The following is a 115,343-nucleotide window of genomic DNA, read 5'->3' as shown; positions in this document are numbered from 1 at the left end:
TGCGGTTCGATCGCGGCGACGAGGCCAAGCTGCTCGCCGAGGCCGCGCGGCAGATCGAGCGCGTCGGGCTCGGCGCGGAGATCGATCAGCTCGCGGGTTCGCTCTCGCTCGGCCAGCAGCGCATCGTCGAGATCGCGCGTGCGCTGTGCGCCGATCCGGAACTGCTCCTGCTCGACGAGCCGGCGGCTGGCCTGCGCCACATGGAGAAGCAGCGGCTCGCCGCGCTGCTGCGTCAACTCAAGGACAGCGGCATGTCGGTGCTGCTGGTCGAACACGACATGGGCTTCGTGATGGACCTCGCCGACCGCATCGTCGTGCTCGACTTCGGTACAAGGATCGCCGAAGGCACGCCCGACGCGATCAAAACCAATCCGGACGTGATCAAAGCCTATCTCGGAGCGCTGGCATGACCGCCCTGCTTTCGGTGTCCGGCGTCTCGGTGTCCTACGGCAAGGTCGAGGCGGTGCGGAACGTGTCGCTCGAGGTGCGGACGCGCGAGATCGTCACCGTGGTCGGCGCCAACGGCGCCGGCAAGACCACCCTGCTCAGCGCCGCGATGGGCGTGCTGCCGCTGAAGGGCCGCGTCACTTTCGACGGCATCGATGTCGCGCGGCTCGACATCGAGGACCGCGTCGCCGCCGGGCTATCGCTGGTGCCCGAGCATCGCGAGCTGTTCGCCACCATGACGGTGGAGGACAATCTCGAACTCGGCGCCTTCCGCATTGCCAAGAGCATCGCCGCGCAATCGCAGGAGCGGGTCTATGGCTTGTTCCCGCGGCTGAAGGAGCGGCGCAAGCAGCTCGCCGGCACGCTGTCCGGCGGCGAGCAGCAGATGCTGGCGATGGGCCGTGCGCTGATGGGCGCGCCGAAGCTGTTGATGCTCGACGAGCCGAGCCTCGGCCTTGCGCCGATCATCGTGGCGGACATCTTCCGCATCGTCGGCGAACTGCGCGAAGCCGGGGTTTCGGTGCTGCTGGTGGAGCAGAACGCCAAGGCGGCGCTGGCGATCGCTGACCGCGCCTATGTGATGGAGCTCGGCGAATTCGTGCTCGACGGCCCGGCCTCAGAGGTTGCGCGCAACGAGGCGGTGGTCGCGAGCTATCTCGGCTTCTCGCACCCCGCCTGACGGTTCGGCGGGCGCCATCGGCAAGGCGTCGCCGTCGTCGAGCAGCACCACGCAGTTGCGGCCGAGATCCTTGGCGCGATACAGCGCGAGGTCGGCGCGCCGCATCAGCGCCGACAGTTCACCGCCGCGATAGGCCGCAAGGCCGAAGCTCATCGTCACCGCCACCAGCCGGCCGTCGCAGGCCACAGCGGTGGCGCACAGCCGGCACAGCTCGAGCGCGTAATCGTTGGCCTGCTCCTCGCTGACGCCGACCATCAGGCCGGCAAATTCCTCGCCGCCGTGGCGGGCGATCAGCATGCCGCGCGGCGCGGCGAAGTCGCGCAGAATGTCGCCAACCTCCGCGAGCACACGGTCGCCGATGTTATGGCCGTAATGGTCGTTGATCGCCTTGAAGCGGTCGAGGTCGCACATCATCGCCACCACCGGCTGCCCGGCGAAATTCGCCTGCGCGAGCTGGGTCGCCGCCGCCTCGTCGAAACCGCGCCGGTTGAGGAGGCCGGTCAAAGGATCGGTGCGCGACATCCGCATCAGCTCGGCGCGGGTCGAGGTCAGTTGCCGCATCAGACGGGCCGACCGATACGCCATCGCGCCCGACAGCGTCGTCGAGATGCCGAGCGCCACCACCAGCGACGCCTTCACCACCGCGCCGACCTCGACGGTCGCGTGCCAATCGGTGCCGAGATCGGAAATCAGAAAGATGATGGTGACGATCGCCGTGATCCCGGCTGCGGCCACCACGCGGCCCGCGGTGTAGCGGATCACATCACGCTGCGTGACGATCTGGCTCGGCATCAATCACCGTTGCTGGGGCCGTGCCGGCACGGAAGCGTAACCGCCTCGGCCGCCGTCGGGCCCGATGCACGGCGTTCCGCCGCGCGAAGTCCGTTGAACCCCGGTACTCCTACCAGAGGACGCGCGCCGGTCACGTTAACTCCGCGCAATTCGAAGCATCAGCCTTAACGCGACGCTAAGGCGGTGCCCCATTTTTCTGCGGTGCAGACGGAACGTGTTGAGGCCGCAAGGGCAGCCTCCCGCGCAGCAAAAAGCCGGCCTCGCGGGGAGGCCGGCTTCGCAAGCGCAGGCGGGGTGTCGCCGGCGCGATGAGGCTACTTCACCATCACGTACTTGCCGTCCTTCACCGTCAGCAGGATGCGCGAACGGTCGTCGAGGCCATAGCGATCGGTTTCGGTGAAGCTGTACACGCCCTGGCTCGCCGCGATGTCCTTCTCGCTGATCAGCGCCTTGCGGATCGCTTCGCGGAATTCCTGCGTGCCCGGCTTGGCGGTCTTCAGCGCCACCGGCACCACCCGCTCCAGCACCTTGAAGGCGTCGAACGAGTGCGCGGCGAACTGGCTGCGGCTGTTCGGGCCGTACTTGGCTTCATACGCCGAGTTGAGCTCGAGGCCGGGCTTCTTGGTCAGCGCGCTGGCATCCTGACCTTCCGGATCCATCACCGGACCCGACGCCATCAGCACGCCCTCCGCCGCCTTGCCGGCGATACGGATGAAGTCCATCGAGGCCGCACCGTGAGTCTGATAGATCAGCCCCTTGTAGCCGCGCTCGCGCAGCGTGGTCTGGGGCAACGCTGCGGCGGTGCCGGAGGCGCCGACCAGGATCGCATCGGGATTGGCGGCGACCAGCTTCAGCACCTGGCCGGCGACCGACGTATCCGGACGCGCGAAGCGCTCCTCAGCGACGATCTTCAGACCCATCGCCTCGCCCTGCTTCTTCAGGTCGTTGAACCACAGGTCGCCATAGGAGTCCGAATAACCGATGTATCCGACGGTCTTGATGTTGTTCTTTTTCATGTGCTCGTAGAGCACCTTGCCCATGATCGGGATCGGCTGCGGCATCGCCACCGACCACTTGGCGCGCTCCGGCGTGATCGGCAGCGGCGCCAGCGCGATGTGCGGCACCTGCGCTTCGTTGGCGACGTTGGAGACCGCCACGGTCGGCGGCGTCACCGACGAGCCCATGATCACGTCGGCCTTGGACTCCGTGACGAAACGCCGCGCGTTGGTGGTGGCGGCAGTCGGGTCGCCGCCGTCGTCGAGCACGATCACCTTGAGCGGATGGCCGCCGATTTCCTTCGCGACGAATTCGAGCGCGTTGCGCTCCGGAATGCCGAGCGCCGCCGCAGGTCCCGTGGTGGTGACGGTGATACCGATGGTGATTTCGTTGGTTTCGGCAAGAGCGGCACCGGACAATCCCGGCAACGCGAGGGCCACGGCGATCGCCGTAGCGGATAGCTTGAACTTGGTCACGTTCTCCTCCTCCCTCTGTTATGGCATCGGCCGTGTTCGGCGCGATCTTGTCGTCTTGTTTACGGCATCACCGGCGGCGAGTCAGCCCCGCATGAATTTCGCCTTCACCTCCTCGGGCACCGGCACCGACTTCAGCCGGCCTGGATCGTCCGGATGGCGGCCGACCATCACCCGCGTCTCGAAGCCTTCGAGCGCCAGCTGTTCGCCCTTGAAGAGCTTGTGCACCACTTCGAAGCTGGAACGACCGAACCGCTCGATCCGGCTTTCGATGCTGATCACGTCGCCATAGGTCGAGGGGATGTAGAACTTGGCGCGGGTATCCACCATCGGAATCCCGACCAGACCATAGACCTTGATCAGGTCGCGCTTCGAGCATCCGGCTGCGACAAAAAGCGCCGAGGTGGAATCGTCGAACATCGCAAAGTAACGCGGGTAGTACACAATATCCGCCGGGTCACAATCGCCCCACTGGATCTGCACCTCACGGCGGTTGGTGAACATCGAAAGTCGCCTACCTCTCAGTTGGTCATTCCGGGGCGCCGCGCAGCGGCGAACCCGGAATCTCTTGCACAGATCATCTCGGGATTCCGGGTTCGCGGACTGCGTCCGCGCCCCGGAATGACGGAGACCATTGCCCCTCACTCCAGCGCGATCACATGCGCGGGCGGCGGGTCTGCGTACAGGTCGGCGATCAGCGCGGCACGATATTCCAGCACGGCGCGCTGGTTGACCGAGCCCTTGTCGGTGATCTCACCTTTATCGATCGACAGCGGCTCGCCGAGCAGCACGGCGCGGGTGACGCGGTTCGATGAGCCGGTCGCCTGCGTCAGCAGCGTGGCGAAGCGCTCGCGGAACGCCTCGCGGATCAGATGGTCGGCCGCCATGCCGGCCAGATCCTCCAGCGGCAGCGTGGCGTTGATCAGCTTGCAGCCGTCTGGATCGAGGATCGCCAGCGCGGTGACATAATCGCGGTCGAGCCCGGCGATCACCACGTCGCGCACCAGCGGTGCGCAGGCAGCAATGAACTTGGCGCGCAGCGGACCGACGCTGACCCAGGTGCCCGACGCCAGCTTGAAGTCCTCCGAGATGCGGCCATCGAAATCGAAGCCCCTCGAAAGATCGTTCGGATCGACCGGCTTCAGCGCGTCGTTGAGCTTGTAGAAGCCCTCCTCGTCGAACGCCTTCTCGGTCAACTCCGAAGCGCGCCAATAGCCGGGCGTGATGTTCGGCCCCTTGGCGCGGACTTCGAGCTTGCCGTTGTTCGGCACCAGCTTGGCCTCGTTGCCCGGCACCGGCAGACCGACATGGCCCGAACGCGACGTCTGCGGCGTCACCGACATGAAGAACGGCGCGGTCTCGGTCGCCCCAAGACCGGTGAGCATCGGCACGCGCGCGCCGGTCTCCGCCACCGCGACCTCGTCGAGCCCGCTCCAGACGTGCGCCGCGAGGCTGGCGCCGGAGAAGAACATCGCGTGCAGGCGGCTGAAGAACAATTTGCGGAGCTGCTGGTCTTCCCGCAGCACCGGCAGCAGCGACTCGTATCCCTTCGGGACGTTGAAATACACCGTCGGCGCGATCTCGCGCAGATTGCGGATGGTGGCGGCGATCCCGGCCGGCGTCGGCTTGCCGTCGTCGATATACATCGAACCGCCGTTGAACAGCGTCAGGCCGATATTGTGGTTGCCACCGAAGGTGTGATTCCACGGCAGCCAGTCGACAATCACCGGCGGCTCGTCTTTCAGGAACGCCATCGCCTCGCGGATCATTACCTGATTGGCGCAGATCATCCGCTGGGTGTTGATCACCGCTTTCGGATTGCCGGTCGATCCCGAGGTCAGCAGAAACTTCGCAATGGTGTCGTGGCCGATCGCCTCGTGCTTGGCGGCCAGCTCAGGATGCTCCGGCGTCGCAAGCAATTCGCCGAGCGACGTCACCTTGCGCCCCTTGACCTCGCCACGCGTGGCAGCGAGTTCGACGTCCTCCGGCACGGTGGCGAGGATCGCTGGGGCGAAGGCGGTGATGTCGTCGGCGAAGATCAGGCCAGGGGTCAGCAGCCCTACGATGTGCCGCAGCTTGCCGTAATCCTTCGACACCAGCGAATATGGCGGAGACACCGGACACATTGCGACGCCCGCATACAGCGCGCCGAACATCACGATCGCATGGTCGATCGAGTTGCCGGACAGGATCATCACCGGCCGCTCGGCCGACAGGCCGCGCGCGATCAGCGCCGAGGCGATGGTCTGCGCGGCGCGCAGCATCTCGGCATAGCTGATCTTGCGCCAGCCGCCTTCGCCGTTGCGCTCGGCCATGAATACCCGGTCCGGCGCGATCTCGGCAAAATGATGCAGCCGGTCGGTGATCCGCACCGGATAATCGGTGAGCGTGGTGGTCGAGCGCACGTAGATCGTGCCATCCGGCTTGCGCTCGGTGGCGATGCCGATCTCGCCGAACGAGATATCGCGCAGCGGGTGAGCCGCGTCACGCCCGTCGGCAGTAGCGGCGAATGCAATGGGATCGGTCATGGCGTCCATCACGGCTCCGTTCAGCTCGGCCGAACCTTGGCTGTCTTGTGATCGAGGAAAGCGCGTATCCGCGTTTTGGCTTCCTGGTCGCTCTGCGCCACGGTCGCCATCAGCGATTCCATCAACAGGCCGGTCTGCGGATTGGCCTCGGCGATCATCGGCAGCGCCTGCAGCACCGCAAAATTCGTCAGCGGCGCGTTCTGCGCGACGCGATTGCCGAGCTCCAGCGCCTTGTCATAGGCCGCCCCATTGTCGATCAGATATTGCGAAAAGCCGTGCATGACGCCCTCGGCGGCCGAATACACGCGCCCGGTCAGCATCATGTCGGCCATCCGGGCGACGCCGATCAACCGCGGCAACCGCACCGAGCCGCCGCCGCCGACGAAGATGCCGCGGCTGCCCTCGGGTAGCGCGTAGTAGGCGGACGCCTCGGCGACGCGGATATGCGCCGCGCAGGCGAGCTCGAGCCCGCCGCCGATCACAGCGCCCTTCAGCGCCGCAATCACCGGCACCCGGCAGTACTGGATCTTGTCGAACACCCGATGCCAGGTCTGGGAATGCACCAGCCCTTCGGTGGCGTCGCGTTCGCGCAGTTCGGAGAGGTCGAGGCCGGCCGAGAAGTGATCGCCGATGCCGTGGATCACCACCGCGCGGATCTCATCCGGAATGTCGGTGAGACAGTCCTTCAGCGCCGCCATCAGCCCGTCATTGAGGGCGTTGCGTTTCTTGGGGCGATTGAGACCGATCGTCAGCACGGGGCCGACGGTGTCGACGACAAGCGTCGACGGGTCCGCGAGCGTCGCGGCCTGAGCGTTTCCTGTGAGCACTTATTACGTCCTGTGCAGAATAGTTATAGATCATAACAATCACTTGAGCCCGACGTCAATCGGCATTGCCGTGCAAAAGCGGGGACTGGGGCTCATAAACCGCTGCGCTGGATGTGCGCCAGCGGCGTCGCACAGCAGCGCAACCCGGCGAGGCGCGCCCCCTCTCCCGCTTGCGGGAGAGGATCGGGGTGAGGGCGACGCAGGCACGGAAGCTCACCTATGCAGAAGTGTCCCCGGCTTCACTACGCCAAGTCGACTTCTCCCTCCACGGCAGAGCGCAACCGTGCCGGAGGTTAGTCCATGCCAGGACGAGAGGCTGTCACCCCACCCCGCTCGCTGCGCGAGCGCCCCTCCCCCTCCAGGGGAGGGTGAAGATCGCAGCACCCCGTGCTCACAGCACCTGATGCACGTCGATCACGACGCGGTCGGCGTGGCGGGCGGCGGAGCCGATGAACAAATGCTGCATCAGCCACTGATAGTTGGGGTGGCCGGTCTCGAATCGCGGCCGGGTGCGGAAATAGATCAGCTTGGGGTCGACCGGCTCGCCGCGCTTCAGCTTCTGCAGCAATTCGACCGGCCCGAACCGGATGCCGATGTTTTCGACGTAGACCACCGCACCGTCATCGGTTTCGAACGCATATTTGGCTTCCAGCTCGATCAGTTCGTTCGGCCGGATGATCTGGAAATCGGCGCCGAACGGCAGTACCTTGCCGCTGATCCCCTCGCCCTTTACCTCGCCGCCGAGGATCGGAATGATCCGGCGCACGCCGCTGCCGATCTCGCCGGCCGACGTCACCTCGCCGATCCGCGCCGTTACGGTGAAGGCGTAGCGAGTTTCGAGGGTCGGCGTCATCGCATACATCCACGGTGGTCGTCATGCCCGGGACGAGCCCGGCCATGACGAGGTTTTCGAACTACCCAATCATCCGCATCGGCAGCCACAGCGCGATGATCGGGAACGCGATCAGGATCACCAGCCGGATCAGATCGGTGACGACGAACGGCAGCACGCCGGCAAATACCGTGGACATGCTGACGTCCTTGATCACACTCTTGATCACGAACACGTTCATGCCGACCGGCGGGTGGATCAAGCCGAGCTCTACCGTCATCACGATGATGATGCCGAACCAGATCGGATCGAAGCCGAGTGCCGTGACCACCGGAAACACGATCGGTACGGTCAGGATCACCATTGCCATCGCGTCCATCAGGCAGCCGAGCACCAGATACATCAGCAGGATCAGCGCCAGCACGCCGTAAGGTCCGATGCCGAGCCCGGTGAGGAATTCGGTGACGTATTGCGGCGTTTGGGTGATGGTGAGGAAGTAGCCGAAGCACAGCGCGCCGATCAGCACGGTGAACACCGCGGCCGCGGTGCGGGTCGCCTGCAGCAGCGACTGCAGGATGCCCTCGCGGTCGAGCTTGCCGCGCAAGATACCGATCAGGAACGCGCCGACGGCACCGACCGCCCCGGCCTCGGTCGGGATGAAGAAGCCGCCATACAGCCCGCCGATCACGAACAAAAACAGCAGCAGCGGCGACCACACGTCGCGGAACGCCGCGAGGCGGTCGCCCCACGAACTCTTCGGCCCCGCCGGCAGGAAGCCCGGCCGCGCCACGCCGATGATCCAGATCGTGATCATGTGCATCACGATCGCCAGCAGGCCCGGCAAGATGCCGGCGATGAACAGCTTGCCGATGTCCTGCTGGGTGATGATGCCGTACACCGCCAGCACGGTCGACGGCGGCAGCATCGCGCCGATCGTGCCGCCGACCGCGATCACGCCGGTCGAGAACGACTGCGGATAGCCGAACCGGCGCATCTCCGGATAGGCCACCGCCGAGAACGTCGCGGCGGTCGCCACCGACGAGCCGGAGATCGCCGCGAAGCCGCCGCAGGCCGCGATGGTGGCGATGCCGAGTCCGCCCTTCCAATGCCCGACGATGGTGTTGCCGGCGCGGAACAGCTCGCGGCTGATGCCCGACGCCGACACGAACGCGCCCATCAGCAGAAACATCGGAATCACACCGAACGAATAGTCGGTGACGGTGCGCATCGTGGTCTGGCCGACCAGCTTCAGTGCCGGCTCGAAGCCGGTGAGATAGCCGAACCCGGTGACGCCGACGAGGCCCATCGCCATGCCGACCGGCACGCGCAGCAGCATCAGGACGAACAGGCTGACGAAGCCGATCGCGGCCACCGTCTCGTTGGTCAGCATCGCGGCTTACTCCACCGGCTTCATGCGCACTTCGCGCATCTGCTCCGGATGGAAGATCAGCCGGAAGGTTCGAATCGCGATCAGCAGCACGGCGGAGACGTCGCCGATCCACGACACCAGATAGAACGGCCAGATCGGGATCTGCAGGTCCATCGTGACGATGTGGTCGGCTTTGGTGGTCACCACCTTGTCGAACAGCGTGTAGGTCTGCACGCTGACGACGAACAGCAGGACCAGAGTGGCGAAGATGTCGATGATCCGCTGCCAGCGCGGCGATGCCGCCGCCCACACCAGATCGACGGTGATATGCGAGCCGCGGTAGGAAGTGGCGGCGATGCCCCAGAAGATCAGCACACCGAGCATGAACTGACCGAAATTGTAGTAGTCCGGGATCGTCACCGAAAAGAACTTGCGCATGAACACGGCCAGAAACGTGTTCAGCGCGACGATGCCGACGAAGAACGCCGCGATCCATTCGATCGCGTCGATGAAACGGTCCATGCCGTTCTTGGAAAAGCGCCGCGTCGTCAGGGCGCCAGGCAGCCGGTCGCGGAGCTTGTCGTCGGGAGGAGAACTCATCGGAGCTCGATCGTTGGTATTGCGTCAATCACACTGAAAAAGTCATTCCGGGGCGCTCGCGCAGCGAGCGAACCCGGAATCTCGATCGTGCGACCTCGAGATTCCGGGTCTGCGCGCGATACGCGCATCCCGGAACGACCACGCAGAGGCTCACAACCCCGCGTCGTACTTCTTCAGCGCGTTCTGCAGATCGGCTTCGACCGCGGCGGGATCGCCACCGGACTTCTTGACCTGCTCGGCCCAGCTGTCGCGCAGCGGCTTGGTCGCCTTCTTCCATTCGGCGAGCTGCGCATCGGTCAGCGGATAGACCTCGTGGTCCTGCAGCGCCTTCATCTTGACGCGGCCGTTGGCCTCGAAGTCGGTCCAGGGGTCGGTGACCTTGGAGGCCCATTCCGGCGTGCAGTGGTCGTCGATGATCTTCTTCTGCGCTTCCGACAGTGCGTTATAGGCCTTCAGCCCGATGTTGTAGGTGAACACCGTGGTGTAGAGCGGCACGTCCATGTGATACTTGACCACCTTGTCGATGCCGAACAGGAACACCGAGCCCCACGGGAAGGTGATCTCGTCCGCAACGCCGCGCTCCAGCGCGTCGCGCGATTCCGGCGCCGAGGCCTGCACATTGGTGCCGCCGAACAGCTTGACCATTTCGCCGATGGTCGATTGCGCCGGCCGCACCTTCAGGCCGCTCATATCAGACGGCAGCAGCACCTTCTTCTTGCCGTGCAGCGCGCCCGGATCATGGATGAAGGCGAAGCACAGCTTGGTGTCCTTCATCTCGGTCGGGGCGTATTTGTGGTACCACTCGTTCAGCGCCAGCGTGCCCTTCTTGCCGTCCTTGAACACGAACGGAAGCTGGCCGGCGGAGACGATCGGGAAGCGGCCGGGCTGATAGCCGGGATTAACGTAGGTGACGTCGGCGATGCCGTCGCGCGCCATGTCGTAATGGTCGAACGCCTTGCCGAGCTGCTCGGACGGGAACACGGTCATCCGGATGCTGCCGCCGGAGGCCTTCTGAATGTCCTCGGCCCACGCCTTGGTCGCCGGCACCAGCGGATGCGCCGGCGGCACCCACAGCGAGACTTTCCAGTTGACGGTTTTGTCCTGCGCAAGCGCGGGCGTCACGCTGGCGGCAAGCAGCAGCGCGAGCAGAGTCTTCCTCATCGAGCTCTCTCCCTTGGTCGGCTTCAATCGGCCTTTGGGCCGCATTGTTATAGGTTATAACCATCATTGCAAGTGACGGCCGCGTAATAGCTGCTAGACACCGGACGGCGGCTAGACGGCTTCGTGACGGTCCCGTAACGAGGCGACAACATCATCGGGGGAACGACCATGCGGACACAAGTGGCCATCATCGGCGCGGGTCCGTCCGGACTGCTGCTCGGCCAGCTGCTGCACAAATACGGCATCGACGCCGTCATCGTGGAACGCAAGGATCCGGACTACGTGCTGTCGCGGATTCGTGCCGGCGTGCTCGAGCAAGGCATGGTCGATCTGCTCGACGAGGCCGGCGTCTCTGCCCGCTTGCATCAGGAAGCGCTGGTGCACGATGGCTTCGAGATCGCATTCGCCGGCAAGCGGCATCACATCGATCTGAAGGGCGCGACCAGCGGCAAGAGCGTCACCGTGTATGGCCAGACCGAGGTCACCCGCGACCTGATGCAAGCGCGCAATGCCGCCGGCCTTGCCACGATCTATGATGCCACCGACGTCAGCCTGCACGATTTCGAAGGCGCCCATCCCAAGGTGCGCTACGTCAAGGACGGCACCACGCGCGAGATCGTGTGCGATTTCATCGCCGGCTGCGACGGCTTCCACGGCATCAGCCGGCAGAGCGTGCCGGCCAGCGCGGTGCAGTCGTTCGAGCGGGTGTATCCGTTCGGCTGGCTCGGATTGCTGTCTGACACCCCGCCGGTGTCGCCCGAGCTGATCTACGTCAACCACGACCGCGGCTTTGCGCTGTGCTCGATGCGCTCGATGCACCGCAGCCGCTATTACGTGCAGTGCCCGCTCACCGACGACGTCGCCGACTGGAGCGACGATCGGTTCTGGGACGAGCTGAAGAGCCGGCTCGATCCGGAGACCGCCGGCAAACTGGTCACCGGTCCGTCGATCGAAAAGAGCATCGCGCCGCTGCGTTCGTTCGTCGCCGAGCCGATGCGGTTCGGCCGGCTGTTCCTCGCCGGCGACGCCGCCCACATCGTGCCGCCGACCGGCGCCAAGGGCCTCAACCTCGCCGCCAGCGACGTGTACTACCTGTCGCGTGCCATGCGTGAATACTACGCCGAGAAGTCGGAGGCCGGCATCGATGCCTATTCGGCCAACGCGCTGCGCCGGGTGTGGAAGGCCGAGCGGTTCTCCTGGTGGATGACCTCGCAGCTCCACCGCTTCCCCGACAGCGACGCCTTCTCCCAGCGCATCCAGACCGCCGAACTGGACTACCTGGTCAACTCCAAGGCCGCGATCACCTCGCTGGCGGAAAACTACGTCGGCCTGCCGTATTGAGCTCTCTCAGGAATCCCACCATTGCGGGCCAACGGGTCGGCGCGGCACGCCGCCCGCTGACAGGCGCCGCGAAGCAAACCAGACGCTCCGTCCGCTGAGCTGCATTGCTTCGTCGCTTTGCTCTCCGCAATGACAACCACAGTTTGTCATTCCGGGGCGCGCCGTCAGGCGCGAACCCGGAATCTCGAGCTGTGGCGCACAGCCTGCAAATAACGTCGAGATTCCGGGTTCGCGAGCTCCGCTCGCGCCCCGGAATGACGGAGCATGGCGTCACGTCGCCCCGTTTCAAACACCCTCTCAAACCACGCTTCAAACTTTGTCGGCGTTGCGGACGATGCTGCGGTGCGGTCTAAAGGTGTTCGATGCAGCGAGGCAAGCGACGCGCATGACGACCGAGCCGGATCAGACCCCCATCCCCGCGCCTGACGGCATTCCTGACGGCTTCGTGCGCCACAGCCGTTCGAGCCCGCTCACCGCGCCGTGGGAGCCGCTTTACGCCAAGACCACGGCGGATGCGGTGATGCTCGGCCTGCGGATTCGCGAGTGCCACACCAATTCGCGCGGCCTCGCCCATGGCGGGCTGATCACAGCACTGGCCGACAACGCGATGGGCTACAGCTGCGGCCTCAAACTCGGCGGCGGCGCGCGGCTGTTGACGTCGTCGCTGGCCATCGACTTCATCGGTCCCGCCAAGATCGGCCAATGGCTGCAGATCGAGCCGGAGGTGATCAAGGTCGGCGCCAAGCTTTGCGTCGCGCAGTGTTTCGTCACCGCCGACGGCACCCGCTGCGCCCGCGCCAACGGCACGTTCAGCGTGGTGAAGGCGAAGGAGTGAGTTAGCGGCTCATGGCACTCTAGCCCCGTCGTTCCGGGGCGCGCGGAGCGCGAACCCGGAACCCAGAGCTGTTCTGCGCCGCCATTCTTCGTCACAACCTCGGGATTCCGGGTTCACGCGCTTCGCGCGTGCCCCGGAATGACGGTCGGTGATGATGGCGCGCTTGCGCTTTGCTCACCCCAAGATCGGCAGATCCACCACGTCATAGCCGTGGCGGATGACGCGGCCGAGCACGGGATCGGCGATCTCGAACTCGAACCGCGATGCCGGGCGGATGCCGCCCTTGGCGGCGAAGGTGCCGCCGAATAGCGCGCAGCCATCGGGCAGGCTGGCGCCGCCAAAGCCGCGGGCGATCAGGTCGCGCGCTGGCAGCATCGCATCAAGCGTGCCCTCCTGGTACAGCACGCGCGTCCCGCCGATCGTGGCGTAAGAACGCAGCACGATGCGATCCCAATGTGCCTCGACCTCGCCGAACTCCCACAGCTCCGGCGCCACCGGCTTGTCGCACATCTGCTTCGACACGGTGACGCCATACGCCTCGACCTTGCGGTCGGTGTGATCGGAGCCGACGCCGACCAGGATGCGGCCCTGATGGCCGATCAGCACGAACTCGACCTCGCCGGACGAATCGCCACCGGACACTTCGATCACAGGCGCAGCGGTGAGCCGCGCCGCGGCGACGCGGTAATAGATCGGCGTCGACGCCGGCCGCGCGATGCCGAGCGCTTCGAGTTCGGCGATGTGGTGATCGCGCGCCACCGGATCGCGCCCGGTCCAGCCGGCGATCACCGCAGTCGTAATCGGCAGCGCCAGTTGGGTGCGGCCGCCGGCAGCGTCGAGCGTGAAGGCAAGATCAACCACGGATCACCGCCTCCATGCCGGCCGCGACCTCGAAGATTTCGCGGTCGGTGCCATTGACGCCCGCCAGCATCAGCCCGATCGGCGGCTCGCCGTCCCGATGGCACGGCAGCGAGATCGCGCAGCCGTCGATCATGTTGATCAGCGTGCAATTCCGCAGCGTCAGCAGATTGGCCTTGGTGAACGCCTTGTCGTCGGCCAGCTCCGCAATGGTCGGCGCCGCGATCGCGGTGGTCGGCATCGCCACCGCGTCGTAGGGCGCGAGCCGCGCCGAGGCGCGCGCGATCAGAGATTTGCGCGCATTCACCAGATCGACATAGTCGGCGGCGCTCTGGGTCTCGCCGCGCAGGATGCGCTCGCGCACCTGCGGATCGTAAACGTCGCCTTGTGCGACGATCAGATAGCGGTGCCAGGCATAGCTCTCGGCAGCGGCAAAACCGCCCTTGGCACCGAGCGGCGCGACCTCGGCGAATTCCGGCACCTCGATCTTCTCGATGATCGCGCCGTGGCTCGACAGCGTCTTCAGCGCGCGTTCGAACGCAGCGGTGACCGCGGCATCGAGATCGTCGAGCGCCACAGTAGTCGGCACCGCGATCCGCATGCCCTTCAAGGGGCGCGCGATCAGCGGCCCGACCGGTTGGTCGGCAAGGATCGCATCGAGCGTGGCGCAGCATTCGACGCTGCGCGCCAGTGGGCCGATGCTGTCGAGCGAGAACGACAGCGGCACCGCGCCGTCGCGCGGCACGCGGTATTGCGACGGCTTGTAGCCGACGATGCCATTAAAGGCCGCGGGGATGCGGCACGAGCCGCCGGTGTCGGTGCCGAGCCCGGCATGCGCCATGCCGTCCGCCACCGAGACCGCGGCGCCGGATGACGAGCCGCCCGGCACGTGGCCGACGTCGCGGCGATAGGCGGCTTTCGGCGTGCCGTAATGCGGATTGATGCCGATTCCCGAATAGGCGAACTCGGTCATGTTGCTGCGGCCGATCACCACGAAACCGGCGCGCCGCAGCCGCGCCACCGCGGGCGCGTCGCTGTCGGCGGGCGGATTGTCGTCGAGCGCACGCGAGCCGGCGCGGGTCACTTGGCCCTTGATGTCGAACAGATCCTTGATCGAGATCGGAATGCCGGCGAACGGCGACGGCGCCGCCTTGGCGGCGCGCAGCTTGTCCATCGCGTCCGCCGCCTGCAGCGCCGCGTCGCGGTCGACGTGAATGAAGGCGCGCGCGCCCTCGCCGGCCGGATCGGCGATCCGCGCCAGACAGTCTTCCACCAGCTTGCGGGAGGTGGTGCGGCCGGCTTCGAGATCGGCCGCGAGCGCGGCGAGTGTGGGATGTCGGGTCATGCTGTCCATTCCGATGGGAAGCCGATCGTCACGCACGTGGGCGGCGCGTCTCGATCACGCAGGAAACATCATCGGCTTATTCAGTAGCGCGGAAAGTGACCCTTTGCCATCCGCCGCCACGGCTGCTCCGGCCCCGCGCTGAGCGCATCGCTCGGGCTCCGCGATTGTCCGCTTTGCGGAATACAATTCCTGCACAAGGCTCCGCGCCCTGCGCGTGTTGACGCTGGCGGGCCGATATCGCATCAAGACCGCACAACCGATGGGCCCACGAGCCAGCTCAGGGAGAAAACTAAGACATGGCTGAACCCGCACGCGCACGTCCTAAGATCACTCCGGAAACCCAGCACTACTGGGACGGCGCCAAGCAAGGCGAACTGCGGCTTCAGCGCTGCGATTCCTGCGCCCACGCGTACTTCCCGCCCCGCCCGTTCTGCCCGAAATGCGGCTCGCGCGAGGTCAGCGTGTTCAAGGCCTCCGGCAACGGCACCCTATATTCCTACGTGATCAATCATCGGCCGCTGGCGGCCGGCTTCACCGAGCCCTACGCGATCGCGGTAGTCGAGCTCGAAGAGGGCCCGCGGATGATGAGCAACATCCTGGAGTGCCCGCAGACGCCCGAGGCGCTCGAACTCGATATGAAGCTGGAAGTCACCTTCCAGAAGATCGACGACGCCCTCACCCTTCCGCAATTCCGTCCGGCGAAGGGGTAAGCATCATGCGTCGTAATCAGGTTGCTATCGTCGGCGCCGCCGAAACCACCAAGCTCGGCGTCATCCCCGACATGTCGCAGATCCAACTCCACGCCGACGCCGCGCTCAACGCGATCGCCGACGCCGGGCTGAAGCTGTCGGACATCGACGGCATCGCCACCGCGGTCGAGACGCCGCAGCAGATCGCCCACTATCTCGGCATCACGCCGACCTGGGTCGACGGCACCTCCGTCGGCGGCTGCTCGTTCATGCTGCACGTCCGCCACGCCGCCGCGGCGATCGAGGCCGGCCTCTGCAAGACCGTGCTGATCACCCACGCCGAGAGCGGCAAGTCGATGATCGGCAAACTGCCGCGCTCGATTCCCGCCGACAGCCTGCAGGGCCAGTTCGAAGCGCCCTACGGCATCTACGGGCCGCCGAGCCAGTTTCCGATCCCGGTGCTGCGCTTCATGAAGACCCACGGCATCACCCACGAGCAGATCGCCTCGGTAGCCGTGGTGCAGCGCGAATGGGCGGCGAAGAATCCGCGCGCGATGATGAAGGACCCGATCACCGTCGAGGACGTACTGAACTCGCGGATGATCGCCTATCCGTTCCGGCTGCTGCAGTGCTGCCTCGTCACCGACGGCGGCGGCGCGCTGATCATGACCTCGGCCGATCGTGCCAAGGACTTCCCGCACAAGCCGGTCTATGTGCTCGGTACCGGCGAGAGCGTGGAAACGCCGATGGTCAGCCAGATGGAGACCTTCAACTCCTCGCGCGCCTTCAAGGTGGCGGGCCCGACCGCGTTCCGCGAGGCTGGTATCAAGCACAGCGACGTCGATCACCTGATGATCTACGACGCGTTCGCGCACCTGCCGCTGTTCGGCCTCGGCGACCTCGGCTTCATGCCGTATGAGGAAACCGGCAAGTTCATCGCCGACGGCAACACCCGCCCCGGCGGTAAGCTGCCGCTCAACACCAACGGCGGCGGCCTGTCCTACATGCACTCTGGCATGTACGGCATGTACGCGTTGCAGGAAAGCGTCCGGCAAATGCGCGGCATTGCGCCCGCGCAGGTGCCGAACGCAAAGATCTCGGTCTGCCACGGCGTCGGCGGCATGTTCGCCGCAAGCGGCACGATCATCTTCACCAACGAGAAGTAACGTCGACGTCGCATAGTTGTTGTCGTCATTGCCGGGCTTGACCCGGCAATCCATCTTCTTCGCGAAGAGGATGGATGCGCGGGTCGAGCCCGCGCATGACGCTGAAGTAAGTGGCATCGCCTCAGTTAAACAAAGAAGGAAGAAACAATGGCCAAGGCACTGGACGGCAAAGTCATCATCGTCACCGGCGCGGGACGCGGCATCGGCCGCGAGATCGCGCTGCTCGCGGCGCGCGAAGGCGCCAAGGTGGTCGTCAACGATCCGGGCGTCGCGTCCGACGGCTCGGGCACCGACGCCGCGCCGGCCGAGCAGGTCGTCGAGGAGATCAAGAAGGAAGGCGGCACCGCGGTCGCGAATTTCGAGACCGTCGCCGAGGCGATTCCCGCCAGCAAGATCGTCAAGCAGGCGGTCGACACCTACGGCAAGCTCGACGGTGTGGTGAACAACGCCGGCATTCTGCGCGACGCGATCTTCCACCGCATGAGCATCGACGCCTTCGAGCAGGTGATCAAGGTGCACCTGATGGGCACGTTCTACGTCTCGCACGCCGCCGCCCGGCTGTTCCGCGAGCAGGAGAGCGGCTCGTTCGTGCACTTCACCTCGACCTCGGGCCTGATCGGCAATTTCGGCCAAGCCAACTATGCGGCCGCCAAGCTCGGCATCGTCGGCCTGTCGAAGTCGATCGCGCTCGACATGCAGCGCTTCAACGTCCGCTCCAACTGCGTGTCGCCGTTCGCCTGGTCGCGCCTGATCGGCACCATCCCGACCGAGACCGAGGACGAGAAGGCCCGCGTCGCACGGATGCAGCAGATGGGCCCGGAGAAGATCGCGCCGCTGTCGGTGTATCTGCTCGGCGACGCCGCCAAGGACGTCAGCGGCCAGATCTTCGCCGTGCGGATGAACGAGATCTTCCTGATGGGCCAGTCGCGTCCGATCCGCTCGGTGCATCGCGACGGCGGCTGGACCTGCGAAAGCCTCGCCGAGCACGGCATGCCGGCGCTCAAGGGCTCGTTCTACAAGCTCGACCGCTCCGCCGACATCTTCAACTGGGATCCGGTGTAAACTCGGTCAGCTCCACGACGACGATCGGTTAAACACCAGCACGTCATTCCGGGGCGCGCCGCTAGGCGCGAACCCGGAATCCGGAGCTGTAGAGCACCCGGCCGTCGCTACCAACTCGGGATTCCGGGTCGGCGAGCTGCGCTCGCGCCCCGGAATGACTCGAAGAACTAACAGCCCCCGCCGTTTGCACACACAGAAAAGCCCGCCTTGCAGCGGGCTTTTCCGTCGGGTGAAGCACCTTGGAGGGGGAGTTACTTCACCACGAATTCGATCCGCCGATTTTGCGCCCGGCCTTCGGCGCTGTCGTTGCTGGCGATCGGCTTGGCCGAACCGTAGCCTTCCGCCGCCAGCTTGACCGAGCCGATCCCGGCCTTGGTCAGGCTTGCCACCACCGCTTCGGCGCGGCGCTTCGACAGCGCGATGTTGGCGGACTTCTTGCCGGCGCCGTCGGTGTAGCCGGCGACCTCGATGGTCACCGCCGGGCACTGCTTGATCGCGGCGGCAAGCTTGTCGAGCAGCGGCTGCGATGCCTTGTCGATCACCGCGCTGCGGCGTTCGAAGTTGATCTTCTCCGCAGAAGCCAGAGCCGACACCCGCCCCTGGCAATCCTGCGCCGGGCTTGCCGGCAGCGCGCCGGTGGCGTTCGCGGTCTTGATCTCCGCGAGCGCAGCGGCCGGCTTGGCGGCTGCCTGCTTGGCCGCGTCATCAGCCGCCTTCTTCGCCGCCTCATCGGCAGCAGCCTGCTTGGCGGCCGCTTCCGCCGCGGCTTTGGCTGCGGCTTCCTTTGCAGCAGCTTCCTTGGCCGCAGCTTCAGCGGCGGCCTTCGCGGCTGCTTCCTTCGCTTCGGCGTCCGCCTTGGCCTTGGCGGCAGCATGCTTCTGCGCCGCATCCTTGACGGCCTTGGCAGCAGCCTCCTTGGCGGCGGCTTCCTTCGCGGCCGCCTCCGCCTTGGCCTTCGCCTCGGCTTCAGCCTGCAGCTTCGCCACCGTCTTGGCGGCCAGCGCCGCGCCACTCAGGTCGTCGACATCGGCAACGCGGCGCACGCCCGGCACCTTCAGGATCTGCTCGCCGAGTGCGGCCCGCACCTTGTCGCTGCCGAGATCGGCCGGCAACAGCACGTCGCGCCCGGCGACGTCGAAGTTGAGCGGATCGGCGCCGGCTTCCTTCACCACGTCGGCGACGCGCTCGCGCAGATCCGGCTCCAGCTTCGGCAGCGTGGTGATGCCGAACACCGCCAAAATCAGCCCGGTCGCAAACAGGCCGACCCACCAGCCTTCGAACCGCACCGGCAGCAGGCCCGGCGCGATGCCGCCGGCCAGCCCGCCGACGAAGTAAGCAATCACCAGCCCGACGCCGGCTTCGAGCAGTAGCTCGGCCTTGCCGGAGGCGAGTTGCGCGGCGACCAGCACCAGCGCCAAGGCGAGCACGACGCCGACCCGGCTCACCCAGTAATTCTCAAGGTCGGCCGCCCAACCGAATTTCTGCGCGAGCAGCGGCGTGACCGCGCCGACGACGAAGGCCGCCGCCAGCCAGATCCAATAATGAGTGACAAGATACAGCATCGGACGCCCCTTCTCCGCCGCGATCGGGCCGCGCGCCGGGGCATTCAATCAACGAAGCCGAGCCGGCATGGCACAGCGAACGCGCGTTCGCATTGTCGAACCGCCCCCGAGATCGCCTGATCCGTCGAAAGGGTCGGTCGCCAACCAGTTAGCGCCATCGGTGCGCTGGCCACCATCCTGACAAAAGTTTGACCTGTCGTACTTCGTGCTTACTAACTAAGCACACGCGCCGACATTTTTGGCACGCAACTAACTACCCCTCTACCAGACCGTAGCGGGATACAGCGCTCGCGGTATCGGGATGCAAAGTCGGAGGATCGATTCGGCTCGGCTTGAAGCGACGCGGCAGATCGCAGTGCCGAAATTATCCGCGCGGGTCTCGGCGAGCCCGCGCCGGCGAAGCTTGCGCTCTAATGCGCCGACACGTTCGAGAAGAAATTGATGATGCCGACGCCGGCGATGATGAACGCGATGCCGACCATCGCCGCGGTGTCCAAGGCCTGGCCGAACCACAGCCAGCCGACCGCCGAGATCAGCACGATCCCGATCCCGGACCACAGCGCATAAGCGACGCCGACCGAGATGCTGCTCAGCGTCAGCGACAGGAAATAGAACGCAGCACCATAGCCGACGACGACCAGCACCGACGGCAACAGCACCGTAAACCCCTGCGACGCCTTCAGCGCCGATGTCCCGGCGACTTCGGCCACGATCGCGATCAGAAGATAGAGCCAATGCATGGTGGACGTCCTCGGTGTCTGCGGCCACTCGTCCGCTTCAGCATCGCCGCCAATCTAACAGGCGCGCCTTTCCACCGGCTAAATGAGCCCAGACCAATCCCAGCGGCAGCCCGCCCTCACCCGCTATTACGCAGCCCCGCCGAAATCCCGTTGATCGTCAGTTGCACGCCGCGGAGCACCTGTTCGTCCGGATCATGGGTGCGGTGTTCGCGCAGCAGCTGGACCTGGACGTGGTTCAGGGGGTCGAGATACGGGAAGCGGTGGCGGATCGAGCGTTCGAGCAGCGGGTTGCTCTGCAGCAGGCGGTCCTGCTGCATGATCGCGAACAGATACTCGATCGACGAATGCCATTCGGCGCGGATACGGCCGAAGATGCGCTCACGAATATCGACGTCCTCGACCAGCTCAGCATAGCGCGAGGCAATGCCGATCGAGCTCTTCGACAGCACCATGTCCATGTTCGACAGCAGCGTGCGAAAGAACGGCCACTCCTGATACATCTTTTGCAGGAAGGCGATGCCCTTTTCGGGGTGCGTGGTGACCCAGGCCGAGACCGCGCTGCCGAAACCGTACCAGCCCGGCAGCATCAGCCGGCACTGCGCCCATGAGAACACCCACGGGATCGCGCGCAGATCCTCGATCGCGCGCGTCTTCTTGCGCGAGGCCGGGCGGCTGCCGATGTTCAGCGTCGAGATCTCGTTGATCACCGTCGATGCCCAGAAGTAGTCGACGAAGCCGTCGGTCTCGTACACCAGGCCGCGATACGCCTTGAAGGCCAATGCCGAGAGCTGCTCCATCGCCTCGAGATAATCGCGATGCGGCGCCACCCGCTTCGGCTGCAACAGGCTCGCTTCCAGCGTCGCGGCGGCGAGGATCTCGAGGTTGTTGCGGCCGACTTCGACGTTGGAATATTTGCTGGTGATGATCTCGCCCTGCTCGGTGATGCGGATCTGGCCGTTCACGGCGCCGCCCGGCTGCGCCACGATGGCGTCGTAGCTCGGGCCGCCGCCACGGCCGACCGAGCCGCCGCGGCCGTGGAACAGCCGCAACCGCACGCCATGGTGCTCGAAGATCTCGATCAGGCCGATCTCGGCCTTGTACAGCTCCCAGCCCGAGGTGACGAAGCCGCCGTCCTTGTTGCTGTCGGAGTAGCCGAGCATCACCTCCTGCACCGAGCCGCGGCTGTCGACCAGCCGGCGATATTCCGGGATCGACAACAGCCGGTCCATGATCTTGGCGCAGGCCTGCAGGTCCTCGATCGTCTCGAACAGCGGCACCACGTTGATGGCGCTGCGCCCCGACGGATCGATCAGCCCGACTTCCTTGAGCAGCACCGCGACTTCGAGCAGATCGGAGACCCCCTTGGTCATCGAGATGATGCATTGGGGGATCGCCGCTGCCCCGTAGGTCGCGTGCGCCTTCGCGGCTTCGCGGAACACTGCGAGCTCGCCCACGGTCTCGTCGCTGTATTTGACGAACATCGACGTCAGCGGCCGGGTGCTGCGCAGCTCGCTGATCAAGAGCGCGATCCGCGCTTCCTCGTCGAGCATCGCATAGGAGGTGCCGGGCCGCGCGGCGTCCATCAGCTCGGTAATGGTGCGCTCGTGCACCGCCGAGTTCTGCCGCATGTCCAGGCTGGCGAGATGGAAGCCAAAGCAGTCGATCGCGCGGCGAAGCTGGCGCAGCCGGCCGCGCGCGATCACGCCGGAATTGTGCTGGGTGAGCGACAGATGGATGGCGTCGAGATCGGCCTTGAAGTCCTGCGCGCTGGCGTAAGGCTCGGCCTCGCCGACCGGCGCGCGGAGGTTCTCGACCTCGAGCTTGAGCGCAGTGGCAGCGAGGCGCGCATAGATGCCGGACACCGCGAGGCGATACGGCTCGTATTTGCGATGCGGCGAGGTGTCGGGCGATGTCTCGGCCAGTGCCTTCACGGTGTCGGTGGTGCCGGCGAGATGCGAGGCCAGCGACAACTCCGAGCCAAGCTCGTGCAACTCGTCGAGATAATAGCGCAGCACGCGCGTGCTCTGCAGCTTCAAGGTGCCGTGCAGCACCTCGGCGGTGACGAACGGATTGCCATCGCGATCGCCGCCGATCCAGCTTCCCATCCGCAGGAAGCTCGCCAGCTCGCCTTCGCTGTTGACGCCTTCGGCCTTCGCCGCATCGGCAAGCCGGTCTTCCAGCGCACTGTGCAGCCGCGGCACCTCGCGCAGGAAGGTGTAGTCGTAGAACGACAGGCCGTTGGTGACTTCATCCAGCACCGTCAGCTTGGTCCGGCGCAGCAGGTTGGTCTTCCACAGCGTCTCGACGGCGCGGCGCAGCCGCTCCTCATTGTCGGCCCATTCGTCGGCGGTGAGCTGAACGCGATCACGCTGATCGAGCAGCCAAGCGATCTGCATCTCGCGGTCCATCGTGCTCTTGCGGCGCACTTCGGTCGGGTGCGCGGTCAGCACCGGGCTGACCAGCGCGGTGGCAAAGAACTTGCGCAGCTCCGCCGCACTGATCCCTTCCTGCCGCGCGTGCGCCAACGTCTTGGCGAGCAGTCCGGCGCGCGGCGCCGAGCCCGCGGTCGAGCCGGCGCGCATCTGGCGGATGTTGTTCTGGTCCTCGGCGATGTTGGCGAGGTGCGAAAAATAGCTGAAGGCGCGAACGATCCGCATCGTGTCGGGGATCGACATCCCGTCCAGGATGCCTTCGAGCTCGGCGCGCGCGGTCTTGTCGTCGTCGCGATGGAAGCGGATCGAGGTCTGGCGGATGTTCTCGACCAGATCGAACACGGTCTGGCCTTCCTGCTCGCGCACGGTGTCGCCGAGGATCCGGCCGAGCAGCCGGATGTCGTTGCGCAGCCGGGTCTCGGCCTCGATCGCGGCCGCGTCGTCAGGACGTTCGGAAACCGGCTCGGCACCGGCGGACAGGTTCAACGACGACATCGCAGCACTCCAGGATCAGATCGGTATCCTGAAGGATTTTGTGCACCGCACGCAAGATTAAGAATCGGCGGTACACGTGGCGCGGGCCGGTCGAAGCGTAGTTAGCGCGCGCCCGAGATGTTGCGGACGTTGTCCGGCGGCGTGTCGCTGTCCGGCGGCGGCGGCGAGGCCGGCTCGGCAGCGCTGGGCGTCGGGGCCGGTGGCGGGGCGACCGGCATCGGGGCCGCGACCGGCGTTTCGTACAGCGGCGGCTGCGGCACCGGCCGCGCGCTGGCCGAGGTCGGCGGCGTGGTGGTGCGGGTGAACGGCGGCTGGAACAGCGGCTCCGAAGCCGGCGCGGGCCGGCGCTTGGCCCAAACGAACGGTACCACGATGGCGATGATCAGGCCGATCACCAGCAGGATCAGCAGCGCCGATTGCTGCAGGAAGGCGATCGCCGGGACGCTGACGCCAAGGATGACGCCGACCACCGCGATCTTCCAGGCGCGGATGTGCAAACCGGCCGTGAAGGTGCCGAGCGCCAGCAGGGTCAGCACGCCGAGCGCAGCGGCAAGCCCGCTGAGCTGGCGCGTCACCTGCAGCGACATCAATTCCATGGTCAGCAGCACGGCGCCCCAATGCAGCACCTGCGACACCACCAGATAGACGTGCTGATCGGCGGCGCGGGCTTCACGCCAGCGCGACACCACGCAGACCAGGCCGATGAACGGGGCCAGGATCACCCAGTAGATGCTGGTTTCGGAGAAGCTGGTGTAAGCGACCCCGAACAGCGCCAACAGCAGCATCAACAGATACGGCCACTCGGTGGCAACGAAGCCGCCGATGCCGGAATGCCATTTCGCACGCGACGGGTCTGAATGCAGGTCTGTCATGATCGATCCCCTCCAGCGTGCCCCTGTGTAGCATGGAACCCGCGGACGCGCTGTGACGTCCTGGGGCGGATCTCCCGCTTTGGTAAGCAAGCTGCCAACCGGCGTCCGCACGCGTCACACCTTGGCAACGATCCGGTGCAGCGGCGGTTCCAGAGAGAAGGAACTCTGCTTTAGGCGGGCACTTGGGAGATTAATCATCTAAATCGATTGCTTTAAACAGAACAATCTGTTTGATTGATGAGTCTGGAACCGCAATGGATTGGCCAACAAGGAGCCGATCCATGAGCCTGATCACAAATGCCAAGCCGAACCCGCACCCCCACCACCCTCGTGCCGCCCACCTTGGACAGCATCTCGCGGCGATCGCCCCAGGGGTGGCGGTGACCGCCGCAATCGCAACCGCCGCCGTCGGCCTGCATGCCATTCCGGGCATGCCCGGCATCAGCCCGATGCTGCTGGCGATCCTGATCGGCATCGTCGGCCACAATGCCATCGGCACGCCGTCCTGGGCGGTGCCGGGGGTCAAGTTCAGCCTGCGGCGAGTGCTGCGCTTCGCCATCATCCTGCTCGGCCTGCAGCTCACCACCGCGCAGCTGATCGAGGTCGGCGGCGCAGGCCTTGCGATCATCGCCGCAACGCTGCTCGCCACCTTCTGCTTTACGGTGTGGTTCGGTCGTGTGCTCGGCGTCGACCGCAAGCTCGCCGAGCTTATCGCCGCCGGCACATCGATCTGCGGCGCCTCTGCGATCATCGCCACCAACACCGTGACCCGCGCCGACGACGAGGACGTCGCCTATGGGGTCGCCTGCGTCACCGTGTTCGGCTCTTTGGCAATGGTCGGCTACCCGCTGCTGCAGGCGGCGTTCAATCTCGATGCTCACGGCTTCGGGCTGTGGAGCGGCGCCTCCATCCACGAGATCGCCCAGGTCGTGGCGACAAGCTTCCAGGGCGGCCAGCGCGCCGGTGAATTCGGCACCATCGCCAAGCTGGCTCGGGTGATGCTGCTGGCGCCGCTGGTGATCGCGCTTGGCATGCTGGCCCGCTTCCGCGCCAAGCATCTGCCCGCCAGCGACCGCGGCGCGGCGCCGCCGATGCCCTGGTTTGTGCTCGGCTTCGTGGCGATGATCGGCGTCAACCAGTTCGTCGCCATCCCGCACGAGGCCAAGAGCTGGATCGTGGCGATCACCGGCTTCCTTTTGTCGATGGCGCTGGCGGCTATGGGACTGGAGACCGACCTGCGCAAACTCGCCGCGCGCGGCCTACGCCCCGCCTTGCTCGGCCTCACCGCGTCGCTGTTCATCGCCGGCTTCTCGCTGATGCTGATCAAACTCACAGGATGGCACGGATGACACTAGAACAGCTCCGCATCTTCATCGCCGTCGCCGAACAGCAGCACATGACCCGCGCCGCGAGCGGACTGAACCTCACCCAATCGGCCACCAGCGCGGCAATCGCCGCGCTGGAAGCACGTCACGGGGTCAAGCTGTTCGACCGCGTCGGCCGCGGCATCGTGCTCACGCAAGCCGGTCGCGACTTCCTCGGCGAAGCCCGCGCCGTGCTTGCCCGCGCTCGCGCCGCCGCACAGGCGCTTGACGACATCGCCGGACTGAAGCGAGGTTCGCTCAGCGTCGCCGCCAGCCAGACCGTCGGCAACTACTGGCTACCGCAGCGGCTGCTGCGCTTCCGGCAGCGTTATCCCGGCATCACGCTGCAGCTCACGATCGCCAATACCGAACAGGTCGCCGCGGCGGTGCGGGAGGGCCGCACCGATCTTGGCCTGGTCGAAGGCGAGGTCGACGATCCGCTGCTGAACACGACGCCGATCGGCGGCGATGATCTGGTGATCGTGGTCGGACGCGACCATCCGTGGTGCACGCTGCCGCGGCTGACGACCGCCAAGCTCACCACCACCGGCTGGGTGCTGCGCGAACGCGGCTCGGGCACGCGCGCGATGTTCGAGGCCGCGCTGCAACGCAGCGGGCTGGCGTTGTCCGATCTCGATGTGCGGCTGGAATTGCCGTCTAACGAAGCGGTCCGCGCCGCAGTCGAAAGTTCTGACTGCGCCACCGCGATCTCTGCGCTCGTCGCCGCGCCGTCACTGGCCGCCGGCACGTTGCACAGCCAGCGGTTCGATCTGCCGCATCGCGCGTTTCATCTCTTGCGTCACAAGGAACACAGCCACAGTCAGGCCGAGAACGCACTACTTGCTGAATTGTCCGATCCGCCCACTCGCTGATCTGGATTTAGATACCAAAATCGTCGCTGCTAATTCCCGGTTCCCGCCACAGGAACTCACAACTCTGTAACTATCCAAAGAAAACTTAGCTTATTTGCCTCGCATCGTTGCGGCGCTGCCGAAGCCATGCCTAGGGTTACAACCTAGGAGGGTGAGACGTTGCGCAAGGGGCTGACGCTTTCGACCAGACTGGCGATCTTGGTGATGTCGACGGCAATGCTGACCGCAATCGGGGTCGGCTATCTCGGCTATCGCAACATTGCGCCGGTGGCGATCGAGCGGACCCTAGCCGGGCTCGACGCCAATGCAGGCTGGCAGGCGCGCGAGCTGTCTCACCTCGTCAACGGCGCCACTGCCGATCTGATGGGCTTCCGCCACATTATCGGCATTGACGAGCTGATCGAGCTCAGTCTCGACCGGTCGAAAATCGTCGCCGGCGGCGAAAGCCTGCCGCAGTGGCGTGAACGCATCGGCCGCCGCCTCGCGCTGGAACTGGAAAACAAGCCGGACTTCGCACGCTACCGGCTGATCGGCGTCGCCGACCAGAGCCGCGACATCGTCCGTGTCGAACGTCTGGCCAACGGCAAGATTCGTATCGTTCCCGATGACCAGTTAGCATTCGCGGGCGGCCGCGAGATTATCGAGCTCGGCATGTCGGCCAAAGACGGCGAGATGTTGATCTCGACTGTCGAGTTCGAGCCTATCGAGGAGCCGTCCGCCAAAGCTGCACAGCAGGACGCACCGGCGCTGCGTCCCATCATTCGCGTCGTCACCCCAGTGTTCAGTGACGATGGCGCGCGGTTCGGCGTTCTGGCCGCGACGATCGATCTGAGAAGGCCGTTCGAGCGGCTGAAAGATCCGGTACTGGCGGCGTCCAAGATCTATGTGGTCGACGACAAGGGACACTACCTGTTCCACCCGGACGCCCCTCGAGGCGGCTTGGCGATCGGCTTTCCCTCGACCCTGGAGCAGGATTTTCCCGGGCTCGCCGGGGCGCTGGCGAACGACCGCTGGACTCCGGCCGTGATCGAAAGCCGCAATGGTGACCGGTTCGGCGTCGCCTATCAGCCGATGAACGCCGGCACCGAGACGCCTTTGGCGCTGGTCGAAGCGATCGCCGAGCACGACATGATCCGCGGCCCGATGCTGGCGTGGGGGAAGTCCACCCTTGTCGGTGGCAGCTTCGCCGTGCTGGTGGCGATCGTGCTGGCGGTAGCGTTCGCCCGCAGCCTGGCGCGGCCGCTGTCGGAGATGACCCGTGCGGTCGAAAGCCTCAGTGGCGGCGGGCCGCTGACGCTGCCGCGTGACGCCGGCGGGGAGATCGGCGTGCTGGCCCAGGCGTTCTCTTCGACGATGCAGGAGTCGCGCGAGAAGACCGCGGCGCTCCGCCGCGAGAAGGAGATTTTCGAATCGATCATGAATGCGATGGCCGAGGCCGTCCTGCTGGTCGATACCGAAGGGGTGATCGTCTATGAGAACCCCGCCGCGGTAGCGCTGCGCACCTCGCCCACCGGGATCACGGGCCCGACCTGGGAGACCTCGGTCGAGTCGTTTCTCGCCGACGGCGTGACGCCGCTCGAGGTCGATCAGCGTCCCGGACGGCGGGCGATGCGCGGCGAGCCGATCGATCGCTTCGAGTTCGTCGTCCATGTGCTCGGCAGCGACAAGATTGTCGATGTCTCCGGCAACGCGCGCCCGATCCGCGAGGCCGACGGCACGATCAGCGGCGCCGTGGTGGTGTTCAGCGATGTCTCCGAGCTGAAGGAGACCGAGCGTCGACTGCACCAGTCGCAGAAGCTGGAGGCGATCGGTCAGCTCACCGGCGGCGTCGCGCACGACTTCAACAACATGCTGACGGTGATCAGCGGCACCGCCGAGATCTTGCTCGACGAGCTGGCCGACCGGCCCGACCTCGTCACCATCGCGAAAATGATCGACCAGGCCGCCGAGCGCGGCGCCGACCTCACCCGTCAGCTGCTCGCCTTCGCCCGCAAGCAGCCGCTGCAGCCGCGCAACATCGATGTCAACACCGTGGTGTCGAACATCAAGCAGCTGCTGCGGCCGACCATCGGCGAGCACATCGACATCGACGTCCGGCTCGATCCGGCGGTCGATCCGGCGCTGATCGATCCGTCACAGCTTTCGTCGGCACTGCTCAACCTCGCCGTCAACGCCCGCGACGCGATGCCGGGCGGCGGCAAGCTGCTGTTCGAGACCGCCAACGTGATGCTCGACGACGACTACGCCGAACATCACCCCGAGGTGAAGCCGGGCCGCTATGTGATGATCGCAGTCAGCGACTCCGGCGCCGGCATGACGCCCGACGTGCTGGAGAAAGCGTTCGAGCCGTTCTTCACCACCAAGAGTGTCGGCAAGGGCACCGGCCTCGGCCTGAGCATGGTGTACGGCTTCGTCAAACAGTCGAACGGCCACATCCAGATCTACAGCGAGGAACAGCACGGCACCACGATCCGGCTGTACCTGCCCCGCGCCGATTCCGACGTCGATGCCCTGCCCTCGATCACGCCGATCGAAGGCGGCACCGAAACCATTCTCTTGGTGGAAGACGACGAACTGGTCCGCAACTTCGCACTCGCGCAGCTTCGCGGCCTCGGCTATCGCACCATCCCGGCCGCGGACGGCACCGCAGCGCTGGCGGAAGTGCGGCGCGGCACGCCGTTCGATTTGCTGCTCACCGACATCATCATGCCGGGCGGCATGAACGGCCGCCAGCTCGCCGACGCGGTGGCGCGGCTGCGGCCGGTGAAGGTGCTGTACACCTCGGGCTACACCGAGAATGCGATCATGCACCACGGCCGGCTCGATCCCGGCGTGCTGCTGCTATCGAAGCCGTTCCGCCGAGCCGATCTGGCACGCCTGGTCCGCGCCGCCCTCAGCCGCGCCGATCACCAGCCGGTCGAAGACGAGGCCGGCCCTGAACGCAAGAGCGCCGCGAGCTAGACTCGTCCTGTGTCGGTGAACTTGGGGCTCCGTTGCCAACGCGCAAACGGCGGAGCCTTATGGGGAGGCGGCGCGACGCGCCGTCCTCATTCCATCAATGACAGAACCGCCTGCTAGATCACCCGGCCTGCATTCGCCCAATACGGATCGCGCAGGCGGCGCTTGAAGATCTTGCCCGAATCTTCGCGCGGCAGCTCCGGCATGATCTTGATGTGCTTGGGTACCTTGTAGTCGGCCAGCGCCAGCTTGAGCTGCGACCGGATGAAACTCTCGTCGAGCGTCACGCCCGGCTGCGGCTCCAGCATCGCCATCAGCGCTTCGCCGAACTCCGCATCCGGAATGCCGAACACCGCGCAGTCATGCACGCCCTGCACGGCGTGCAGCGCCGCCTCGATCTCGGCCGGATAGATGTTGACGCCGCCGGAGATCACCATGTCGCGCTTGCGATCGCAGATGAAGACGTAGCCGTCGTCGTCGACATAACCGACGTCGCCGGAGGTGATGAAGCCACCACGGTCGATCTCGGCGCGCTTCTCCGGCTTGTTGTGATAGGTGAAATCCGGATTGCCGGCGATCCGCGAGAAGATCTCGCCGATCTCGCCCTGGGGCACTTCGTTGCCGTCATCGTCGATGAATTTCAGTTCGGCGCCGTGCGCGATCTTGCCGACGGTGCCGGGCTTGTTCAGCGCGTCTTCGGACGTCGCAAACGTCACCGCGCCGGATTCGGTCGAGCCGTAGAACTCATAGATCACCGGCCCCCACCACTCGATCATCGCGCGCTTGACGTCGGCGGGGCATGGCGCCGCGGCGTGGATGACATGGCGCAGCGACGAGACGTCGTACTTGGCGCGCACCTCAGCGGGCAACTTCATCAGCCGGATGAACATCGTCGGCACCATGAACACGGTGTCGATCTTGTGCTCCTGCACCAGCGCCAAGAATTCCTCGGGGTGGAAGCGCGGCATCAGCACCAGCACGCCGCCGAGCTTGCCGGCGCGGATGCCGAACGAATTCGGGGCGGAGTGATACAGCGGGCCCGGACACAGCGCGCGCACCTGAGGCTTGAGGCCGTAGATCGTCGCACGCATCTTTTCGGCATGCGCTGCCTGCTCCGGGGTCGGCGCGAACCGCTTGACGCCCTTCGGATGGCCGGTGGTCCCGGAGGTGTAGATCATGTTCTGCGGCTGCGGCAGCGCCGGGCCGTCATACGGCTTCTGCTGTGCCAGCCAACCGTCGAGATCGATCGCACCCGCCGGTGGCGACAGATGATCCGGCGCGATCTTGTAGTTGGCGATCACTTCCGGCGGCGTCGGCACGCTGAGCACCGTGAGGTCGGACGGAATCGCGGAGGCGACACTGTGCAACAGGTCGGCGTGGCCGATCAGCACCCGCGTGGCGGAATCGCCGATGATGTAGCCGACTTCCTCCGGCTTGAAATGCCAGTTCACCGGCACCGCATAGGCGCCGAGCGTCATCACGCCATACACCGCTTCCATGAAGGCGATGTCGTTGCGCATCAGTACGCAGACGCAGTCGCCGGGCTTGACGCCGAGCGCCTGCAGGCCGCCGGCGATGGTCGCGACACGCGCGTTCACTTCGTCGAAGCTGCGGCGGCGGTCGCCGGAAATGATGCCGTGATAAAGCTGGTTCTCGGACATTGTTACTCTCCGATTCTCGAGTCGGGGTTGGCCGCAGCGCGCAAGGATGACCGCACGCTGCAGCACGATGATGCGGCGCTTATACGCGAAGACGCCGCGCGATGCGCGCGGCGTCCCCTCGATAAGTCATGTATTTGCCGCGTAGCGCTATGCGTCGACGAAGTTGGGCGCGCGCTTTTCCATATTCGCGCGCACCGCTTCGGTCTGGTTCGGCGAACCGATCAGCTTCTGCTGTTCGACGCTTTCGGCGAGCAGCGCCGGGCCCGGATCGACCGAGAGCTTATTCATCATCCGCTTGGCAGCGCGCACCGCGTCCGGATTCTTGCCGGCGATCTCGCGCGCCATCTCCAGCGCGGCCTGGTACGGGTCGTCGACGATCTTGGTGGCGAGGCCGATGCTCACCGCCTCCTGTGCCGCGACGATCCGTCCGGTGTAGGTCAGTTCGCGCAGCACGTCGTCGCGGAGCAGCGTCGCCAGGATCGGCGTGCCGGCCATGTCGGGCACCAGGCCCCATTTGATTTCCATGATCGACATCTTGGCATCCGGCGCCATCAGCCGGATGTCGGCGCCGAGCGCGAGCTGACAGCCGCCGCCGAACGCAACGCCATGCACCGCAGCAATCACCGGCACCGGCAGCATCCGCCAACCCCACACCGCCTGCTGCGCGGCGTTGGCCTGGCCGTGCGTGCGCTTGGTCAGGTCGCGAAATTCGCCTCCCGGAATTCCGTTGCCGCCGCTTTCCTTCATCGCGGCGAAACGTCCCATGTCGAGGCCGGCGCAGAACGCCTTACCCTCGCCGGATAGCACCACGGCGCGCACGCCCTTCTCGTTCGCCAGTCGCTCGGTGGTCTTCACCAAAGCCTCGAACATTGCGGCGTCGAGCGCATTCATCTTGTCCGCGCGCACTAGGCGGACATCGGCGACACCGTCCGTGATCGTCACCGAAACGCGGTCGCTCATCGGGACATCCTCCATTTTGTTTTGCGTTGCGGCGCTACAGAAAAGCGTTGTCGGGATTTAGTCAATCGCCTAATTAACGACCAGCTTCAACTTTTCCGGGCGGTTTTCTTCATGTTCACAGATCAGCTTCTCGCCGGCCGTCGCATCCTCGTCACCGGTGGCGGCACCGGCCTCGGCAAGGCGATGGCGGCGCGCTTCCTGCAACTCGGCGCCGAAGTGCACATCTGCGGCCGTCGCAAGGGCGTGTGCGACGAGACCGCGACCGAACTGATGGATCAGTACGGCGGCAAGGTGATGACCTACGGCGTCGATATCCGCGACGCCGCGGCGGTCGACCATATGGTCGAGACCATCTTCGAGAGCGGGCCGCTCACCGACCTGATCAACAACGCGGCCGGAAATTTCATCTCGCGGAGTGAGGATCTCAGCCCGCGCGGCTTCGACGCCGTCGCCAACATCGTGATGCACGGCACGTTCTACGTCACCCATGCGGTCGGCAAGCGCTGGATCGCCGGCGGCCACCGCGGCAACGTGGTGTCGATCACCACCACCTGGGTGCGCAACGGCAGCCCCTATGTGGTGCCGTCGGCGATGAGCAAGTCGGCAATCCACGCCATGACGATGTCGCTCGCCACCGAATGGGGCAAATACGGCATCCGCCTCAACACCATTGCGCCGGGCGAAATTCCGACCGAAGGCATGAGCAAGCGGATCAAGCCGGGCGACGAAGCCGGCGCCCGCACCATCAAGATGAACCCGATGGGCCGCGTCGGCACCATGGAGGAGCTGCAGAACCTCGCGACCTTCCTGATCTCCGGCGGTTGCGACTGGATCAGCGGCGAAACCATCGCCATGGACGGGGCGCAGGGCCTCGCGATGGGCGGCAACTTCTATCAGCTGCGCGACTGGACCAACGACGATTGGGAAAACGCCAAGGCCTCGATCAAGGCCCAAAACGAAAAAGACCGCGCGCAGCGGGGGTAGAGGGCAACGAGGCCGTCATCCCGAGGGCGCGCTCTTGCGCGCCTCGAAGGATGACGAAGTGCGAGCGGAGAGATCAAAGTGATCTAGACTTCGCTTCCCGCTCTCGCCACTCACCGATGTCATCCCCCGCGCATGCGGGGGATCCAGTATCCCAGAGCATCTCGGCCGACGAAGAGCGCTCTGGAATACTGGGTCGCCCGGACAAGCCGGGCGATGACGGCCTGATACTGCGCACCCTTTGCGCTCGGTAAACTCCCCATCCCCGCGACATTCCCTCCCGCTTGTGTTTGCAGCCGAAGCGCGGCAGACTTCGTGCAAACAACAAGCAACGAACTAACAATATCCAAGGGAGAGACAATGTCCGAGGCAGCCGAGCCGGCCACGCTGGCCGACGTCATCCGTGCGCAGGCCAAGACCCGCGGCGACGAGATCGCCTACGAGTTCGAAGGCCGCATCAGCACCTTTGCCGACTTCGATCGCCACACCAACCAGGTCGCCCGCGCGCTGCAGGCATCGGGTGTGCAGCCGAACGAGCGCATCGCCTATCTCGGCAAGAACAGCGACATCTATTTCGAGCTGTGGAGTGGCGCGATCAAGGCCAAGGCGGTGATGGCGCCGGTGAACTGGCGCCTCGCAGGGCCGGAGATCGCCTACATCGTCGAAGACTGCAAGGCGGCGATCCTGTTCGTCGGCCCGGAATTCGTCGATCAGGTCCGCGGCCTCAAGGATCAGATCCCGAGCGTGCGCCACATCATCACCACCGAAGGCGGCGCGCCGGAATGGCAGGACTTCACCAAATGGCGCGACGTGCAACCGGGCGATGATCCGCAGGTCGCAATCGCACCGTCAGATATCGCGATCCAGCTCTACACCTCCGGCACCACCGGCAAGCCGAAGGGCGCGATGCTCAGCCACGCGAACTTCCTGTCGCTGGTCCGCGCCGGCCAGGATAACAAGCCGGAGTGGAACACCTGGACGCCCGACGACGTGTCGCTGGTAGCGATGCCGGTGTTCCACATCGGCGGCTCAGGCTGGGGCATGATGGGGGTCTATCACGGCGCCAAGGGCGTGATCGCGCGTGAATTCGATCCGACCAAGGTGCTCGATTTCTTCGAACAGTCCGGCATCACCAAGCTGTTCATGGTGCCAGCCGCGATGCAGTTCGTGGTGCGGCAGCCGCGCGCCCGCGAGGTCGATTTCTCGCGGCTGAAATACATGTTGTACGGCGCCTCCCCGATTCCGGCGGCGCTGCTGAAGGAGTGTATCGAGGTCTTCAAATGCGGCTTCGTGCAGATGTACGGCATGACCGAGACCACCGGCACCATCGTGGCGTTGCCCCCGGAGGATCACGTCGAGGGCCTGGAGCGGATGCGCTCGGCCGGCAAGGCGCTGCCCGGCGTCGAGATCGCGATCCTCGATCCCGACGGCAAACCGCTGCCGCCGCGCCAGGTCGGCGAGATCGCCACCCGCTCCGGCTCCAACATGGTGGGCTACTGGAATCTCCCCGACGCCACCAAGAAGACGATCGACGGCGACAACTGGCTGCGCACCGGCGATGCCGGCTACATGGACGAGGACGGCTACGTCTATATCCATGACCGCATCAAGGACATGATCATCTCCGGCGGCGAGAACATCTATCCGGCCGAGGTCGAGAGCGCGATCTGCGATCACCCGGACGTCGCCGAAGTCGCGGTGGTCGGCGTGCCCGACGATCAGTGGGGCGAGTCGGTCAAGGCCGTGGTGGTGATGAAGCCCGGCAAGGAAGCGACCGCGCAGGACATCATCGGCTTCACCCGCACCCGCATCGCCGGCTACAAGACGCCGAAATCGATCGACTTCATCCCGGCCCTGCCCCGCAACGCCTCCGGCAAAATCCTCCGCCGCCAGCTCCGCGATCCGTATTGGAGCGGCAAGGATCGGCAGGTGAACTGAGCGGCGGCGGTCAGCTACATCCTCCGTCGTCATCGCCCGGCTCGTCCGGGCGACCCAGTATCGCAGAGCGCTCATCGCTCAGCGGTGCATTTGCCGCGAGCGCCCTCGCATACTGGATCCCCCGCATGCGCGGGGGATGACGTTTGTAGGCGGAGGAATGCCTATCACCCTGACAAACGTCATGCGCGGACTCGACCCGCGCATCCATCGCGCGCGTCAGCGCGCTAAACCAGTAGCGTCATTCCGGGGCGCGTAGCGCGAACCCAGGATCTCGAAGCATCGAATGACCAGCGACGAACAGCTCGGGATTCCGGGCTCACGCGCTTCGCGCGTGCCCCGGAATGACCGGCGAGAAGAAGTGGACTGCCCTCACCGCTTGTTCGCGCCCATGTAGCCGAACAGGAAGCCCGCCACTTTCCGCATCTGGATTTCTTCGCTGCCTTCAGTGATGCGGTATCGGCGGTGGTGGCGGTAGATGTGCTCGAACTGTTTGTGGCGCGAATAGCCGATGCCGCCGTGGACCTGAATGGCGCGATCGGCCGCCTGCCCGCACAGCCGGTTCGCCCAATAGTTACACATCGACACCTTGTCGGACAGCGTGTGCTCGACCTGGGCCTGGGTCATCTGATCCATCTCCCACGCGGTCTTGCGGATCAAGAGGCGCAGCATCTCGGCCTGGGTGGCGAGTTCGACCAGCGGAAATTGAATCGCCTGGTTGCGCGCCAGCTCCTCACCGAACGGCTTGCGCTCACGCGCGTATTTGACGCTCTCGTTGATGCAGAACACCGCCGCGCCGAGCGACGAGGCTGCCTGGCGGATGCGGTTCTCATGCACGAAGCACTGCGCCAGCGACAAGCCGCGGCCGACCTCGCCGAACACCGCATCCTCAGTGACGAACACATCCTTGAACGACACCCTCGGATGGTCGGTCGGCATGTTGAAGGTCCACAGATACTCTTCGACCTTCACGCCGGATGCATCGGCCGGCACCAGGAAGCAGGTGATGCCGCGCGCGTCGCCGTCCTTGCCGGCGGTGCGTGCGAACAGCGCGCAATGCGTGGCGACGTGCATGCCGGTCGTCCACATCTTCTCGCCGTTGATCACCCAGCCCTTCTTGCCGTCGCGCACCGCCTCTTCGGCGCGCGTCTCCATATGCGTGGCGTCGGAGCCATGATCGGGCTCGGTGAGACCGAAAGTGATGCGATACTTGCCGGTGATCGAGCCGTCGATCATCGCCTTCTGGTCCGGCGTGCCGTACAGATCCAACATCTTGACGATCGGGAAATTGCCGACGATCGAATGCTCGTTCTGCAGATCGTTGTGCAGGCCGAGCCCCTTGGCGGCGAAATGTTCGCGGATCACCGCCATCCAAAGATTAGTGCCGTCCTGGCCGCCGTAGCGCTTCGGAATCGCGAAGCGAAGATGGCCGGCGTCGTCGGCGAGGTTCTTCGCCTTGCGTAGCAGCTCTTCCCATTCGTGACGCGGCAGCCCGCCATGTTCGAAGTCCGTGCGCGCCCATTCGCGGCGATGATCGAAGAAGCGGATGTTGTCGTCCGCCTGCTCCAGCGGCTTGATCTTGGACTCGATGAAGCGATCGAGCTCGGCGAGATAGGCGACCAGATCGGGCGGCAGAGAAAAATCCAAGGCGTGCTCCCACAGTCTTCGTGTTGTTGTTGATCTTGTTAAGCGACCGATTAACATGCGCCGCACACGACAAGTCAAGCGCGCTTCAGCCGCACCAATTCTGTCCAACGAAAAAAGGAAACGCCGATGGCGCTGCAATTCTCCACCGTTACCCGCAAGGGCCCGATTACCATCGTCACGCTGTCGCGGCCGGAAGTTTACAACGCGCTACATACCGATGCGCACTACGAACTCGAAGGCGTGTTCAACGAGTTCGCCGCCGATCCCGAGCAATGGGTGGCGATCGTCACTGGCACCGGCGACAAAGCGTTCTGCGCCGGCAACGATCTGAAGTGGCAAGCGAGTGGCGGCAAGCGCGGCTGGGGCGAGAGCGGCTTCGGCGGACTGACCTCGCGGTTCGATTGCGACAAGCCGATCATCGCCGCGGTCAACGGCGTGGCGATGGGCGGCGGCTTCGAGATCGCGCTCGCCTGCGATCTGATCATCGCGGCGGAGAACGCCACCTTCGCGTTGCCTGAACCGCGCGTCGGGCTCGCCGCCCTTGCCGGCGGTCTGCACCGCCTCCCCCGCCAGATCGGGCTCAAGCGCGCGATGGGCATGATCCTCACCGCCCGTCACGTCCCCGCCCGCGAGGGCCTGGAACTCGGTTTCGTCAACGAAGTGGTGCCACAAGGCGAAGCGCTCGCGGCCGCCGAGCGCTGGGCCGAGACGATCTGCAAGAACTCGCCGATGTCGATCCGGGCCTCGAAGCAAACCCTGATGCGCGGCCTCGACGTCTCGCTGCCCCAAGCGATCGCCGAACAGCGCGACTATCCGGCAGTCAAGGCGATGGTGGCGTCGCAGGACTATATCGAAGGCCCGAAGGCGTTCTCGGAAAAGCGCGCGCCGAACTGGCAGGGCAAGTAGTTCGTTCGCCGCGCAGCCTCTTTCGTCATTGCGAGGAGCGCAGCGACGAAGCAATCCAGCCCCGTGCGCGACGCTGGATTGCTTCGCTTCGCTCGCAATGACGAAGGATCACCTCTCGTTCGTCAGTCTGGGGCGCGAGCGCAGCTCGCGAACCCGGAATCCATACGCCGCAGCATTGGTGGCACTGGCGCGGCGGGAGATCGACGCTGTTAGTAAGACGATGGCACAGGGGTTATAGATTCCGGGCTCGCGCTACGCGCGCCCCGGAATGACGAACGATAGGTCGTTGATCGCGGCGACGCCGTGGCTGTCTTCGCTCAGTCGATGCCTACTTCTGTTCCAGCTCCCGCCGATAGCTCGCGTAGTTCGGCTGGTCGACGGCCAGCTTGGCCAGCGTGGTGCGCCACAGATGGCCCTTGACGCCGGGCGTCGACAGGTCGACCGAGCCGGTGGCGATACGGTCGGCGAGCTCGGCGTTGAGGTTGAACAGCGAGCCGTCGTGGCCGAGCAGCGCGCGCAAGCTGGCGTGTTCTTCGGCGTCGCTTTCGTTCGATAGCGCCAGTTGCCGCGTCACCAGATCGAGCGCGTTGATGCCGACCCTTAACTTGAACGCGGCATGGCCTGAAATCTGCGGAACGATCTGCTCGCGCAGAAAGTCCGCCACCGCCTTGATCAGTTCGTCCGGCCTCGGTTCGTCCTGCATCGCTGCCTCGTTGAATGATTAGTTGCGCGGCGCCAGCAGCCGCAGCAGATCGATCTCGGTTTCAGACGAGCGACGACCGATCATCGCGCGCTCCATCGAATGATCGGGGTCTTCCCGGAACCGACGCATCATGCCGCAGCACATGATGCCCCAGCGCAGCGTGCCCATCACTTCCCAGAACTTGACCCGCGCTTCGTCGACATGTCCGCCCGCGGCTTCGTAGCCGGCGAACATCTCCTCGCGCGAACCGAGCCCGCCGACCGGCTTGTCGATCTCGCCGAACCGCCATGAATTCACGCAGATCCAGCCGAGGTCCTCCATCGGATCGCCGCGATGCGCCAGCTCCCAATCCAGCACGGCGCGCACGCCGTCCGGACCGATGATCAGATTGCCGTGGCGAAAATCGCCATGTACCAGGGTGATCGCTTTCGACACGCCGGGATCGTGATCGGCGAGCCAGCGCAGCGCCAGTTCGAACACCGGCCGCGGCCACTCGTAAGAGCGATAGTCGTCGCGCAACAGGCCGATCTCTTCGGTCGAGCTGATCGTCCGCAGCGACGGCAGCGCGGCGCTGTCGATGCCGTGCAGACCGGCGAGGATCGAGCCGATCTGCCGAGCCAGCTTCGGGCGTGCTACGGCAAACTCCGCATCCCGCAGGATCTTGCGCGGGATGGTTTCGCCATCGACACGCCGCATCACGAAGCCGGCGCCAAGGGCGTCGGCTTCAGCGAGGACGTGCAGCACCTGCGGCGACGGCACGCCGGCCTCATAGGCGAGCCGCATCAGTTCGGCTTCGACATCGAGACCCGCGGCACGTCCGGAAACGCTGCCATAGCCCGGCGGCGAGCGGCGCAGGATCGCTGCGACGTCGCCGTCCGGCCGCTCGATCACGAACGACCAAGTCTCCTGACTCGCGCCGCCCGAGAGCTGCGCGAGCTCGCGAATCCCGGTCGCGCCAGTGCACCAACCGATCACGCTTTGCGTCAGCGCGTCGGCAATAGCTGCAGATGCCATGTCGGGCTTATTTGCCCTTGAACTGCGCCGGCCGCTTTTCGAGGAACGCACCGACGCCTTCCTTGAAGTCGTCGGTGGAGCCGGCGACGCGCTGGCATTCGAATTCGAGGTTGAGTTGCTCCTCGAACGAGTTCTCCGGCGAGTCCCAGTACATCTTGCGGATCAGCGACAGCGCCACGGTGGGGCCGTTGGCGAGGTCCTGGGCGAGCTTCATGGTTTCGGTCCACAGCTCTGCGTCCTCGTAGACGCGATTGACGAGGCCCCATTCCAGCGCCTTGTCGGCCGGCAGCTTCTCACCAAGCAGCGACAGCTCGACCGAGCGAGCCTTGCCGACCAGCCGCGGCAGCAGCCAGGTCGAGCCGCAATCCGGTACCAGGCCGATGCGGCGGAACGCCTGCAGGAAGTACGACGATTTGGCGCACAGGATCATGTCGCCCATCAGCGCGAAGCTCATGCCGGCGCCCGCGGCCGGACCGTTCACCGAGGTGACGATCGGGCAATGCAGCTTGCGCAGCCTGCGCAGGAACGGATGGAACGCGGTCTCGAGCGCCGCGCCGGCGCCCTTGCCGCTCTGGCTCATGTTGTTGCCGGAGTTGCGGCCCTGCAGATTCGCGCCGGTGCAGAACGCGCGGCCGGCACCGGTGATCACCAGGCAGCGCACTTCCGCGCGCTTGTCTTCGATCGCGTCGAGCGCTTCGCCGAGTCCACCGAGCATGTCGATCGACACCGCGTTCATCACTTCCTGATGATCGAGTTTCAGGATCGCAACGGGACCGTCGAAATCGAGCGTGACGTGTTTGAACTGCATTGTTTCCTCGCGCTATCGGTTCGCGGTTATTCCGCGCTGTGGAAGGGCTTCACGACGTGAGGCCATATTTGATTTTTGCGACGCGCTTGTCCATGGTCCAGCATCGATCACAGCGCGTGCCCGGCTCGCACGGTGTAGCGCGCAACAAACAAAAATGGAAACGCTGGATGAGCATTTTCGATCTGAGCGGCCGCGTCGCGGTCGTCACCGGGGGCAACGGTGGCATCGGCCTCGGCATGGCACAAGCGCTGGCCGCGGCGGGCTGCAACGTCTCGATCTGGGGTCGTAACGCGGTCAAGAATCACGCCGCGCTCGCCACCATGGCGAACGCGCCCGGCAAGGTCGAAGCTCAGATCTGCGACGTCACCGATCCGGCTTCGGTGAAGGCCGCGATGGATGCGACGCTGAAGGCGTTCGGCCGTGTCGATGGTTGCTTCGCCAATGCCGGCATCGGCGGCGGCGGCCGGCAGGCCTTTATCGACCGCACCGAGGAGCAGTGGCGCTCGATGTTCGCCACCAATCTCGACGGCGTCTTCCACGCCTTCCAGGCAGCAGCGCGGCACATGACCGAGCGCGCTGCTGACGGCGATCCTTTCGGCCGGCTGGTGGCGACCTCGAGCCTTGCCTCGATCTTCGGCACTGCGCGCAACGAGCACTACGCAGCCACCAAGGCGGCGATCAATGCGCTGGTACGTGCGCTCGCGGTTGAACTCGCGCGCTATGGCGTCACCGCCAATGCGATCCTGCCGGGCTGGATCAAGAGCGACATGACCGCCGGCATCATGGGCAACGATAAGTTCGTCGCCAATGTGATGCCGCGGATTCCGGTGCGGCGGTTCGGCGAGCCGGAAGACTTCGGCGGCATCGCGGTGTATCTGATGAGCAAGGCGTCGTCGTATCACACCGCCGATACCTTCGTGATCGACGGCGGCTACACCGCGTTCTAACGACACCCTCACCAACCTTCGATCAATAAGAAGCAAGAAATGCCGACCACGCTCCCGCCCGAACGCATTCCCGTCATCGCCGGTGTCGGCGAAATTGCCGACCACCCCCAGGACATCGCGCAAGGGCTGGAGCCGCTGGCGCTGCTCGAAGCCGCCGTGCAACGCGCCGGCAACGACAGCGCCGCGAGCCTGCTGCCGCAGATCGACTCGCTCGACATCGTCAACTTCCTGAGCTGGCGCTATCACGCGCCGGCCGAACAACTCGCGACACGGCTCGGCATCGCGCCGCGTCACTGTTTCTACGGGCCGGTCGGCGGCGAGAGCCCGATCCGCTTCATTCACGAAGCCGCACTGCGGATCGCCCGCGGCGAAGCACACATCGCCGTGGTCTGCGGCGCCGAGGCGCAGTCGACCGCGACCAAGGCTGCGCGGGCCAAGCTCGACCTGCCGTGGACACCGTTCGCCCACGATGCGCCCGAGCCAAAGCGCGGCGCAGCGTTCCAGCAGCCGATCGCCTCGACCCTCGGGGTCGCACGGCCGATCACGGTGTATCCGTTGTATGAGGCCGCCACCGCGGCGCATTGGGGCCAGACACCGCGGCAGGCGCTCGACGAATCCGGCGTTCTATGGTCGCGCTATGCGGCCGCAGCGGCGCGCAATCCGAACGCCTGGATCAAGCGCGGCTTCGCACCGCACGAGATCACCACGCCTTCGTCCGACAATCGGCTGATCGCCTGGCCCTACACCAAGCTGATGGTCGCCAATCCGAGCGTCAATCTCGGCGCCGCGGTGCTGCTGACCTCACTGGCCAAGGCGCGGGAAGCCGGCATTCCCGAGGACAAGCTGATCTACATCCACGGCGGCGCTGCGGCCGAAGAGCCGCGTGATTATCTCGCCCGCGATCAGTTCGTGCAGAGCCACGCCCAGAACGCGGTGCTGGAGACCATCAAAGCGATGGTGGGCGGCGACGGCCGCGCCTTCGACGCGATCGAGCTGTACTCGTGCTTCCCGGTGGTGCCGAAGATGGCACGGCGCACGCTCGGTCTCGGCGACGACGTCGAGCCGACGGTGACCGGCGGCCTCACCTTCTTCGGGGCGCCGCTCAACACCTACATGACCCACGCCGCCTGCGCGATGGTGCGCCGCCTGCGCGACGGCGCCAAGCTCGGTCTGCTGTACGGCCAGGGCGGCTTCGTCACCAAGCATCACGGCCTGATCGTTTCGCGCACCCCACCGCTGCAAGCGCTGAGCGAGGACATCAGCGTGCAGACAAAGGCCGACGCGGCCTATGGCGCCGTGCCGCGCTTCGTTACCGAGGCTAGCGGTGACGGCACGGTCGAGACGTTCACGGTGATCTATGACGGTCGCGGCGAGGTCCAGCATGGCGTGGTGATGCTGCGCACCGCTGACGGCGCCCGCGCACTGGCGCGTGTGCCGGCGCAGGATCAGGCGACGCTGGCGTTCTTGACCAAGATGGACCGCAGCCCGGTCGGCACGCGCGGACCGATCGCCACGGCGGCCGATGGCGTACTGGAATGGCGGAACGCCGGTTAGTTAGGGCCTTCAGAGCGAGCGAGCCACCCCCCATCCACGTCATTGCGAGCGAAGCGAAGCAATCCAGGGACGCCGTGCACCGGGCTGGATTGCTTCGTCGCTGCGCTCCTCGCAATGACGGGGAGAGGTCTTGTCCAATCTCAAAAGTGCGGGATCGAACGCAGCGCCCTACCCCTTCACGTCCTGCTTTTCCGACGCCGTCGGCTTGCCGGCCTTGGCAGCATCGTCGGCCACGACGCGCACCTTCTCACCGTTGGCGATGCCGTCCGGCGGCGCGATAATGATGCGGTCATCGGCGGTGAGACCGGCCGACAGCTCGATCTCGCGGCCAAGGTCGCGGGCGATGGTGACGGGCTTGAGCTGCACACGATCATCCGGGCCGACCGTCGCAACACGCAGCCCGCTGCGGTTGAAGATCAGCGCAGACGCGGGAATGTGTAGCGGCGCAGAATCGCGAGCGAGCGCGAGCTTCACGTTGGCGAAGCCGCCCGGCAACAGTTCGCCCTTGGCGTTGTCGAGCCCAAGTTGAATCCGCATCGTGCCGGAGGCGACGTCCACCGCCTGCGAGGACGCTTCAACCGTCGCCGGGAAGGTGCGGCCCGGATATTCCGGCAGCGCGATCACGGCCTTGCCGCCGATCCGCACCAGCGGCGCGTAGTTCTGCGGCACGTTGACGTAGACGCGCAGCTTGGCGATATCCGAGACCACGAACATCGCGGGCCCTGAGCTGGAGCCGGCGTTGATCAGCGCGCCGACGTCGGTATTGCGCTCGGTGACGATGCCGTCGAACGGCGCGGTGATCTTCTTATAGCCGGCAAGCGCTTCGAGCCGTTCGACATTGGCTTGGCCGGAGTTCACCGCAGCTTTCTTGGCGGCAAGGTCCGCGGTGCGTTCGTCGATTTCCTGCGCCGAGACGAAATTCGAGGCCACCAGCGTCTTGCGGCGGTTCAGCGTCGCTTCCGACAGCTTCGCGCTCGCCTGCTGGCTGGCGAGATCGGCACGGGCCTGCAGCAATTGCTGGTCAAGGTCCGGCGCCTCGATCTCCGCGATCACCTCACCGGCCTTCACCTTGGCGCCGATATCGGCGCTCCAGCTTTTCACGTAGCCGGAGACGCGGGCGTAGATCGGCGCGCGCGAATAGGCCTCCAGACGGCCCGGCAGGTCGAGCGTCGTGGTCGGCACCTTGCCGTCCGGCCGCGTCACCGCCACGCTGGAAATCGCCTGTTCATCGGTCCAGGTCCGCAGCTCGGCACTGCTCTTCTCGCGAGCGCTGATGCCGGTGACGACGATCGCCACCGCGCCGCAGGCCAGCACCACGCCGGCGATGCCAAGACCGCGACGGGATCTACGCGGCGGTTGATCAGTGGGCATGCGACATCTCCGGAGCAGGCGCGGCATCGGACGCCGGCTGTTTCTTGTGAACCATGCTGAAAACCACCGGCACGAACATCAGCGTCGCGAACGTCGCGAACAGCAGACCGCCAATCACGGCACGGCCGAGCGGCGCGTTCTGCTCGCCGCCCTCGCCGAGGCCCAGCGCCATCGGCGCCATGCCGATGATCATCGCCAGCGCCGTCATCAGCACCGGACGGAACCGGACGAAGCCGGACTCCAGCGCAGCCTGCACCGGGTCGCCAAGCACCGCATAGCGCTCGCGCGCGAAGGAGATCACCAGCACGCTGTTGGCGGTGGCAACGCCCATGCACATGATCGCACCGGTGAGCGCCGGCACCGACAACGTGGTGCCGGTCGCGAACAGCATCCAGACGATGCCGGCAAGCGCCGCCGGCAGCGCGGTGATGATCACGAACGGGTCGGCCCAGGACTGGAAGTTGACGACGATCAGCAGATAGATGAGCACGATCGCGCCGAGCAGGCCGAACAGCAGCCCGGCGAACGCGCTGTTCATGGTCTCGACCTGGCCGAGCAAAACGACCGATGAGCCCTTCGGCACCTCGGCCTTGGTCTCGTCGATCACCTTGCGAATATCGGCCGACACCGCACCGAGGTCGCGCCCCTGCGTGGTGGCGAATATCTGCACGATCGACTGGATGTCGTATTGCGACACTACGGCATTGCCGGCGGAGCGCTTGATCTCCGCAAGGCCGCCAAGGATCGGCGCGCCAGCCGCGGCCGTACCGGATGCCGAGACCGGAATGGTCTCGAGCTTGCTCAGCGAGTCGACGTGATACTGCGGCGTCTGCATCACGATCGAATACGACACGCCGTTCTCGGGATTGAGATAATAAGTCGGCGCCACCTGCGACGAACCGGCCAGATTGACGACGAGGCTGTTGGTGACGTCACGCTCGGTCAGGCCGACATATTGGGCGCGGGTGCGGTCGACGTCGATGTTGAAGGTCGGGTTGTTGGGCGACTGCTGAATGCGGGCATCGGCGACGCCCGGGATACGTTTGATCTTGGCCAGCAGCTTGCCGGCATAATCGAAGTTCGCCGGCAAGTTGGCGCCGCGGATCTGCAGATCGATCGGCGCCGGCGCGCCGAAATTGAGGATCTGGCTGACGATATCGGCAGGCAGGAACGCGAAGGTCATGCCCGGGAACTGCCGAGGAAGCTGCTCCCTCAGGATCTTCACATACTCCGCGGTCGGCCGGTGCTCGCCCTTCAGCTTGATCTGGATATCGGCATCCTGGGTGCCGATCACCCCGGTGTTGTTGTAGGTGAGATTGATGCCCGAGATCGGCATGCCGATGTTGTCGGTCAGGGTCTCGATCTGATCCGGCGGAATGATCTTGCGGACCGCCTTCTGCACCTCGGCGAGCTGATTGGCGGTCTCCTCGATCCGGGTACCGACCTGGGTGCGGACATGCATCAGGATCTGTCCGGCATCGACCGAGGGAAAGAAGTTGCGGCCGAGATACGGCACCAGCGCAAACGACAGCGCGACCACGCCGAGGAAGCCGGCGACGAATACCCGGCGATGCCCCATCGCCAGGGTCAGCAGATCACCATAGCCGTGACGAAACCGGGCAAACACACCTTCGAACGCTTGCTGAAAGCGCACCAGCGGATTGCGCGAAGGCTTCCGGCCCGAGAGGCTGTCGTGATGGACGTGCGGATTCAGCAGATACTTGGCCATCGTCGGCACCAGCGTGCGCGACAGCAGAAACGACCAAGCCATCGCGAACATCACCGCTTCGGCCATCGGCACGAACAGATAGCGCGCGACGCCCTGCAGGAAGAACATCGGCACGAACACGATGCAGATGCACAGCAGCGAGACGAAGGCCGGCGTCACGATCTGGTTGGCACCGTCGAGAATCGCTGGCTCGACCTCCTTGCCCTGCTCCAAATGCCAATTGATGTTCTCGATCGTCACCGTGGCGTCGTCGACCAGGATGCCGACCGCGAGCGCGAGGCCGCCGAGCGTCATGATGTTCAGCGTCTCGCCGATCGCTGACAGGCAGATGATGGCGCCGAGTACAGACAGCGGGATCGACACTGCGATGATGATCGTCGATCGCCAGCTGCCCAGGAACAGCAGAATCATCACGCTGGTCAGCAGCGCCGCGATCACGCCCTCGACGGCGACGCCGGTGATGGCACCGCGAACGAACACCGACTGGTCGCCGATCAGTGCAATCTTCAGCGACTCCGGCATGGCGTCTTTGACATCGACGATCTTCTGCTTGATGCCGGCGATGATATCGAGCGTCGACACCGCGCCGGCCTTCAGCACCATCATCAGCACCGAGCGGTTGCCGTCGACATGCACGATGTTGGTCTGCGGCGGGTTGCCGTCGCGCACCGAGGCGACGTCGCGGATGTAGACCATCGCGCCGCCGACAGCTTTGATCGGCAGATTGCCGAGCTCCTCGATCTTCAGCGGCGAGTTGTTGAGCTGGATGATGTACTCGAACTCGCCGATCTTCTGGGTGCCGACCGGGGTGATCAGGTTCTGTGCGGCGAGCGCGTTGGCGACGTCCTGCCCCGACAGTCCCCGCGCCTGCAGGGCACTTGGATCGAGGTCGATCTGGATCTGGCGCTGCTTGCCGCCGAACGGCCATGGGATCGCCGCGCCGGGCACGGTCACCAGCGGGGTGCGGAGCTGATTGATCGCGAGGTCGGCAAGACTCTGTTCCGTCATCCCCTCGCCCGACAGCGCCAGCTGCAGGATCGGCACGGTGGAGGCGGAGTAGTTCAGGATCAACGGCGGCGTGGCGCCGGGCGGCATCTGCTTGAGCAGCGTCTGCGAGATCGCGGTGACCTGCGCATTCGCGGTGCGGATGTCGACATTGGGCTGGAAGAAGATCTTGACGATGCCGAACCCGCCATAGGAGTTCGCCACGATGTGCTCGATGTCGTTCACCGTGGTGGTGAGCGCGCGCTGAAACGGCGTCGTGATACGTCCGGCCATCTGATCCGGCGGCAGGCCGGTGTACTGCCAGACGACACCGATCACCGGGATACGGATTTCAGGAAAAATGTCGGTCGGGGTGCGGAGCGCCGCCAGCGGACCAACGATCAGCAGCAGCAGCGCCAACACCACGAACGTGTAGGGCCGGCTCAGTGCGATGCGGACCAGCGCGATCATTCGTCGGGTCGTCCCGGTCTTCTTGTTACGGAAAGGCCGCCTGCCCGGCGGGGCCCTTGTGTTGATTTATCGAAAGCCGCGCAATTAGCCAAGCGTCGCGCCGCCCGCGGCAACGCGACAAACTGCTGGGTCGCTCACTGTTGAGGGGTTTCCGCCGAGCGGTCACGACAGATTGATTGCAGTGCAGCAAACCGATGTGCGCTGGCGGTGCCGTCAGGTTCCGGCGCTATACGGCTTGAACCAGCCGAGGCCATCCTCGGTCTTGCCGCGCGGCCGATATTCGGCGCCGACGAAGCCGGCGTAACCGAGCCGATCGAGCTCGCCGAACAGGAACGGGTAGTTCAGTTCCTCGTCGTCCGGCTCATGCCGGGACGGCACGCTGGCAACCTGAATATGACCGATCACCGGCAGCATCTCGCGCAGCCGCGTGGTGACGTCGCCGTGCAGGATCTGGCAGTGATAGACGTCGAACTGCAGCTTCAGATTGGGAATGGCCATCTCACAGACAAGCGCGTGAGCATGGTCGACATCGTCGAGGAAGTAACCCGGCGCATCCCGATGATTCAGCGGCTCGATCAGCACGTCGATGCCATGCGGCGCAAAGAAGTGCGTCGCAACGGCTAGCGACCGCCGAAACGCCAGCGCGGCCGCGCCGTCGCGGCGGTCGGCATTGCCGGCGAGCAGATGCAGCCGCTTCACCCCGGTCGCGAGCGCATAAGGCAGCGCGGTGTGCAGGCTACGCTGGAGTTCGTCGAACCTGTCGGGCAGCGCCGCAAAGCCCTTCTCGCCGGCAGCCCAATCACCCGGCGGCAGGTTGAACAGCGCTTGAGTCAGCCCGAAGCGGCGCAACCGCTCGCCGATCGCATCCGGGTCGTGCTCATAAGGAAACAGAAACTCCACAGCCGTGAAGCCGGCTTTGGCAGCCGCCTCGAAGCGATCGAGGAAAGCGTATTCGGTGAACAGCAAACTGAGATTGGCGGCGAAGCGGGGCATTTGAGCGTCCCTCGGCATCCTTGGGTGCCCAAGAGATACAATGAATCCCATCATCCGTCATTGCGAGCGAAGCGAAGCAATCCAGGCCCGGTGCACTGACCTTCTGGATTGCTTCGTCGCTTTGCTCCTCGCAATGACGCGGAGAGATTGAGGCTCAACTCATGGCCAAACGTGCGAGGAGCTGGGCTAGAGCCCCAGATACGCCTTCCGGACGTCCGGGTTATCCATCAGCTCCGCGGCCTTGCCCTGCATTAGGACTCGGCCGGTCTGCAGGATGTAGGCGCGGTCGGCGATTTCGAGGCATTCGGCCATGCGCTGCTCGACGATCAGCACGGTCATGCCGGCGTCGCGGATTTTCTTCACCGACTGGAAGATCTCGCTGACCAGCTTGGGCATGATGCCCTGTGACGGCTCGTCGAGCATCAACAGGCGCGGCCGTGTCATCAGCGCCCGGCCGATCGCCAGCATTTGCTGCTCGCCGCCGCTCAATGTCTCGGCGCGCTGCTCCAGCCGCTCCTGCAGCCGGGGAAACAGGCTGAACACGAATTCCAACGGCTTCTCGCGGTCGGCTTCGCCGCGGTAGAGATAGCTCCCCAGCCGCAGATTGTCGTGCACCGAGAGGCGCGGAAACAACCGGCGGTTCTCCGGCACATAGGCGACGCCGCGCTTGGTGATCAGATGCTGCGGGACGCCGTCGAGCCGCTCGCCGTCGAACAGCACCTGGCCGGAACGGATCCGCTCGGCGCCGGCGATCGATTTCAGCAGCGTCGATTTACCTGCGCCGTTGGCGCCGGCGACGCAGACGATCTCGCCCTTCTCGACCTCGATCGAAACGTTCGAAATCGCAACCAGCCCTTTATAGGCGGTGGTGACCTCACGCACCGACAGCATGACGATCCCCAAGATAAGCAGTGATGACTTTCGGGTCGCGCACCACGTCGGCCGGCTTGCCTTCGGTGAGCACCTTGCCGAGGTCGAGAACGATGGCTCGGTCGACCAGCGGCATGACGATTTCCATGACGTGTTCGACCATCAGCACCGTGACGCCGGCGTTGCGCACACGGCGGACCAGTTCGACGCCCTTCTCCGCTTCGGTGGGCGTCAAGCCGGTGAGCACCTCGTCGAGCAGCAGCAGTTTCGGCTCGGTGGCGAGCGCGCGGGCGACTTCGAGCCGGCGCTTTTCCGAGGGAATGAGCTGGCTGGCGAGCACGTCGGCTCGCGCATCCAGGCCGCAGAACTTCAGCACCTCATGCGCCTTGCGCCGCGCTTCGCGCATCACCGTGGTGCGGATCAGCGCGCCGACGATGACGTTGTCGATCACCGTCATCGACTCGAAGCTCTTCACCACCTGGAAGGTCCGGCCGATGCCGCGGGCGCAGCGCGCGGTGGCCGGCAATTTGGTGACATCCTCGCCGTCGAAGATAATCGAGCCTTGGGTCGGCGGCAGCACGCCGGCGATCAGGTTGAACAGCGTCGACTTGCCGGCACCGTTCGGGCCGATCAGGCCGACGATCTCGCCGCGCCCGACCTTGATTGAGACGTCGCTGTTGGCGACGAGGCCACCGAAGCGCTGCCAGACGCCGCGGGTCTCCAGAAGTGTCTCGCTCATTGCGGCACTCCCTTGGAAGCCGGGCGGCGGGAGAACAGCCCGATCAAGCCTTCCGGCCGCGCCAGCGCGATCACCACGATCACGCTGCCATACAGGATAAGGTCGACGCCGCGTCCCGAGCCACCGACGAACGACCGCGTCAACTCGGTGAGCGGGATCAGGATCGCAGCGCCGAGCACCGGCCCCCACAGCGTGCCGATGCCACCGAGCACGGCGGGCAGCGCCATCAGCAGCGAGAACTGGAAGGTCATCACGCTTTCAGGATCGATGTAGGACACGAACATCGCGTAGAAGCTGCCGCCGACTGCGGTGAGGAACGCCGACACCGCGGCGGCGCCCATCTTGGAGTTGAACACCACCACGCCGAGGCTTTCGGCGGCATCCGGATTGTCCTTCACGGCGCGCCACCAGTAGCCCCATTTGGAGTCTTCCAGCCACCAGGTGATCAGCCAGGCGAGGCAGCAGAACACCAGGGCAAAGTAATAGTAAGGCAGCTTGCTCCGGGTGAACTGGAATTTGGCCCAGCTGTCGCCGCGCACCGGAATGTCGATGCCGAGCGCTGCACCCGCCCAGTCCCAATTGTGGAACAACAGGAAGCCGATCTCGGCGATCACGATGGTGGCGATGACGAAATAGTGGCCGCGCAGCCGGAAGGTCGGATAGCCGAGCGCCAGCGCGATCACCGAGGAGATGATGCCACCGCCGATCATGCCGAACCAGGGCAGCACGCCGAGCTTGGTGAACAACAGCGCCGTGGTGTAGGCGCCGAGACCGAAATACAGCGCGTGGCCGAGCGAGATCTGACCGCAGTAGCCGCCCAGGATGTTCCAGCCTTGCGATAAGGCCGCATACATCAGGGTCAGCACCATGATGTTCTGGACGTAGACGTCCTTGATGAACAGCGGCGCGCAGGCGGCGGCGGCGGCGAGCAGCGCGGCGACGATCAGGTCGCGGCGGCGGCGTTTGAGATAAGCCTCGTCCATCAGATCGATCCGAACAGGCCACGCGGCCGAATGAACACAACCAGGAGATAAACGGCGTAGATCCCGATCGACTTCAGCGACGGCGGCAGGATCATTGCGGTGGTCGCCTCGACCAGGCCGACGATGATGCCGCCGGCAAAAGCGCCGAACACGCTGCCGAAGCCCCCAAGCGCCACCGTGACGTAGGCGATCAGCGCGAACGAGGCGCCAACATCGGGATAGACGTAGAAGAAGATCGCCATCACGGCGCCGGCGAGCCCGATCAGGGCTGAGCCCAGCCCCCAGCCCAAGGCGAACACTTTATTTTTGTCGATGCCGACCAGCGCCACCGCGCCGGCGTCCTCTCGGGTCGCTTCCAAAGCACGGCCGAAGTCGGTCTTCTTCATAAAGAAGTACAGTGCACCGAACGCGGCAATCGAGACCAGCGCGCCTACCAACTGCGGCACCGGCAGAAACACGCCGCCGATCTCCAGCGTCTTGCCGCCGAGCCAGGAGACGTTGATGCTGCGATAGTCGGGGGTGAAGAAGTACTGCGCCAGGCCGCGCATCAGGATCGCAAGGCCGAAGGTCGTGAAGATCTGCACCATGCCGATATTGGCTCTGGCTCTCATCGCAAATCTGACGACCAATAGGTAGATCACCGCGCCGAATATGAACATCGCCGCCCCGACGAGTGGAGCGGCGAGGATCGGATCGATCGCGAAGAACGCGAAAAGGAAGAAGGTGATATACATCGCCAACATCAGGAATTCGCCGTGGGCGAAGTTGGTGACGTCCATCAGGCCAAAGATCAGAGCCAGGCCGACCGCGACCAAGCCGTACAGAAGTCCCATCAGCAGACCGCTGGCGAGAGACTGGATGATCGTCGCGGTGGTCAAAGTCCTCTCTCCGTCATTGCGAGCGAAGCGAAGCAATCCAAAACAGGAGCCCAGCGCTGGATTGCGTCGTCGCTAGGCTCCTCGCACAAACGGGCGCACCAAGGTGCGCCCGTTTCAACTCTTGCGTTACGGCATCGGCCAGATCGCGTCGGCGACCGCGGCCTGGGTGGGGAAGATGGTGACGAACTTGCCGCCGACATATTGCAGCAGCACCGGGTCGGCGAAGGTGTTCTGGCCGGTTTCGTCGAACTTGACGCGGCTCCACGGCATGATGGTCTGCTCGCCCGGCATGTCGGTGGCGGCCAGCGCGTCGCGGATCTTCTCGCCGTCGGTCGATTTGGCGCGGTTGATGGCGTCGGCCATCACGATCAGGCCCATGAACTGCCGCGACGAGTAATCGTTGAAGTCCTTGCCGGACTTCTCCTTGTACATGTCGTTGATCTTGCCGACCATCGGCCGCTTCTGTGCAAGGTCGATCGAGAACGAGCCCCGCGAGATCACGCCCGGGATCTTGTCGCCGACCGCGTCGTACAGCGCCTTCTCGGAGAAGCCGGCGTCCTGCGCTACGATGTTCTTGGCCTTGTAGCCGAGCTCACCCATGGTGCGGATCAACAGGATGCCGTCCGTGGTGTAGCTCGACGGCATCAGCACGTCGGCATCTGCGGCCTTGAGCTGCTGCACCTCGGCGGTGAGCGACGGCGAGTTGGCGCGATACTTGATGTCCGCCGCGATCTTGTAGCCACGCTCCTGCGCCAGCTTGAGCTGCGCGTTCGAGGAGTCGGTGCCGAAGATGGTGTCTTCGTGGAACAGTGCCAGCGTCTCGATCTTCTGGCCCTTCTTCTTCAGGGCATCGAAGAAGTCGAACATCGCCTGCGAGAACATCTCGTCGTGCGGAGCCGGCCGGAAATAATACTTCAGGCCGCGGCGATGCAGGCTCGGCGAGGAGTTGTCGGCCGAGAGGAACGGCACCTGATAGCGTTCGCAAACCTGGCTGACGGTGACCGCCACGGCGCTCTGGTAAGTGCCGACGATGGCGCAGACCTTCTCCTGAGTGATCAGCCGCTCGGCTTCGGCGCGGCCCTTCTGCGGATCGGCCTGATGGTCGGCGAATACGAGGCGGACCTTGGCGCCACCGAGCCCCGGAAGGCCCTCGCCGCGCGCCAGCGGCAGATCGAAATCGTACTTGTTGTTGATCAGGTCGGCCGCGGTCTGGAACGCCTTCTGCGCGTCGACGCCGATCTGGGCGCTCGCCCCCGACAACGGATAGATCACACCGATGACGACTTCCTTGGTCTCGGCCCGTGCCGTCGCGAACGGCAGCAAAGCGGCGCTGGCCGCGCCGCCGAGAACGAGGTTACGGCGATTGATCTTCATGACGTCTTCCTTTGCTACCAGCGTTGGGAGTGAAGCGGTCAGAGGTTCGGTTCGGCGTTACAGCACGGCAAGGTGCTTGTTCTTCAGGTCGGTGACAAGCATCAATCCGGGCGCGTGGGTAATGGCGAACGGGACTTTAGCGGCGGCAATCACCGCCTGGGGAGTGACACCGCAGGCCCAAAACACTGGTAATTCGTCGGAGCTGATTGGCACCGGATCGCCGTAGTCCGGCTTGGCGATCTCTGCGATCCCGATCGACTCTGGCAATCCGACATGCACCGGAGCGCCGTGAACGGAAGGAAAGCGCGAGGTAATCTGGATCGCCCGGATCGCGTCCTTCGGCTTCAGCGGCCGCATCGACACCACCATCGGCCCGGAGAACGGACCCGCCGGCGCGCACGGGATGTTGGTGCGATACATCGGCACCCGCACCTTCTCCTCGATATGGCGGATCGGGATGTCGTCGGCGAGCAGCGCTTCTTCGAACGAGAACGAGCAGCCGATCACAAAGGCGACCAGGTCGTCACGCCAATGTGCAAGAATGTCGGTCGGCTCCTCGGCCAGCTCGCCGTCCCGCCAGACCCGGTAGCGCGGCAGGTCGGTGCGGATGTCGAGGTCGATCCCGAGCGATGGAATCATCGGGTTGCCGACGTCAGACATACCGACGATCGGGCACGGCTTTGGGTTAAGCTGACAGAAGCGGTGGAAGGCGGCGGCGTATTTTTCCGGCAGGATCGCCAGGTTGCCCTGGACGAAACCGGGCGCCACACCGGCCGTCGTTTCAGCGAGTCCGGCCCGGCAGGCAAGCCGGACCTGATGGGAAGGAAGCGGCCTTTCGGCGTCGTGGAACTGCTGCCCTGCCGCAAAAACAGTCATTCGCTCATCCTGCCTAGTCTCTCGACAGTAGAGGAGCGGAAGCCTACTATAATGTCTAATCTTTGTTTCTGATCGGAAACAATAAACCTGCCTTATCGACCAAGGGAGTCGACCGATGGTGGACTTCAAAGCGCTCGAAACATTTATCTGGGTGGTCACACTCGGCAGCTTCCGCGGCGCGGCGCAGAAGCTGAACACAACCCAGCCGGCGATTTCGCAGCGGATCGCGCAACTGGAGCGGGAGCTCGGGGTGCGACTGCTGCAGCGCGACCACCGGGTCGCCTCGCCGACGCCGAGCGGCCGGCAGTTGATGCTGTATGCTGAAAAGCTGATCCGGCTGCGGACCGAGATGATGGCGGCAGTGAGCGATCAGTCGAGCATGCGCGGCGTGCTGCGGCTCGGCGTCGCCGAAACCATCGTCCACACCTGGCTGCCGCGGCTGATCGAGCAGGTGAACCGGGTCTATCCCAATCTGTCGCTGGAAATCGAAGTCGACATCACGCCCAACCTGCGCGCGCGGCTGCTCGCCCAGGAGATCGAGCTGGCGTTCCTGCTCGGCCCGATGACGGCCTCGACCGTGCGTAGCCGGGTGCTATGCGAATATCCGATCGGCTTCCTCGCCAGCCCGTCGCTCGGCCTCGGCAACGGTCCGCTGACTGTAGGGGATCTGGCGAAATTCCCGATCATCACCTTCCCGCGCAAAACGCAGCCTTATGAGATCGTGCGCTCGCTGTTCAATAAGCCGGAGCTGCCGCCGATCCGCCTGCATGCGTCGGCGTCGCTCGGCACGGTGATCCACATGGCGATCGAAGGACTCGGCATCGCGGTGATCCCGACCGCGATTGTCGAGAACGAACTCGCCGAAGGCCGGCTGCAATTGCTGCAGACCAACCTGAAAATCTCACCGCTGCGGTTCTCCGCCAGCTGGCTCGCCTCGCCCGACACGGTCGCGATCGAGCGCGTTGCCGAACTCGCAGCCGAGATCGCGCACACCGGCGGCTTCATGCCCGATCCTGCAATGCAGCTCCGCGATATTGCTCACGTCGTTGAACCGGCGATTGGTTGACGCGCGCCCAGCCGGCTTGACACACTTTCGTTCTGCCTCGCGCGTCCGCGCTGACTTTCCGGAGTGACTATGACCAAGACTGCCTCGAACCTGCAGATCGATTCCTCGCGGCTGTGGGACACCATCCTCGGCACCGCGCAGTTCGGCGGCACTCCGAAGGGCGGCGTCAAACGGCTGACGCTGTCGGCGGAAGACAAGCAGGTGCGGGATTGGTTTCGCCAGGCGTGCGAGCAGGCAGGGCTCGAGGTCAGCATCGATTCCCTCGGCAATATGTTCGCGCTGCGCAAGGGCCGTGACATGACCAAGCCGCCGATCGGCCTCGGCTCGCATCTCGATACTCAGCCGACCGGCGGCAAGTTTGACGGCATCCTCGGCACCCTCGCCGCCCTCGAAGTGATCCGGACACTCAACGACGCCGGCATCGAGACCGAGCTGCCGCTGTGCATCACCAACTGGACCAACGAAGAAGGCTCGCGGTTCGCTCCGGCAATGATGGGCTCGGCGGCGTTCGTCGGCGACTTCACGGTCGAGGACGTGCTGTCGCGCAAGGATGCAGCCGGCATCAGCGTCGCCGAGGCGCTCGACGGCATCGGCTATCGCGGCGACAAACCGGTCGGCGCCCAGCCGTTCACCGGGTTCATCGAACTGCACATCGAGCAGGGCCCGATCCTGGAAGCGGAAGGCAAGACCATCGGCGTGGTCGATCACGGTCAGGGCGTGCTGTGGTACGACGGCAAGATCACCGGCTTCGAAAGCCATGCCGGATCGACGCCGATGCATCTGCGCCGCGATGCGCTGGCGACGCTGTCGGAGATCGTGCTGGCGGTCGAAAAGATCGCGACCGAACTCGGTCCTAATGCCGTCGGCACCGTCGGCGAAGCGGTGATCGCCTCACCGTCGCGCAACGTCATTCCCGGCGAAATCGCCTTCACCATCGACATGCGCAGCGCCGACGCGGCGATCATGGATCAGCTCGACCAGCGGCTGCGCGCCGCGGTTGCCGAGATCGCGCCACGGCGCAAGGTCGAGGTCGCGCTCGATCTGGTGTGGCGCAAGGAGCCGACCCACTTCGATCCTGCCCTGGTCGGCAGCGTCGAGAACGCCGCCAACGCCCTCGGCTATCAGAACCGCCGCATCACTTCGGGCGCCGGCCACGATGCCTGCAATCTCAACACCCGAATTCCGACCGCAATGATCTTCGTGCCGTGCAAGGACGGCATCAGCCACAACGAGCTGGAAGACGCGACCCAGCCCGACTGCGCGGCCGGCGCCAACGTGCTGCTGCACACCGTGCTGTCGCTCGCCGGCGTCGCAAAGTAATCGCCGACAATACCAGCTGATTTCGGGGGGAGATCACAATGCACGCGGTGTTCGTCGACGCCAGCGATACGCTCGCCGAGCTGATGGAGCGCATGGCGACGCCCGGCGATCCACCGGTGAAGATCCACCGCAACCCGGACGTCATACCCGAGCAATTGCCGGATGTGCTGGCCGGCGCCGCCATCGCGATGATCGACCACACCTATCTGCCGACCGAAATCGCCCGGCGCTGCAGCGGGCTGAAGCACGTCGTGTTTCTCGGCACCGGCGCCCGGAGCTATATGAACGTCGAAGAGCTCGCCGAGCTCGGCATCGAGGTTCACCTGATCCGCGGCTACGGCGACACCGCGGTTGCAGAAGGGGCCATCGCGCTGATGTGGGCGGCGGCCCGTAATCTTGCGATCATGGATCGCGAGATGCGGCACGGGCAATGGCTGCGTGAAGACGGCATGCAGCTCACCGGCAAGACCCTCGGCCTGATCGGCTTCGGCGGCATCGGCGCCGAAGTAGCGCGGATCGCTTACGGCTCGGGCATGAAGGTGATCGCCTGGAACAGGAGCACGAAGCAGATCGACGGCGTCAGCTTCGTCGATCTCGACACCCTGCTGCGCGACAGCCACGTCGTTTCGATGCATCTGTTGCTCAATGACGAGACCCGCGGGTTCCTGTCGCGCCAGCGGATCGCCGCGATGCGGCCGGGCGCGATCCTGGTCAACACCGCGCGCGGCGCCCTCGTCGATGAGGCCGCGATGATCGACGCGCTGCGCTCGGGTCACCTCCGCCACGCGGCGCTCGACGTGTTCGACATCGAGCCGCTGCCCGCCGACCATCCCCTCACGGCGCTGCCTAACGTGACGCTCTCGGCGCATTCGGCCTTCCGTACCCCGGAGGCGAGCGAGAACCTGATCGAGGCGGCGCGCGCGCATTGCCGGCGGATCGCAGCCGCAAGCTAAGTCCTAACAACGGCAATCAATTACCGCAGAATGCGGGATAGGCGGCCCGCCTCCGCGAGAGCTGGCGCCTCTGCCTGATCCGAATCAACGGCACGCGAACTAAGTCTGTGCGATATTTAGCGAATCGCACGGAGTCATTCCCATGAAGGATTGGTACGCGGTCTTCGCCCTCGCTCTGGTCATCATCATCGGTTCTGCCGCCGGCCTCGTCGGCACGCTGGCGTTCCTGCTGGCCTTCTTCGTTACCTGGTACTTGCTCTCCGCGCGAGAACTGGGCTTCGCCCAGGCGCGGGCCGCGTTCGGCATTCGGTTCGATCCGCCGATCTGGACCCGCAGTAATTGGCTGTGGCTGGAGCGGTTGTTCAACGATAGCGACAAGCTGTTGAAGGCGGCTGCGGTCGCGATGATCGTGATGGCCAGCACGCTGATGGTCGGCGCGCCGATCACCTTGCTCGTGGCTGTCGTAATTGCAGCCTATCTCGCGTTCAGCATCCACCGCGACGGCCCCACGCCGCCGCGACGCGTAGTGCGAATTCACGATGCCGGCGCAGACGTCTCGGCACACGCGAACCGCAACACTCCGCTTCCTCCGCCCAACAACACGCAGAGCTCGGCAGTGCTGGCTCCGGTCATGACGCCGGTTCAGCCGGCAGCTGAGCCGGCCCCGCTCCTGCTGCGGACGTCGACCCGCATCGTCGCGCCGCGGCCGCGGGAGGTCACCAAGCCGCGGCCGTCGCAAAACCGCAGGCCCGTCGCGCGTGGCGCCCGTAAGGCGGCAAGCAAGCGTCAGCAGCGTAAAACGACGCGCAATCGGACTCGTCCACTTTCGCCGCTGCCCAGCCGCAAGCCCGGCTACGCGATCGCGCTGAAGCCGCGCCGCCCGCTCCGGCAGCCGCCGCAGATCCGGCAGCGACGGCGCGTCCGCAAGCCGATGACGCTGGTCCGGGCCAGCGCAGCAGGGGCGTCACCGACCCGCTGACGCCGGCTTCTGCGTGCTCCACAGCGGAGCGCTTACTCCACCATCTCGGCCACGCCCTTGCCACAGGCCGAGGTGTCGGCCTGACCGCCGAGATCACGGGTGCGGAGCGTGCGCTCCTCCAAGGTGCGTTCGATCGCCTTGACGATCGAATCCGCCGCCTGCTTCTCGCCGAGGTGCTCCAGCATCATCGCGCCCGACCAGATCATCCCGATCGGATTGGCGATGCCTTGGCCGGCGATATCCGGCGCCGAGCCGTGCACCGGCTCGAACACGCTCGGGAAGTCGCCTTCCGGATTGATGTTACCCGACGGGGCAATGCCGATGGTGCCGGTGCAGGCCGGGCCGAGGTCGGACAGGATGTCGCCGAACAAATTGGAGCCGACCACCACGTCGAACCAGTCCGGATGCAGCACGAAGTGCGCCGTGAGGATGTCGATGTGGTACTTGTCCCACTTCACCTCCGGGTAGCTCTTCGCCACCGCTTCGACGCGTTCGTCCCAATACGGCATCGTGATCGAGATGCCGTTCGACTTGGTGGCTGAGGTGAGATGCCGCTTCGGCCGCGACTGCGCCAGCTCGAACGCGAACTTTAGAATGCGATCGACGCCGACACGGGTCATCACCGACTGCTGGGTGACGAACTCACGCTCGGTGTCCGGGAACATCCGGCCGCCGACCGACGAGTATTCGCCCTCGGTGTTCTCGCGCACCACCCAGAAATCGATATCGCCCGGCTGGCGGCCGGCGAGCGGCGACGGCACCCCGGGCATCAGCCGCACGGGACGCAGGTTGACGTACTGATCGAACTCGCGGCGGAACTTGATCAGCGAACCCCACAGCGAAATGTGATCCGGAATCTTCGCCGGCCAGCCGACGGCGCCGAAGAAGATCGCATCATGCCCGCCGATCTTCTCCTTCCAGTCGTCCGGCATCATCTGGCCGTGCTTTTCGTAATAGTCGTAGCTGGCGAAATCGAAATGGTCGAACACCAGTTTGACCCGATGTTTCTTCGCCGCGGCTTCGAGCACACGCAGTCCTTCCGGCATCACTTCCTTGCCGATGCCGTCGCCTGCGATCACGGCGATGCGATACTGATCCTTGCTCTGATTCAATTCGGTTCCCCTTTGTGTCGCGCGTGGCGCGGCTTCATCTGGCCCAAAGTACGCTGGCGTTCAACGCTGCGCTGCACATAGCGAATCCGCGTGAATGCGAAAGCATTGTGCTTGCCTGCGACAAAACGCGCGCTACACTTTTCGTGGCTGATCAACAAGCCGCCGGCCAACGCGCCACCAAACAAAGACAATAAAGAGGAAACGCCATGTCTCCAGCCCCCTCGAATGTCCGTTCGTGGTCGATGCGCGCTATGGTCGCCGCGACTGCGCTCGGATTCGGAGCTTCGTCGGCACTCGCAGCCGACCCGATCAAGATCGGCGTGATCGCCGAAGCGCAGGCGATCGCCGGCGCGTCGATTCCGCAGGCCGCGCAGCTCGCCGCTGAAGAAATCAACGCCAAAGGCGGCATCGACGGCCGCAAGATCGAGATCGTCAGCTACGACAACCACTCGTCGTCCGCCGATTCCGTGCGCGCCTTCCAGCGCGCTGTGAATGAGGACAAGGTCAACGTGGTGATCGCCAGCTACATCTCGGAAGTTGTGCTGGCGCTGATGCCCTGGGCGTCGCGGCTAAAAACGCCGTTCGTGACGCCGGGCGCAGCGTCGAACGAGATCACCAAGGCGGTCAACAAGGACTACGAAAAGAACAAATACACCTTCCACGGCTATCTGACCTCGGGCGAGCTCGCCCAGTCGGTGTGCGATGCCGCGAAGGATCTGCTGGTCGACGCCCGGCAGATGAAGACGGCCGTGATCATGAGCGAGGACGCCGCCTGGACCAAGCCGCTCGACGTCGGCTACCAGGAGTGCCTGCCGAAGGTCGGGCTCAAGGTGCTCGACCACATTCGGTTCTCGCCCGACACCACCGATTTCACGCCGATCTTCAATAAGATCGAAGGCTCGAAGCCGGACGTGATCATCACCGGCATCTCGCATGTCGGCGTGCAGCCGACGGTGCAGTGGAAGAACCAGCAGGTGCCGATCCCGATGTTCGGCATCTCCTCCCAGGCCACCAACGAGACCTTCGGCAAGGACACCAACAACGCGTCCGATGGCGTGCTGTATCAAGGCGTGTCGGGCCCCGGCGTCGCGGTGACGTCGAAGTCGGTGCCGTTCGCCGAGAACTTCAAGAAGAAGTACGGCAACTATCCATCTTACGCCGGTTACACGGCCTATGACGAGGTCTATTACATCGCCGAAGCGGTGAAGCGCGCCGGCTCTACCGACGGCGAGAAGCTGGTCGAGGCGCTGGAAAAGACCGATTACGAAGGCACGATCGGCCGCGTCCAGTTCTACGGCAAGGACGAGCCGTTCACCCACGGCCTGAAATACGGCAAGGGCCTGCTCACCGGTCTGATGCTGCAATGGCAGGACGGCAAGCAGGTCGCGGTGTGGCCGCCGGAAGTGGCCAAAGCCAAGATCAAGTTCCCGGCCTTCATCAAGGCTGCTGCGAACTGACCGCTTCAACGAATGCTCCCGCCGGCAACGACGGGAGCATTTTTCGTCCGGCTGCAAGCTTCTCCACATCGTCATTCCGGGGCGTGGGCGACGCCCGCGAACCCGGAATCTCAGAACAACTCGGGATTCCGGGTCTGCGCGCCGGCGGCGCGCATCCCGGAATGACGTACCGGATTTGGCCAAACTGAAGGTCCCGAATGCTCGCCCTGCAAATCCTGATCGACGGTTTCGCCATCAGCGCGCTGTATGCGCTGGGCGCGACCGGGTTCACGTTGATCTTCGGCGTCTCCGGCGTGCTCAACCTGTCGCACGGCGCCATCATGGTTGCCGCCGCGGTTGCGGCCTGGGCAGCGTCGAGCACGTTCGGCGTCGGCAGTTACGCCGGCGCGCTGATCGGCATCGCCACCGCGCTGGTGATCGCGCTGCTCACCTATTTCGCGGTGGTGCAGCCGATCCAGCGCTCGCGGCGGATCGCCAATGAGGAGAAGGAAATCTTCGTTCTCACCGGCACCCTGCTGTGGGGCATCATGATCCAGGAGGCGATCGCCTACCTGTTCACCAACAACGCCAAGACCGTGCTGCCGATCGTCAACGGAGTGGTCGAGATCTTCGGCGTCCGCACCCCGCGCAACGAGATCTTCACCGCGGTGGTCTGCTGCCTGGTGATTGCGCTGCTGTGGCTTTTGGTGAACCGCACCAAGATCGGCAAGGCGGTGCTGGCTGCCTCGATGAACCCGCGCGGCGTCACCCTGCTCGGGCTCGAGCTCACCAACATCTATGTCGTGGTGTGGATCATCTACGGCGTGCTCGCCGGCATCGCCGGCGTGCTGCTCGGCATGTTCCTCGGGGTGTCGTCCTACAGTGTCGGGCCGCTGACCGCGAGCGCGTTTTCGATCGTGGTGCTCGGCGGGCTCGGCAGCGTCTCCGGCTCGCTGATCGCTGCTTTCGTGGTCGGCTATCTCGAAACCTTCACCGCCTACATGATCTCGCCGGCCTACCGCACCATCCCGGCGCTGCTGCTGTTGGTGACGGTGATGTATCTGCGGCCTCAGGGCCTGCTCGGGAGGCGCTGAGATGGGGTTCTTTACATCACGCTTGTTCTGGATCGCGCTGCTGGTGGTCGCAGTCGCCTCGACACTGCCACTCTATGTCTCGGGCTACATTCTCGGCCTGCTGACGGTGGCGTTCTATTTCGGCGTATTCGCGATGGCCTGGGACCTGCTGTTCGGCTTCGCCGGCGAGGTCAATTTCGGTCCGACCTTCCTGATCGGCGTCGGCGCCTACACCGCCGGCATCATCAACAATCAATACGGCGTGTCGCCGTATTTCTGCATCTTCATCGGTGCGATGGCCTCGGTGGTCGCCGGCTTCATCCTGGCGCTACCGGCGCTAAGGGTGCGCGGGCCGTATTTCGGCCTGACCACTCTGGTCGCGGTGCTGATGCTGCAGAACTTCATCGTGGTGTTTGCCGACCTCACCGGTGGTGAGATCGGCCTGACCATTCCGGACGTCATCACCATCAACGCCGGTGCCAATTACTGGATCGCGCTCGGCTTCATGACGGTGAGCGGCGCCATCCTGTACGGCCTGTCGCAATCGCCGATCGGCCTGGTGCTGCAGGCCTCGGGCCAGGATCCGGTGCAGGCCGGCGCACTCGGCTTCAACATCGTCAAGCACAAGCTGTTCGCCTTCGTGGTCAGTGCCTTCTTCTCCGGCCTGTCCGGCGCGCTCTTGGTGTTCTACTTCGGCACCGCCTCGGTCGGCACCGTAGTCGACGTCGCAGTCGGCGTGAACGTGATTGTGGCCGCCGTGCTCGGCGGACGACGCACCGTGATCGGCGCTGCGCTCGGCGCGGTGTTTCTGATCGTCGCCGGCGAATTCCTGCGTCCGACCGGCGAACTCGCCACCTTCATCGTCTCGGCGATCGCTCTGCTCGTCGTGCTTTTCTTCCCCGGCGGCTTCCTCGGAGCAGCCATGTCGCGTGAGGCCCGGACTTGATGGACGCCGTCACCAGCAACTTCGCTCCCACCCTCGAAGTCCGCGGTCTGACCAAACGGTTCGGCGGTCTCACCGCAGTCAAGAACCTGTCGTTCGACCTGCGCGCTGGCGAGATTTTCGGCCTGATCGGGCCGAACGGGTCAGGCAAATCCACCGCGATGAAATCGATCATGGGGATCGAGCGCCCGACCGCCGGCGAGGTCATGTTTCAGGGCGAGAACGTCGCCGGCCTGCCGGCGCATAAGATCGCCCGCAAGGGCTTCGGCATGGTGTTTCAGCATTCGCGGCCGCTGAATCGGCAGACCGTGCTGGAAAACATCATGGTGGCGCTGCTGCCCGACAGCCTGCTGGCGCTGTTTCACGATCGGGCGCTGGTCGAACGCGCCGAGGCGATTGCCGAACGTGTCGGCCTCGGCGCGGTGATGCGGCGGAAGCCGCCGACGCTGCCGTTCGCCGACCTGCGCCGCCTCGAATTGGCCAAAGCGATCGCGCGCGATCCCAAGGTCGTGCTGGTCGACGAGCCGTTCGCCGGCCTGACGCTGGCGGAGGTCGGCACCTTCTCCGAACTGATCGCCGGCTTCCGCGACGAAGGCCGCGCGGTGCTGCTGGTCGACCACAACGTCAAGAGCGTCGCAGCGCTGGTCGACCGCGTGCTGGCAATGTATCTCGGCGAAGAGATCTGCACCGGCGCCGCCGGCGAGGTGATGAAGAACGAGACGGTGCGCCGGGTGTATCTCGGCGGCGCGATCGAGACCTCGGCGCGACCCGAGACCAGCTTTCACGACAAGGTCCCGCTGCTGCAGGTCGAGAACGTCAACGTGTTCTACGGCAAGGCACAGGCGCTCGAGAACGTCTCGATCCACGTCCACGAGGGCGAGTTCGTCTCGGTGGTCGGACTCAACGGCGCCGGCAAGACCACGCTGTTCAACACTATCTCCGGGCTGCTGCCCTACACCGGCGCGATCAAGCGCGGCGGCGAAGTCCTGCGTGGCACCTCGGCGGCCAAGATTGCCCGCGACGGCATCGTGCAGTGCCCGGAATCCCGCGAATTGTTCGGCGAGATGACGGTGCGCGAGAATCTCGACCTCGGCGGCTATCACCTCGCCGACGACGTCCGCGACAAACAGATCGAATGGCTGTTCGATCTGTTTCCGATCTTGCGGGAACGCCATGGTCAGCTCGCGCAGACCTTGTCCGGCGGCGAGCAGCAGATGCTCGCGATCGGCCGCGCGCTGATGATGCAGCCGAAGATCCTGATCCTGGACGAGCCGACGCTCGGGCTCGCGCCAGTGATCCTGGAGCAGCTGTCAAAGGCGCTGGAGAAGCTGCGCCAGACGTCGTCGATCACCGTGCTGCTCGGCGAACAGAACGTCACCTTCGCGCTGCCGCACGCGGACCGTGTCTATGTGCTCGAACACGCCCGCATCGTCTGGGAAGGCGATCCGGCGCGCTTTGCCGCCGAGGCCGGAGAGGGCTATCTGTAACGGCGGCGTCCGGCCGAACCGGACCTCACCGAAGGGCACTCGATGGACCTGCATCTGCGCGGCAAGCGCGTCCTCATCACCGGCGCGTCGAAGGGCATCGGCGCCGCCGCGGCCGAAGCTTTCGCCGAGGAAGGCTGTCACCTGCGGCTCGCCGCCCGCAACAAGGATGCGCTGGAAGCCCTCGCCGCCCGGCTCCGCGACCAGCACGGCGTCGGCGTCGCAGTCCACATCGCCGACCTGCGCAACAAGACGGACCTGTCGCAGCTCGCCGCTCAGGCGACGGATATCGACATCCTGGTCAACAACGCGGGCGATATTCCGCGCGGCACGATCGATGCGATCGACGATGCGACCTGGCGCCATGCGTGGGATCTGAAAGTGTTCGGCTTCATCGATCTCACCCGCTTGGTGTACGCGCAGATGAAGGCGCGCGGCGGCGGCGTTATCATCAACGACATCGGCGCGGCCGGCGAACGGCTCGACCCCGGTTATATCTGCGGCTCTGCCGGCAACGCTGCGCTGATGGCGTTCACCCGGGCGCTCGGCAGCCGCAGCCTCGCCGACAACATCCGCGTCGTCGGCATCAATCCCGGCCCGGTCGGCACCGATCGCTATCTCGGGCGGATGAAGGGCCGCGCCAAAGCCGAACTCGGCGACGAGAGCCGCTACCTCGAATTGCAGAAGAACCTTCCGCTCGGCCGCCCGGCGCAGCCGCGCGAGATCGCCGACCTGATGGCCTATCTGGCGTCCGACCGGTCCGGCTACACCACCGGTGCGATCTTCTCGGTCGATGGCGGCCTCAGCGCTGGCTGGCCGGCCTGAACTGCAACGGCCGCGCCGGCCGCAACGCAGCCATGACGGTGCTGCCGCGCAGGCCTTTCGCCACAGCCGTGCCGCAACGGATCGTCAACCGCACGGGCGTCACAACGTCGCTGTTTGATTCAACGCAAGCGGCGCCGTCAGCGCCGCGGCGTATCAAATGACACCAGCAATCGGAGATTTCGCCATGGCCTCATCGCTCACCCCTCCCGCATCTGAGCCCATGCCCGGTTTGCCGGTGCTGTCGCACATCCGCAAAGACTTCATCTGGGGCGTGTCGACGGCGAGCTTCCAGATCGAAGGCGCCGCCAACGAAGACGGCCGCGGCCAGAGCATCTGGGACGTGTACTGCCGCGCCGGCTACGTCGCCAACAACGACACCGGCGACGTCGCCTGCGATCACTATCATCGCTATCAGGAAGACGTCGCGCTGATGAAGGCGCTCGGGATTCAGGTGTATCGGTTTTCGATCGCCTGGCCGCGGATCTTCCCGCAAGGTACCGGCGCGATCAACGAGCCCGGCCTCGCCTTCTATGATCGCCTGATCGACGCGCTGGAAGCTGCCGGCATCGAGCCGTGGATCTGTCTGTATCACTGGGATCTGCCGCAAGCGCTGGAAGAGCGCGGCGGCTGGATGAACCGCGAGATCGTCGGCTGGTTCGCCGACTATGCCCGGGTGATCGGCGAGCGCTACGGCAAGCGGGTGAAGCACTTCGCGACCTTCAACGAGCCCGGCATCTTCAGCCTGTTCAGCCGCTCATTCGGCGCGCGCGACCGCAGCGCGGATGAAAAGCTGCATCGCTGGATTCATCACGTCAATCTGGCGCACGGCGCCGCCGTCGACGTGCTGCGCGAGACCGTCCCCAACGCCAAGATCGGATTGGTCACCAACTATCAGCCGGTGTACCCGTCGAGCGACAAGCCGGAAGACGTCGCCGAGGCAAAGCTGATCAGCGACTATTGGAATCGCGCTTTCGCCGACCCGCAGTATCGTGGCGAATACCCCGACCTGATCCGCGACGCCATCAAGCCGTTCATCCAGCCGGGCGACATGGAGCGCATCCACCGGCCGCTCGACTGGTTCGGCCTGAACCACTACAGCCCCGTCTATATCAACTCCGATCCGAACGCGATCGTCGGGCTCGGCTGGGGCCCGAAGCCGGCAGGCATTCCGCGCTCGCCGATCGACTGGACGATCGAGCCGGACGCCTTCCGCGATACACTGGTCGAGATCAGCCGCCGCTACGGCAAGCCGGTCTACGTCACCGAGAACGGCTACGGCAGCAATATCGAAAAACCCGACGCCAACGGCGAGGTGATCGACCCCGGCCGTATCGCCTTCCTGCGCGATTACATCACCGCGCTCGACCAGGCGGTCGCCGCCGGCGCCGATGTCCGCGGCTACATGGTCTGGTCGCTGCTCGACAATTTCGAATGGGAATCCGGCTACAGTGTCCGCTTCGGGCTGATCTACATCGACTATGCGACGCTGCGCCGGATCCCGAAGGCGTCGTTCAACTGGTTCGCCGACGTAATCCGTCACGCCCGCGGCGCGAGCGCCTGAAGCAGCAGGCGGGGCTTTTACGACGACGCCAATTCGCGCGACGCCTCGGCTGGCGTCGCCGGCGTGCGGTCCGGCATCGCATCGATCGCGGCCAGCAGAGCCGCGACACGGTTGGCCGACGAGCGCCAGTCCGCCAGCCGCTGATAATTGTCGACCAGCCAGTTCACCGCGCCCTGCACGGTGACGAACGCCGCCGCGCTCTGCGTCACCTCGCCGAGCGTCATCGCGCCGGCGAGATATTTCGGAAAGCACAGGAAATACGCGGCGACCGGCGCGAACAGGAAGTTGCTGTGCGACACCAGCGTCATGTCGACGAGCTGCCAGCACAACTCGCGCCACGACCGCAGCACCTCCTGCAGCCGCCGCGCCAGCTTCGCCATCCAGGCCTTCTCGTCGGCCTCGCTGGCGGGACGCCCGCCCCGCATCACCTCGGCCGCGGCCCGGAATTCCGCCTCGTTCTGATTTCGACGCTCGCTGATGCTGGTCATGCGCCGGCCGAACCACAGCATCAGCGCGGTCATCAGGGTGGAATACCCGACCACGCCGACCACCAGATAGCCCGGGATCTCGGCGCGATGACCGAACACGCTGATGTCGATGCTGCCGCCGACGCTCCACAGCACACTGAAGAAGGTCAGCGCTGTCAGCACCGACGACAGAAACGCCAGAATCAGATCGACCGGTGAGTCGGTGGCGATCCGGACGTCCTCGGCGAGGCGATATTCCGGGTTCTCGGCGCCGTGATCTGTACCATCGATTGGGACGTTGTGGTCCTTTCGCGACCAGCGCGCCAGGATTTCACATGTCATGGACTCGCGCCATTTGCGCTGCCCGGTCATGCGGCCCCACACCGAGGTCGCAGCGACCAGCACGCTGGTGGCGGCCAGCATCACGAATATCCCGGTCTGCGTCCACAAGGCGCCGGCATCACGTCGTTCGAGTGCATCGAAGAAATGCCGATTCCACAAATTGAGATAAAACTGAACCAGCAGTTGTGCGAGCACCACGCCGATCAGCACCACGATCAGGCCCGTGACGCGCGGCTTGCCGCTCAGCCAAAATCTGCGGGACAGCAGCCAGAACCCGGTCAGGTTGTGGCCGTTGGAGTCGTTATGTGAGAAGAGTCCCATGACGCGATATAAGGCCCGGACCGGCAGGTTGTGAAGCGGTCCGGGGTACCCATTGCGTCTAGTCTTGGTATCCGGTCCAAAAGCGCTGACGGTGATGTACTGATACCGCCGCGCGATCAACTCAGGGGAGTTACAGGGTGGCGGCAGATCAGGCGCTGGTAAAGGAAACCGCTTGTGCAGTGGTCGACAAGCTCAAGTCCGGCGAGGTGACGCCGATCGAGGTTCTCGATGTGCTGCAAGAGCGGATTGCCGAAGTCGACGGCGCCGTCAATGCTCTCCCCACGCTGTGCTTCGATCGCGCGCGCGCTCACGCCGCCGAGCTGATGAAAAAACCGCCGGCGGAGCGCGGTCTTCTGGCCGGTCTGCCGGTGCCGATCAAGGATCTCACCGCGGTCGCAGGCGTGCTCACCACCCAGGGCTCGCCGATCTACAAGGACAATGTCCCGGCGCGCTCCGACCTGATGGTCGAGCATCTCGAAGCCAATGGCGGCGTAGTCTACGCCAAGTCGAACACGCCGGAATTCGGCGCCGGCGCCAATACGTTCAACGAAGTGTTTGGCGCGACGCGCAACCCGTGGGATCTGTCGCGCTCGGCGGCGGGCTCGTCCGGCGGCGCCGCGGCGGCCCTTGCATCGGGCACCGCATGGCTGGCCCACGGCTCGGACATGGGCGGTTCGCTGCGCAATCCGGCGAGCTTCTGCGGCATCGTCGGCTTACGTCCCAGCTTCGGCCGAGTCGCGCACACCCCGGCGGCAAAGATCGACCGCAATCTCGGCGTCCAGGGCCCGATGGCCCGCAATGTCGAAGACGTCGCGCTGCTGCTCGACGCGATGAGCGGTGAATACGCCGCCGACCCGCTGTCGATCCCCTCGCCCGCCACCTCGTTCCTCGCTGCAGCGCGGTCGCGGCAGAAGCCGCTGCGCGTGGCGTATTCGCCCGACCTCGGCATCACGCCGGTCGATCCGGAAGTCGCCGCCGTTACCCGCAAGGCGGCCGAACGCTTCGCCGAAGCCGGCGTGATCGTCGAAGAGGCGCAGCCCGATCTGTCCGAAGCACATGAGTGCTTCCAGGCGTTGCGCGCATTCGACTTCGCGATCAGCAAGGCCGATCTGCTGCGCACCAAGCGCGACCTGCTGAAGCCGGAAGTGATCTGGAATATCGAACAGGGCCTGAAGCTCAGCGTCGACGATCTCGCCAAGGCCGAGGCGCAGCGGGTGGCGATGGCGGCGCGCGCGATCGAGTTCTTCAAGACCTACGATCTGCTGCTGTGCCCGGCAACGATCACCGCGCCGTTCCCGGTCGAGCAGCGCTACCTCGCCGAATGCAACGGCCACACCTTCGACAACTATGTCGAATGGCTCGGCATCGTCTATGCGATCACGCTGGTGTGCTGCCCGGCCCTGTCGCTGCCTTGCGGCTTCACCGCAACCGGGCTGCCGATCGGCCTTCAGATGGTGGCAAAACCGCGCAACGAAGCCGGCCTGCTCGCCGGCGCCGCACTGCTCGAGGATATCCTCGGCCTGAAGAGCACCACCCCGATCGACCCGCGCCCGGCGCCTGCCAGCCTGTAGGCGCCCTCGGGACTGGCGGTTGCAACACGCTGTGCTACTCTCACGCGTGTTGCAACACCGATAGATCCGCCGACAAAGGCGGACGATAGGGAAACGCCAATGTCCGATCACCTGAGAGCGTCCGAGACGCTGAAAATCCACGTCGACCAGGACAAGTGTCAGGGCCATGCGCGCTGCAAAGCGCTGGCTCCTGAATTGTTCGAGCTCGATGACTATGGAAATGCCCACGAAACCGGCGACGGCACGGTGCCTACCGCGCTGATCGACCAGGCATGGCTGGCCAAGTCCAACTGCCCCGAGAACGCGATCGTCATCGACGAAGCTTGATCACTCCGCCTTCTCCCCGTTCGAGCGGCGCCAAGACCGCACCGACATTCAGCAGAGGAAACGCCAGACATGAGCGAACGCGCACCCGTCACCGACTGGGTCAACGACTTCGACCACACCGATCCGCGCTGGACCGAGAACCCCTACCCGATCTGGGACGAGCTGCGCTCGGCAAGTCCGCTGGTCCACACCGACCGGTTTCTCGGCTGCTACATGCCGACCACCTTCGCGGCGGTGAAAGAAATCTCCTACGACACCGATCACTTCTCATCGCGGCGGATCATCGTCCGCAACGTCCGCTCGGCATCGCCGCCGCCGGCACCGCCGATCACCTCCGATCCGCCCGAGCACAAACCGGCCAAGCGGCTGCTGTTGCCGCCGTTCACGCCCGATGCGGTCGCCAAGCTCGAGCCGCGGGTGCGCGCGATCTGCAATGAACTGATCGATGCTTTCATCGAGGACGACGGCTGCGACGCCGCCACCGCCTACACCAAGCACATTCCGGTGAAGACCATCTGCCACATGCTCGGCATTCCGGAAGACGACAGCGACATCTTCATTCGCTGGATTCACGAGATCCTCGAACTCGGCATCAATGACGATGCCATCCTGATGAAGGCGGTGTTCGAAATGAGCGCCTACTTCGCCGGCCATATCGAGCACCGCAAGCAAAAGCCGACCGACGACCTGATTACCACGCTGATGAACGCCCGCGACGACAAGGGCCAGCCGCTGTCGGACGCGCATGTGCTCGGCTCGCTACGGCTGTTGCTGATCGCCGGCATCGACACCACCTGGAGCGCGATCGGCGCGGCGCTATGGCATCTTGCCACGCATCCGGCCGACCGTGAGCGGCTGCTGGCCGAGCCGGAGCTGATGCCGACCGCGATCGAAGAATTCCTGCGCGCCTACTCGCCGGTGACGATGGCCCGCGAGGTGATGAAAGAAACATCGATCGCCGGCTGCCCGGTGAAGCCGGGCAATATGGTGCTGTTGTCGTTCCCCGCCGCTAACCGCGATCCATCGGTGTTTCCCGAGGCCGACCGCGTGATGATCGATCGCAAGGAGAATCCGCATGTCGCGTTCGGGCTCGGCATCCATCGCTGCGTCGGTTCCAATCTGGCGCGGATGGAGATGACGGTTGCGATCGAGGAGTGGCTGAAGCGGATTGCTTCGTTTAGGCTCGACCCGTCACAAAAAGTGCGTTGGTCAGAGGGCACAGTCCGGGGCCCGCGCAGCCTGCCGCTGCTGTTCGGCAAGCCGAGCTGAGCCCCCGCCCGAAAGGTCGCCGATGTCCGACGATGCCGAACTGCCGCCGGAGTCCAAACTCACCCGCAGCAAACAGCGCTGGGCGGCAGAAGGCAAATTTCTCACCGGCCGGCACGTCCGGCCGGATGAGCAACGGCTGCCGCCGGGCCAGCATCTGGTGAAAGACTGGCCGGTGCTCGATCTCGGCCTGACGCCGCAGATCGGCCGCGACCGCTGGCGGCTCGACGTCTATGGCGCGGTGGCGCAGCCGGTGTTTTGGGATTGGGCGCAGTTCATCGCCCAGCCGCAGGCCGACATCGTCTCCGATATTCATTGCGTGACCACCTGGTCGCGCTACGACAATCGCTGGCAGGGGCCCGCGACACGAACGCTGCTCGACGCCTGCCAGCCGACCGATGCCGCCCGCTACGTCGTGCTGCACAGCTACGACGGCTACACAACTAATCTATCGATCGAAGACTTCGCCGCCGCGGATGCGATGATCGCACACAGCTGGTCTGGCGCGCCGCTCGATCAGGAACACGGCGGCCCGGTGCGTCTGGTCGTGCCGCATCTATATTTCTGGAAGAGCGCGAAGTGGCTGCAGGCCATCGAATTCCGCGACGACGACGCGCCCGGCTATTGGGAGCTCCGCGGCTATCACAACCGCGGCGATCCATGGGCCGAGCAGCGCTATTCGAGTGATTGACGCCGCGCGGGTCATTCGGGGCGCGCCGACAGGCGCGAACCCGGAATCTCGAGGTGCTCTGCACTTCTGGATTCCGGGTTAGCGCTCCGCGCGCCCCGGAATGACGATCTGTGGCGAAGAGAGTCCACCCGTCATTGCGAGCGAAGCGAAGCAATCCAGCCTCGTGCACTGAAGTGGATTGCTTCGTCGCTTCGCTCCTTGCAATGACGAAGAGACATCAGGAGTACTCAAGATGCCCACCGAACGTTTCCAATTTCCAGGCAGCGGCGGGCATCAACTTGCGGCAGCGCTCGATCTGCCGGATGCGCAGCCACTCGCCTATGCGCTCTTCGCGCATTGCTTCACCTGCAGCAAGGACAACCTCGCGGCGCGGCGGATTTCGGCGGCGCTGGCGGCGCGCGGCATCGCTGTCCTGCGGTTCGACTTCACCGGATTGGGCGCCAGCGAGGGAGAGTTCGAGAACGCGACGTTCTCGTCCAACGTCGCCGACCTCGTGCTGGCCGCCGATCATCTGCGGTCGTCGCATCGGGCGCCGTCGCTGCTGATCGGGCACAGCCTCGGCGGCGCTGCGGTGCTGGCAGCCGCGGCGCAGATCCCGGAGGCGAAGGCGATCGCAACCATTGCGGCGCCGTCCGATCCGTCGCACGTCACCGGACTGTTTGCCGGTGATATCGAGACGATCCGCGCTGAAGGACAGGTCGATGTTTCGCTTGCCGGCCGGCCGTTCACGATCAAGCGCGAGTTTCTCGACGACATCGCAGAACACAATCTGATGGCCGAGATCGCCAAGCTGCACAGAGCGCTGCTGATCCTGCACGCGCCGACCGACGACACCATCGGCATCGACAACGCTACCAAGATCTTTGTCGCGGCGAAGCATCCGAAGAGCTTCGTCTCGCTCGATCACGCCGACCATCTGCTGAGCGATCGTCGTGACGCGACCTACGCGGCGAGCGTGATCGCCGCCTGGGCGCAGCGCTACATCGACGCCGAGCCGCCGGCCCCGACCGCCGGCGCGCCCGAAGTGCCGCGCCTCGTCACCGTGCAGGAGACCGGCGACGGCAAGTTCCAGCAGCAGATCAGCGTTGGTCCGCATCGGCTGCTGGCCGACGAGCCGGCCAGCGTCGGCGGCCACGACAGCGGGCCGGGGCCGTACGACCTGCTGCTGTCCGCGCTCGGCGCCTGCACCTCGATGACGCTGCGGCTCTATGCCGAACGCAAGGCGCTGCCGCTCGATCGCGTCACGGTGACGCTGAGCCACGCCAAGATTCACGCCGAGGATTGCGCCGAATGCGAAACCAAGGTCGGTCTGCTCGACCGCATCGAGCGGGTGATCGGCATCGAGGGTGACCTCTCCGCCGAGCAGCGCGCCAAGCTGATCGAGATCGCCGACAAATGCCCGGTGCACCGCACCCTCACCTCGGAAGTCAGCATCATCACGCGCAGCGCCGATTGACGCTGCCGGCCGCTTCCCCGACACTGCCGAAAAACAACATCAGGGAGGCGGCGATGCCGGCAGTGGCGCGGATCGATCCAAAAACGATCTTCACGTCCGACGAATGGGCGCAGCTGACGCATCGCAGCTCGGCTCGCGGCCTGTGGCTGGTGGCGCATGCCTGGGGCTGTATCGCCCTCGCCGTCGCGCTGGTGACGATCTGGCCGAACCCGCTGACCTGGCTGATTGCGGTGATGATCGTCGGCACCAGGCAGCTCGGCCTCGCCATCCTGATGCACGAGGCGGCGCATGGCGGTCTGCACCGCAATCCGAAGCTCAACGAGTGGATCGGGCAATGGCTATGCGCGGTGCCGGTCGGCGCCGACCTGCCGGCGTATCGGCGCTATCATCTGCAGCATCACAAATACACCCAGCAGCCGGAGGATCCGGATCTGGTGCTGTCGGCGCCGTTCCCCATCAGCAAGGACAGCTTCGCCCGCAAGGCGATCCGCGACCTCACCGGGCAAACCTTCGTCAAGCAGCGGCTGCCGGCGTTGAAGGCGCTGTTCGCGCCGATGGACAGCGGCGCGCCGAAGCACGACAGCTTCGTCGCGAGCGGCAAAGCGCGCACCCAGCGTTTCCTCGCGGCCAATGCCGTGTTGCTGCTGCTGTTCTGGCTGGCCGGCGCCGGGGTTTGGTTCGTCGGCGTCTGGCTGGTGGCGATGGCGACTTGGCTGCCGCTGGTGACGCGGGTGCGCAACATCGCCGAACACGCCTGCACCTCGACCGGCGCCGATCCGTTCAGCCAAGCCCGCACCACGCTGGCCAATCCGCTGGAGCGCGCGCTGATCGCTCCGTATTGGGTCAACTACCACGCCGAGCATCATCTGTTCATGTACCTGCCCTGCTACAATCTGCCGGAAGCGCACCGGCTGCTGCAGCAAAAGGGCCTGCTCGACCGCGTCACCGTAGCGCCGTCGTATCGCGACGTGCTGAAACTGGCGACGACGCGGCCGCGCGCGGTGGCGGCGGAGTAGCTGCCCCCTGCTCCTCGGATCAGCGCCGGACGCCTCTGCGTCGTCATCCCTCGCCTCCTTCATCCCCCTTTCTCCTCCTTCATCACCACTTCCTCCTTCATCCTCACCCCTTTCTCCGTCGTCATCCCATTTCCGCCGTCATCCCCCGCGCATGCGGGGGATCCAGTGCGCCCGTGGCGCAACTTCCGCACGGCGCAACGAGCGCTCTGGGATACTGGATCGTCCGGACGAGCCGGACGATGACGGTTATGCTTGGAGCGAGCGCTCCGCTCTGCGCTGCCCTCTTGCCCTGCCTACCGCGACCATCGATTCAAATCCCAAACAGCCATGCCTGCGCAGTCTCGCGGCGCCGACGGCGTCCGAGTTGTGCGCCCGTCGCTATCGCAGCGAGGGGCGGATCATCGCGTGGTCGCGCGACGAGACGGTCGCCGCCGGCGTTTCAGCGCCGCCGGACACCGATGGTGTAGGACGGCCGCTGCGCGGCTTCGCGCTGGCTTCGGATCAGGCGCAGATCGTCGTCGAGGTAGATGTTTTCCATCATCGGCTTGGCCTGAAACGACTTCGCCAGCCGCTTCGCTGACGCCGCGTCAAGGCCGCTGAGGTCGGGAGCGCCCAGGGTGGCGTTCGGAGCCTCGGCGCGATCGAGCTTCTGTGCCAGCACCGCGTCGACCCATGCCTCGGCATCGTCGATGCTGAGGCCCTTGTCGCGCCGGCCGCGTGCGACCTCGATGCCGATATTCTCGATCAGCCACCGCCCGCCTGTGACCTCGAACCGCTGCACCAGCATCAGATTGCAGGCGAGGCCGAGGGGCGTCAGCCTGTGCAGCAGCGCGTTCTGGTGCCCCGGCGCATGGTGCGCGACGTTGGCGTAGAAGCCGCGGTCACGGAAGATCTGGTAGGACTGCGAAGAAATCCGGCCCGGCAGCGCATGGTGAAACGGGATGGTCGACCACACCGGCGTCCACACCCCGATCACCGCCGCGACCTGATCCTCGGCGCGCGGATGCGGATTGCGCCGCGTCAGCTCGTCGACATAGGGCGCGAGCGCGCCGTCGAGCAAAGCGAGCTTTTCGCTCAGCCGCTTGTCGTCCTGCCCTTCCACCAGTTGCAGCAGCCGGGTCTTGAGGGCCTGCGTACTCTGCGTCGCGAGATCGGCACCGCTCACCTTGTCCAGCATCGGCAGGGGTCTCCGGTCGGAGCGAACGTCACACCTGCACGACGGACCGCTCTTGCCGCTCCGCCGGGGTGGCCGGTCGCCGCTCGATCGGGGCACCCGGCGGAACTTCAACCATCGCCGGAGTGGCAAGGTTCCTGTTTGGAAACCGGTATAATAAGCGGGTCAACCGCGCGGGCGACGTGATGAATGAGCCGGCAGCGAAACATCCGTCGGCTTCGACGTGCTACCGAGTCGAAAAGAACTAATCGGGCCTGATGATCACCCGGTCGCGCGACGAGCTTGCCACCGCGCGATACGCGGCCTGTGCTTGATCGAGCGGGTAGATCGCCCCATCGACGATCGGGAACGGCTTGAGATGGCCGCCGGCGAAGCCGTCGCCGAGCGAGCGCAGCGCCTCGCCGGTCGCGACCGAGGAGAACGCCAGCGTGTCGATGCCGACGTAAGTGTGCTGGCCGCGATAGAACGCGAGGATGTCGAACTCGACGATGCGGTGAACCGCAGCGATCAGGATCTGCCGGCCGCGCAGCGCCAGGCACTGGTTCGCCACCTTGAAGTACGGATCGCCGACGGTGTTGAACACCACGTCGGCGCCCTTGCCGCCGGTGAGGTCGCGCACCTTGGCGGCGACGTCGGTGGACGATGAGTCGATGATCTCGACCGGCGCGCTGGCATGGCCCGCATAGGCTTCCGCCTTGCGCACCACACCGATCACACGCGCGCCGCGCCAGCTCGCGATCTGCGCCGCCGCCTGCCCGACCTTGCCGTTGATGCCCATGATCGCCAGCGTCTCGCCGGCCGCGAGCGCGGCGCGGCGCAGGCCTTCGGTCGCGGTGACGAACGGCACGCCGATGCCGGCCGCCTCTTCCCACGACACGCTCGCCGGCTTCTCGACCAGCGCGTCGGCCTCTACGATCAAGTGGCTCGCATGGGTGCCGTCGCGGCGGATGCCGAGATCGCCGGACGAGCCGAACACATCGCGGCCGATCCATTCGGCAGGACCGTCGACGACCCGGCCGGCGAAATCGCGGCCCGGCGTGCGGGGAAACACCGCATACGGCATCAGCCCGGTCGCGGCTTTGACGTCGGACGGATTGACCGCCGCCGCCTTCACCTCGATCAGCACCTCAGAGGACGCGCGCCGCGACAGCCGCAGGGGCTCGATGACCGGCTCGATCGCCGCGACATCAGCGGCCTTGTAGTGCAGGCGAACGCAACGTGCCTCGATCGACATCGCAGCGGTAACAGAGGAATCGGACATGGTGGCGGTCTCGGCAGGAAAACGGCGCCGCGCGCGAGCGGCACCGCGTTGTGCCAGATTCCGCCGCGGCGGGCTATGCGGCCGGCCGGGAGCTCATCGTCAACAGATCATAACGCGCCACCGGTTCGCCGTTCTGGTTGACGACTTCGACGTCCCAGCGCACCTCGCCATATTCCGGCCGCCGCGCCGGCGACTTCTGCTTCACGGTGAGCTTCACCTTGATGCTATCGTCGGGAGAGACGGGTTTCAGGAAACGCAGATTGTCGAGCCCGTAATTGGCGAGCAGCGGACCCGGCGCCGGATCGACGAACAGGCCGGCGGCGAACGCCAGGATCAGATAGCCGTGGGCGACACGGCCGGGGAAGAACGGATTGGCCTTGGCGGCCGCCTCGTCCATATGGGCGTAGAAGGTGTCGCCGGTGAAATGCGCGAAGTGCTCGATGTCTTCGAGCGTGATCGGCCGGCTCGCGGTCTCGATGCTCTGGCCGACGGCGAGCTGATTGTAGTTCAGCTTGAATGGATGCACTTCGGCGGCAGGCGCCGGAGCGCCGCGCGTCCAGGTGCGGGTGAGGCGCGCAAGACGGCGCGGCGAGCATTGGATCGCGGTGCGCTGCATGTAGTGATACACGCTGCGCAAGCCGCCGAGCTCCTCGCCGCCGCCGGCCCGGCCCGGTCCGCCGTGCAACAGCGCCGGCAGCGGCGTGCCGTGACCGGTGGATTCTGCCGCATCGTCGCGATCGACGATCAGCAGCCGGCCGTGGAACGGCGCCAGACCGAGGATCATCTGCTCGGCGATCGCATCGTCATCAGTGAAGAGCGACGCCACCAGGCTGCCCTCGCCGCGACGCACCAGCTCGATCGCCTGAGCGACATCGTCATAGGCCAGCACGGTGGCGACCGGGCCGAACGCCTCGGTGGCGTGAACGTGGCTAGCCTGCATCGGCTCGCGCGCGCGGAGCAACACCGGCGCCATGTAGGCACCCGCCTGGGCGTCAATGCCCTCACCTTCGCAAGCGTTCGGATCGCCGAACACGATCTCGGCCTCACTCTGCAGCGTCGTGATCGCGGCTCGCACCGCCTCGCGCTGGCCGCGGCTGACCAAGGGGCCCATCGCCTTGTCGTCGCGGCGCGGATCACCGAGCCTGACGTCGGCGAGCTTGACCTTCAGAGCCTCGACCACTGCGGCCTCCTGCGCGCGCGGGACCAGCACGCGGCGGATCGCGGTGCATTTCTGCCCGGCCTTGGCGGTCATCTCGCGCACGATCTCGCGGACGAACAGATCGAACTCCGGCTCGGCCGGCGTGATATCAGGGCCGAGAACCACGGCGTTCAGCGAGTCGCGCTCGGCGATGAAGCGCATCGAATGCCGCGCGACGTTCGGATGCGCGCGCAGCTTCTCCGAGGTCTGTAACGAGCCGGTGAAAGCGATCACGTCCTGGCCGTTCAGATGATCGAGCAGATCGCCAAGACCGCCGCAGACAAGCTGCAGCGCGCCTTGCGGCAGCAGCTTCGACTCGTCGATCAGCTTGACCAGCGCCTCCGCCACATAGGCTGTCGCCGTCGCCGGCTTGGCGATCATCGGCACGCCCGCCAGCAACGCCGGCGCGAGCTTTTCAAGCAGCCCCCAGCACGGGAAATTGAACGCATTGATATGCACCGCGACGCCGTGCAGCGGCGACAGGATGTGCTGGCCGACGAAGCTGCCGCGCTTCGACAAGGCCTCGACCTCGCCCTCGGTGATGAAATTTGCATCCGGCAACTCGCGGCGGCCGCGCGATGCGAAAGCCGCGAGCGTGACGAGACCGCCATCGATGTCGATCGCGTTATCGCGGCGGTTGGCGCCGGTGTCGGCCGCGAGCGCGTAGAGCTGTTCCTTGCGCTCGCCCAAGTAAGCGCCGAGCGCCTTCAACATATCGGCGCGCTGGTGAAACGTCATCGCCCGCAGCTTCGGCCCGCCGACCTGCCGGGCATGGCGGACGATGGCCGCAAAATCGAGTCCCGCGCTGGACGCACGCGCCACGACGCGGCCGTCGATCGCGCTCGGAATATCGACCAGCCCGGCCCCCGGTGTTTCCCAGCGATCGCAGGCGAGGCTTTGCAGGATGGCGGTCATGGCGTCTCTCCCCGACGTGTGGTCCGCGATCGCGGCGCGGTTTGACGTCCGCGCCGGCCGTTGACACGATGATTGCTTGGGCTAATAATTGACTGACCGATCGTTCAATTCAAGAGGCTTTGCGAAAGCCCGCGACGTGAGGGAGAGAAACGTGACCGACCTGATCGCCGATCAGGCGTCGTGGCCTTGCGCCATGTCGCTGTCTTGCGTTTGCAGGAGCCCGCAGTGACCGTGGCGGCTTCGCAGACCCAGGCCGAACCATCGCCGGACCAACTGGCGCGAGCCTGCGCCGACGCGATGTGGGCGAACGATCACGCCAGCAAGGCGCTCGGCATGGAGATCGTTGAGATCGGCGCCGGGGTCGCGACGCTGGCGATGACGGTGACCACCGACATGGTCAATGGCCACGGCATCGCCCATGGCGGCTTCATCTTCACCCTCGCCGACTCGGCCTTCGCCTACGCCTGCAACTCCTACAACGACTCGACCGTCGCGGCGCAGGGCGCGATCACCTTCATCCGCCCCGGCAAACTCGGCGCCCGGCTGGTCGCCGCGGCGCGCGAAGTGTCGCGCTCCGGCCGCAGCGGCATCTACGACGTCCGCGTCACCTCGGGTTCGACGGTGATCGCCGAATTCCGCGGCCATTCGCGCTCGATCGGCGGCACGTTGGTGCCCCCGCAACAACCAGACCCACGCTGAGGGAGGAGACGGCGATGGCCGCAACCGTGCACCAGATCAAGCCGGGCACCTACAATCCCGAACTCGACGACGCCGAACGCGCCTCGCGCGATGAGATCGTCGCGCTGCAGACCAAGCGGCTGGCCTGGTCGCTGAAGCACGCCTACGACAACGTCGCGCACTACAAAGCCGCGTTCGACCGCAAGGGCGTGCATCCGTCGGACTTCCACCAGTTGAGCGACCTGTCGAAGTTTCCGTTCACGGTGAAGACCGACCTGCGCGACAACTACCCGTTCGCGATGTTCGCGGTGCCGCGCGAAAACCTGGTGCGCGTCCACGCCTCGTCCGGCACCACCGGCAAGCCGATCGTGGTCGGCTACACGCAGAAGGACATCGACACCTGGGCCACCGTGATGGCGCGCTCGCTGCGCGCCGCCGGCGCGCGGCGAGGCATGATCATTCACAATTCCTACGGCTATGGCCTGTTCACCGGCGGCTTAGGCGCCCACTACGGCGGCGAGAAGCTCGGCTGCACCGTCGTTCCGGTGTCCGGCGGCATGACCGAGCGGCAGGTGCAGCTGATCAACGACTTCCGCCCCGACGTCATCACCGTGACGCCGAGCTACATGCTGGCGATCCTCGATGAATTCAAACGCCAGGGCCTCGACCCGCGGCAGTCCTCGCTGAAATACGGCGTGTTCGGTGCCGAGCCGTGGACAAACGCGATGCGCGCCGAGATCGAGCAGGCATTCGACATGGACGCAACCGATATCTACGGGCTGTCGGAAGTAATCGGCCCCGGCGTCGCGCAGGAATGCGTGGAGACCAAGGACGGCCTGCACATCTGGGAGGATCACTTCTATCCGGAAGTGATCGATCCCGAGACCGGCGACGTGCTGCCCGATGGCGAAAAGGGCGAACTGGTGTTCACCTCGCTGACGAAGGAAGCTTTCCCGGTGATTCGCTATCGCACCCGCGACCTGACGCGGCTGCTGCCGGGCACCGCGCGGCCCGGGATGCGGCGCATGGAGAAGATCACCGGCCGCTCCGACGACATGATCATCCTGCGCGGCGTCAACGTGTTTCCGACCCAGATCGAGGAGGTGCTGCTCGGCACCGACTGGTGCGGCGGCCACTTCATCATCGAGCTGACGCGCGAAGGCCGGATGGACGAGATGACGGTGCTGGCCGAAGCGCGGCCCGAAAGCTGGGACGGCGCCGGCCTGGTGCCGCACGCCGAACGCGTCGCGCACCTGATCAAGAACACCATCGGCATCTCGACCACCATCAAGGTGGTGCCGCCCGACACGCTGGAGCGCTCACTCGGCAAAGCCCGGCGCGTGTTCGATAAGCGGCCGAAGGGCTAGCGCGCGCTACAAGGCCTTGCGAAAGGTCAGGTTGATCCGCTGCCGGCCGAGCAGCGGATGCTCGCCGTCCTTCAGCGTCAGCACGCCGTGATACACCAGCCGCGACGGGCCGCCCCACACCAGCACATCGCCGTGACGCAGCTCATAGCGTCGCGGCTTGTCGCTGCGGGCCATGCCGCCAAATTGAAACACTGCCGACAGGCCGAGCGACACCGACACGATCGGCGCCGAGAAATCGGCTTCATCCTTGTCCTGATGCAGTGCCATCTTGGCGCCTGGCACGTAGCGATTGATCAGGCAGGCATCGGGATCGAATCCGGCAAAGCCGATCTCGGCGGCGGCGCGTTGCGCAAGATCGCGGAGCACTGCAGGCATCTCCGGCCACGGCGTCGCGCTGTCCGGATCGGTCGGCGAGTAGCGATAACCGCGGCGGTCGGTGACCCAGCCGACCGAGCCGCAGCTTGTCATCGCCACGCTCATGGTGTGACCGCCTGGCGTCATCATGTGCCGGAACGGCGCACGCGCCACCACCGCATCGATCGCGGCGAGCAGGTCTCGCTCGTTTGCGCGGGCGAAGCCGCTCAGCAGCGCAGCGCCCGGCGCGATGTCTTCCCGCCGCGGTGCGTCGTCGAGACCGTGAAACAGATCCGCCGTCACGCGCCGCCCCTCTTTCCGTCGCCGCCGAAGCGCCAGTCGCTCGTCTCCGCCGCAAGATCGATGAAGGCCCGGACCTTCGCCGACAACAGGCGCGAGGTTGGATACACGATCGCAATCGGCAGCGGCGGCACTTCGTAGTTCGCCAGCACGATCTGCAGCCGCCCCGCGGCGATCGCGTCCGCCGCCTGATAGGCCAGCACGCGGGTCAGGCCGCCGCCCCGCTCGGCATCCAGGATCGCGACGTCGGCGACATTGCTGATAAGGCGCGGCGTGCAGGCGATGCGGACATCGCGGCCGTCGACGACGAAGTGCCAGCCGACCGGCGCGCCGGTCTGTCCGAAATGGATCACATCGTGCGCCGCGATCTCTGTCGGCGTCGCCGGAATGCCGCGCGCCGCCAGATAATCCGGCGACGCCACCACGATCCGGCGCATCGCACCGAGTTGCCGCGCCACCAAACTCGAATCCGCCAGATGCCCGATCCGGACCGCGCAATCGACGCCGTCTTCGACCAGGTTGATCATCAGGTCCGACAGCCGCAATTCGCCGGTCACCTCCGGATAGCGCCGCAGATAGTCCGACAGCAGCGGCGCGACATGACGCCGGCCGAAACCGACGGGCGCCGAAACCACCAGCCGGCCGGAGGGCGTGACGCGCTCGGCCGCAGCCGAAGTGTCTGCCTCTTCGACGTCGGCCAGAATCCGCCGCACACGCTCGAGATAGCGGGCCCCGGTATCGGTGAGCGCGACCGAGCGCGTCGTCCGCTGCAACAGCCGGGTGCCGAGACGCTCTTCGAGCGCCGCGACCATCCGGGTCACGGCGGAGGGTGACAGCCCGAGCTTCCGCGCAGCCGGCGCGAAGCCTTGAAGGTCGGCGACCGCAACGAACGCCGTCATCGTGTCCAATCGGTCCATGCCACCATTTCAGAAGTGGCAACAATGAAGTGTCAAATCAACTGATTGTTCTGGCTAGGGGAAAGAACGATCTGTTCGGGGATATCAAGCAGGAAGGTCACATGGCCGAAGCCCAGCACGTCTCCAGCGACATCGCATTCACGCCGGCCGTCAAGGCAATCCAGGCTCGCAAGGGATCGCGCGAAGCCTATGCCCGCGTCGAACGCAACGGCGGCTGGTCCACCACGATCGACGACAATCTGGCCGCCTTCCTCAGCGCCCAGACCAGCGTGCTGCTCGCCACCGCCAGCGCCGATGGGCAGCCCTACATCCAGCATCGTGGCGGGCCGTCCGGCTTCCTTCACGTGCTCGACGAGCACAGCATCGGTTTCGCCGACTTCAAGGGCAATCAGCAGTTCATCACCCAAGGCAACCTGGCGGAAAACCCGAAGGCCTATCTGTTCGTGATCGACTATGCGCACCGCCGCCGCATCAAGATCTGGGGCCGCGCCAAGGTGATCGAGGACGATCCCGAGCTGATCACGCGGCTGATGCCGAAGAGCTACAAGGCGCGGCCCGAGCAGGCGATCCTGTTCGAGGTGGCGGCCTGGGACAGCAATTGCCCGCAGCACATCCCGCAGAAATTCGATGCGGCGGAGGTCGCCGCGGCGATCACGTCGCGTGACATCCGGATCGCTGAACTGGAGGCGCTGCTCGCGGCGGCCACGAAGGCCCGGGAATAATGCAGGGGCGATCCACCCAAGCGGCGGTTTCCCGCCCCGCCGTGGCGGGATAAAGAGGGGCGATGAGCGCCCTTCCCCTGATTGAAGCCGACAACCCGTGCCAGAGCTGCGGCGCTTGCTGCGGCTATTCGGAAAACTGGCCGCGTTTCACGATCGAGGACGACGCCGCGCTGGACGCGATTCCGGCGGCGCTTGTCAATGAGCGGCTGTCGGGCATGCGCTGCGAGGACAATCGCTGCACCGCGCTGAGTGGCACGATCGGCCAGGCAACCGCCTGTACGATCTACGCCCTGCGGCCCGAGGTCTGCCGCGACTGCCAGCCCGGCGATCCGGAATGCCTGATGGCGCGGCGGAAGTTCCGTCTCCCGCCGCTTCCCGTTGCGATCGTTGGCTGAAGTCGATCAGTTAGGGGCGTCCGGCACCGGCTGATCGTCGAGTTCCACGTCCGCTTCCTGATCGAGTGGCGCGAAACTGGCGAGCGGCGCAGTCGAGAGCGTGATCGATTTGCGCTGCGAGTAGCTGCTGATCGCCGGACGGCGCTTTTCGTGCGCCAGGGCATAGAGAACGGAACCTGCTCGGCCACCGGCCTGGATCAGGTCGCGTTCGTCACAGGTCGCTGCAACGGCCAGCGCCAACGGCTGCAAATGAGCGCGGCGATAGCAAAACAGCGCCAACATCGCCCGAACATCGCCGGATACGCTGTCGACGAGCTGCGACAGCCCGTTCTCATTGGCTCGGTACATCTGGCCCAGCAGTTCCTCACGGACCGGGCAAGCGTCGTTCTCGAAAGCTTCACGGCTGGACCACATCGGCCTTCTCCCGAACAGGTTGCGATCCTGAGGATGCGGCCGATTTTGTTAAGGACCTCTTAACTACACAACCTGATACCACTACCAGCCGTTGCACCAGACGCATGGAACTAAACGTCGATCACGATTTGCGACGATCTGCAGTTTCGTCGTGACGCCGCCATCTAATCGGTTAACTATTTCGCTGCCGCACTTGAAGAGCGGCTTTTCGGTTCAGTGAGTTCGTTCATCTTCACGATGGAGAGTACCCATGGCTGATCCGGTCTCGTTGTTCCCCAACCTGTTACAGCCCGCCGCCAAGACCTACGCCCCGATGGGCATCAAGTTCTGGGAAGGCGAAGCAACCGTCCTCGACAGCATGAAAGAATTTGCCGACGGCTGGTTCGAGCGCCGGCGAATTGGAACCCGCGCCGCTCTCGAAGCGGCCCGGAGGATCGGCGAAGCGACAACGCCGCTCGATGCCTTCCGCGAGTATCAGGACTGGCTCAGCGGCGCGGCGGCTCGCCTGCTCGAAGACGGCATGGCCTGGCAGCATCAATTCATGAAGGCCAACGCCAAGCTCGCCCCGCATCTGCCACCGCAGGATTCGCCGAGCGAAAGTTCGGCGTCGGAGACGCGCCTGAGCGCATAAGCCCGCTGTCATGAGAAGACCTGGATGGCCGGGACAGCCGGCCATCGTCAGTCTGGCAACCAGAGCTGCTTACGAAATCCTGCTAATCCAGGAGGGAGCGTTTCTGTGCGCTGCTGGTGCCTACGCCGTCGGTGAAAGCTCGACGACTTCGATCACCGGCAGGCTGAGCTCGACCCGGTTGCGGCCGTTCAGCTTCGCCCGATACAGCGCGTTGTCGGCGCGGGCCACCAGCGTGTCGGCATGATCGCCGGGCATAACCTGGGCGACGCCGAAGCTCGCGGTGATCGTGCCGACATGCTCGAAGATGGTATGCGCCACCAGCAGGCGCAGCTTCTTGGCTGTCTCGTAGGCCGCCGCCGCCTCGGTGTCGGCCAGTAGGATCACAAATTCTTCGCCACCCCAGCGGGCCAGCAGATCGCTCTGGCGGACACTCGCTCCGACCGTTCGCGACAGCCGGACCAGCACTTGGTCACCGACAGGATGGCCGTAGATGTCGTTGACTTCCTTGAAGTGATCGATGTCGAAGATGATAAGCGAGAATGGCCTTCCGCTGCGCTGCGAGCGCGCCAGCTCCTCGTTCAGGCGGGCGTCGAACTTCATCCGGTTGGCCAAGCCTGTCAGAGGATCCGTGGCGGCCTGGCGAGCCAGATCTTCGGTCTGGGTCAGCAACTCCTCGCGGAGCTTGCGTTCGAAACGGTCTCGCACGCCACGATCCATGCCGAAGAAATAGAACAGCACAGCGATCGCGACCTGAAGCGTGATGATGATGCCGAGTAAGCGGCTGGCAAAGATCCCCTTCACCGGGATGACGAGGACCAGCGACATCTGATTGCTGTCGATCGGCTGCCTGAGCACGTAGCTGCGTCGCCCTCCGAACTCCACCCAGTCGCCGCCGAAGATCTCGCGGGCCAACATGGTGCGCCCCGATGCCCCGAACTGTTCGGCGATCTGAAGACGCGGCAGATCCGGCCGCGGCCATAGCGTTCGGAACAGCTCGTCCCTGCGGTTCGTGATGATCACCAGCCCACGAGCATCGACAACGAAGAACGCCTGATCGAAACGGGTCATCAACTCCGCGAGCGTCTCCAGCGAGATCTCGAGCATCGCGATGCCTTGAATCTCTCCTTGCGCATCACGGATCGGGGACGCGGTCACATAGGTCCGCACGCGCTGGGGCGGATCGACCCTAATCTGGTGCACCGGCCGGCCGGCGATCGCCTGCTCGAACCAATCCACCGAGCGCAGATTTGGCATCCCCAACCAGCTCTGATCCGACGAATCTGACGATCCGACGATGTCTCCGGCGCGATTGACGATCAGGCCGCGCATCGCGTGGATCACTCCGGCGTCGATCTCGAGCATCGACAGATTGGTCACGCGGCCGCTTTCCCTGTCACCGAGCAGCAATTGAACCGATGGAGACGCCGCGATCGCCTTCACCATCGCGTCGGCGATGGTGGTTTCGCGCTCCACACCGCTGACCAGCAGAGCAACGTCGCCGGCAGCTTCGCTTTCGACGTCGTCACGATGGATCTCGCCGAGATAGTCGGTCAGCGCCCAGCCCAGCGCCAAGACCAGCAGCAATGTCGTCAGCACACCGACGAACTGCCGTTTCAGGTGCAGCGAATAGCCGGGGTAGTCGAGCGTTTCCATCACCCGGCGGCCCCAGGCCGCCCAGATCAGCGCCGCCAGTGCCACCGCGATCAGCCCGCGCACGAGTTGAATTGGCACGCCGGTGACGCGCTGGAACATCTCCTGATTGAAGGTCCTGGCCGGCCAGAACGGCGCGGTTTCGACAATCATGCCAGCCGCCACCGCGTAAAGTGCGAAGGCGATCGCCACGCCCGCCATCAGCGAGCGGTTCATATGGAGATCGTGATGTCGGCCGGTGAACACCGTGAAGGCCACCAGGATCGCGCCCGGCGCGGCGAGCAGATAGCGGGTCGCCGCCTTCGCGGATTCGATGCCGTCGACGAAGCCGATCGCGCCGATTGCAACCAGGATCGGGATGTAGATCCAAGGTCCAGGCATGGCCAGGTCGCGTGTGATCCCGCCGTTTCGTCCCGCCTCCGCCAGCAGGACGAACGACGCGGTCAGGACCGCCGCGCGCACCACCAAGAATTCAGTACTATCACCCGCGATCAGCGCGAGCATGTCCAGCCATTCATTGGCGCCATGGACGCAGCCGAACAGTCCGATCAAGCGGATCGTTGTTCCACGATCGTCTTCACGGCCGCGCGCCAGCACAAGGCACAGGGCGCCGAGCAGGATGAACGACAGCCCGTAGAAAAAGAAGATGAAGTCGAGCTGCGATTCCAAATGGCGGGCCATTGCACTGGAACTTCGGGTTATCCGCCACGACGCCGCGTGCGGTCAGCACCCCTGCTGATCGCATTGACGCTAATCACTCGCAGGTCATGCAGCAGTTAACGTCGTCCCGCGTACAACTACGTGGAGACACCTCGAATCCGCGTAATCAGGCGGATTGAACGGTCCGATTGAGTGTGATCGTGAGTTTTTCGTGCACGCTGCGCTGACAAATTGACGGAGTGCGGAACCGCGGATTGCAGAACCGGTCGTACTACTCAGATCACGCTGGAGCAGTTCTTTTTGATCAAGTTCGGACCGCGCTTGGGAGTCTCGCCACAGGCAGAATCTCAATAGTGAGGAGGCGCGAAGCGCCGTCTCGAACCATGAGCCAGAGGCGATGCGGCTCCTCATCCTTCGAGACGCCCGGCTCCTCAGGATGAGGACGTCAGGACCCTTGGCAAGGCCCAGTCCACTTCAACCCATCGATGAACCGCTCTAACGTCTCACGGGTTTGCGGCGAGGACGATGGCGAGGCCGAAGCCGGTCAGGTGATGCAGCGCCTGATCGGTGCCGATCAGCCACCAGAACCAGCGGTCCTGATTGGTCACGTCGTACGTGGCGACGATGAAGCCCTTGAGCCGATCGATCGCGAGATGGATCAGGAAGTCGATCACGCCGATGTACCAGTAGCGCGGCGCAAGGATCAGCATCAGCAGCGTCGTCATCACCAGATGCACGCTGCAATGCGCGAGCAGCGGCAGCGCCCACCCGGTCTTGGCGTCCTTGCCCATCGCCATCCACTTGTTCTGGAAGATGAAGTCCGCGAACACGTGTTTGATGGTGAGGAGCAGCATCCAATAGATCAGTGCGCCCACCGCAATCGACGACGACAATTCGGGAAGGATCAAGCTCGCACCTTCGCTTGGGCCTTGCAGGCGGTGATGGCGGCGGCTGTCGGGGTCCGACAATCCGATCGCTTTCCCTCCCGTGCAGAGGCTTCGCATCGCAGCCGGTCGGTATCGACCAGCGCAGTTTTATGACATTTCTCGCGGCCGAATGCACGTGGCCGCCAGCGTACGGCCTTCATATGGCTGTGCAATTCACGCCGCGCACGCATCGCACATAAACGGTACCCGGGTGGCACGATCGCCCCGGAGATCACGACGCCGCCGCCTGGATCGGGATGGCATCGTACCTTGCCCTGATGGCTTCGATCGCGCGCTTCAAGCTGGCCTGTTTGCGGTCCGGCAGCGCGGCGGCGCGCGCTTCCGCAATCGCCTGCGTCAGATCCGGCAGCGGCAGCGTGCCGTTCAGCGCCGGCTTCACCAGCGCGTCGATGATCAGAGACCAGTTCGCCATGCCGTACCGATAGCCGTCGCCATAGCCACGAACCATGGTGGCGCTTTCGACCACGGCCGTCGCGGCTTCAGGGCGGGCGGCGAGGCTGCGGTCGATCATGTGCAGCCAGCGCTCGACCCATTTGCGCTCATTGGCGTAGCGGATCGACAGCAACCGCCAGCGCCGCAACCAGGAGATGATCCGCAGCTTGCGGATGCCGAGCCAGCCGCTGCCGTTGAAGCGCATCTTCACCGGCATGTGCAGCCATCCGAGATAGTTCAGCACCTTGAGCGTCGGATCGGCCACCACCACCGGCAGCGCCGCCACCACCTCATCGATTCGAAACCGGCACCTGCGGTCGATCCGCGGCATCGCACGGCCGGACGGCGCGCTCGCGGCCTCCTGCAGCGTGAGCTGCGCAATCCGGCTCGGGTCTTCATACGCCATCCGCATCGCGAGCAGCTCGGCGATCCGCAGCACCATCGCGTCGTCGACTTCGCGCCGCCCGACGAATCGGCCGATCCGGTCGAGATACAGCCGCGCATAGCGGCGGCCCTGGTAGTTCACCAGCCGGGCGGCGGCGTCCTCCAGAGCCTGGGCAATTTCGGGCGACGCAGCAGCCGGCGCGTTCAATACCACGACGCGATCATTCTCGCCGAGCATTTCGGCGAGCGTGAAGCGCAACGCGTCGATGTAGCCGGCCAACTGCGCAGCCCTCAGGCGGTCCGGCCGACGGCGTCGGTCCGCGGCGGCGGCGCGACCGCGGCCAATCGCGCCTGCAGGGATTCAATGTTTTCGAACAGCCGCGCACTGGCGAGGCGCAAGAAATAGAATCCGAATTCCGGATTCTGCACGTACAGCTCCTCCACCTGGCGATAGCTGACGCTCAGCACCGTGCCGGCCTCGACGCATTCGAGGGTCTGCGTCCTGGTATGGGTCGGCGACAGCATGCCGAGCTCGCCGACAATGGCGCCCACCGGCAGTTCGATGCCGGATTCGACCAGCCGGAAGCGCCCGCTGACGATGTAGAACATCTCCTCGGCGCGCTCGTCTTTGTAGAACAGCTCCTCGCCGGTGGCGCATTTGCGCTCGGTCATGAACGGCTTCAGCCAATCCATCGAAAGGTCGCTGTTCACCGACTTCCTCACGTCGCGCACCAGCTGCAGCATCTGGTGCAGCCGCCAGGCGTTGAGCGGCAGCAGCACCGCATGCAGCGCCAGCGTCGGATAGTTGTGGGTCGGGATCGACACCGCGATCAGCAGCAGGTTGGTCAGAATGCCGAACACCCGCAGTGGAATCATCGTCCGCATCGTGGCAGTGGCGAGCACGAAGATGGTCGCGAACACGCTGCTCACCATGCCGGCATTCTGGGCGATGAGGGACATATCCATGTGGGACCCACCGTTGTCTTGCAATCGAAGGCGCCGAAGCCGGCGGAAGCGATCTGAGAGATAGCCGCGGGTGTTCGGACCGCAGTTCTCCCTACACGCTGGTGCGGACGGAATTATAAACCAGCCGGCATAGGTTACGCGAGCGGTGGCCGAGGCCCCTCCCGCTTCCCGGCGAGTTGACGGGCGCCCGGCCGGCGGGCAGTTTGCCCGGCCCATTTCCCCGTCCGCCGCGGCGCTGTCCGCGGTCCTTGCAGGGCCCGGCGCCGTTTTGGCAGCCGCCCCGCTTCCATCAGGAGACCTTATCGATGTCCGATAGCGACGCTGCCAGCGCACCGGTACTGACCATCGACGGCCCGCGCGCCACCATCCGGCTGAACCGGCCCAAGCATCTCAACCGGCTGCAGCCGGACGACCTCGCCACGCTGCTCGATCAGTTCGCGCGGCTCGACGCCGATCCGGCGGTGCGGGTGCTGGTGCTCACCGGCACCGGTCGGGCATTTTCGGCCGGCTTCGATCTCGGCGAGGTCGCCGAACGCGCCACTGCGGAGGTCGAGGCCGAATCCCCCGGCTCGGCGTTCGAGGTGGTGGTCAACCGGCTTGAGGATCTGCGGGTGCCGACGATCTGCCGGCTCAACGGCGGCGTCTATGGCGGCTCGACCGATCTGGCGCTGGCCTGTGATTTCCGCATCGGAGTCGATACCGCCGAGATGTTCATGCCGGCCGCCAGGCTGGGGCTGCATTACTATCCGGGCGGCATCAAGCGCTACGTCTCCCGTCTCGGCATCGACAACGCCAAGCGGCTGTTCCTGACCGCGCAGCGGATCGACGCCGCCGAGATGCTGCGGATCGGCTATCTCACCGCGATGGTGCCGATGGACCGGCTCGACCGCGAGGTCGATGCCCTGGCGACGACGCTGGCCGGCAACGCGCCGAACGCGGTCGCCGGCATGAAGCGCGCCATCAACGAATTCGCCCGCGCCGCCTTCGACGAACAAGCCGCCGACACCCGCGCCCGCGCCTCGATGCGCAGCGATGAAATCAAGGAAGGCATCGCCGCGTTCACAGAGAAACGCGCGCCGAGGTTTTGAAGGCCACGCATCGCAGCCTCTCCGTCGTCATTCCGGGCGCGAAGCTGCGCAAAGCCTATCCGCGAGTCATTCCGGGGCGCCGCGAAGCGACGAACCCGGAATCTCCGGCGCAGTGCAAACATCAGATTCCGGGTTCGCGCTGACGCGCGCCCCGGAATGACGGGTGGAAACTCTGTGCCCTACGCGTCCACGAACGTCGCGACCTCGCCGAGTGCGGCGCGGCCAGTGCGATACGAGTTCGCCTTGTGGTCGGGGTCGGCGTAGCCGAACGAGATGCCGCAGACGACGCGGCGATCGTCGCCGAGGCCGAAGTGCTTGCGGACAACGCCGGCGTGGAACGCCAGCGCGGCCTGCGGCACGGTGGCGATGCCGAGCGCCTGCGCGGCCAGCATGAACGACGTGACATAGCCGCCGCAATCGACCGCGCCATAGACGCCGAGCGCCTCGTCGGTGGTGATGATCGCGACATGCGGCGCGCCGAAGAAGTTGAAATTCTGCAGCGCCTGCTGGGCGGCCGCGACCTTGTCGCCGCGGGCGATGCCGACCGCGTTGTAAAGCTGGAAGCCGCTCTCGCGGCGGCGGTCGAGATAGACGCCGCGATACTCGCGCGGAAATTCGAAATCGCCCGACATCGGCGCGCCGCTGGCGGCGGCCGGAAAGATCACGTCGCGAAACTTCGCCGTCGCCTCGCCCGAGGTGATCACCACCTGCCACGGCTGGCTGTTGCACCACGACGCGGTCTTCTGCGCCGCGCCCAGGATCCGCTCGATCGTCGCGCGCGGCACCGGATCGGCTTTGAACGCCCGGCACGAGTAGCGCGCCGCCATCAAGTCTTCGAGGACGTCGATCGGGGCGGTGGTCGCAGCGGCGTCGGTCATGATGGCCTCATTGCTGAATGGTCGTCATTCCGGGGCGCTCACGAAGTCAGCGAACCCGGAATCTGAAACGCGCACAACTCGTCGATCGATGTCAACAACTGCGGGATTCCAGGTTCGCGAGCTGTCGCTCGCGCCCCGGAATGATGGCGGCAGCAGTACGTCACCGCCCCTTGGTCGGGATCTTGTTGAACGGCACGTCCTTGTCGACCCGGATGTCACCGGGCAGGCCGAGGACGCGTTCGGCGATGATGTTGCGCAGGATCTCGTCGGTGCCGCCGGCAATGCGCATCGACGGCGAACCGAGCAGCATCGCCTGGAAGCTGCCGCCGGCTTCGGCCTCGGCCGGATCGGTGAACACGCCCGCGGCGCCTTCCAGATCCATCGCGAACGCGGCGATGTCCTGCAGCATCGGGCCGGCGACCAGCTTGCCGATCGAGTTTTCCGGGCCCGGGCGCTGGCCCTTGGACAGCGCCGAAATCGAACGATACGAGGTGTACTTCAGGCCGCTGGCCTTCACCGCCCAGTTCGCCAGCTTGCTGCGCACCGCCGGATCGTCGATCGCGGGACCATTCTCCGTCACCAGATCGTTGCAGAACGCGAAGATCTCCGGGAAGCCGGTGGCGAGCCGCGCGCCGATCGACATGCGCTCGTTCATCAGCGTGGTCAGCGACACGTTCCAGCCGTCGCCGATTTCGCCGAGCCGCTGGCTGTCCGGAATCCGCACGTTGGTGAAGAACACCTCGTTGAATTCCTGCATGCCGTTGGCTTGCTTGATCGGCTTCACCTCGACGCCGGGGCTCTTCATGTCCAGGAAGAACATGGTGAGGCCCTTGTGCTTGGGCACATTGGGATCGGTGCGGGTGATGAGCAGGCCGTAGTCCGAGTAGTGCGCGCCGGAGGTCCAGATCTTCTGGCCGTTGATGATCCAGTCGTCGCCGTCCTTCTCGGCGCGGGTGCGCAGACCCGCGACGTCGGAGCCGCCGGCCGGCTCGGAGAACAGCTGGCACCAGATCTCTTCGCCGGACGCGAGCTTCGGCAAGTAACGGCGCTTGTGCTCCTCGGCACCGTAAGCCATCACGGTCGGGCCGCACATGCCCTCGCCGATCTGGAACGGCTGGGTCAGCTTGCCGTAAACGCCCTCTTCCTGCTGCCAGATCACCTTCTCGATCGGCGTCGCGCCGCGGCCGCCATATTCGCTAGGCCAAGTCAGGCAGGCCCAGCCGCCCTCGGCCTTCTTCTTCTGCCACGCCTTGCCGACTTCGACGATGTCGGCGTTCTTCAGGCTGATGCGGCCGAGGCCCGACTTGGTCAGTTCCTCTTCGTACTGCTTGGGCGCGTTGGCATCGATCCACGCGCGAGCCTTGGCGCGGAACTCGGCTTCCTGCGGGGTATCGTCGAAATTCATGGTCGATCTTTCGCTTCAGTTCAGGATGGATTCGTCATTGCGAGCGAAGCGAAGCAATCCAGGGCCACAATGGAAGACTGGATTGCTTCGTCGCTCCGCTCCTCGCAATGACGAAGATGATGTGAGCACTACGCCCGCCCCTTGGTCGGGATCTGGTTGAACGGCACGTCCTTATCGACGCGGATGTCGCCGGGCAGGCCGAGCACGCGTTCGGCGATGATGTTGCGCAGGATCTCGTCGGTGCCGCCTTCGACGCGGGTCGCCGGCGAACGCAGCAGCATCGCCTGGAACCGGCCGGCGACTTCGGCATCCTCCGGCCCGCTCAGCACGCCGGCGGCGCCCTGCAGATCGAGCGCGTACATCGCGACTTCCTGGATCATCGAGCCAGCGACCAGCTTGCCGATCGAGTTCTCCGGACCGGGACGCTGCCCCTTCGACAGCGCCGAGATCGAGCGGAACGAGGTGTAGCGCAGGCCGCTGGCCTTCACCGCCCAGTTCGCGAGCTTGCTGCGCACCGCGCGATCGTCGAGCGCAGGCGCGCCGTCGAGCGTCAGCGACGAGCAATAGTCGAACAACTCCGGGAAGCCGGTCGCGACGTTGGCGCCGATCGACATGCGCTCGTTCATCAGCGTGGTCAGCGATACGTTCCAGCCGTCGCCGACAGCGCCCAGCCGCTGGCTGTCCGGAATCCGCACGTTGGTGAAGTACACCTCATTGAAGTCGGAATTGCCGTTGGCCTGCTTGATCGGCCGCACCTCGACGCCGGGGCTCTTCATGTCGAGGAAGAACATCGTCAGACCCTTGTGCTTGGGCACGGTCGGGTCGGTGCGGGTGATCAGGATGCCATAATCCGAGTAGTGCGCGCCGGAGGTCCAGATCTTCTGGCCGTTGATGATCCAGTCGTCGCCGTCCTTCTCGGCGCGCGTCCGCAGTCCCGCGACGTCGGAGCCGCCGGCCGGCTCGGAGAACAGCTGGCACCAGACCTTCTCGCCGGAGCCGAGCGGCGGCAGGTAGTGCCGCTTCTGCTCTTCCGAGGCGTAGGCCATCATGGTCGGTCCGCACATGCCCTGGCCGATTATGAACATCGCCGTCAGCTTGCCGAACACGCCTTCTTCCTGCTGCCAGATCACGCGCTCAATCGGCGACGCGCCGCGGCCGCCATATTCCTTCGGCCAATGCGGAACGGCCCAGCCGGCATCGGCCTTCTTCTTCTGCCAGGCCTTGGCGACCTCGAGAATGTTGGCGCCCTTCAGCACCACACGGCCGAGCGACGCCTTGCGCAGCTCGTCCTCGTATTGCTTCGGCGCGTTGGCGTCGATCCAGGCGCGCGCCTTGGCGCGGAATTCGGCTTCCTGCGGGGTATCGTCGAAGTTCATGGCACACCTGCTATCGATGCGTTCAATTTTTCCGTCATTGCGAGGAGCGAAGCGACGAAGCAATCCAGCTCAGTGCACGGGGCCTCTGGATTGCTTCGCTGCGCTCGCAATGACGGTTGGGCATTCACCGTCGCGCGTTACGCCGCGTTCTTCTGGCGCATCCGATCGATCAGCTGATCTTCCCAATACGACTGGCTACCGAGGCTGAGCGCCAGCGCGTTGGAGCGGCGATAGTACAGGTGGCAGTCGAACTCCCAGGTGAAGCCCATGCCGCCGTGCACCTGGATGTTCTGCTTGGCGCAGTGCTGGAACGCCTGGGTGGCGCTGATCCGCGCCGCCGCAGCGGCCTCAGGCAGCTCGGCAGCATCGGTCGAAAGCGCCCAGGCGCCGTAGTAGGAGTTCGAACGCGCCAGCGTGGCCGAGACATACATGTCGGCCAGGATGTGCTTGATCGCCTGGAACGAGCCGATCGGCCGGCCGAACGCGATGCGGTCGAGCGCGTAGTCGCGGCCCATCTCCAGCGCACGGTCGGCGCCGCCGACCTGCTCGAACGCGATCAGCACCGCAGCGCGGTCCATCACGCGCGACAGAATGCTCCAGCCTTCATTGGCCGCACCGAGCGGCTCGGCCTTGGCGCCGGCGAAGGTCAGCTCGGCCTGCTGGCGCGACGGATCGACGTTCTGCAGCGGCTTGGCGGTGACGCCACCAGCCTTGAGATCGACCAGGAACAGCGAGACGTCGGTCTCGCGGCCGCTGTTGCCGGTGCGCGCCGCGACGATGGCAAAATCGGCGATCGCGCCGTCGGCGACCGGCTTCTTGGTGCCGGTCAGCGTGCCGTTCGACACCGCGAGCTTGACGGCGGCCGGCGACGGATTGCCGGTGCCTTCGAACAGCGCCAGCGTCCCGATCGCCTCACCCGAGGAGATCTTCGGCAGCCACTTCTGCTTCTGCTCTTCCGAACCCGCCAGCAGCAGCGCTTCGGCGGCGAGATACACCGTCGACGAGAACGGCACCGGCGCCAGCGCGCGGCCGAGCTCCTCGGCGATCACGCAGAGCTCGAGATGGCCCGCACCGGTCCCACCGTATTCCTCGGGAATCGCGACGCCGAGGAAGCCCATCTCGGCGAGGCCCTTCCACAGGTCGCGGTCATAGTCGGCCTTGCCTTCGAGCACGGCACGCACCGCCTTCGGCGAGCACTTCTCGGCAAGAAACCGCCGCGCCTGATCGCGCAATTGCTTCTGGTCGTCGGAGAAATCGAAATTCATGGCGAGGTCTCGTTGTTGTTAGTTGTTAACTGATTTCTTCAGAGTTCGTCATTCCGGGGCGCGCGGAGCGCGAGCCCGGAATCCATAACCACCGCAGGGAGTATGGATTCCGGGCCTGCGCCGCTGCGCGGCGCATCCCGGAATGACGAACGATGGGTTGTTCAAATATCTCACTGCAGCACCATCACATCCGAATCCGGATGCTCGGCGTACAGCCGCTCGACCAGGGCGGCGCGGCGTTCGAGGCCGGCGCGCTGGTTGATGTAGCCTTTGTCGGTGAGTTCGTTGCCGTCGATCGACGGCGGCTCAATCATCAGCATTGCGCGGGCGATCCGCATCGAGCTCGCGCCTTCGACTTCGCGGTTGTGCTTCTGCAGCCCGGCGCGCAGCGCCGCGAGCACGTCGGGATGCTTCACGACGTCCTCGAAGCTCGCATTCGGATCGCCGATCATCACCCGGCAGGCGTTGAGGTTCGGCCAGGCCAGCAGGCCAATATAGGCGCGGTCCTGCCCCGCCACTAAGGCGTCCTGGATCACCGGGCTCGCCGCGGCAATCGCATCGGTGCGCACGGTGCTGACATGCACGAAGGTGCCGGTCATCAGCTTGAAGTCTTCGGCGACGCGGCCGGCGAAGATGATGCCCTTCACCGGATCGTTCGGATCGACGAACACGCCGGCGTCGCCGATCTTGTAGAAGCCCTCTTCGTCGAACGCCTTCTCGGTGAGATCCGGCTGGCCGTAGTAACCGGGCATCACGTTGACGCCGCGCAGCCGCAATTCGTACTTGTCGCCGATCGGCAGCATCTTCAGTTCGACACCCGGGAACGGCAGACCGATCAGGCCGACGCGCTCGGTGTCCCAATAGGTACCGGTCGAGGTCGGCGAGGTCTCGGTCGAGCCCCAGCCGGTGTAGAACACCAGCCGATGTCCGGTGGCGCGCACCGCCAGCGCCTGCATCCGCTCGTACAGATCGTCGGGCAGCCGGGCCCCGCCATAAGCCATCAGCTGCATGTCCTTGAAGAACGACCGGCACAGCGCGTCGTCCTTCTCCATCGCGCTCGCCAGCGCCGCATAGCCGGCCGGCACGTTGGCGTAGTAGGTCGGCGAGATTTCGCGCAGGTTGCGCAGCGTCTCTTCGATCTGGCCGGGCACCGGGCGACCGTCGTCGATGTACAGCGTGCCGCCTTCGATCAACAGCGGATTGAACGCCGCATTGCCGCCCATGGTGTGATTCCACGGCATCCAGTCTAGCTGCACCGGCGGCGGGCCGTTCGGATCGCGCGGCCGCACCTGCATCATCATCGCAGCATTGGCGCACATCATCCGCTGGGTGTTGATCACCGCCTTCGGCATCCCGGTCGAGCCGGAGGTGAACAGGAATTTGGCGACGGTGTCGGGCGTGATCTGCGCGATCGACTGCACCACCTGGTCGGTCACCGGGGTCGCCACCATGTCGTCGAACGCGATGCTGGCGATGCCGTCGGCCGGATTGGCGACGTGGATCACCTGGACATCCTTCAGATCGAGCGCGTGCAGCGCCTTGGTGAAGGGAGCGCCTTCCTGCACCATCACGGCAGCCGGCTTCACCAGATCGAACAGGTACTTCAGCTTGAGGTGATCGTGGCTCATCAGCGAATAGGCCGGCGACACCGGCGCGGTCGGAATCCGCGCCTGCATCGCCGCCATCATGATCAGCGCGTGCTCGATCGAGTTGCCCGACAGCACCGTGAGCGGCCGGCCTTCCGGCAGCTTGAGGTCGAGCAACGCCTGGGTGAGACCATCGACGATGCGCTTGGCCTCGGCGTAGCTGACCTTGCGCCACTGCCGGTCCGGCCCCTTGCGCTGTGCCAACCAGATATGATCCGGTCGCTGCTTGGCCCACTTCGCCAGCGCCATCGGCAGGTTGGGATCGTGATCCATCAGCGGGAAGCGCGACTTCATCACGATGACGCCGTCCTCGCGGCGATCGACATCGATCTCGCGCGGCAGCCAGTTCACCTTGCGAAACGGCGGCTTGGTCATCACTGCGGCTGCGCTGGCAGTCATCTGGTGTTCTCCCGTTTTCTCGGCCTCTTGCCGGGCCAACGTTGAATTGGTCAGCGGTTGCCGTAGACCGGCTTGCGCTTCTCGAGGAACGCGGCGACGCCTTCCTTGAAATCCTCCGAGCGCGAACACAGCACCTGGTTGCGATCCTCCATCGCGATCACCTGCTCGATCGAGCCGGCATCCACCGCCATGTTGAGGCACTCCTTCGACAGTCGCAAACCGACCGGCGACGCCGCCATCATCGCATCGACGAACGGCTGCGCCGCGGCTTCGAGCTGATCGTCTTCCACCAGTTCGGAAACCAGTCCGGTCATCAGCGCGCGCTCGGCGCCGATGAAGCGGCCGGTGAGGATCAGTTCGGACGCCACCGAGACGCCAACGAGGCGCGGCAAAAAGTAGCTGGTGCCGATATCGCAGCCGCCAAGGCCGAGCTTGATGAAGGCGCAGTTCATCCGCGCGCTGCGTCCAGCGATGCGGACGTCGGAAGCCAGCGCCAGCGCAAAGCCGCCGCCGGCCGCGGCGCCGCGGATCAGCGAGATGATCGGCTGCGGGCAGCGGCGCATCAGCATCACGATGTCGGCGATCCGGCGCTGCGAATCCAGCGACTCGGTGACGCCGGGCGTGGCGTTCTCACCGGCGCGGCGCGCCATCGCATGTTTGAGATCGAGGCCGGCGCAGAAATTGGCGCCTGCGCCTTTCAGCACGACGACGCGCGTCGTCCGATCGCGCTGCAGGCGGCCAAAATAGTCGTTGAGCGCGTCGATCAGGCCGGGATCGAGAGCATTGAGGCTATCCGGCCGATTGAGCGTGACCCAATCGACCCCGTCACGATGATCGACCAGCAAGGCCTCGGTCACGCCATCACTCCCGTTAGTTCTTGTTCTTATACACCGCTGCTGCGACGTTTAATCGGATCGCCGTTTCGGCGATAGTCGCTCCCCTCCCAAATACAGGGAAAGAAACAGTCCTGCGCTTCGAATTCCGCCACGCGAGAGATCGTCGCTATGTGACAAACTACACGCGGCGGAGGTCGAAGATCTCACCCTCTCCCGAAACGGAAAGGGTGAGAAGTGCGCGTTTAGCGCGGCGCCATGCGGATGGCGCCGTCGAGACGGATGGTCTCGCCGTTCAGCATCGGGTTCTCGACGATCTGCACCGCGAGCGACGCATATTCCGACGGATCGCCGAGGCGGGCCGGATGCGGCACCTGGGCGCCGAGGCTCTTGCGGGCGTCTTCCGACAGGCCCATCAGCAGCGGGGTGAGGAACAGGCCCGGCGCAATGGTCATGACGCGGATGTTCATGGACGCGAGGTCGCGCGCCACCGGCAGGGTCATGCCGACGATACCGCCCTTCGAGGCGGAGTAAGCGGCCTGGCCGATCTGACCGTCGAACGCCGCCACCGAGGCGGTGTTGATGCAGACGCCGCGCTCTTCGCCGATGGTCGGCGCGCTCTGCATGCGCTCGGCGACGAGACGAATGCAGTTGAAGCTGCCGATCAGGTTGACGTTGATGATGCGCGAGAAGTGGTCGAGCGGATAGGCGCCGTTCTTGCTAACGGTCTTCACCGCGCCGCCGATGCCGGCGCAATTGACGAGCACGCGGACGATGCCGTGCGCGGCTTCAGCCTTGGCGATCGCCTCCTTGACCGGCGCTTCCTGCGACACGTCGCCGACGCAGGCAACGCCACCGATCTCGGCAGCGACCTTTTCGGCATTGTCCTTGTTCATGTCGAGCACGGCGACCTTGGCGCCCTTGGCGGCCATCGCCCGCGCGGTCGCGGCGCCGAGCCCCGAACCACCGCCGGTGATGAGAACGGAGACGTCTTTCAACTGCATTGGATATCCCTTTCCTTGGGCGCTTTCTTGAAGCTTGGTCTCGGACGACACCGCTCGCCGCCTTTTAAGAGCGGTCGGGCCGACGCGTCCCGCGTGGTTATTGCGCTGTTGGTCCGGGCCTTCAACAGCCCCTTGGGCGTTTCCCCGATCGTTGAGGCCGGCAAAAGGTCGCGACTTGGTCCGCTACCGATCCGGCTCGAGGTCTCTCCTTGGGTGGCGTTTCGTTGAGCTCGCGTTCCGACAGATTGCTTGGGCGTTTCCTGGCGTTTTCTTTTTATAGAGACACGAACAATTTCCCGGGGGTGCCTGAAGCTCCATTCCGCCTACCTTCTTGCGGGCAGGTTCCGTGAACTGGTCCTTGGGCGTTATTGGTTTTTGTTCGGATTTTCCTTGGCTTGTCCCGGTCTTGATTGAAAGGTCTCTGTAGTTGGGTGGGGTCGTTTCTTCTTTTTGTTAGCTCAGGATCCGGCGGCGGAAGGCTGACGCGCTCTGTTCGACAGCAACCCACCGAGGACGATCTTTTCGATATGCGCCACATAGGCGCGGCAGACTTCTTCAGTCACCGGACCGACGCCGGCCGCACGCATCATGGTCTGCCGACCGAAAAACAGATGGTCACAGGCGCCGATCAGCGTGGTGTAGAACAGCACCGGATCGACCTCGCGGAAGTCGCCGGTGGCGACACCCTCCGCCAGCAGCCGGCGATGAAAATCGAGCAGCGGCCCGACGAAGAACTTGGTGACCTCGTCGGCGGCTTCGCGATTCGAACCGTGCAGCAAGTAATGGATCAGCCGGTTCAGATACGGAAACTGGTGATACGCCTTGATGATGCCGGCGATGTGCAGCTTCATCTTGGTGGTCGGCGACAACGGCTGCGTCAGCAGGAAATCCAGATGCGTCATTTCGTTCGACGCATCGCGCTCGAGCAGCGCCAGAAGCAGACCGTCCTTGTTACCGAAGTGATACTTCACCAGCGCGGCGTTGACGCCGGACTTCTGCGCGATATCGGCCAGCGAGATCTCGACCGAGTTACGCTCGATCATCAATTCGCCGGCGGCAACCAACAGCTTCTCGGCGGTGGAGTTTTTCGCCGCCGGTACTTTAGTAGCCGCAGAATGGTTGAGATGCGCTGCCATTGCTGTCGGACTTACAGCATCGTTTGACATGGCTCAAGCGTTAATTGATCGATTGACTAAATCCTCCCCCACCACTTAAATCGCGGCGGTCCGAAACCCGTACCCAACAACCATTTTCAGGGAGAGAACACATGGCCGAGGCCTATATCGTCGCCGCTGCTCGCACTGCCGGCGGCCGCAAGGGAGGCCGTCTGGCCGGCTGGCATCCGGTCGATCTCGCCGCCTCCGTCATCAATGCGCTGGTCGACCGTTCGGGCGCCGCGCCGGATCAGATTGAAGACGTGATCATGGGCTGCGTCGGCCAGGGCGGCGAACAGGCCGTCAATATCGGCCGCAACGCGGTGCTGGCCTCGAAGCTGCCGGAAAGCGTGCCGGGCACGTCGGTCGACCGGCAGTGCGGCTCGTCGCAGCAGGCGCTGCATTTCGCCGCACAGGCGGTGATGGCCGGCACCATGGATATCGTGATCGCCGCCGGCGTCGAATCGATGACCCGCGTGCCGATGGGCTCGCCGAGCATCCTCGCCGCCAAGGCCGGGCTCGGTAACTACAAGAGCCCGAAGATGGAAGAGCGCTACCCGAACATCCAGTTCAGCCAGTTCGTCGGCGCCGAAATGGTTGCGAACAAGTACAACCTGTCGAAGGACGAACTCGACGAGTTCGCGTTCAACAGCCACCAGCGCGCGATCGCCGCGACTCAGGCCGGCAAGTTCAAAGACGAGATCATCCCGCTGGAGATCACTCGCGCCGACGGCTCGACCGATATCCACCACATCGACGAAGGCATCCGCTTCGACGCGACGCTCGACGGCATCAAGGGCGTCAAGCTGATCAACGAGAACGGCGGCAAGCTGACCGCGGCGACCGCCAGCCAGATCTGCGACGGCGCCTCCGGCGTGGTGGTGGTCAATGAGAAGGGCCTGAAGCAGCTCGGCGTGCAGCCGCTGGCGCGCGTCCATCACATGACGATGCGCGGCGGCGACCCGGTGATCATGCTGGAAGCCCCGCTGCCCGCCACCGAATACGCGCTGAAGAAGGCTGGGATGAAGATCGACGACATCGATCTGTTCGAGGTCAACGAAGCGTTCGCCTCGATCCCGACCGCGTGGCTGAAGGCGACCGGCGCCGATCCGGCGCGGCTCAACGTCAACGGCGGCGCGATCGCGCTCGGCCATCCGCTGGGCGGCTCCGGCACCAAGCTGATGACCACGCTGATCCACGCGCTGAAGCAGAACAACAAGCGCTACGGCCTGCAGACGATGTGCGAAGGCGGCGGCATGGCCAACGTCACCATCGTCGAGCGGCTGTAAAGACACCAAGCAGCAGACCTCATCCTGAGGAGCCGGGCACAGCCCGAAGGGCTGAGCCGGGCGTCTCGAAGGATGAGCCCTAGACCCCATGGTTCGAGACGCGCGCCGAACGGCGCGCTCCTCACCATGAGGTTCAGTGCCCGACAGAGCGGAGCCAATCCGCCGCATCACCGAGAGGAAACTTTCCGCATGACCCATCCGTCGATTCACGCCAAGACCAATCCCGACAAAGTCGCCTACCGGATGGCTTCGACCGGCCAGGCCCTCACCTATCGGCAGCTCGATGAGCGCTCCAATCAGGGCGCGCATCTGTTCCGGTCGCTGGGGCTGAAGGCCGGCGATCACATCGCGCTGCTGATGGAAAACCGGCTGGCGTTCATGGAGATCTGCTGGGCGGCGCAGCGCGCGGGCCTGTATTACACCGCGATCAGCCGCTACCTGACCAAGGACGAGATCGGCTACATCGTGCAGGACTGCGGCGCCAAGGTGGTGATCACCTCGGCCCAGGGCAGCGAGACGATGAAGTCGCTGCTGTCGGACGCGCCGGGCGCGCCGCTGTATTACATGGTCGATGCGCCGATCGCCGGCTTCCGCTCGTGGGAGCAGGAAACCGCCGCGCAGCCGACCACGCCGATCGCCGACGAGGTCGCCGGCTACGACATGCTGTATTCCTCCGGCACCACCGGCCGGCCGAAGGGCATCAAGCGCGAATTCGAAGGCAATGCCATCGACGTGCCGAGCCCGTTCCTGCGCCTGCTGTGCGAGAAGATGTGCGGCATGAACGCCGAGAGCATCTATCTGTCGCCGGCGCCGCTGTACCACGCCGCTCCCCTGCGCTTCAACATGATGGCGACCACGCTCGGCGGCACCTCGATCATCATGGAGCATTTCGACGCCGAGCAGTTCCTGGCGCTGGTCGAGAAGTACAAGGTAACGCAGTCGCAGCTGGTGCCGACGATGTTCGTGCGCATGCTGAAGCTGCCCGACGAGGTCCGTAGCCGCTATGACGTGTCGACGCTCAAGGGCGCGATCCACGCCGCTGCGCCATGCCCGGTCGACGTCAAAGCCAAAATGATCGAGTGGTGGGGACCGATCCTGATCGAGTACTATGCCGGCTCCGAAGGCAACGGCGTCACGGTCTCGACCTCGCAGCAATGGCTGGCGCATCGCGGCACGGTCGGCAAGGCGGTGGTCGGCACCATCAAGATCCTCGACGACGAAGGCGACGAGCAGCCGATCGGCGAGATCGGCACCGTGTACTTCGCCGACGCGCCGTCGTTCAGCTATCACAACGATCCGGATAAGACCAAGAAGGCCTACAACGAGAAAGGCTGGTCCACGCTCGGCGACGTCGGTTATCTCGACGACGAGGGCTTCCTGTATCTCACCGACCGCAAGAGCTACATGATCATCTCGGGCGGCGTGAACATCTACCCGCAGGAGACCGAGGACGTGCTGCTGACCCATCCGGACGTCGCCGACGTCGCGGTGTTCGGCGTGCCGAACGCGGAGATGGGCGAAGAGGTCAAGGCAGTGGTGCAGCTCCGTGACGGCACCGCTCCGAGCAGCGAGCGGGCGGCCGAGCTGATCGCGTTCTGCCGCGAGCGGCTGTCGCCGATCAAGTGCCCGCGCTCGGTCGACTTCGAGGCCGAGCTGCCGCGCACCCCGACCGGCAAGCTGGTCAAGCGTCACCTCAAGGACCGCTACTGGCCCTCGCAGCCTAAGGCCGCCGCCGCGACGGCCTGAGCCGCTCCGATCTTTCCACACCTCCGCCGCCTGCCGGCGGGGGTGTGACCTCTGATCCACCGCGGGCCGCCAAGAACGACTCCGCTCCGACGTCCTGCCGCGCTATGCTGGCGGCGATGCGGCCCGGTTCTGATCCCACCTCGTCATCCACCTCCCACCGGGCCGGCGCCGCCGTCTCGGTGCTGGCGCATGTCGTGCTGGTCGGCACGGTCCTGCTGCTCGCCGAGGTCCACCCGTTCGCCGAGGTGCCGGAACAGCGGATCGAAGTCGAGGTGGTGACCGCCGACGAAGCCCCGCCGCCGGTCCCAGAGAAGGAGCCCGAGCCGAAGCCGGTCGAGCAGCCGACGCCGAATTTAGAGGTGTCGCAAACGCCCACCGAACAGCCCACACAGCAGCCCGCCCCCACAGCCAAGCAGCAACCGGCCGAGACCAAGCCTCCGGCTCCCGCCCCTCAGCCACCGCAGCAGAGCGCCCAGGCGCCGACGCCTCCGCCGCAACCCCAGCCCGCCCCGCAGCCTCAGCCGGCCCCGCAGGGAGCGGCGGCTGCACCCTATCCGCCGGCGATTCCGCAGGAGCCGGACATCACCGTGAAATACTCGGTGGCGCTCGGGCTGCCGGCCGAAGGGGGCTTCGACGCGCCGGCCGAGACCGTCGCCAATATCAGCGCCGATGCGGTGGCAGCCCTGCGCAAGCGGCTGAAAGCCTGCGCGGCGCTGCCGGCGGGCCTGTCGCCGTCCGACAACGTCAAGATCGTGATCCGGGTGGGCCTGACGCCGGACGGCCGGCTCGCGCAGGAGCCGTTCCTGATCGAGGCCAGCGCCTCGGCCAAAGGCCCAGCGCTGATGAAGGGCGCCATCGCCGCCCTCGAAGCGTGCCAGCCCTACACCATGCTGCCAGCCGACAAGTACCGGGAATGGCGCATCCTCGACATCGGCTTCACGCCGCAGGATTTCCGGGGCGGTTAGGCCGCTTCGACTTTATATCCTTCAGATGAAGCTCTGGCAGCGGATCGGGGCACCCCGCCACACTTGCTACGCGTCGCACCAAGATGACGGCCGTCAAAAACAAAGGAAGCCCCGGAACCGCCGGAGCTTCAGTCAAGGGAGACTCTACCCGACGCGCCATCCAGCCCAGATGGCGCGCCAACCCGATGCAAGTCACCTGTAGCCGGTCAGTGTCCCGACCAGCGCACCCTCAGAACAAAATCGTCGAATAGACGATGAAGGTGTTCTTGTCGTGCGACGTGACGGTGTCGCCGCTGTATTTAGTGTAGTAAAAATACTGCAGGCCGATGCGGGTGTTGAACCAGGGCCAGTACGGCGCACGGCTCGAGCCGAACGGCAGGTAGGCTAGTTCCGCCATGAAGCCTGTGGTATCCGGCACGCTGTCCTGATTTCCCTGGTAAAGATTGGCGTCGGGCGATCCCCAGGTCCGGAAATACTGGCCGGTCGCAACCACCCGATTGTCGTTACCGATCGCGACAGTCGAGCTGGCCCGCAAAGTGTTCAGCGAGTTGGTCAGGTTCGCCGGAACGATCCCGCCGATATAGCCGGCATCATAGCGCTGCTCCTCGCGGATATACGCGCCCTTCAAGATCACCCAGTAATTGTCGCCGCGATACTGATACTGTGTGTCGAAACCAAAGTCGGTGTACTTGTTGGTGGCTCCATATGGAACGTCGGCGAGATTGCCGGTGGTGTCGAGCGGCACAGGGACGCCGCTCACCGACCAGGGCGCGATCTCGAACCGGCTAGCGAAGCCGCCGACCATCAGATTGTGGTCGCCGAACCGCTGTTCCCAGGCAACGCGGCCATAAGGGGCGACGCCGGCGATCTGGCCGAGGCTGGTGAGCGGATCGGCGCCGAGCCGGGTCTGCGCCACGACGCCGAGGGTCTTGTAGCCGGTGGCCTCGAGATAGAGCTGATCATTGATGAACAGATAGCCGCCGAGGCCGGCAACGCGTTGCGAATAGGCGCCGTCGATCACCGTCGACGTCGCCGGGCCGGTGAAGCCGAGCTGAGTCGTGAAGTACGGATGGGTCCAGGCCGGCGCGGTATTCCACACATCCTGCACGGTTGGATTGTTGTGCGCGGTGATACCGAATAGCACATCGACGCCACCGATCTGGCCTGACTGCGCATAGCGGACATCGACATTGTCCCAACCCCACTTGCCCGACGCATCCGCGATCGCCGGGAAACTGTAAGTCAGCTGCGCGAACACGCCGACATTGTCACTCATGGCACCGCCGCCGAACAGGCTCGCCTGCGCCAGACCGGTATTGTCGTTGGCGTTCCAGTGATTGACGCCGGGCGTCCAATTCGGATCTGGCGCTTGTGTGTGGGTGTAGCCGCCGAGCAGCATCACGGCCAGCGGCGGAAACCAGCCGGGCTCCTCCTCCGGCTTCTGCACCGCCGCGAACGCATCGGTGATCGCCTGCTCTGGCGTTGCGGCCGGCTTGGCCAACTTCGCGTCGGACGTTGTTTGCTGGGCATAAGAGCGAAGCTGGGCGACAGCATCCTGAGATGCTGTCCCCGGCACAAGGACCGACTTGAGTTCATCCGCCGTCGGAAACACCTTGCCGGAAGGCGGGATCGGAAAAAGCGTCTTGCGGAATGGCCCGCCGCCGAGCGTGTAACCGCCGAGCTTGAAGCGACGGCCGAATGGCGTGAGACCGAGCACATCGGTGTGGCAGTTACCACAGGGTTGACCGGTCTGACGGGCGAAGATCGGCAGCGCTTGCGCCGTCGGCGGGGTGACCACCAACGTTACACCGGTGATGACCGCGCCGCCGGCAAAGGCAACCATACCGCCAAGGAATTGTGTCGCTCGATCGCTGAATCTGCTCAAAGCCCGTCCCCAAACAATCAATTCTGTTCAAATCCGGACGCAGCCAACGCGGCTGCGTCCGCTCGATGTGTAACGCCTTTCGCCAAGCATGCTCGGCACAACAAACAGATCAGCCTTTGGTGACGAACAGCGAGCACCAGCCGTTCGCACTCACAGGCCCGTCAACAACCTTGCAGCTACTGGAAGCCGCAATGTAGTTCTGACACTTTCCGCAAGACTGCCCACTGTGCGGCGAGGCTTGATACTGCGCCGCAGATTTGGCCATCTTGTCCGAAGCAAGTGCTTCACTGGCAGCAAGCCCCACAATCGCGACCGCCCCAGCCGCTCCCGCCGCAACCCGAAGCATGTTGCGGCGCGACAATTCCACTAGACACACGTCACGCGTTGTTTTTGTCACGGTTTCCTCCCGATCAATGTTCAGCTCTTTTGGGATGCAAGATTGTTATTGGACGAGCGGCGCCAGCTCGATAGGAATAATTAGCAACAACAAATTTCGCGCCGCCGTCGACACGGCTTGGATTACTAAATGAACCCATAACCGCATACTTGGTAATTAGATCACTTGTTAGTATCCGAATCCGTTGACGCCGATCAAACTAATTTTTCATCACAGGAAATTGTGCTCACAAAAACCCTCTCTGTCAGCTCCCCGTCAGCATCCTTGCCTGTTGGGAAAATTGTCGCCATTGAAAACTATTGGCGTATAGTGCAGCGCCACGTCAGCGTACTAATCACCAGCCTACGGAGTTGCCCGCCTTGTCCGCCTCATCCTGGAGCTTTGCGACCGTCACCGATCTTTCCGCCACTCTGAGAGCCAAGCAGGTTTCCGCCGTCGAACTTGCGCAGGATGCGATCGGGCGGATCGAGCGGCACGACGACAAGGTCAACGCGGTGTGCGTCCGCGACTTCGACCGCGCCCTGCAGAGCGCACGGGCGGCCGATCTGGCGCTGTCGCGCGGCGGACGCGAGCCGCTGCTCGGCATTCCGATGACCGTCAAGGAGAGCTTCAACGTCGCCGGCCTGCCGACCACCTGGGGCTTCGTCGAGCACAAGAACTTCGTCGCCGCCGCCGATGCGCTGGCGGTCGAACGGGTGAAAGCCGCAGGCGGCGTGGTCCTCGGCAAAACCAACGTGCCGGTCGCGCTTGGCGATTGGCAAAGCTACAACGAGATCTACGGCACCACCGGCAATCCGTATGATCTCGGCCGCACGCCGGGCGGATCGTCCGGTGGCTCCTCCGCCGCGCTCGCGGCCGGCTTCGGCGCGCTGTCGCTCGGCTCGGATATCGGCGGCTCGCTGCGGGTGCCGGCACATTACTGCGGCGTCTATGCCCACAAGCCGACCTTCGGCCTGTGCCCGGCGCGCGGCCATACGCCGCCGCCGTTTCCGCCGCTGCCGTCCAATCGCGATCTGTCGGTGATCGGCCCGATGGCGCGCTCGGCCGCCGATCTGGCGCTGCTGCTCGACGTCATCGCCGGCACAGACCCGATCTTCGACGGGATCGCGTACCGGCTCGATCTTCCGCCAGCACGGCACACAACGCTGAAGGACTTCCGCGTGCTGCTGCTGGATACCCATCCGCTGCTGCCGACGGGCGCTGCGGTGCACGGCGCATTGCAAACTTTGGCGGACGGCCTGACCAAGGCCGGAGTCAGCGTCACCCGTTCCTCGCCGCTGCTGCCCGATCTTGCCGAGACGTCGCGGGTCTATATGCGGATGCTGCTGTCGTTCCTCGCCGGCGGCTTCCCGCCCGACCTCTACGCCGGCGCCCAGGCGATGGCGGCCCAGCTCAGCGCCAGCGACGACAGCCTCGCCGCCGAGCGGCTGCGCGGCATCGTCCTCAGCCACCGCGACTGGGTCGCCGCCGACAGCCGCCGCACCGGCCTGCGCGCTCAGTGGCGCGAGCTGTTCAAATCGTTCGATGCGGTGATTTGCCCGGTGATGCCGACTCCAGCGTATCCGCACGATCACCACGAGCCGCAGGAAGAGCGCCGCATCGAGATCGACGGCAAGCAGCATCCTTACGTCGACCAACTGGTGTGGCCCGGCATTGCCACCCTGCCCGGCCTGCCATCAACCGCCCTGCCGATCGCGATGTCGGACGACGGCCTGCCGATCGGCGCGCAGATCGTCGGCCCCTGGCTGGAAGACCGCACGCCGCTCAAACTCGCCGAACTGATCGAGCGCGAATTCGGCGGCTTCAAACCGCCGAAGGCGTTCGTCGACTGATCAGAAGCTGACCTCGAGCGACAGGCGGGCATCGAAGCCGGTGCTCGCATTGTCGCCGATGATCGCATTGGCGCCGGCCCTGAGTGTCGCTGCATTCTGCCGCGCCGCCACCGCCAGCCCGGCCCGGAACAAATCGCGGCTGTCGAACGCCGAGACTTGCGCGATGCGATAGCCGTACAGGCTCGCATTCGAGACCAGCCGCGGATCGGACAGTGCCCGCTCGTAGCCGAGCGTGATCGCCGGCGACAGCTGCCAGCCGGCCATGGCACGCGCATCCAGCGCAATGTCGAGATCTGCGACTGCGCTCGTCAGCGTCCGCTCGGTGCGCTCCACCGCCAGCGCAAGCTCACTGCCGGTTTCGCCAAAGCCGCCGAGCCGCATATAGGTGGCGCGCAGGCCGAGTTGCGGCGTGATCGTCCACGGCGCCAAGCGGACGACGTTGCCGACATCCACCCGACCGCTCACCACCCCGCCGGAGCCACTGCCTGTGGCCGTGCCGAGGGCGCCGCCGAGGCTGCGGCTGACGCGGTCCTGTGCCCATGTCAGCGTACTACGCGCAGACAGATAGGGCCCGACGTCAAGACTGGTGAAGCCGTAACGCCCGCCGAAGGTCGCCACCGCAAGATCGAGATCGGCATTGCCGCCGGCGCTACTCACCGACGCGCTCTGATAACCGGCACCAACGAACGCGCTGGTCTGCCCGTCGATGCGCCACGTCACGCCGGCGAGCGGTCCGGCGCTGCGCTCGGTACTCTTCGCCACGCCGCTGCCGCCGTTCGACACCAGATAGCCGCCGAGGCCACTCAGCCACGCCCGGCTTTCGCCGCCGCGCAGATCGCGGCCGCTGGCATAGGGCGCGGTAGCGCTGTCGATCCACAGCGGTTGATGCGTCAGGAAAGCCGCTGTATCGGCGTGGACCTGGCCACCGACCTGGGTTTCGACGCCGCCCAACGTGCCGGCATCGATCGCGGATTGCAGATAGTAATTGAAACTGGTGTAGCGGCCCGACAGCGGCGAGTTCTGCAAGGCGCCGAGCAGCGCGGCGCCGGCGGCGGCGTTGCCGGTCATGCCGGACTGCCCCGGCAGGCTGGCGAAATACACCATCTTGGCGCGCAGCACGTAGATGTCGGCCAGCGACAGGCCGAGCCCCTGCATCAGATAGGCGTAGACCGAGCCATATTGCGCAGCGACCTGATCGAGGCCGGCCTGCAGATAGCTGATCTGGACGCCGAACATCGGCGCCGCGACAGCCACCGCGGCGTTGCCCGCCGCGCCGCCGCCGGCCGCAGTGTAGATCTGCGCCAGCATGGTCTGGTTCGAGGCCGCCATATAGATGTTGGTGGCCAGATAGGCGGTCATGATCGTGCTGGGCGACACCCCGGCGATGCTCTGCAGCAGCATCGAAGTCCAGCCGGTGCGGTCCTTGCCGGCGGAGCAATGATACAGCGCTGCAGCCGACGGGTCGCCGGCCAGCGTCAGCAGCACGTTGCGGAACGCAGCGCGCTGGCCCGGATCGGTGACAAAGCCTTGATACAGCGCCTCCATGTAGCTGACGGCCGCCGCTGCCGTGGTCACCGACGCTGTCGAGGGCGTCCCAGAACTGCCGAAGATGTTGATATTGACGTAGCGCGCGCCGGCCGGCACCCAATCCGGCCCGGCATTCGGCGCCATCACGGTAATCGGGCCATTGATCTCCGCCGGCGTGCGCAGATCGATGTCGAGCCCGATGCGCAGCGACGACAGCGTCGCCCAGTCGGCGGCCGACAACATCGACAGCGCCTCGGAGCGATAGAACACGCCGGCCCGCATCACGCCGCCATGCGCGGTGGTATCGGCAAAGCCGCTACCACCCGCCGCCGGGATGATGCCGGCGAGATCGCGAAAGTTCGGGTCGGTGGCGAGGATCGGCGTGGTAATCGGCTGCTGGGCGAGTGCCGGCCGGCCACTGACGATCGCGACCGCGACGGCGCAGAGCGAAAGAAGGTGCCGCGGCCGCAGACGACGAAATAGCATCAATCACTCCCGCTCAGGCAAGCACACTCGCGCCATCGCGGCACGCTGATGCGCGGCCCTTGCAGTTACCTACGGGACGAGGTGTGGGCTCGGTCAACAAGCAAACGCGCAGCCGACTCAAAATCGAATCGATAAATAATGCTGGGCCGGATCGGCTCGCCGCTCAACCCGGCTGATTTACCAATAGAGCCGGCACCGCTGCTAACGATTTGCAAGGGATCGCTGCCGATCGGCGCGCAGATCGTCGGCCCCTGGCTGGAAGACCACACGCCGCTGAAGCTCGCCGAACTGATCGAGCGCGAACTCGGCGGCTTCAAACCGCCGAAGGCGTTCGGCGATTAATTAGCGACGAACGCCCCCCGTCATTGCGAGCGAAGCGAAGCAATCCAGCTCCGAACGCTGGGCTGGATTGCTTCGTCGCTTCGCTCCTCGCAATGACGCGAGAGATTGTGTCGCTCGCATACTACGCCGTCAGCAGCGGCGCGATCTCGTCTATGCCCGCGGCCTGCTCACCCAACAGATGGCCGGCAATCGCGAGTTCGAGCTTGCCGTCCTGATGCGCGAACGGATCAGGCTGGTACAGGCGATGCTCAACCACGAGGCGCGACAGCAGCACGCGCCGGGCATCGCCGCGCATCGCGTCGATCTTCGCGCCCTCCCAGGTGAGCGCCACCGCACTGGCGACGTGATACAGCGCGCTGGTGGCACGGCGGGCATCAGCTTCGTTCTCGCTGCTCCGCGCCACGTCGCGGGCGAAGCCGATCGAGCGGTCGATCAGCCCGCGCAGCCGGTCGCGCCAAGCCAGCGGCACGCGCACCGCATCGTCGAGCCGCGAATGAAGATCGGCCCCGAGCGCCGACTCCGCGCCATGCCGGCCGATCGCGCGCTTCAGCGCATCGATCGCCACGATGTTGCCGGTGCCTTCCCAGATCGAGCCGAGATGCGCGTCGCGGAGCAGCCGCGCGGTGGCGAACTCCTCGACATAACCGATGCCGCCGCGCATCTCGAGCGCATCACCGCAGACCTTGCGCGCGTCGCGGGTCGCGCGGAATTTCAGCGTGGGCGTGAGGATACGCAGCAGCGCAGCCGCGTCCTGGCTGCCGCCTTCGGCGCGGTCGAGTGCATCGGCGGTGAGGAAGCTGACCGACATTCCCTGCTCGGTCGGAACCAGGATCTTCAGGAGCTGCCGGCGCGCCAGCGGCAGATCGACGATGCGGCTGCCGAACACTACGCGGTTCTTCGCCACCGTGATCGCATCGTGCCAGGCGCGCCGCATCAGCGCGGTGGACTTCACGCCGTTGGAGAGCCGCGATGAGTTCACCATCTCGGCCATCTGCACAAAGCCGCGGTCGAGCTTGCCGACCGCATAGGCGATCGCGCCTTCGAGCTTGATCTCCCCCGACGCCATCGAGCGGGTGCCGAGCTTGTCCTTCAGCCGCACGATCCGGTAGTGATTGGGCGAGCCGTCGTCGAGGAACCGCGGCATCAGGAACAGGCCGACGCCGCGCGTGCCGGGACCGGCGCCTTCGGGGCGCGCCAGCAGCATCACCACCTTGGCATCGGCGTTGGAGCAGAACCACTTCTCGCCATACAGCCGCCAGTGATCGCCTTCAGGCACGGCGGTCGACGTCAGCGTGCCGACGTCGGAGCCGCCCTCCTTCTCGGTCATGAACTGGCCGCCTTGCGTCAGCTTGCTCATGTCTGTCTGGATCAGGCCGTCGAGATACTTGGCCTTCAACGTCTCGTCGCCGAACTTCGACAGCAGCTTGGCGCAGCCGTCGGTGACGTTGATCGGGCAGCCCATGCCGAATTCGGTTTCGTTGAATAAGAGCGTAAAGGCGTGCTTGGCGGTGACCGGATAGACGTCCGGCCAACCCATGATGCCCTTGCGGTGCGACAGCGCGTGAATGCCGAACTCGCCGAACGCGGCAGCCTCCAGTTCGCGATAGGCCGGGTGATACTCGACATATTGCGCGTCGCGGCCAAAGCGGTCGCGCTGATGCAGGATCGGCGTGTGGCGATCAGCGAGGCGCGCGCACTCGTCGAGCCGGCCGCCGGCCAACGCGCCGAGCCGGTCGAGATGCGGCTCGATGTGATCGACCAGGGATTTCGGCAGATGAATCCGCAAAAGATCGGCGAGCGACGGATCGGCGCGATAGAAGTTCAGCCCCGTGGTGTCGGGCGCGATCAGGTTCGCGGCGTTGCCGGGCTTCGCCGCAGGCGCGGCGTCTCGTTTGTTTCCTGCCAACATCTGCAACTCTTGTTTTGGTTTTCGGAGCCTTGCCCGATGCTATAAGCCCGATCGACAGGCGGCACAAAGCACGCCTGCACCGACACTCCTTCACGGACGCGCGACGGCTTCCGCCCGGCGGAATTGAGCAGGCGCATCGAGGCCGATGGAACTAACAACTCTCGTCATCCTGATCGCCGGGGCGCTGTGTGGCGGGTTCGTTTCCGGCCTGTCCGGCTTCGGTCTGGCGCTGGTGTCGCTCGGGTTCTGGCTCTACGTCTTCCCGCCGACCGTCGCGGTGCCGCTGGTGCTGCTGTGCTCGATGGTCTCTCAGGCCTCGACGATGCGGATGGTGTGGGAGCACATCGATTTCAAACTGGTGACGCCGTTCCTGATCGGCGGACTCGCCGGCGTGATCCCGGGCAGCGTGCTTGTGGCCTATGCCGATCCGTGGGGCTTCAAACTGTTCGTCGGCCTGTTTCTGCTGATCTTCCCGCCCGCGCTGTATTTCACCCCGCCGATGGCACTGACCTTCGGCGGCCGCTGGATGGATGGGGTGATCGGCTGGATCGGCGGCGTGATGGGCGGCTTCGCCGGATTGTCCGGCCCTCCGCCGATTTTGTGGGCGAGCCTCCGCGGCTGGGACAAGCATCAGCGCCGCGGCGTGTTTCAGGCATTCAACTCCACCGTGCTGATCGCTGCGCTGGCGCTGCAGACCGCGCACGGTCTCGTGACGCGTGAAGTTCTCTACGCGGCCTTGCTGGCGCTGCCAGCCATCCTGCTGGGCGCCTGGCTCGGCGCGCGGACCTACCACGCGCTGAGCGACCGCTCGTTTCGCAACGTGGTGCTGGCGCTGCTGTTTCTGTCCGGGCTCAGCCTGGTGTGGAGCAGCTTCGCTGGACTGCGCTGAGCGGCCGGGCCCGCTCACATTCGGTTTGCCCGCCGGCACGGCTTCCGATCAAGTACAGCCGATCAAGTGTCGATTCGTCCCGCCAGAGGCGATGTGACAGGCAGCACAGAGGAGATCGGTGATGCGGGAATTGCTGCCGGTGGCCGAAAAGGTCGCGCTCAGGCTGATCGCGCAGAAGCAGACCATCGCGGTGGCGGAATCCTCGACCGGCGGTCTGATCTCGGCGGCGCTGCTCGCCGTGCCCGGCGCATCAGCGTATTTCCTTGGCTCAGCGGTGGTCTATACCCGGCAGGCGCGTCGGGTGCTGATGGACATTCCCGATGCCGAGATGAAGGTGGAGGGCGTCCGTTCGTCCTCCGAGCCTTATGCCGAACTGCTGGCGAAGCAGATCCGCTCCCGGCTCGGCGCCGACTGGGCGCTGTCGGAAACCGGTGCCGCCGGCCCGTCAGGCAACCGCTATGGCGACGCCGCCGGCCACACCTGCATCGCGGTGGCCGGGCCGCGGCAGGCAGTGATGACGCTGGAGACGGAAAACGCCGACCGCGTCGACAACATGCACGTGTTCGCCGCGACCGCGCTCACCTTCCTGCTGCACACGATGTCGACCTGAGCGAGGCCTGACGCCTCGCCCAAACGTCAGCGAATGATGGCTCTCCACATCGCTACGAGGAGCGCGGCGACGAAGCAGTCGAGCGCAATGACGGAGGGTCTTATGTGACGGCGCGGATCAGCGCCATCCCGGCGAACAGGCCGGCGATCGCCAGCACCACCGAGCCGAGCACGTACACCACCGCAAGCCCGATCGCGCCGCGCTCATACAGCAGCGCCGCGTCGAGCGAGAATGCCGAGAACGTGGTGTAGCCACCCAAGATGCCGGTCATCAGGAACAGCCGGAAGTGCTGCGACGAGCCGCCCTTGAACGCTAGATAGCCGGCGATCAGCCCCATCACGATCGAGCCGGTCACGTTGATGAAGAAGGTGTGATACGGAAACGCGGTGCCGAGCAGGCGGCCGCTCAGCGTGTTGATGAAGTGGCGAAACATCGCCCCGAGCCCGCCGCCCACGAACACCAGAAGATAGGCCATCCGACAATTGCTCCGTCTGCGAACGTCGCCCCGCCGCCGTTCTTGCAGCAGGACAGGTGCGACCGCAAGCCGCATGGTCGGGCTCGATGCCAAAAGAAAAGGCGGCCGCGACGCGACCGCCTTTCCGATTCGATTGCGAGCTTGCCGCCCTGATCAGGCCTTGGAGTACAGCTCCTCGACATACTCCCAGTTGATCAGGCTATCGACGAACGCCTTCAGGTAGTCCGGGCGACGGTTGCGATAATCGATGTAGTAGGAGTGCTCCCAGACGTCGACGCCGAGGATCGGCGTGGCGCCGTGCACCAGCGGGTTCTCGCCGTTCGGAGTCTTGGAGATTTCGAGCTTGCCGTTCTTGACCGAGAGCCAGGCCCAGCCCGAGCCGAACTGGCCGGCGCCGGCCGCAGCGAAATCGGCCTTGAACTTCTCGAAGCCGCCGAGGTCTTCGTTGATCTTCTTTTCCAGCGCGCCGGGCAGCTTGCTGCCACCGCCGTTCGGCTTCATCCACTTCCAGAAGTGGATGTGGTTGTAGTGCTGGGCGGCGTTATTGAACAACGGGGCGTTCTTGTTGAACGAGCCCTTGACCACCTCCTCGAGCGACTTGCCCTCGAATTCGGTGCCCTTCAGCAGATTGTTGCCGTTGGTGACATACGCCTGATGATGCTTGTCGTGGTGATATTCCAGGGTCTCCTT

General features: G+C 65.2%; 100 protein-coding genes (2 of these 100 cut by a window edge). 44 read left to right on the top strand and 56 right to left on the bottom strand.

The window, feature by feature from the left end:
• Together RPPS3_RS08955 and RPPS3_RS08950 are read left to right on the top strand one after the other, a co-directional pair.
• Nucleotides 1-410, top strand: partial view of a branched-chain amino acid ABC transporter ATP-binding protein/permease gene (locus tag RPPS3_RS08955; RefSeq protein WP_107343761.1) — the 3' portion only. 1,363 nt of this gene lie to the left of the window's left edge; only the last 410 of its 1,773 coding nucleotides appear in the window; its start codon lies beyond the left edge, outside the window; its stop codon occupies nt 408-410.
• Nucleotides 407-1,126, top strand: coding sequence for an ABC transporter ATP-binding protein (locus RPPS3_RS08950; protein WP_107343760.1), 720 nt, complete (start codon nt 407-409; stop codon nt 1,124-1,126). Before RPPS3_RS08955 ends, RPPS3_RS08950 begins: the two co-directional genes overlap by 4 nt.
• Here RPPS3_RS08950 and RPPS3_RS08945 read toward each other — a convergent pair.
• The 9 genes from RPPS3_RS08945 to RPPS3_RS08905 all read right to left on the bottom strand — a co-directional run bounded on the left by RPPS3_RS08945 (nt 1,064) and on the right by RPPS3_RS08905 (nt 10,704).
• Nucleotides 1,064-1,918 carry a GGDEF domain-containing protein gene (locus RPPS3_RS08945; protein WP_107343759.1) on the bottom strand — a complete coding sequence of 285 codons (855 nt, stop codon included), beginning with the start codon at nt 1,916-1,918 and terminating at the stop codon, nt 1,064-1,066. The two genes, RPPS3_RS08950 and RPPS3_RS08945, sit on opposite strands and share 63 nt — an antisense overlap.
• 314 nt (nt 1,919-2,232) lie before the next feature.
• Entirely contained in the window at nt 2,233-3,390 is a 1,158-nt protein-coding gene (locus tag RPPS3_RS08940) for an ABC transporter substrate-binding protein (protein ID WP_107343758.1), read from the bottom strand.
• Nucleotides 3,391-3,471: 81 nt separating this feature from the next.
• Nucleotides 3,472-3,891, bottom strand: a complete 420-nt coding sequence (locus tag RPPS3_RS08935; protein WP_107343757.1) for an acyl-CoA thioesterase — start codon at nt 3,889-3,891, stop codon at nt 3,472-3,474.
• Between the two features lie 137 nt (nt 3,892-4,028).
• Nucleotides 4,029-5,924, bottom strand: a complete 1,896-nt coding sequence (locus RPPS3_RS08930; RefSeq protein ID WP_107343756.1) for a feruloyl-CoA synthase — start codon at nt 5,922-5,924, stop codon at nt 4,029-4,031.
• Between the two features lie 11 nt (nt 5,925-5,935).
• Complete coding sequence (locus tag RPPS3_RS08925) at nt 5,936-6,742, bottom strand: crotonase/enoyl-CoA hydratase family protein (protein WP_107343755.1); 807 nt, start codon at nt 6,740-6,742, stop codon at nt 5,936-5,938.
• Between the two features lie 391 nt (nt 6,743-7,133).
• Nucleotides 7,134-7,595 carry a DUF3237 domain-containing protein gene (locus tag RPPS3_RS08920; protein WP_107346517.1) on the bottom strand — a complete coding sequence of 154 codons (462 nt, stop codon included), beginning with the start codon at nt 7,593-7,595 and terminating at the stop codon, nt 7,134-7,136.
• Nucleotides 7,596-7,656: 61 nt separating this feature from the next.
• Nucleotides 7,657-8,964, bottom strand: a complete 1,308-nt coding sequence (locus RPPS3_RS08915; RefSeq protein ID WP_434006775.1) for a TRAP transporter large permease — start codon at nt 8,962-8,964, stop codon at nt 7,657-7,659.
• Between the two features lie 6 nt (nt 8,965-8,970).
• Nucleotides 8,971-9,465, bottom strand: coding sequence for a TRAP transporter small permease (locus RPPS3_RS08910; RefSeq protein ID WP_041810326.1), 495 nt, complete (start codon nt 9,463-9,465; stop codon nt 8,971-8,973).
• Between the two features lie 228 nt (nt 9,466-9,693).
• Entirely contained in the window at nt 9,694-10,704 is a 1,011-nt protein-coding gene (locus RPPS3_RS08905) for a TRAP transporter substrate-binding protein (RefSeq protein WP_107343754.1), read from the bottom strand.
• A 168-nt stretch (nt 10,705-10,872) separates the two neighbouring features.
• Here RPPS3_RS08905 and pobA point away from each other — a divergent pair, with 168 nt between their 5' ends.
• Nucleotides 10,873-12,045, top strand: a complete 1,173-nt coding sequence (gene pobA / locus RPPS3_RS08900; RefSeq protein WP_107343753.1) for a 4-hydroxybenzoate 3-monooxygenase — start codon at nt 10,873-10,875, stop codon at nt 12,043-12,045.
• A gap of 385 nt (nt 12,046-12,430) precedes the next feature.
• Nucleotides 12,431-12,880: a PaaI family thioesterase gene (locus RPPS3_RS08895; RefSeq protein ID WP_107343752.1), complete on the top strand. Its 450-nt coding sequence runs from the start codon at nt 12,431-12,433 to the stop codon at nt 12,878-12,880.
• Nucleotides 12,881-13,054: 174 nt separating this feature from the next.
• Here the strand turns inward: RPPS3_RS08895 and RPPS3_RS08890 are convergent, their stop codons facing one another.
• Entirely contained in the window at nt 13,055-13,741 is a 687-nt protein-coding gene (locus tag RPPS3_RS08890) for a DUF2848 domain-containing protein (RefSeq protein ID WP_107343751.1), read from the bottom strand.
• Nucleotides 13,734-15,083: an amidase gene (locus RPPS3_RS08885; protein ID WP_107346515.1), complete on the bottom strand. Its 1,350-nt coding sequence runs from the start codon at nt 15,081-15,083 to the stop codon at nt 13,734-13,736. The genes RPPS3_RS08890 and RPPS3_RS08885 overlap by 8 nt, the downstream gene beginning before the upstream one ends.
• 296 nt (nt 15,084-15,379) lie before the next feature.
• Between RPPS3_RS08885 and RPPS3_RS08880 the strand changes: the two genes are divergently transcribed.
• The 3 genes from RPPS3_RS08880 to RPPS3_RS08870 all read left to right on the top strand — a co-directional run bounded on the left by RPPS3_RS08880 (nt 15,380) and on the right by RPPS3_RS08870 (nt 18,000).
• Complete coding sequence (locus RPPS3_RS08880) at nt 15,380-15,793, top strand: Zn-ribbon domain-containing OB-fold protein (RefSeq protein ID WP_107343750.1); 414 nt, start codon at nt 15,380-15,382, stop codon at nt 15,791-15,793.
• A 5-nt stretch (nt 15,794-15,798) separates the two neighbouring features.
• Nucleotides 15,799-16,938, top strand: a complete 1,140-nt coding sequence (locus RPPS3_RS08875) for a thiolase C-terminal domain-containing protein (protein WP_107343749.1) — start codon at nt 15,799-15,801, stop codon at nt 16,936-16,938.
• A 147-nt stretch (nt 16,939-17,085) separates the two neighbouring features.
• Nucleotides 17,086-18,000 (top strand): SDR family NAD(P)-dependent oxidoreductase, encoded by a 915-nt coding sequence (locus RPPS3_RS08870; RefSeq protein WP_107343748.1) that lies wholly within the window; start codon nt 17,086-17,088, stop codon nt 17,998-18,000.
• A gap of 251 nt (nt 18,001-18,251) precedes the next feature.
• Here RPPS3_RS08870 and RPPS3_RS08865 read toward each other — a convergent pair whose 3' ends face one another.
• The 4 genes from RPPS3_RS08865 to RPPS3_RS08850 all read right to left on the bottom strand — a co-directional run bounded on the left by RPPS3_RS08865 (nt 18,252) and on the right by RPPS3_RS08850 (nt 24,101).
• Complete coding sequence (locus RPPS3_RS08865; RefSeq protein WP_107346514.1) at nt 18,252-19,562, bottom strand: OmpA family protein; 1,311 nt, start codon at nt 19,560-19,562, stop codon at nt 18,252-18,254.
• A 410-nt stretch (nt 19,563-19,972) separates the two neighbouring features.
• The gene (locus RPPS3_RS08860) at nt 19,973-20,302 is read right to left on the bottom strand and encodes a DMT family transporter (RefSeq protein ID WP_107343747.1); all 330 of its coding nucleotides are present in this window, start codon (nt 20,300-20,302) and stop codon (nt 19,973-19,975) included.
• 116 nt (nt 20,303-20,418) lie between these two features.
• Nucleotides 20,419-23,229 carry a phosphoenolpyruvate carboxylase gene (gene ppc / locus RPPS3_RS08855; RefSeq protein ID WP_107343746.1) on the bottom strand — a complete coding sequence of 937 codons (2,811 nt, stop codon included), beginning with the start codon at nt 23,227-23,229 and terminating at the stop codon, nt 20,419-20,421.
• Nucleotides 23,230-23,330: 101 nt separating this feature from the next.
• Nucleotides 23,331-24,101: a hypothetical protein gene (locus tag RPPS3_RS08850; protein ID WP_107343745.1), complete on the bottom strand. Its 771-nt coding sequence runs from the start codon at nt 24,099-24,101 to the stop codon at nt 23,331-23,333.
• Between the two features lie 281 nt (nt 24,102-24,382).
• Here RPPS3_RS08850 and RPPS3_RS08845 point away from each other — a divergent pair, with 281 nt between their 5' ends.
• The 3 genes from RPPS3_RS08845 (at nt 24,383) to RPPS3_RS08835 (ending at nt 29,298) form a co-directional block, all read left to right on the top strand.
• Nucleotides 24,383-25,450, top strand: a complete 1,068-nt coding sequence (locus RPPS3_RS08845; protein ID WP_107343744.1) for a YeiH family protein — start codon at nt 24,383-24,385, stop codon at nt 25,448-25,450.
• Nucleotides 25,447-26,337: a LysR family transcriptional regulator gene (locus tag RPPS3_RS08840; protein ID WP_107343743.1), complete on the top strand. Its 891-nt coding sequence runs from the start codon at nt 25,447-25,449 to the stop codon at nt 26,335-26,337. Before RPPS3_RS08845 ends, RPPS3_RS08840 begins: the two co-directional genes overlap by 4 nt.
• A 159-nt stretch (nt 26,338-26,496) precedes the next feature.
• Nucleotides 26,497-29,298 (top strand): ATP-binding protein, encoded by a 2,802-nt coding sequence (locus RPPS3_RS08835; RefSeq protein ID WP_107343742.1) that lies wholly within the window; start codon nt 26,497-26,499, stop codon nt 29,296-29,298.
• Nucleotides 29,299-29,411: 113 nt separating this feature from the next.
• On the opposite strand, the gene RPPS3_RS08830 is transcribed toward RPPS3_RS08835, so the two are convergent.
• Entirely contained in the window at nt 29,412-30,956 is a 1,545-nt protein-coding gene (locus RPPS3_RS08830; protein WP_107343741.1) for an acyl-CoA synthetase, read from the bottom strand.
• A 147-nt stretch (nt 30,957-31,103) separates the two neighbouring features.
• Entirely contained in the window at nt 31,104-31,916 is an 813-nt protein-coding gene (locus RPPS3_RS08825; RefSeq protein WP_107346513.1) for a crotonase/enoyl-CoA hydratase family protein, read from the bottom strand.
• 111 nt (nt 31,917-32,027) lie between these two features.
• On the opposite strand from RPPS3_RS08825, the gene RPPS3_RS08820 reads away from it, so the two are divergent.
• Together RPPS3_RS08820 and RPPS3_RS08815 are read left to right on the top strand one after the other, a co-directional pair.
• Nucleotides 32,028-32,900: an SDR family oxidoreductase gene (locus RPPS3_RS08820; RefSeq protein WP_107343740.1), complete on the top strand. Its 873-nt coding sequence runs from the start codon at nt 32,028-32,030 to the stop codon at nt 32,898-32,900.
• A gap of 357 nt (nt 32,901-33,257) precedes the next feature.
• Complete coding sequence (locus RPPS3_RS08815) at nt 33,258-34,835, top strand: fatty acid--CoA ligase (RefSeq protein ID WP_107343739.1); 1,578 nt, start codon at nt 33,258-33,260, stop codon at nt 34,833-34,835.
• A 369-nt stretch (nt 34,836-35,204) separates the two neighbouring features.
• On the opposite strand, the gene RPPS3_RS08810 is transcribed toward RPPS3_RS08815, so the two are convergent.
• Entirely contained in the window at nt 35,205-36,479 is a 1,275-nt protein-coding gene (locus tag RPPS3_RS08810; RefSeq protein WP_107343738.1) for an acyl-CoA dehydrogenase family protein, read from the bottom strand.
• 126 nt (nt 36,480-36,605) lie between these two features.
• Between RPPS3_RS08810 and RPPS3_RS08805 the strand changes: the two genes are divergently transcribed.
• The gene (locus RPPS3_RS08805) at nt 36,606-37,385 is read left to right on the top strand and encodes an enoyl-CoA hydratase-related protein (RefSeq protein ID WP_107343737.1); all 780 of its coding nucleotides are present in this window, start codon (nt 36,606-36,608) and stop codon (nt 37,383-37,385) included.
• A 328-nt stretch (nt 37,386-37,713) separates the two neighbouring features.
• Here RPPS3_RS08805 and RPPS3_RS08800 read toward each other — a convergent pair whose 3' ends face one another.
• The 3 genes from RPPS3_RS08800 to RPPS3_RS08790 are packed head-to-tail and all read right to left on the bottom strand — an operon-like array spanning nt 37,714 to nt 39,910.
• Nucleotides 37,714-38,088 carry a DUF6285 domain-containing protein gene (locus RPPS3_RS08800; protein WP_107343736.1) on the bottom strand — a complete coding sequence of 125 codons (375 nt, stop codon included), beginning with the start codon at nt 38,086-38,088 and terminating at the stop codon, nt 37,714-37,716.
• A gap of 18 nt (nt 38,089-38,106) precedes the next feature.
• The gene (locus tag RPPS3_RS08795; protein WP_107343735.1) at nt 38,107-39,102 is read right to left on the bottom strand and encodes a phosphotransferase family protein; all 996 of its coding nucleotides are present in this window, start codon (nt 39,100-39,102) and stop codon (nt 38,107-38,109) included.
• Nucleotides 39,103-39,109: 7 nt separating this feature from the next.
• A complete protein-coding gene (locus tag RPPS3_RS08790; protein WP_107343734.1) occupies nt 39,110-39,910 on the bottom strand; it encodes an enoyl-CoA hydratase/isomerase in 801 nt (266 codons plus the stop codon).
• A gap of 167 nt (nt 39,911-40,077) precedes the next feature.
• Between RPPS3_RS08790 and RPPS3_RS08785 the strand changes: the two genes are divergently transcribed.
• Both RPPS3_RS08785 and RPPS3_RS08780 read left to right on the top strand, forming a co-directional pair.
• The gene (locus RPPS3_RS08785) at nt 40,078-40,857 is read left to right on the top strand and encodes an SDR family NAD(P)-dependent oxidoreductase (protein ID WP_011157263.1); all 780 of its coding nucleotides are present in this window, start codon (nt 40,078-40,080) and stop codon (nt 40,855-40,857) included.
• Nucleotides 40,858-40,896: 39 nt separating this feature from the next.
• Nucleotides 40,897-42,411 carry an acetyl-CoA acetyltransferase gene (locus RPPS3_RS08780; RefSeq protein ID WP_107343733.1) on the top strand — a complete coding sequence of 505 codons (1,515 nt, stop codon included), beginning with the start codon at nt 40,897-40,899 and terminating at the stop codon, nt 42,409-42,411.
• 168 nt (nt 42,412-42,579) lie between these two features.
• On the opposite strand, the gene RPPS3_RS08775 is transcribed toward RPPS3_RS08780, so the two are convergent.
• The 9 genes from RPPS3_RS08775 to RPPS3_RS08735 all read right to left on the bottom strand — a co-directional run bounded on the left by RPPS3_RS08775 (nt 42,580) and on the right by RPPS3_RS08735 (nt 53,679).
• Complete coding sequence (locus RPPS3_RS08775) at nt 42,580-43,782, bottom strand: efflux RND transporter periplasmic adaptor subunit (RefSeq protein ID WP_107343732.1); 1,203 nt, start codon at nt 43,780-43,782, stop codon at nt 42,580-42,582.
• Complete coding sequence (locus tag RPPS3_RS08770; protein ID WP_107343731.1) at nt 43,772-46,966, bottom strand: efflux RND transporter permease subunit; 3,195 nt, start codon at nt 46,964-46,966, stop codon at nt 43,772-43,774. The genes RPPS3_RS08775 and RPPS3_RS08770 overlap by 11 nt, the downstream gene beginning before the upstream one ends.
• A gap of 213 nt (nt 46,967-47,179) precedes the next feature.
• The gene (gene otnI, locus RPPS3_RS08765; RefSeq protein WP_107343730.1) at nt 47,180-47,959 is read right to left on the bottom strand and encodes a 2-oxo-tetronate isomerase; all 780 of its coding nucleotides are present in this window, start codon (nt 47,957-47,959) and stop codon (nt 47,180-47,182) included.
• 186 nt (nt 47,960-48,145) lie between these two features.
• Entirely contained in the window at nt 48,146-48,850 is a 705-nt protein-coding gene (locus RPPS3_RS08760) for an ABC transporter ATP-binding protein (RefSeq protein ID WP_107343729.1), read from the bottom strand.
• Nucleotides 48,834-49,568 carry an ABC transporter ATP-binding protein gene (locus RPPS3_RS08755; RefSeq protein ID WP_107343728.1) on the bottom strand — a complete coding sequence of 245 codons (735 nt, stop codon included), beginning with the start codon at nt 49,566-49,568 and terminating at the stop codon, nt 48,834-48,836. The genes RPPS3_RS08760 and RPPS3_RS08755 overlap by 17 nt, the downstream gene beginning before the upstream one ends.
• Nucleotides 49,565-50,551: a branched-chain amino acid ABC transporter permease gene (locus tag RPPS3_RS08750; RefSeq protein WP_107343727.1), complete on the bottom strand. Its 987-nt coding sequence runs from the start codon at nt 50,549-50,551 to the stop codon at nt 49,565-49,567. Before RPPS3_RS08750 ends, RPPS3_RS08755 begins: the two co-directional genes overlap by 4 nt.
• Entirely contained in the window at nt 50,551-51,429 is an 879-nt protein-coding gene (locus tag RPPS3_RS08745) for a branched-chain amino acid ABC transporter permease (protein ID WP_107343726.1), read from the bottom strand. Before RPPS3_RS08745 ends, RPPS3_RS08750 begins: the two co-directional genes overlap by 1 nt.
• A 126-nt stretch (nt 51,430-51,555) precedes the next feature.
• Complete coding sequence (locus RPPS3_RS08740; protein ID WP_107343725.1) at nt 51,556-52,803, bottom strand: ABC transporter substrate-binding protein; 1,248 nt, start codon at nt 52,801-52,803, stop codon at nt 51,556-51,558.
• Between the two features lie 57 nt (nt 52,804-52,860).
• Nucleotides 52,861-53,679 carry a putative hydro-lyase gene (locus RPPS3_RS08735; RefSeq protein ID WP_107343724.1) on the bottom strand — a complete coding sequence of 273 codons (819 nt, stop codon included), beginning with the start codon at nt 53,677-53,679 and terminating at the stop codon, nt 52,861-52,863.
• 115 nt (nt 53,680-53,794) lie between these two features.
• Here RPPS3_RS08735 and RPPS3_RS08730 point away from each other — a divergent pair, with 115 nt between their 5' ends.
• The 4 genes from RPPS3_RS08730 to RPPS3_RS08715 all read left to right on the top strand — a co-directional run bounded on the left by RPPS3_RS08730 (nt 53,795) and on the right by RPPS3_RS08715 (nt 57,997).
• Complete coding sequence (locus tag RPPS3_RS08730; protein ID WP_107343723.1) at nt 53,795-54,745, top strand: LysR family transcriptional regulator; 951 nt, start codon at nt 53,795-53,797, stop codon at nt 54,743-54,745.
• A gap of 69 nt (nt 54,746-54,814) precedes the next feature.
• The gene (locus RPPS3_RS08725) at nt 54,815-56,065 is read left to right on the top strand and encodes a Zn-dependent hydrolase (RefSeq protein WP_107343722.1); all 1,251 of its coding nucleotides are present in this window, start codon (nt 54,815-54,817) and stop codon (nt 56,063-56,065) included.
• Nucleotides 56,066-56,103: 38 nt separating this feature from the next.
• Nucleotides 56,104-57,018, top strand: a complete 915-nt coding sequence (locus RPPS3_RS08720) for an NAD(P)-dependent oxidoreductase (protein WP_107343721.1) — start codon at nt 56,104-56,106, stop codon at nt 57,016-57,018.
• 142 nt (nt 57,019-57,160) lie between these two features.
• Entirely contained in the window at nt 57,161-57,997 is an 837-nt protein-coding gene (locus RPPS3_RS08715; protein WP_107343720.1) for a hypothetical protein, read from the top strand.
• A gap of 32 nt (nt 57,998-58,029) precedes the next feature.
• Here RPPS3_RS08715 and RPPS3_RS08710 read toward each other — a convergent pair whose 3' ends face one another.
• Entirely contained in the window at nt 58,030-59,043 is a 1,014-nt protein-coding gene (locus tag RPPS3_RS08710; RefSeq protein WP_234820217.1) for a tartrate dehydrogenase, read from the bottom strand.
• A 308-nt stretch (nt 59,044-59,351) separates the two neighbouring features.
• On the opposite strand from RPPS3_RS08710, the gene RPPS3_RS08705 reads away from it, so the two are divergent.
• From RPPS3_RS08705 to RPPS3_RS08680, 6 genes are all read left to right on the top strand, one after another.
• The gene (locus RPPS3_RS08705) at nt 59,352-60,566 is read left to right on the top strand and encodes an ABC transporter substrate-binding protein (protein WP_234820215.1); all 1,215 of its coding nucleotides are present in this window, start codon (nt 59,352-59,354) and stop codon (nt 60,564-60,566) included.
• A gap of 197 nt (nt 60,567-60,763) precedes the next feature.
• A complete protein-coding gene (locus RPPS3_RS08700; protein WP_107343717.1) occupies nt 60,764-61,639 on the top strand; it encodes a branched-chain amino acid ABC transporter permease in 876 nt (291 codons plus the stop codon).
• Between the two features lies 1 nt (nt 61,640).
• A complete protein-coding gene (locus RPPS3_RS08695; RefSeq protein ID WP_107343716.1) occupies nt 61,641-62,564 on the top strand; it encodes a branched-chain amino acid ABC transporter permease in 924 nt (307 codons plus the stop codon).
• Nucleotides 62,564-64,048, top strand: a complete 1,485-nt coding sequence (locus RPPS3_RS08690; RefSeq protein ID WP_199852200.1) for an ATP-binding cassette domain-containing protein — start codon at nt 62,564-62,566, stop codon at nt 64,046-64,048. Before RPPS3_RS08695 ends, RPPS3_RS08690 begins: the two co-directional genes overlap by 1 nt.
• A gap of 42 nt (nt 64,049-64,090) precedes the next feature.
• Entirely contained in the window at nt 64,091-64,870 is a 780-nt protein-coding gene (locus RPPS3_RS08685) for an SDR family oxidoreductase (RefSeq protein WP_107343714.1), read from the top strand.
• Between the two features lie 184 nt (nt 64,871-65,054).
• A complete protein-coding gene (locus RPPS3_RS08680) occupies nt 65,055-66,431 on the top strand; it encodes a GH1 family beta-glucosidase (RefSeq protein WP_107343713.1) in 1,377 nt (458 codons plus the stop codon).
• 17 nt (nt 66,432-66,448) lie between these two features.
• On the opposite strand, the gene RPPS3_RS08675 is transcribed toward RPPS3_RS08680, so the two are convergent.
• Entirely contained in the window at nt 66,449-67,561 is a 1,113-nt protein-coding gene (locus RPPS3_RS08675; RefSeq protein WP_107343712.1) for an SbmA/BacA-like family transporter, read from the bottom strand.
• 137 nt (nt 67,562-67,698) lie between these two features.
• Here RPPS3_RS08675 and RPPS3_RS08670 point away from each other — a divergent pair, with 137 nt between their 5' ends.
• From RPPS3_RS08670 to RPPS3_RS08645, 6 genes are all read left to right on the top strand, one after another.
• Nucleotides 67,699-69,132: an amidase gene (locus RPPS3_RS08670; protein ID WP_107343711.1), complete on the top strand. Its 1,434-nt coding sequence runs from the start codon at nt 67,699-67,701 to the stop codon at nt 69,130-69,132.
• Between the two features lie 99 nt (nt 69,133-69,231).
• Nucleotides 69,232-69,459: a ferredoxin gene (locus RPPS3_RS08665; protein ID WP_107343710.1), complete on the top strand. Its 228-nt coding sequence runs from the start codon at nt 69,232-69,234 to the stop codon at nt 69,457-69,459.
• 69 nt (nt 69,460-69,528) lie between these two features.
• Nucleotides 69,529-70,728 carry a cytochrome P450 gene (locus RPPS3_RS08660; protein WP_107343709.1) on the top strand — a complete coding sequence of 400 codons (1,200 nt, stop codon included), beginning with the start codon at nt 69,529-69,531 and terminating at the stop codon, nt 70,726-70,728.
• A gap of 22 nt (nt 70,729-70,750) precedes the next feature.
• Nucleotides 70,751-71,416, top strand: a complete 666-nt coding sequence (locus tag RPPS3_RS08655) for a sulfite oxidase-like oxidoreductase (RefSeq protein ID WP_107343708.1) — start codon at nt 70,751-70,753, stop codon at nt 71,414-71,416.
• 232 nt (nt 71,417-71,648) lie between these two features.
• Entirely contained in the window at nt 71,649-72,872 is a 1,224-nt protein-coding gene (locus tag RPPS3_RS08650) for a bifunctional alpha/beta hydrolase/OsmC family protein (RefSeq protein WP_107343707.1), read from the top strand.
• Between the two features lie 53 nt (nt 72,873-72,925).
• Nucleotides 72,926-73,888, top strand: a complete 963-nt coding sequence (locus RPPS3_RS08645) for a fatty acid desaturase family protein (protein ID WP_107346512.1) — start codon at nt 72,926-72,928, stop codon at nt 73,886-73,888.
• A gap of 439 nt (nt 73,889-74,327) precedes the next feature.
• On the opposite strand, the gene RPPS3_RS08640 is transcribed toward RPPS3_RS08645, so the two are convergent.
• The 3 genes from RPPS3_RS08640 to paaZ form a co-directional block, all read right to left on the bottom strand.
• Nucleotides 74,328-75,065: a hypothetical protein gene (locus RPPS3_RS08640; RefSeq protein WP_107343706.1), complete on the bottom strand. Its 738-nt coding sequence runs from the start codon at nt 75,063-75,065 to the stop codon at nt 74,328-74,330.
• 241 nt (nt 75,066-75,306) lie between these two features.
• Nucleotides 75,307-76,323, bottom strand: a complete 1,017-nt coding sequence (locus RPPS3_RS08635; protein WP_107343705.1) for a quinone oxidoreductase family protein — start codon at nt 76,321-76,323, stop codon at nt 75,307-75,309.
• 73 nt (nt 76,324-76,396) lie between these two features.
• On the bottom strand, nt 76,397-78,436 hold the full coding sequence (paaZ, locus tag RPPS3_RS08630; protein WP_107343704.1) for a phenylacetic acid degradation bifunctional protein PaaZ: 2,040 nt from the start codon (nt 78,434-78,436) through the stop codon (nt 76,397-76,399).
• Between the two features lie 225 nt (nt 78,437-78,661).
• Between paaZ and paaI the strand changes: the two genes are divergently transcribed.
• Together paaI and paaK are read left to right on the top strand one after the other, a co-directional pair.
• Nucleotides 78,662-79,135 (top strand): hydroxyphenylacetyl-CoA thioesterase PaaI, encoded by a 474-nt coding sequence (gene paaI, locus RPPS3_RS08625; protein ID WP_107343703.1) that lies wholly within the window; start codon nt 78,662-78,664, stop codon nt 79,133-79,135.
• Between the two features lie 14 nt (nt 79,136-79,149).
• Nucleotides 79,150-80,481 (top strand): phenylacetate--CoA ligase PaaK, encoded by a 1,332-nt coding sequence (gene paaK, locus RPPS3_RS08620; RefSeq protein WP_107343702.1) that lies wholly within the window; start codon nt 79,150-79,152, stop codon nt 80,479-80,481.
• Nucleotides 80,482-80,487: 6 nt separating this feature from the next.
• Here paaK and alkB read toward each other — a convergent pair whose 3' ends face one another.
• A complete protein-coding gene (gene alkB / locus RPPS3_RS08615) occupies nt 80,488-81,138 on the bottom strand; it encodes a DNA oxidative demethylase AlkB (RefSeq protein ID WP_107343701.1) in 651 nt (216 codons plus the stop codon).
• Complete coding sequence (locus RPPS3_RS08610) at nt 81,135-82,052, bottom strand: LysR family transcriptional regulator (protein ID WP_107343700.1); 918 nt, start codon at nt 82,050-82,052, stop codon at nt 81,135-81,137. The genes alkB and RPPS3_RS08610 overlap by 4 nt, the downstream gene beginning before the upstream one ends.
• 101 nt (nt 82,053-82,153) lie before the next feature.
• On the opposite strand from RPPS3_RS08610, the gene RPPS3_RS08605 reads away from it, so the two are divergent.
• Together RPPS3_RS08605 and RPPS3_RS08600 are read left to right on the top strand one after the other, a co-directional pair.
• Nucleotides 82,154-82,774: a pyridoxamine 5'-phosphate oxidase family protein gene (locus RPPS3_RS08605; RefSeq protein ID WP_107343699.1), complete on the top strand. Its 621-nt coding sequence runs from the start codon at nt 82,154-82,156 to the stop codon at nt 82,772-82,774.
• Between the two features lie 62 nt (nt 82,775-82,836).
• On the top strand, nt 82,837-83,169 hold the full coding sequence (locus RPPS3_RS08600; protein WP_107343698.1) for a YkgJ family cysteine cluster protein: 333 nt from the start codon (nt 82,837-82,839) through the stop codon (nt 83,167-83,169).
• A gap of 6 nt (nt 83,170-83,175) precedes the next feature.
• On the opposite strand, the gene RPPS3_RS08595 is transcribed toward RPPS3_RS08600, so the two are convergent.
• Nucleotides 83,176-83,583: a hypothetical protein gene (locus RPPS3_RS08595; RefSeq protein WP_107343697.1), complete on the bottom strand. Its 408-nt coding sequence runs from the start codon at nt 83,581-83,583 to the stop codon at nt 83,176-83,178.
• A 250-nt stretch (nt 83,584-83,833) separates the two neighbouring features.
• Here RPPS3_RS08595 and RPPS3_RS08590 point away from each other — a divergent pair, with 250 nt between their 5' ends.
• Complete coding sequence (locus tag RPPS3_RS08590) at nt 83,834-84,214, top strand: hypothetical protein (RefSeq protein ID WP_107343696.1); 381 nt, start codon at nt 83,834-83,836, stop codon at nt 84,212-84,214.
• Nucleotides 84,215-84,334: 120 nt separating this feature from the next.
• On the opposite strand, the gene RPPS3_RS08585 is transcribed toward RPPS3_RS08590, so the two are convergent.
• The 4 genes from RPPS3_RS08585 to RPPS3_RS08570 all read right to left on the bottom strand — a co-directional run bounded on the left by RPPS3_RS08585 (nt 84,335) and on the right by RPPS3_RS08570 (nt 89,253).
• Nucleotides 84,335-86,368, bottom strand: a complete 2,034-nt coding sequence (locus RPPS3_RS08585; RefSeq protein ID WP_234820147.1) for a sensor domain-containing diguanylate cyclase — start codon at nt 86,366-86,368, stop codon at nt 84,335-84,337.
• Nucleotides 86,369-87,027: 659 nt separating this feature from the next.
• Nucleotides 87,028-87,432 (bottom strand): DUF3307 domain-containing protein, encoded by a 405-nt coding sequence (locus tag RPPS3_RS08580; RefSeq protein ID WP_107346511.1) that lies wholly within the window; start codon nt 87,430-87,432, stop codon nt 87,028-87,030.
• Nucleotides 87,433-87,682: 250 nt separating this feature from the next.
• On the bottom strand, nt 87,683-88,567 hold the full coding sequence (locus tag RPPS3_RS08575) for a DUF6537 domain-containing protein (RefSeq protein ID WP_107343694.1): 885 nt from the start codon (nt 88,565-88,567) through the stop codon (nt 87,683-87,685).
• Between the two features lie 11 nt (nt 88,568-88,578).
• A complete protein-coding gene (locus RPPS3_RS08570) occupies nt 88,579-89,253 on the bottom strand; it encodes a Crp/Fnr family transcriptional regulator (RefSeq protein WP_107343693.1) in 675 nt (224 codons plus the stop codon).
• A 305-nt stretch (nt 89,254-89,558) separates the two neighbouring features.
• Here RPPS3_RS08570 and RPPS3_RS08565 point away from each other — a divergent pair, with 305 nt between their 5' ends.
• Entirely contained in the window at nt 89,559-90,341 is a 783-nt protein-coding gene (locus tag RPPS3_RS08565; protein ID WP_107343692.1) for an enoyl-CoA hydratase/isomerase family protein, read from the top strand.
• Nucleotides 90,342-90,520: 179 nt separating this feature from the next.
• Here the strand turns inward: RPPS3_RS08565 and RPPS3_RS08560 are convergent, their stop codons facing one another.
• From RPPS3_RS08560 to RPPS3_RS08525, 8 genes are all read right to left on the bottom strand, one after another.
• Nucleotides 90,521-91,219, bottom strand: coding sequence for a nitroreductase (locus tag RPPS3_RS08560; RefSeq protein WP_107343691.1), 699 nt, complete (start codon nt 91,217-91,219; stop codon nt 90,521-90,523).
• 160 nt (nt 91,220-91,379) lie between these two features.
• On the bottom strand, nt 91,380-92,624 hold the full coding sequence (locus tag RPPS3_RS08555) for an acyl-CoA dehydrogenase (RefSeq protein ID WP_107343690.1): 1,245 nt from the start codon (nt 92,622-92,624) through the stop codon (nt 91,380-91,382).
• Between the two features lie 128 nt (nt 92,625-92,752).
• Nucleotides 92,753-94,000, bottom strand: coding sequence for an acyl-CoA dehydrogenase (locus tag RPPS3_RS08550; RefSeq protein WP_107343689.1), 1,248 nt, complete (start codon nt 93,998-94,000; stop codon nt 92,753-92,755).
• A 137-nt stretch (nt 94,001-94,137) separates the two neighbouring features.
• Nucleotides 94,138-95,265 (bottom strand): acyl-CoA dehydrogenase family protein, encoded by a 1,128-nt coding sequence (locus RPPS3_RS08545; protein ID WP_107343688.1) that lies wholly within the window; start codon nt 95,263-95,265, stop codon nt 94,138-94,140.
• Nucleotides 95,266-95,435: 170 nt separating this feature from the next.
• On the bottom strand, nt 95,436-97,310 hold the full coding sequence (locus tag RPPS3_RS08540; RefSeq protein WP_107343687.1) for an AMP-binding protein: 1,875 nt from the start codon (nt 97,308-97,310) through the stop codon (nt 95,436-95,438).
• Between the two features lie 50 nt (nt 97,311-97,360).
• Entirely contained in the window at nt 97,361-98,167 is an 807-nt protein-coding gene (locus RPPS3_RS08535) for an enoyl-CoA hydratase/isomerase family protein (protein WP_107343686.1), read from the bottom strand.
• Nucleotides 98,168-98,388: 221 nt separating this feature from the next.
• Nucleotides 98,389-99,147 (bottom strand): SDR family NAD(P)-dependent oxidoreductase, encoded by a 759-nt coding sequence (locus tag RPPS3_RS08530; RefSeq protein ID WP_013503496.1) that lies wholly within the window; start codon nt 99,145-99,147, stop codon nt 98,389-98,391.
• Between the two features lie 458 nt (nt 99,148-99,605).
• On the bottom strand, nt 99,606-100,283 hold the full coding sequence (locus RPPS3_RS08525) for a TetR family transcriptional regulator (RefSeq protein WP_107343685.1): 678 nt from the start codon (nt 100,281-100,283) through the stop codon (nt 99,606-99,608).
• A 131-nt stretch (nt 100,284-100,414) separates the two neighbouring features.
• Here RPPS3_RS08525 and RPPS3_RS08520 point away from each other — a divergent pair, with 131 nt between their 5' ends.
• From RPPS3_RS08520 to RPPS3_RS08510, 3 genes are all read left to right on the top strand, one after another.
• Nucleotides 100,415-101,590, top strand: a complete 1,176-nt coding sequence (locus RPPS3_RS08520; protein ID WP_107343684.1) for an acetyl-CoA C-acetyltransferase — start codon at nt 100,415-100,417, stop codon at nt 101,588-101,590.
• Nucleotides 101,591-101,779: 189 nt separating this feature from the next.
• Nucleotides 101,780-103,336 (top strand): acyl-CoA synthetase, encoded by a 1,557-nt coding sequence (locus tag RPPS3_RS08515; RefSeq protein ID WP_107343683.1) that lies wholly within the window; start codon nt 101,780-101,782, stop codon nt 103,334-103,336.
• Between the two features lie 104 nt (nt 103,337-103,440).
• On the top strand, nt 103,441-104,301 hold the full coding sequence (locus RPPS3_RS08510; RefSeq protein ID WP_107343682.1) for a hypothetical protein: 861 nt from the start codon (nt 103,441-103,443) through the stop codon (nt 104,299-104,301).
• A 229-nt stretch (nt 104,302-104,530) separates the two neighbouring features.
• Here RPPS3_RS08510 and RPPS3_RS24615 read toward each other — a convergent pair whose 3' ends face one another.
• A complete protein-coding gene (locus RPPS3_RS24615; protein ID WP_199852199.1) occupies nt 104,531-106,144 on the bottom strand; it encodes a cytochrome C in 1,614 nt (537 codons plus the stop codon).
• Nucleotides 106,145-106,295: 151 nt separating this feature from the next.
• Nucleotides 106,296-106,451 (bottom strand): high-potential iron-sulfur protein, encoded by a 156-nt coding sequence (locus RPPS3_RS08500; RefSeq protein ID WP_234820213.1) that lies wholly within the window; start codon nt 106,449-106,451, stop codon nt 106,296-106,298.
• Nucleotides 106,452-106,942: 491 nt separating this feature from the next.
• Between RPPS3_RS08500 and RPPS3_RS08495 the strand changes: the two genes are divergently transcribed.
• Nucleotides 106,943-108,415 carry an amidase gene (locus RPPS3_RS08495; protein ID WP_107343681.1) on the top strand — a complete coding sequence of 491 codons (1,473 nt, stop codon included), beginning with the start codon at nt 106,943-106,945 and terminating at the stop codon, nt 108,413-108,415.
• On the opposite strand, the gene RPPS3_RS08490 is transcribed toward RPPS3_RS08495, so the two are convergent.
• Nucleotides 108,416-110,428 carry a tyrosine-protein phosphatase gene (locus RPPS3_RS08490; RefSeq protein WP_107343680.1) on the bottom strand — a complete coding sequence of 671 codons (2,013 nt, stop codon included), beginning with the start codon at nt 110,426-110,428 and terminating at the stop codon, nt 108,416-108,418.
• Nucleotides 110,429-110,566: 138 nt separating this feature from the next.
• On the opposite strand from RPPS3_RS08490, the gene RPPS3_RS08485 reads away from it, so the two are divergent.
• A complete protein-coding gene (locus tag RPPS3_RS08485) occupies nt 110,567-110,770 on the top strand; it encodes a hypothetical protein (protein WP_107343679.1) in 204 nt (67 codons plus the stop codon).
• Nucleotides 110,771-110,891: 121 nt separating this feature from the next.
• On the opposite strand, the gene RPPS3_RS08480 is transcribed toward RPPS3_RS08485, so the two are convergent.
• On the bottom strand, nt 110,892-112,679 hold the full coding sequence (locus RPPS3_RS08480) for an acyl-CoA dehydrogenase family protein (protein WP_107343678.1): 1,788 nt from the start codon (nt 112,677-112,679) through the stop codon (nt 110,892-110,894).
• Between the two features lie 145 nt (nt 112,680-112,824).
• Between RPPS3_RS08480 and RPPS3_RS08475 the strand changes: the two genes are divergently transcribed.
• Both RPPS3_RS08475 and RPPS3_RS08470 read left to right on the top strand, forming a co-directional pair.
• A complete protein-coding gene (locus RPPS3_RS08475; protein WP_107343677.1) occupies nt 112,825-113,568 on the top strand; it encodes a sulfite exporter TauE/SafE family protein in 744 nt (247 codons plus the stop codon).
• A 121-nt stretch (nt 113,569-113,689) separates the two neighbouring features.
• Nucleotides 113,690-114,178 (top strand): CinA family protein, encoded by a 489-nt coding sequence (locus RPPS3_RS08470; protein WP_107343676.1) that lies wholly within the window; start codon nt 113,690-113,692, stop codon nt 114,176-114,178.
• Nucleotides 114,179-114,278: 100 nt separating this feature from the next.
• On the opposite strand, the gene crcB is transcribed toward RPPS3_RS08470, so the two are convergent.
• A complete protein-coding gene (gene crcB, locus RPPS3_RS08465) occupies nt 114,279-114,653 on the bottom strand; it encodes a fluoride efflux transporter CrcB (protein WP_107343675.1) in 375 nt (124 codons plus the stop codon).
• Nucleotides 114,654-114,806: 153 nt separating this feature from the next.
• Nucleotides 114,807-115,343, bottom strand: partial view of a superoxide dismutase gene (locus RPPS3_RS08460; RefSeq protein ID WP_107343674.1) — the 3' portion only. Its footprint extends 60 nt past the window's final position; the window shows 537 of its 597 coding nt (coding positions 61-597); its start codon lies off the right edge, out of view; the stop codon is at nt 114,807-114,809.

The sequence above is a fragment of the Rhodopseudomonas palustris genome (assembly GCF_003031265.1).
Classification (GTDB): domain Bacteria; phylum Pseudomonadota; class Alphaproteobacteria; order Rhizobiales; family Xanthobacteraceae; genus Rhodopseudomonas; species Rhodopseudomonas palustris_H.
The sequence above is the reverse complement of the archived record's forward strand: the minus strand, read 5'-3'. Positions and strand labels throughout refer to the sequence as shown.

Bases quoted from the DNA above. Each gene is read 5' to 3' on its own strand.
- RPPS3_RS08555 (WP_107343690.1), bottom strand. From the start codon at position 92,624: ATGAATTTCGACGATACCCCGCAGGAAGCCGAGTTCCGCGCCAAGGCT.
- RPPS3_RS08510 (WP_107343682.1), top strand. From the start codon at position 103,441: ATGCTGGCGGCGATGCGGCCCGGTTCTGATCCCACCTCGTCATCCACC.
- RPPS3_RS08500 (WP_234820213.1), bottom strand. From the start codon at position 106,451: ATGGCCAAATCTGCGGCGCAGTATCAAGCCTCGCCGCACAGTGGGCAG.
- RPPS3_RS08845 (WP_107343744.1), top strand. From the start codon at position 24,383: ATGAGCCTGATCACAAATGCCAAGCCGAACCCGCACCCCCACCACCCT.
- RPPS3_RS08665 (WP_107343710.1), top strand. From the start codon at position 69,232: ATGTCCGATCACCTGAGAGCGTCCGAGACGCTGAAAATCCACGTCGAC.
- RPPS3_RS08740 (WP_107343725.1), bottom strand. From the start codon at position 52,803: ATGAAGATCAATCGCCGTAACCTCGTTCTCGGCGGCGCGGCCAGCGCC.
- RPPS3_RS08915 (WP_434006775.1), bottom strand. From the start codon at position 8,964: ATGCTGACCAACGAGACGGTGGCCGCGATCGGCTTCGTCAGCCTGTTC.
- RPPS3_RS08790 (WP_107343734.1), bottom strand. From the start codon at position 39,910: ATGCAGTTCAAACACGTCACGCTCGATTTCGACGGTCCCGTTGCGATC.
- RPPS3_RS08565 (WP_107343692.1), top strand. From the start codon at position 89,559: ATGTCCGATAGCGACGCTGCCAGCGCACCGGTACTGACCATCGACGGC.
- RPPS3_RS08770 (WP_107343731.1), bottom strand. From the start codon at position 46,966: ATGATCGCGCTGGTCCGCATCGCACTGAGCCGGCCCTACACGTTCGTG.
- RPPS3_RS08830 (WP_107343741.1), bottom strand. From the start codon at position 30,956: ATGTCCGAGAACCAGCTTTATCACGGCATCATTTCCGGCGACCGCCGC.
- RPPS3_RS08860 (WP_107343747.1), bottom strand. From the start codon at position 20,302: ATGCATTGGCTCTATCTTCTGATCGCGATCGTGGCCGAAGTCGCCGGG.
- RPPS3_RS08820 (WP_107343740.1), top strand. From the start codon at position 32,028: ATGTTCACAGATCAGCTTCTCGCCGGCCGTCGCATCCTCGTCACCGGT.
- RPPS3_RS08875 (WP_107343749.1), top strand. From the start codon at position 15,799: ATGCGTCGTAATCAGGTTGCTATCGTCGGCGCCGCCGAAACCACCAAG.
- RPPS3_RS08695 (WP_107343716.1), top strand. From the start codon at position 61,641: ATGGGGTTCTTTACATCACGCTTGTTCTGGATCGCGCTGCTGGTGGTC.
- RPPS3_RS24615 (WP_199852199.1), bottom strand. From the start codon at position 106,144: ATGGTTGCCTTTGCCGGCGGCGCGGTCATCACCGGTGTAACGTTGGTG.
- RPPS3_RS08545 (WP_107343688.1), bottom strand. From the start codon at position 95,265: ATGAATTTCGATTTCTCCGACGACCAGAAGCAATTGCGCGATCAGGCG.
- RPPS3_RS08570 (WP_107343693.1), bottom strand. From the start codon at position 89,253: ATGGATATGTCCCTCATCGCCCAGAATGCCGGCATGGTGAGCAGCGTG.
- RPPS3_RS08595 (WP_107343697.1), bottom strand. From the start codon at position 83,583: ATGTGGTCCAGCCGTGAAGCTTTCGAGAACGACGCTTGCCCGGTCCGT.
- RPPS3_RS08920 (WP_107346517.1), bottom strand. From the start codon at position 7,595: ATGACGCCGACCCTCGAAACTCGCTACGCCTTCACCGTAACGGCGCGG.
- ppc (WP_107343746.1), bottom strand. From the start codon at position 23,229: ATGTCGTCGTTGAACCTGTCCGCCGGTGCCGAGCCGGTTTCCGAACGT.
- RPPS3_RS08805 (WP_107343737.1), top strand. From the start codon at position 36,606: ATGGCGCTGCAATTCTCCACCGTTACCCGCAAGGGCCCGATTACCATC.
- RPPS3_RS08950 (WP_107343760.1), top strand. From the start codon at position 407: ATGACCGCCCTGCTTTCGGTGTCCGGCGTCTCGGTGTCCTACGGCAAG.
- RPPS3_RS08705 (WP_234820215.1), top strand. From the start codon at position 59,352: ATGCGCGCTATGGTCGCCGCGACTGCGCTCGGATTCGGAGCTTCGTCG.
- RPPS3_RS08720 (WP_107343721.1), top strand. From the start codon at position 56,104: ATGCACGCGGTGTTCGTCGACGCCAGCGATACGCTCGCCGAGCTGATG.
- RPPS3_RS08935 (WP_107343757.1), bottom strand. From the start codon at position 3,891: ATGTTCACCAACCGCCGTGAGGTGCAGATCCAGTGGGGCGATTGTGAC.
- pobA (WP_107343753.1), top strand. From the start codon at position 10,873: ATGCGGACACAAGTGGCCATCATCGGCGCGGGTCCGTCCGGACTGCTG.
- RPPS3_RS08655 (WP_107343708.1), top strand. From the start codon at position 70,751: ATGTCCGACGATGCCGAACTGCCGCCGGAGTCCAAACTCACCCGCAGC.
- RPPS3_RS08480 (WP_107343678.1), bottom strand. From the start codon at position 112,679: ATGTTGGCAGGAAACAAACGAGACGCCGCGCCTGCGGCGAAGCCCGGC.
- RPPS3_RS08735 (WP_107343724.1), bottom strand. From the start codon at position 53,679: ATGACTGTTTTTGCGGCAGGGCAGCAGTTCCACGACGCCGAAAGGCCG.
- RPPS3_RS08825 (WP_107346513.1), bottom strand. From the start codon at position 31,916: ATGAGCGACCGCGTTTCGGTGACGATCACGGACGGTGTCGCCGATGTC.
- RPPS3_RS08635 (WP_107343705.1), bottom strand. From the start codon at position 76,323: ATGTCCGATTCCTCTGTTACCGCTGCGATGTCGATCGAGGCACGTTGC.
- RPPS3_RS08590 (WP_107343696.1), top strand. From the start codon at position 83,834: ATGGCTGATCCGGTCTCGTTGTTCCCCAACCTGTTACAGCCCGCCGCC.
- RPPS3_RS08910 (WP_041810326.1), bottom strand. From the start codon at position 9,465: ATGGACCGTTTCATCGACGCGATCGAATGGATCGCGGCGTTCTTCGTC.
- RPPS3_RS08750 (WP_107343727.1), bottom strand. From the start codon at position 50,551: ATGGACGAGGCTTATCTCAAACGCCGCCGCCGCGACCTGATCGTCGCC.
- RPPS3_RS08605 (WP_107343699.1), top strand. From the start codon at position 82,154: ATGGCCGAAGCCCAGCACGTCTCCAGCGACATCGCATTCACGCCGGCC.
- RPPS3_RS08690 (WP_199852200.1), top strand. From the start codon at position 62,564: ATGGACGCCGTCACCAGCAACTTCGCTCCCACCCTCGAAGTCCGCGGT.
- RPPS3_RS08865 (WP_107346514.1), bottom strand. From the start codon at position 19,562: ATGCTGTATCTTGTCACTCATTATTGGATCTGGCTGGCGGCGGCCTTC.
- RPPS3_RS08600 (WP_107343698.1), top strand. From the start codon at position 82,837: ATGAGCGCCCTTCCCCTGATTGAAGCCGACAACCCGTGCCAGAGCTGC.
- RPPS3_RS08585 (WP_234820147.1), bottom strand. From the start codon at position 86,368: ATGCTCGCGCTGATCGCGGGTGATAGTACTGAATTCTTGGTGGTGCGC.
- RPPS3_RS08660 (WP_107343709.1), top strand. From the start codon at position 69,529: ATGAGCGAACGCGCACCCGTCACCGACTGGGTCAACGACTTCGACCAC.
- RPPS3_RS08885 (WP_107346515.1), bottom strand. From the start codon at position 15,083: ATGACCCGACATCCCACACTCGCCGCGCTCGCGGCCGATCTCGAAGCC.
- RPPS3_RS08760 (WP_107343729.1), bottom strand. From the start codon at position 48,850: ATGCTGTCGGTGCGTGAGGTCACCACCGCCTATAAAGGGCTGGTTGCG.
- RPPS3_RS08525 (WP_107343685.1), bottom strand. From the start codon at position 100,283: ATGGCAGCGCATCTCAACCATTCTGCGGCTACTAAAGTACCGGCGGCG.
- RPPS3_RS08530 (WP_013503496.1), bottom strand. From the start codon at position 99,147: ATGCAGTTGAAAGACGTCTCCGTTCTCATCACCGGCGGTGGTTCGGGG.
- RPPS3_RS08895 (WP_107343752.1), top strand. From the start codon at position 12,431: ATGACGACCGAGCCGGATCAGACCCCCATCCCCGCGCCTGACGGCATT.
- RPPS3_RS08610 (WP_107343700.1), bottom strand. From the start codon at position 82,052: ATGGACCGATTGGACACGATGACGGCGTTCGTTGCGGTCGCCGACCTT.
- RPPS3_RS08640 (WP_107343706.1), bottom strand. From the start codon at position 75,065: ATGCTGGACAAGGTGAGCGGTGCCGATCTCGCGACGCAGAGTACGCAG.
- RPPS3_RS08645 (WP_107346512.1), top strand. From the start codon at position 72,926: ATGCCGGCAGTGGCGCGGATCGATCCAAAAACGATCTTCACGTCCGAC.
- RPPS3_RS08725 (WP_107343722.1), top strand. From the start codon at position 54,815: ATGACCAAGACTGCCTCGAACCTGCAGATCGATTCCTCGCGGCTGTGG.
- crcB (WP_107343675.1), bottom strand. From the start codon at position 114,653: ATGGCCTATCTTCTGGTGTTCGTGGGCGGCGGGCTCGGGGCGATGTTT.
- RPPS3_RS08490 (WP_107343680.1), bottom strand. From the start codon at position 110,428: ATGCTATTTCGTCGTCTGCGGCCGCGGCACCTTCTTTCGCTCTGCGCC.
- RPPS3_RS08815 (WP_107343739.1), top strand. From the start codon at position 33,258: ATGTCCGAGGCAGCCGAGCCGGCCACGCTGGCCGACGTCATCCGTGCG.
- RPPS3_RS08475 (WP_107343677.1), top strand. From the start codon at position 112,825: ATGGAACTAACAACTCTCGTCATCCTGATCGCCGGGGCGCTGTGTGGC.
- RPPS3_RS08785 (WP_011157263.1), top strand. From the start codon at position 40,078: ATGAGCATTTTCGATCTGAGCGGCCGCGTCGCGGTCGTCACCGGGGGC.
- RPPS3_RS08485 (WP_107343679.1), top strand. From the start codon at position 110,567: ATGCTGGGCCGGATCGGCTCGCCGCTCAACCCGGCTGATTTACCAATA.
- RPPS3_RS08675 (WP_107343712.1), bottom strand. From the start codon at position 67,561: ATGGGACTCTTCTCACATAACGACTCCAACGGCCACAACCTGACCGGG.
- RPPS3_RS08905 (WP_107343754.1), bottom strand. From the start codon at position 10,704: ATGAGGAAGACTCTGCTCGCGCTGCTGCTTGCCGCCAGCGTGACGCCC.
- RPPS3_RS08685 (WP_107343714.1), top strand. From the start codon at position 64,091: ATGGACCTGCATCTGCGCGGCAAGCGCGTCCTCATCACCGGCGCGTCG.
- RPPS3_RS08550 (WP_107343689.1), bottom strand. From the start codon at position 94,000: ATGAACTTCGACGATACCCCGCAGGAAGCCGAATTCCGCGCCAAGGCG.
- RPPS3_RS08755 (WP_107343728.1), bottom strand. From the start codon at position 49,568: ATGAGCGAGACACTTCTGGAGACCCGCGGCGTCTGGCAGCGCTTCGGT.
- RPPS3_RS08540 (WP_107343687.1), bottom strand. From the start codon at position 97,310: ATGACTGCCAGCGCAGCCGCAGTGATGACCAAGCCGCCGTTTCGCAAG.
- RPPS3_RS08850 (WP_107343745.1), bottom strand. From the start codon at position 24,101: ATGACAGACCTGCATTCAGACCCGTCGCGTGCGAAATGGCATTCCGGC.
- paaZ (WP_107343704.1), bottom strand. From the start codon at position 78,436: ATGACCGCCATCCTGCAAAGCCTCGCCTGCGATCGCTGGGAAACACCG.
- RPPS3_RS08515 (WP_107343683.1), top strand. From the start codon at position 101,780: ATGACCCATCCGTCGATTCACGCCAAGACCAATCCCGACAAAGTCGCC.
- RPPS3_RS08650 (WP_107343707.1), top strand. From the start codon at position 71,649: ATGCCCACCGAACGTTTCCAATTTCCAGGCAGCGGCGGGCATCAACTT.
- otnI (WP_107343730.1), bottom strand. From the start codon at position 47,959: ATGCCCCGCTTCGCCGCCAATCTCAGTTTGCTGTTCACCGAATACGCT.
- RPPS3_RS08880 (WP_107343750.1), top strand. From the start codon at position 15,380: ATGGCTGAACCCGCACGCGCACGTCCTAAGATCACTCCGGAAACCCAG.
- RPPS3_RS08560 (WP_107343691.1), bottom strand. From the start codon at position 91,219: ATGACCGACGCCGCTGCGACCACCGCCCCGATCGACGTCCTCGAAGAC.
- RPPS3_RS08710 (WP_234820217.1), bottom strand. From the start codon at position 59,043: ATGCCGGAAGGACTGCGTGTGCTCGAAGCCGCGGCGAAGAAACATCGG.
- RPPS3_RS08775 (WP_107343732.1), bottom strand. From the start codon at position 43,782: ATGCCCACTGATCAACCGCCGCGTAGATCCCGTCGCGGTCTTGGCATC.
- paaK (WP_107343702.1), top strand. From the start codon at position 79,150: ATGGCCGCAACCGTGCACCAGATCAAGCCGGGCACCTACAATCCCGAA.
- RPPS3_RS08795 (WP_107343735.1), bottom strand. From the start codon at position 39,102: ATGGCATCTGCAGCTATTGCCGACGCGCTGACGCAAAGCGTGATCGGT.
- RPPS3_RS08520 (WP_107343684.1), top strand. From the start codon at position 100,415: ATGGCCGAGGCCTATATCGTCGCCGCTGCTCGCACTGCCGGCGGCCGC.
- RPPS3_RS08870 (WP_107343748.1), top strand. From the start codon at position 17,086: ATGGCCAAGGCACTGGACGGCAAAGTCATCATCGTCACCGGCGCGGGA.
- RPPS3_RS08945 (WP_107343759.1), bottom strand. From the start codon at position 1,918: ATGCCGAGCCAGATCGTCACGCAGCGTGATGTGATCCGCTACACCGCG.
- RPPS3_RS08700 (WP_107343717.1), top strand. From the start codon at position 60,764: ATGCTCGCCCTGCAAATCCTGATCGACGGTTTCGCCATCAGCGCGCTG.
- RPPS3_RS08800 (WP_107343736.1), bottom strand. From the start codon at position 38,088: ATGCAGGACGAACCGAGGCCGGACGAACTGATCAAGGCGGTGGCGGAC.
- RPPS3_RS08470 (WP_107343676.1), top strand. From the start codon at position 113,690: ATGCGGGAATTGCTGCCGGTGGCCGAAAAGGTCGCGCTCAGGCTGATC.
- RPPS3_RS08680 (WP_107343713.1), top strand. From the start codon at position 65,055: ATGGCCTCATCGCTCACCCCTCCCGCATCTGAGCCCATGCCCGGTTTG.
- RPPS3_RS08840 (WP_107343743.1), top strand. From the start codon at position 25,447: ATGACACTAGAACAGCTCCGCATCTTCATCGCCGTCGCCGAACAGCAG.
- RPPS3_RS08780 (WP_107343733.1), top strand. From the start codon at position 40,897: ATGCCGACCACGCTCCCGCCCGAACGCATTCCCGTCATCGCCGGTGTC.
- RPPS3_RS08930 (WP_107343756.1), bottom strand. From the start codon at position 5,924: ATGGACGCCATGACCGATCCCATTGCATTCGCCGCTACTGCCGACGGG.
- RPPS3_RS08730 (WP_107343723.1), top strand. From the start codon at position 53,795: ATGGTGGACTTCAAAGCGCTCGAAACATTTATCTGGGTGGTCACACTC.
- RPPS3_RS08715 (WP_107343720.1), top strand. From the start codon at position 57,161: ATGAAGGATTGGTACGCGGTCTTCGCCCTCGCTCTGGTCATCATCATC.